Genomic DNA, 113682 nt, shown 5'->3' with positions numbered 1-113682 from the left:
ACAGCGGCCGAAATGGCCGTACAAGCGATTTCGTCGCGCGATCTGACCGTTCAGTCGGTCGAGGCGAAACCCGCAACCCGCAACCCCTCGCCGCCCTTCATGACCTCGACCCTGCAACAGGAAGCCAGCCGCAAATTCGGCTTTGGCGCGCGGCAGACGATGTCGACGGCCCAGCGCCTCTATGAAGCGGGCTATATCACCTATATGCGGACCGACGGGATCGACATGGCGCCGGAAGCGGTGGCGGCCGCGCGTGACGCAATTTCAGACCGGTATGGCAAGGACTTCATCCCGGCCAAACCGCGGATTTACAAGAACAAAGCCAAGAACGCGCAGGAAGCGCACGAGTGTATCCGCCCGACGGACATGACCGTATCCGGCAGCGATCTGGCCAAGCTGGAACCCGATCAGCGCAAGCTGTATGACCTGATCTGGAAGCGGACACTCGCCAGCCAGATGGAAAGCGCCAAGTTTGAACGCACCACGGTTGATGTGGGCTCATCTGACGGTCAGGTCGTCTTGCGCGCCACCGGGCAGGTTGTGGTCTTTGAAGGCTTCCTGAAGGTCTATGAAGAAGGCCGCGACGATCAGGAGGTGGACGAGGACGACAAGCGCCTGCCGCAGATCATGGAAGGCGAAAAAGCCGAGAAAAAGGGCGTCACACCCGAACAGCATTTCACCCAGCCCCCGCCGCGTTATACCGAGGCGACGTTGGTGAAACGCATGGAAGAACTGGGCATCGGGCGCCCCTCGACCTATGCGTCGGTGATCACCACGATCCAGGACCGCGAATATGTTCGCAAGGACAAGAACCGCCTGTTCCCCGAGGATAAGGGCCGGATCGTGACCATCTTCCTGATGAACTTCTTCCGCAAATATGTGGGCTATGAATTCACGGCGAATTTGGAAGAGGAACTTGACGAGATTTCAGCCGGTGACGCCGACTATAAGGACGTGCTGGCACGCTTCTGGCGGGATTTCTCGGCGGCGATTGCCGAAACATCCGAATTGCGGATATCGGAGGTGCTGGACAAGTTGGATGCGGCCTTGGCCCCCCAACTTTATCCGCCTCGCGAAGACGGGTCGGATCCACGGATCTGTCCGAAATGCGGCACCGGCAAACTGCATCTGAAAACCTCGCGGACCGGCGGGTTCGTGGGCTGCGGCAACTATCCCGAATGCACCTATACGCGGCCCATTGCGGGCGAAGGGGCCGAAGGGGATGAGCGTCTGCTGGGCGAAGACAATGGCGACGAGATTTGGCTGAAATCCGGCCGGTTCGGGCCTTACGTGCAGCGCGGTGAGCCGACACCCGAGAACAAGAAGCCGCCTCGTGCGTCGCTGCCCAAGGGCTGGTCCAAGGACGATATCACGCTGGAAAAGGCGCTGGTGCTTCTGTCCCTGCCGCGCGTTGTGGGCGAACACCCGGATGGTGGCGAAGTGAAATCCAATTTTGGACGCTTCGGCCCTTATATCATGCATCAGGCAGACGGCGAGGCGAAGCCGGTTTACGTCAACCTGAAAGACCCGGCGGACGTGTTCGAGATCGGCATGAACCGCGCGGTCGAGATGCTGGCCGAAAAACGCGCCAATCCCGGCGGGCGAGGGCGAGCGGCAGCCAAGCCATTGAAAGAGCTGGGGGAACACCCCGAAGACGGCGGGCCGGTGAATGTGATGGACGGGCGCTATGGTCCTTATGTGAAATGGGAAAAGGTCAACGCGACCTTGCCCAAAGACGTGGAAGCCGCCGATGTGACGATGGAGATGGCGGTGGCGTTGATCGCCGAGAAAGCCGCCAAGAAGAAGCCTGCGAAAAAGAAGGCGGCGGCCAAGAAGACACCCGCCACGAAGAAGAAGACAGCCAGCAAGAAAGCGTGAGCGGACGGGCTGCCGTGCCTGGCCCGGATATCTCCTATCCGGGCCATTAATGTGACAGGTTGACCAGTAACATTCCAACTCTCGAATTTGTGATTTGAACCTCGCCCCAGCGCGGGTTTCAGTGCGGCAAAACGCAATCGAACAGTGAGCCTTACCATGTCACGCCTTCTTTCGCGCCGCGCGGTCATCGCGGGCGCAACCGCTTCCTTCGTCCTGCCGCAGACCGGCCTTGCCACCCCCGTCATCGAAACCGCCAAACGCAATGCGTCCAGCTTTGCCAACCAGGACTGGCGGGACCATTTCGACACGCTGGACCGGGTGACGATCGTCTGCGACACGGTATCCCGCGCCCTGCATTACTGGAGCGCGGATGGCAGCGATTATCGCATCTATCCAACCTCGGTCCCGATGACGGACGAGTTGACCAAGACCGGCTACACGAAGATCGTGCGCAAGAAGGTCGGGCCGGACTGGACCCCCACCCCCAGTATGCTGGAACGCAACCCGGAGCTGAAATACACCCCGCCCGGCCCGGACAACCCCCTGGGCACCCATGCGATGTATCTGGACTGGCCCGCCTATCTGATCCACGGCACGCATGACACGCGCAAGATCGGACGCCGCAGCTCGGACGGCTGCATCGGCCTTTACAACAACGCGATCGCCGAGCTGTTCGCCATCACGCCGGTGGGTGCCCAGGTGCGGATCATCTGATCGGTTTGCACCGGTTCCGCCCCCCTGCGCGCGCAACGGATCGGGGCTTAGGTAGAAATACCTGAAGCCCCGCCCAGCCTTCGGGTTTCGTTGACTTTGCCCCCTCCTCACGCCAGAACAGTCGCAAAACTGACGAGAGGTAACTTTCATGAAAAAGGTATATGGCAGCGCCGCCGAGGCCCTGGACGGGCTGTTGTCGGACGGGATGCTGATTGCCGCCGGGGGGTTTGGCCTGTGCGGCATTCCCGAACTTCTGATTGACGCGCTGGTGGAAAGCGGCGTCAAGGACATCACCGTCGCGTCGAACAACTGCGGCGTGGACGGTTTCGGTCTGGGCAAACTGCTCGACACGAAACAGATCAAGAAAATGATGTCGTCCTATGTGGGCGAAAACGCCGAGTTCATGCGCCAATACCTGTCAGGCGAGCTGGAGCTTGAATTCAACCCCCAAGGCACCTTGGCCGAACGGATGCGCGCCGCGGGCCACGGCATTCCCGGCTTCTATACCAAGACCGGCGTCGGCACCGTGATCGCCGAAGGCAAGGATGTGAAAGTGTTCAACGGCGAAGAATACATTCTGGAGGAAGGCATTTTTGCCGACCTGTCCATCGTCAAGGCCTGGAAAGCCGATGAAACCGGCAACCTGATCTTCCGCAAGACCGCCCGCAACTTCAACCCGCCTGCCGCCATGTGCGGCAAGGTCTGCGTGGCCGAAGTCGAGGAGATTGTGCCGACCGGGTCGCTGGACCCCGACGCCATCCACCTGCCGGGTATCTATGTGCATCGCATCATTCAAGGCGAGCACGAAAAGCGTATCGAACAACGCACCATTCGGGAGGCATAAGCAATGGCTTGGAACCGCAATCAAATGGCCGCCCGCGCTGCGCAGGAGCTGCAGGACGGCTGGTATGTAAATCTTGGCATCGGCATTCCAACGCTGGTGTCGAACTATATCCCTGACGGGATCGAGGTCACGCTGCAATCGGAAAACGGGATGCTGGGCATGGGCCCCTTCCCGACCGAGGACGAGATCGACGCCGACCTGATCAACGCCGGCAAGCAAACCATCACCGAACTGCCCCAGACATCGTATTTCGACAGCTCGATGAGCTTCGGTATGATCCGGGGCGGCAAGATCGCAATGGCAATCCTTGGCGCGATGGAAGTGGCCGAAAACGGCGACCTTGCCAACTGGATGATCCCCGGCAAGCTGGTCAAGGGCATGGGTGGCGCGATGGATCTTGTGGCCGGAGTGGGCCGTGTTGTGGTCGTGATGGATCACACCAACAAGCACGGCGACTCGAAGGTGCTGCGCGAATGCACCCTGCCGCTGACCGGCAAAGGTGTCGTGGATCGCATCATAACAAACCTTGGCGTCATGGACGTGGTCGAAGGCGGATTGAAAATTGTCGAGACCGCCGATGGCGTGACCGAAGACGAACTGCGCGCCGCGACCGAGGCGACGATCGTCGACTGAACGCGCGCCAGTGTATGGCATGAAGGGCTCCCGCGTGGGGGCCCTTTTTTTGTGGCGGGATCGTTTGCGCCTTATTCCCCCTCGCTTTTGCTTGGTTGCTTTCATATTCTCGCCGTAATCCCCCGCCATAAGCCGGGAAATGACAATGAGCAGCACCAACCCAATACCGTCCACCGCTGGGAAACAGTCGGCAAGCACGCCCGCGCCCCGGCGGCTGCGCGACACGCTTGTGTTGCTGGGTCTGTTCTTGCTGGTGCTGGTTGGACTGATCGGACTGGCCGCCGCAACGGGGTGGGAAGAGACCCGCGCGCAACTGGCGCGGCTGTCGGTCGGGCAGTTTGCCGCCCTCTTGGCGCTCAGCCTTGTAAATTATGTCTTTCGTGGGCTGCGCTGGCACATCTTTGCCCGCAAGTTGGGGCTGCCCACGGGGCTGGTGCAAGACCTGCGCCATTTTCTGGGCGGGTTTGCCATGTCGGTCACACCGGGCCGTGTGGGCGAGCTTGTGCGGATGCGATGGCTCCGGCGCGAAACCGGCTGGGCATTTGAACGCACCGCGCCGCTGGTGCTGGTGGATCGCGCGTCGGATTTGTCGGCCATGGCGCTGATCCTCGGGCTTGCGCTGGCCTTCTCAGCCACCGGCATCGCGGGCGGCCTGCCTGTGACCCTTCTTGCCCTGATCGCCGCCTTCGCCGTGACCCGCCCCCGCCTTCTGGCCGGGCTTGCCACGATGGGGCACAGGATCACCGGGCGGTTTGCGCGGCTCTGGGCCAAGCTGCGCCGCGCCGCCGTCTCGCTCTCGGCCTTCACCTCGCCCACGCTGATGGCCGTTGCCGCGCTGATCGGCGTCGTCGGCTGGATTGCCGAAGGCTATGCCTTTCACCTGCTTCTGATGTGGATGGGGGCCGATATCGGCTTTACCAAGGCTGTCGCGATCTTCGTCTTTTCCACCCTTGCCGGTGGTCTGACCGGTGCCCCCGGCGGTGTCGGCGGGGCCGAGGCCGCGATGGTCGCCCTGCTGGCGATGGAAGGCGTGCCGCTTGAGGTCAGCATCCCCGCCACCGTCATCATCCGCGTCACCACGCTCTGGTTTGCCATCGGGATCGGCCTTCTGGTCTTTCCCGTCGCCGAACGAATTTCATTGAGACATACACATGGTTTGGAAAACGACTGACTATACCGGCTGGGGCCGGGTTCACCACGCCACCGCCGAACTGGCACGGCCCGAACGCGCCCGCAGCCTGAAAGCCGTGGTCGCAGAGCATTCCTGTCCGGCCATCGGCAACTGCCGGTCCTATGGCGATGCGGCACTGAACGACGGGGGCCGCGCGATCGACATGACGCGGATGAACCGCATCATCGATTTTGACGCGGATACCGGCGTTGTGACGGTCGAGGCTGGCATCACCATCGGCGATCTGGCCCACGTGTTTGCCCCGCGTGGTTGGCTGCCCGCCGTCATGCCCGGCACCGGCTTTGCCACCGTGGGCGGCTGCATCGCGCAGGACGTGCATGGCAAGAACCACCACAACGCGGGCAGCTTCGGCCAGCATGTGCTGTCCGTCACTCTGCTGAATGGCGACAAGCGCACCGTCGCCACCCCCACCCGCAACGCCGCGTTGTTTCTCGCCACGATGGGCGGCATCGGCCAGACGGGCGTGATCGCCGAGGCGAAACTGCAACTGAAGCCCTGCCCCGGTGACGTGATGATGGTCACCGAACGAAGGGCTGAGGATTGGGACGCGCATATCGCCCTGTTGGATGGCAGCCAGGCGACCTATTGCGTCGGCTGGATCGACACGACCGCCGAAGGCGACGCCCTTGGGCGCGGCATCATAGAAGAGGCGGAACTGGCCGCGGGGCTTTTGCCCAAAGCGAAGCCGTCGAAGAAAATCCCGATGGACGCGCCGGGCTTTGCCCTATCCGCCCCCATCGTGCGGGCCTTCAACAACGCCTATTACCGGCGCGTGCCCACATCTGGCCGTTCATCCGTCAAACGGATCGACGAGTTCTTCTTTCCACTCGACAAAATCCACGACTGGAACCGCCTCTATGGCAAACGCGGTTTTTACCAGTTCCAGAACGTCGTGCCGCTGGATCAGTCAGGCGCGCTGAAAGCGATGTTGGAGCTGATTGCAGGCGCGGGCTTGTCCTCGCCCTTGGCGGTCCTGAAACGCATGGGACCGGGGCGCGCGGGGCATATGAGCTTCCCGATGGAGGGCTATACGCTCGCCGTTGATTTTCCCGCCCGCGACACGGCCGTGGAACTGATCGCAATGCTTGAAGGTATGACCGTGGATGCAGGCGGGCGGCTCTATCTTGCCAAGGACGCGCTGGCCTCGGGCCCGGCCATCAAGGCGATGTATCCAGACCATGGCGACTGGGTGAAACAGGTCAACAAGGCCGACCCGGACCACGCGTTGGAAACCGACATGGTGCGCCGCCTGAACCTTCGCGAGGCTGGGTAAGAACATGACAAAGACCAAACAGAACCAGTGCTGGATCATCCTTGGCGCAACCTCCTCCATGGCGCGCGCCTTTGCGCAGGCGGTCGCGGATCAGGGGGCGAGCGTCATTCTGGCAGGCCGTGATATGGATGATCTGAAACGCTCGGCCGCTGACCTGTCCGCGCGCGGCGTGACGGCTGAGGCGATGAAGTTCGACGCCCGTGACATTGCCACCTTCCAACCCATCATTGACCGTGCCACGCGCGAGGATGGCGTGATCAATGCCGCCGTGTTCGTCGGCTCCATGCCCCCGCAGGACGAGATTGACGCCAACCCGTCCCTGATCGACGGCGTGGTCAAAGACAGCCATACCGGCCCGGCGGCGTTCCTGACCATGCTGGCTCCAATCATCGAGGATCGGGGCGCGGGCACGGTGGTCGGTGTCTGCTCGGTCGCGGGGGACCGGGGACGGATCGGCAATTATGTCTATGGCTCGGCCAAGGCGGGGTTTGCCACCTATCTGTCGGGCTTGCGCAACCGCCTGACCCGTGCGGGTGGCCATGTGGTAACGGTCAAGCCCGGCTTCGTGGACACGGCGATGACATGGGGGATCGAAGGCATGTTCCTTGTCGCCTCACCCCAGAAGGTCGCCGCCGATTGCCTGAACGCGGTCGAAAAGCAGCGCAACGTGATCTATACCCCGTTCTTCTGGCGATACATCATGCTGATCATCCGCAGCATTCCCGAATTCATCTTCAAGAAGATGTCGATCTGAACGGGTGCGCGTCAGCCCACCCCGAACCACTCCTGCCACAGCCCGGCGGCATAGAACATGATCGAAATGGTCATCAGCATCAGCCCGATGCCCCGTTTGTCCTTCATGGCGAAAACGATCGGGTCGTAATCCTGCTTGCCATACCAACCAAGACGTACCATGCGGATCATCCACCAGGCCAGCGGCAGACCTGCCACCCACATCAGCCACTGCGTCTTATAGAGCGACAGCGCCTGTTCGGTGAAGGAATAGAGGAAGAACGCGACCAAGGACGCCACGACGCCCAGCGACGCGACGTTCAAAAGGTCGGGCCGGTCCGGGCGACCGTAACCCCGCCCCGGCAGACGTTCATCCGATGTGGCAAGGGTTAGTTCTGTCAGGCGCTTCACGCAGCCCAACGCCAGGAAGACCGGGAAGATGAAGACCAGCAGATAACCCGACACGGGAATATCCGTGGCCGCCGCCCCTGCCACGACGCGCAAGGTATAGAGCGACGCCAGCACCGCGATATCCACCCAGCGCATCCGTTTCAGTTTCAGCGAATAGGCCAGCGACAGCGCCATATAAAAACTGACGACACCAAAAAAAGCCCATCCCAGATAGGCCGCGATGCCCAACGCAATAGCGGCAAGAACGAAGAAAGACACCATCCCCACCTGGATCGGCACCGCGCCCGAGGCGAACGGACGTTTGCATTTCTTCACATGCAGCCGGTCGGCCTCAAGATCCAGCAGGTCATTGACCAGATAGATCGAGGACGCCGCCGCCGAAAAGCTGATCACGCCAAGGATGGCAAGGATGAACGTGTTCAGGTCAAATGCGTGTCCGGCAATCATCGGCACGAAAAGAAGCACGTTCTTGACCCATTGATGCGGGCGGAAACTTTTCAGAACGTCTTTCATGCGCCAGCCGCCCGCGATCTGGGTGACGGGCTTGCCCTGCGCCTGCAATGCCTTGGCGGATCGGGGGTCGCCCACGACCAAAGCCGCGTCGGCATGGTCCCACACCGCGCGGTCCACCGGGGCGTTGCCCGCATAGTGGAACCCGCCCTCGCCGAAGGCAGCCACCAGCGCCTCGGCCTTGCGCGCGCCTTTCAGGTTGGTCTGCCCGTCCGAGGCAAAGACGCGATCCGACAGGTCGTGATCGGCGGCCAGTTGCGCCACAAGGCTTTGATCCGACCCCGAGGCAAGCACCACTTCGCGCCCTTCGGCCTGCGCGGCTCGGGCAACCTCCAGCACGTCAGGATCAACCGGCAGAAGGTCGGTGCGCAGGGCTGCAATGCGGGCCAGTTCCGCCTTCAGACCCGCCGGATCGCGAAAATGCATCAGGCTGGTTTGCAGCGTGTGAATCGGATCGCGGCCCAGCCCCGCCCAGAAACACTCAAACAGCAGATCCGTGCGCAGGAATGTTCCGTCCACGTCCAGCACGAACGGTTTCTTGGTCAACTCTTCGGCCATCACATCACGATCCATTCACCGCAAACACACATCCATCCGACAAAAGCTCGGGCGGGGTCAGGCACAGCCCGCGTGCCACCTTCCATGCAGCCAATACCTTGGGCACATAGGCGCGGGTTTCGGCATATGGGGGCACACCGCCATTGTCTTTCACCGCGTTCTCGCCCGCATTGTAGCCAGCAAGGGCGAGGATCGGATCACCGTCGAAATGGTTTATCAGCCAGTTCAGGTAAGCAACGCCACCCTTGATGTTCTGAGTGGGGTTGGTGCTGTCCTCGACACCAAACCGGGCGGCGGTGTCGGGGATCAACTGCATCAGCCCCTGTGCGCCTGCATGGCTTTCCACATCCACGCGCCCGCCGCTTTCGACCGAGATCAAGGCCAGCACCAAGGCAGGCGAGACCGGCGTGCCGATCGTGGCGTTCAGGATGTCGCTGCCATGTGCACGGGCGATGGTTTGCAGGTGTTGCAGGCGGGGCTGCGCCATGCCCTCTTGTGTTTCCAGCAGATCAAGAGCGGTGCGCACATTGCCGGGGCCGGCCTTGTCCAGCCGTGGCGACACGGTGGTCCAGAACCAGTCCCATTCCGTCGGCTGAGGTGTCGGGACGCCTGCCGCCACCTCTTCGATGTGATCGGGCGAAGGGGTCTTGGACGCTGGAGTCCTGGGCGCCAGGGCGGCCGCCTGGGCGGCGGGGTCGATCTGGATGGTCAGACGTTTTGCCCCGGCCTGGGGCACCGACACGCGCTTGAAGGTAAAGTCGGGAAAGGGCGCAGGCTGCGTGTCTGCCTGCGCCTGGACCCCCATCGCAAGGGTCAGGAATATGCTTATGTTAACGAAGCGCCGCATTTTGCGGTTCACTGCTCTGCCTCGAATTGTTTTCCTGTTTGTTGCAGATTTCGCCTGTCAGGGCCAGATTTACCTGATATTGTTCACAAGATTTGCGCCATTCCGCGCAGGAAAACCACAGATGCAAGAATTTTATAAATTTTATTTTCACGCATATTCAGACAGTTAACCGATCAAATCCTTAAAAAATTGTTAAACCAGAAAAGGTACGAAACCTGCCCAACTCTCGCCCCAATCAGGGGGCTAATTAGGGTCATGCCAAGCAGCGCAGAGGACAGCAAGGTTCAGGCGCCAAGGTGAAGTAGTAAAGTTGAACACGACAAACCAAGTAAGTAATGGAGCGATAAAATGAAACTTTTTGACCTGATCAAGACCTTCCAAGCCGACGAAGACGGTGCTGTCACCGTGGACTGGGTTGTGCTGACCGCCGCCATCGTGGGCCTCGGCATTGCAGTTCTGACCTCGGTTTCGGGCGGCACCAAGTCGCTGGCCGGCAAGATCTCGAGCTCGCTGAGCAACATGACGGTCCCGACCTACACCAACTAATATGCGCAATGCGCCTGCCGGATCATCTGGCAATGACAAGAATGAAAACCGCGTCCCCGACGCGGTTTTCGGTTTTCAGGCTGCACCACAGAAGCGTGTTGAACAATCGGGACTGGAAATTGTTGACGTTTCCTGTGAAGTTCACCCTAAATTCACGCTTTATACTTCAAATTGCCTCAATTCACATTGACATGTAGATGAGGGAGTTGGTGTGTGATGCCTCTGGCGTCCTGTTGTGGGAAAGGAACTTAAATGCGTTTGCTCTTTGGACTGGTCCTGATCGTTGGCGTCGGCCTGGCCGGGTTCGCAGTGTACATGGCCAAGGATTATATTGGCGGCTACCAGGCCCAGCTTGAAGCCGAACGCGCAGCACGCGCAGCCATTGTTCCCACGGTTGATGTGTTCGTCGTGAACCGCCCGCTGCGCTATGGCGAACAAATGACAGCCGACGACATCCGGTCGGTGAAGTGGCCGGAAAATGCCATTCCCGCAGGCACATTTTCCAAGATCGAAGACGTGTTCCCGGATGGGGAAAAGAAATTCCGCACCGTCCTGCGCGCCATGGAAAAGGACGAAGCCTTGCTTCAGGTCAAGGTGACGAAACCCGGCGCGGATGCTGGTGTGTCCTCGCGCCTGGCAACGGGGATGCGCGCCTATGCCATCAATGTCGATGTCAGCTCGGGCGTGTCCGGCTTTCTACGGCCTGAAGACCGGATCGACGTCTACTGGACCGGGCGCGGCTTTGACGAACTTGGCGATGGCCAGGCCGTCACCAAGCTGATCCTGGCGAATGTGCATATCATCGCGGTCGACCAGATCGCCGACACCGACCGCACCGGGCCGACGATCGCGCGCACCATCACCGTCGAAGTGACCCCCCGCCAGGTGGCCGCCCTGGCCCAGGCCCAGTCCAGCGGACGCCTGTCGCTGGCGCTTGTGGGCACGCAGGACGAAACCGTCACCTCGAAGGTCGAGGTGGGCCAGGGTGAAATCATGGGCGAAGTCGTTGGTGTGCAGGAAGAAGTCTGCACCATCCGCACCCGTCGCGGCGGCGAGATCATCGAGACCAAGATCACCTGCCCCGAGTGATCCCGATCAGATTTTGGCGCGATTTCAGGGCTTCCTGACACCGCAAAGGCCATGTCGCAGCAGTTGAACTGTTGCGACATGTCCACATGAAGCTACCCAAGCAACCTATTGATTCTTGCATTAATTCGATTTCTGCCGCAGTCTGCCACGCAATCGGGTCGCAAGATCCATAAAATCGGGCAACAGACCCGGAGCAGTCAAGTGGGCAACACCCACGCTATCCACACGTGGTCAGAGAGGCAGGATCACATGAAAGTTGATCATTTTATCAAGGCAGCCCTATTGGGTCTGACGCTCGGGGTCGGCGTACCGACAGCATCGTCGGCCGAAACGCTGCGCGTCATGAGCGGCGCCCCATCCGGCGCGCTCAAAGTTCCCATGAATCGGGCTGTGGTCGTCGAAAGCGACGCCCCCTTCGCCGAACTTTCCATCGCCAATCCCGGCATCGCGGATATTTCGACCCTGTCGGACCGCACCATTTATGTGCTGGGCAAGACACCGGGGCGCACCACTCTGACGCTTCTGGGGGCTGATGGCAAACTTATCACCAATGTCGATGTGCATGTCGCGCCGGATATCGCAGAATTCAAGGAACGCCTGCGTCAGATCCTGCCCGGCGAACAGATCGAGGTGCGCACCGCCAATGACGGGATCGTCCTGTCCGGCATGGTCAGCTCGATCCAGCGTCTGGATCGCGCACTTGACCTGGCCCAGCGTTACGCACCCGAGCGGGTGTCGAACCTGATGACGGTCGGTGGCACACAGCAAGTCATGCTTAAGGTGCGGTTCGCCGAAATGGGCCGCTCGGTCAGCAAATCCCTGTCCGGTTCGCTGGCATTCGGCAATCCCTTCACGGACAACACCATCGGTGAAACGGGCACGTTTCTGACCGGCGGCAACTCTATCAACGGACCGTATAATATCACGCCCGGGACGCAGGGCGCCACGAAGATCGGTTTCAATGTTGGTGGACTGCAGATGGCAGTCTTGCTGGAAGCCCTTGAAACCAAGGGTGTTGTACGCACTTTAGCTGAACCGAACCTGACGGCCTTGTCCGGGCAGGAAGCCTCGTTCCTGGCCGGTGGCGAATATCCCCTGCCCATATCCAATGGCGACAACGAGATTACTGTCACCTACAAGCCCTTTGGTGTCGAACTGACCTTCACGCCCACGGTGCTGGCGGATGATGTCATCAACCTGCAACTAAACGCGGCCGTGTCGGGGCTGGACGAATCCGTCAGCTATAACAATGGCGGCTTCAGCATCAATGCCTTCCGCCGCCGCGAAACCTCGACCACGGTCGAGATGCGGGATGGCGAAAGCTTCGCAATCGCCGGCCTGATCGAGGATGATTTCCAGGACAATATCGGCGCCGTGCCATGGCTGGGCGACATCCCGGTTCTGGGCGCGCTGTTCCGGTCAACCGAATACCAGCGGTCGCAATCGGAACTGGTGATCATCGTGACCGCGCATCTTGTCACTCCCACGCGCGGCGAGGCGCTGGCCGTACCGACCGATCGGATCCGCCCGCCATCCGAGCAGGATCTGTTCCTGTTCGGCAATACGACCGCCAAGAACCGGCCCAAATCCGGGGCGGCGGGCGAAGTGGCGCAACAGGACTTTTCCGGGTCCTATGGCTATGTGATGGAGGACTGAGATGCCGATGAAACGTATCAAACCAGTGCTCGCGGCCACCTCGGCCATTGCCATTCTGACGGCATGTTCAGGGGCGGATGTGGCGTCGAAATCCTGGTTCTTTGAGGCAGGATCGCAGATTGACGAGGGCGGGCTGGGGCAACCCACCGCCTATAACACCGGGGTCCAGAACGGTCAGATCAACCCGGCCGTCGCAATGGCAAACCGGTTCAATCAGGAATCGCAGGACACGGTGAATTTCGCCTTCAACAGCTACGCGCTGGACGACACGGCGCGCGCCATCCTCAGCCAGCAGGCCCACTGGATCGCCCAGTTCCCCGAACTGCGCTTCCGCGTCTATGGTCATACCGACCTGGTCGGCTCGCACGCGTATAACCAGCGGCTCGGGCTGCGCCGCGCCCATGCGGTCGTGAACTATCTGGTCGCCAGCGGCATCAGCCGGTCGCGGCTTGAGGCGGTGGTCAGCTATGGCGAGACCCGCCCGATCGTCGTGACGCGCGCGCCTGAGATGCGCAACCGCCGTACCGTGACCGAAGTCACCGGGTTCGTGGGCGGCCGCAAGCCCACCGTGCTGGATGGCAAATATGCCGAAGTCATCTATCGCGAATATATCCGCAGCGCCGTGCCGCCCCCCATCATCTCGGCGGGGACCGCGGGATCGATTGATGGCGGCGGTTGATCAGGACCAACAGAAAAAAGGCGCGACAAGGTCGCGCCTTTTTTTCATGTGACCCAACCCGGCATGCCACATTGTTGCCGCAATTCGGGCCAGAACACAGGGACGCCACAGGGCAGCTCTTGCCGTGAACCTCTTCATTTCATGAGATTTCCCTGCAGAATCGAGATGCGATTTCCCGTTAAGGGTGAAGATTTCTGCCGTTCTTCACTGGGAAACAGATCAGCCAATTCCCCGGTGATCGTCCCAAATGAACGAATAATTTAGCGGTTTCAGCCGCAATGTTGCCCAGATTGACTGGCATTTCTTGTCCATTGGGAGCAGTCCGCGTGCAATTTTCGACTCACGCACGCCTTTGCGGGCAAAGGACCGATGGCAGAATGCCTGGGAGCGGGCTCTAACAGGAGGGATTTTACGATGAGTAGCAGTGTTGCGCTACACGCCGACCCGGAACCGATCGTTGCTTGCACGATCGCGCGGGACGTGCAGAACTTCGATCTTCTGATCGAAGATATGGAAGCTGAACTCGGCGAGGCATGGGGCGACCTGTCGCTTGAAGACGCTTTGGCGTTTTTCGCCCAACCGGATGCCGATGCGCTGGAGTTTGTCGCGATCGCGATGGACGATCAGGACGAGGCCGATCTGTCAAAAGTGGCCAGTGTCATCCGTGCCGCTGGCGAAAAGGGCATCAAGGTCATCGTGATCGCGGAAGAAGTCAGCCCGATCGCGCTGCACCAGCTTCTGAAAATGGGCGCTGAAGAGTTCGTCCCCTACCCGCTTCCCGAAGGTGCGTTGCACGACGCCATCGAACGGTTGCGCGCCCCTGAACCGGAAGCTCCGGTCCGCATTGACCCCGCAAACCAGTCGCCTCAACTGAAGGCTGACGGCGGGCACGAGGCGGTCATCCTGGCCGTTCACGGGCTGGCCGGTGGCACCGGCGCGACCACGCTTGCGGTGAACCTGGCCTGGGAACTGAGCCAGATGGACCGCTCAAAAAAGGACAAGAAGGCGGGAAAAACCCCGCCACGTGTCTGCTTGCTGGATTTCGGACTTCAGTTCGGGTCGGTGGCCACCTATCTGGACCTGCCGCGCCGCGACGCGGTCTATGAGCTGCTGTCCGACACCGAGGTCATGGATCACGAGATTTTCGCGCAGGCCCTTGTCAGTTTCGACGACGAAATGCAGGTGCTGACCGCGCCGCCCGACATGCTGCCCCTGGACATCGTCAGTGCCGAAGACATCCAGCGGATCATCGAGATGGCCCGCAGCAATTTCGATTATGTCGTGATCGACATGCCCAACACCGTCGCGCAATGGACCGAAACGGTCCTGCATGCGGCGCATGTCTATTTTGCGACGCTCGAACTTGACCTGCGCTCGGCCCAGAACACGTTGCGCATGATCAAGGCCCTGAAATCCGAGGAACTGCCGGTGGAAAAACTGCGCTATGTGCTGAACCGGGCGCCGAAATTCACGGATATGTCGGGCAAGTCGCGCGCCAAGCGACTGGCCGAAAGCCTTGATATCTCGATCGAACTGCACCTTCCGGATGGGGGCAAGCCTGTCACGCAATCCTGCGATCACGGCATCCCCCTGGCCACCGGGGCAAACAAGAACCCGTTGCGCAAGGAAATCCAGAAACTGGCGCAGTCGGTTCACGACCTGAACCAGGCTGAAGCCACGGCCAACTGACCCAGGAGGCGCCATGTTTTCCCGCTATAAAAAGCCCACGAAACCGGCCACGGGGACACCCGATCTGAAAGCCGTAAACGGCGGGCGGGCAGACGCCGCGCCGAAAGCCAGCCCCGCCCCCAATGGGGCAGCCGCGGCACGGCCTCCGGTCTCGCGCCGGCAGGCCCCGGTTCAGGAAGCCCGCGCGCCGCAGGCGGACAAGGAACGCAAGCGCAAGGAACGGTTGTCCGAGATCAAGACCGAGCTTCACAAAGAGCTTCTGGACAACCTGAACCTTGGCGCATTGGAAACCGCCGCCGAGAAAGACCTGCGCGCGGAAATCACTGATATTACGTCAGAATTCCTGAGCACCCGCGATGTCGTCCTGACCCGCGATGAACGGCTGTTGCTGAATCAGGAACTGTATGACGAGGTAAAGGGGCTTGGCCCGCTTGAGCCGCTTTTGCAGGATGACACGGTCAACGATATTCTGGTCAACGGCCCCCAGCAGGTGTTCGTCGAACGCGCGGGCAAGCTGCAACTGACCGATGTGACCTTCAAGGATGAACGCCACCTTCTGCGCATCATCGACAAGATCGTATCTGCCGTGGGGCGCCGTGTGGACGAATCAAACCCGCATGTCGACGCCCGTCTGGCCGACGGCTCACGCTTCAACGCGATGGTGCCTCCGATTGCGGTTGACGGGTCGCTTGTGTCGATCCGGAAATTCAAGAAGGACAAGCTGGGCATTGACGAGTTGGTCAATTTCGGGGCCTTTTCCGAAGAAATGGCCGCCTATCTGCAAGCCGCCGTAGCCACACGACTGAACGTGATCGTATCGGGCGGGACAGGGTCCGGTAAGACGACAACGCTGAACGCTCTGTCATCGTTCATCGACAACTCGGAACGGATCCTGACGATCGAGGATACGGCTGAACTTCAACTGCAACAGACCCATGTAGGCCGGATGGAAAGCCGCCCCGCCAACGTCGAAGGCAAGGGCGCGGTCAGCCAGCGCGACTGTCTGAAAAACGCTCTTCGGATGCGCCCGGACCGCATCATCGTTGGCGAGACGCGCGGCGAAGAGGTCATCGACATGCTGCAAGCCATGAACACCGGTCACGATGGGTCAATGACGACGATCCACGCCAACTCGGCCCGTGATGCGGTGTCACGTCTGGAAAACATGATCGCCATGGCCGGGATCGAAATGCCGATCAAGGCTGTGCGCAGCCAGATCGCGTCGGCTGTGAACCTGATCGTGCAGGCCAGCCGTCTGCAGGACGGGTCGCGCCGCATGGTGTCGATCACCGAGATCACCGGGATGGAAGGCGACGTGATCTCGATGCAGGAAGTGTTCCGCTATGAACGTCTGGGGCTTGCACCCGATGGCAAGATCATCGGTCGCTTCAACGCCACCGGCGTGCGGTCGCACTATTCCGACCGGTTCCGCCAGTGGGGCTATGACCTGCCCGCATCCATCTATGAACCCTGGAGCGACTGAGAATGTCCATTTCCATCGAGCCAATCCTCTACGGCCTGATCTTCCTGGCAGTTCTTCTGCTGGTCGAAGGCATTTACCTGACCGTGTTCGGCAAGTCGATCAGCCTGAACAACCGCATCAATCGCCGGTTGGACATGCTGGAAAAAGGGGCCGCGCGCGAAGAGGTTCTGGAAAAGCTGCGCAAAGAGATGAGCCAGCACGTCAAGGCGCAGGGCATCCCCTTCTATTCGCTGCTGGCCACCAAGGCACAGAAAGCCGCGATTGCCTTCACGCCCACTCAGCTTGTGCTGATCATGGTCCTGCTGACAGTGTTCGCCTTTGTCGGGCTGGGGGTTGCCACCGCCGCGTCGCTGCCGGTGCGCGCCGGAATATCCGTCGTCATGGGGGTGGGTGGTGTATATATCTGGATCAACAACAAGGCCAAGAAACGCACCGCGATGATCGAAGAGCAACTGCCGGACGCGGTTGAACTGATGGTGCGCAGCCTGCGGGTGGGGCATCCCTTCTCGTCCGCCGTGCAGATCGTTGCCAAGGAAGTGCCCGATCCGCTGGGCACCGAGATGGGCCTGATCGCAGATGAAAGCGCCTATGGCCGCGATGTGGGCGAGGCTCTGGCCAGCATGGCCGAACGTCTGGACAACCAGGACATGCGCTTCCTGGCCGTAGCCGTGATCATCCAGCAAACATCCGGCGGCAACCTGGCCGAGATCCTGGACGGTCTGGCCAAAGTGATCCGGTCACGCTTCAAGCTGTTTCGCCGCGTCCGCGCCATCACCGCCGAGGCGAAATGGTCAGGTAACTTCCTGTCGGGCTTCCCGATCCTGGCGCTGGTCATGATCAACCTGATCCAGCCCAACTATTATGACAAGGTACGCGACACGCCCTATTTCATTCCCGCCTGCCTGATCGTGGCGGGATTCCTTGTGGCAAACATCTTTGTCATGCGGGCACTGGTGAACATCAAGGTCTGACTGAGGAATAGAAGATGGAACAGTTCAACACCCTTCTGACCGACCTGCTTGGCCCCGCCGGCCCCTTTCTGGCGGTGGGCGCACTGGGGATTGTGCTGATCGTGGTCACCGTGCCATTTCTGCTGCGCAAGACCGAAGACCCGATCGAGAAACTGCGCAAGGCCCGCGAAAGCGGCAGCAAGAGCGGGCAGAAGGTCGATCTGCGCGTCGCCACAGGGTCGAACAAGCTTGAGAAATATTCCGCCTTTCTGGAACCGCAGGACGCCGACGAATACTCGGCCGTTCAACTGAAACTGCTGCAAGCGGGCTATCCCGGCAAGAACGCAGTGCGGACCTTTCACTTTGCGCAGTTCGCGCTGGGGATCGGGTTGCTGGTGTTCGGGGTCTTTCTGACCATCCTCAAGACCGCAAACGGTCAGGAAATGACGACAACAGCGCGAATCCTGTGGATTCTGATCCCCGGCGTTTGCGGGTATATGCTACCGAAATACTGGGTCACGCGCCGGGTCGAGACCCGCAAGGAAGAGATCACCAACGGATTCCCCGACGCGCTGGACATGATGCTGACCTGCGTCGAAGCCGGCCAGTCGCTGGATCAGTCGATCTTGCGTGTGTCCAAGGAAATTCGCGCCTCATACCCGGCGCTGGCCGACGAGTTTTCGATTGTCTCGAACGAGATGAAGGCCGGTAAGGATCGGGTGCAGGTGCTGCGTGACCTGTCCGAACGGTCGGGCGTGCCGGATGTGGCCAGCTTTGTCACCGTGATGATCCAATCGGCAACCTTCGGCACCTCCATCGCCGATGCCCTTCGCGTCTATGCCGCCGAGATGCGTGATAAACGCGTCATGCGCGCCGAAGAAAAGGCAAACACCTTGCCCACCAAGATGACACTTGCCACTATGATGCTGACGGTGCCGCCGCTTCTGATCATTCTGATCGGCCCATCGATCTATGACATTTATCTGACCCTCAAATCGGTCCGTTTCTGACGCATATCCACGGGCCGCGCGAAGGAGCCACCGTTGACCACGCGCCGCCCGCCCTGCCCCCAGCCGCATCGGTACACCCGCCTGCTTTCCGTGACATGCGCAACACTGGCCAGTGTCGTCCTGGCAGGTTGCACATCGGGCACCAACCCGTTTGCTAAATCTCCCCCCAACCCCTATGCGCCCACCGCCCTGAAGCGCGGCGAAGAGGCTGTGGACGGGCTGACCGTCGGACACCGGTTGACCGCGGCTGGTGAACACGAGCTGGCCCTGAAAGCCTATTTGCGCGCAGCCAGCGAACAGGGCGTCACCGTTGACGTGCTGTCGGCCATCGGGTCAGCGAACCTGCAACTGGGCCGGTTGGGCCAGGCGGAACGCATCCTCAGAAAAGCCACCGAAATGGATGGCAGTTTCGTTCCAGCCTGGAACAATCTGGGGGTCGTCCTGATGGAAACCGGCCAGATCGCCGAAGCAGCCCGTGTCTTTCAGATCGCATTTGGCCTGGATCGTGGCCAATCTGCCCAAATTCGCGACAATTTGCGCTTGGCGCTCGCAAAATCCGAAAATCCGGATTATGATCAGACGCATAATGATGCATTCGCGCTGGTGCGGCGGGGGACGGGGGATTACCTGCTTCTGTCGCAAATCTAGGCGAAGACACGAGCAGTAAAAAGGACGCAAAAATGCGCCACACTATCTTTTTGACGCTCTGCCTTGGCAGCGCGGTCGCCCTGTCCGCTTGCAAAAAGCCGAAATCGGGCAGCGAAGATGTCGAACGTGCCATCGCAGATGTGAACGTCATCGACGAAAGCAATCTCAATGACATCATGTTGACGGTGGGCGACCCGAACGAGGCGGTCGCCTATTTCAAACGCACGGCAAAGAGCCAACCAAACCGCATTGACCTGAAGCGCGGGCTGGCGCAATCGCTGATCCGTGCCAAGCGCCCGGTCGAGGCCGTGCCAGTCTGGAAGGCCATTGCGGCCAGTCCCGAAGGCACATCGGAGGACCGTGTCAGCCTGGCGGACGCCCTGATCCGTGCCGGTGACTGGAAAGAGGCCGAGGCCGTTCTGGACAAGGTGCCCCCCACCCACGAGACCTATCGCCGCTACCGGCTTGAGGCGATGATCGCCGACAGCAACAAGGAATGGAAAAAGGCTGACAGTTTCTATGAAACCGCGGTTGGCCTGACCACCAATCCCGGTTCGGTCATGAACAACTGGGGCTATTCCAAGCTGACCCGCGCCGATTTCAAGGGGGCCGAGCAGCTGTTTTCGCAAGCCCTGAGCTACGACAGCAAGATGTTCACGGCCAAGAACAACCTGGTTCTGGCGCGCGGCGCGCAGCGCAAATATGACCTGCCGGTCATCCCGATGACCCAGGTCGAACGCGCCCAGCTTCTGCACACGCTGGCCCTGTCTGCAATCAAGCAGGGGGATGTGGCGACCGGTAAAGGTCTGTTGCAGGAAGCGATCGACACCCACCCGCAGCATTTCGAAGCAGCGACCCGCGCGCTGGAGGCGCTGGAAAACAACGTCTCCAACGGGTGAACCGGGCATGAGCACCGCCATGACAAGCTGGGCAGCCCTGCTGTTTCTGCCCTTCGCGGTGCCGATCGCCCTGTGGGCGGTCTGGTCCGACCTGTCGCGCATGAAAATCCCCAACAAGGCCGTTATGGCACTGACCATCGTGTACGCGGTGGTCGGTCTTTTCGCATTCGAGCTGGATGAGTATCTGTGGCGCTGGGTGCATCTGGTCGTGGTGCTGGTCATCGGCTTTGTGATGAACATGCTGCGCATGATGGGCGCGGGCGACGCCAAATTCGCCGCCGCGATGGCCCCCTTTGTGGCGCTGCCCGATGCGTTTCTGTTTCTGACGTTGCTGGCCGTGATGACGGTGGCCGGGTTCATCCTGCACCGTATTGCGCGCAGCACGGACGCGGTGCGGGCCGCCACGCCCAACTGGGAAAGCTGGCAGCGGCGCGATTACCCGATGGGGCTGAGTCTAGGTGCCACGCTGATCACCTATCTGCTGCTGGCCGCGCTGACCGGCGCCTGATGCGCCGGTCTGCCGCAATACGCAAACGCGGCGGCTATTCCGTGTCCTCATCCACTTCGACGGGCGGGACGACCCGTTTGGGCAACTTCCCCGGCAGACTGTAGAGCGTGTAGTAAGGCGTGCGCCGCGCCTCTTTGACCTCGTCGATCCAATCCTGCCCGGACACCTCGTCCAGGATCTTCTTGCGCGTATCGGCCGACAACGGGCAGGCTGGTACCAACAGATAGTCGGCGTTCTGGATCCCGCTCAGCTCGCCATAATACCAAGGGGCGCCGCCCTTCAACGGCTCCAGATCGGCATAAAGCCAATAGCTGGACAAAAGGTCCGCAGAAAACAGCGACACACCGCCGCCGGACCAATCCGCAATTTCCCGCGACACGGCGCGAAACCAGACCACCATTCCCAGCTCAAGCGAGCAATATTCAAGTTCACGGTCCTTGAAGGTGACATCCGTGTCCTCGCGCGCTTCGTCGTCGTAAAGATCGGCAAACAGGCTGTCCGGCCCATCATAAGCACGTCGCACATCCACCCGGGCGGCACGCGGCGCATAGGTTTGCAGATCCTCGTGCACACCGCTGTCAGGCATCAGGGGCGCGTATTTCTCGACATCCGTTGAAAAGTGACGGACAGGGCTTGCCGCAAGGTTCAGAAACCCGGGCGTCGCAAAGGCCAGCGCCGCTACGGCGGAAATCGTTATGGCCTTTTGCAAATCCCACCCGAATCCGTTGAACACCGGTCCCGAAGGGCGCAACGCCACCAGAATCAACCCCAGCAGCCAAAGCCAGTGCGGATCGTTGCCGTAATTCTGAAAGGTGACATAGAAAAACCCGGGCAGAAGCAGAAGCAGCACCAGACCCTCGGTCATCCGCCCGGCCTGACGCAGGAAGATCACCGCGCCAATCGCCACCAGCGATCCGCCAAGATAGGCCGGGGCGCTGACAATATAGCTCAGATTATGGCCGGGCTGCGGGCGCACGTCGGACCCGGCCACATTCAACAGATCTTTCAGATAGGCCAGCCAGAAGATCGGCGTCCCGACCAAAAGGGTGATCAGGACGGCGGCAACCGCCCCTGTCACAAGCGCCCAAAGCAATGCGCGGCCCTGCCTGCGGGCCAGTAGTGCGACGACGATGGGAACAAGAAACGCGACAAAATAGGTGATTTTGATCATCGCCATCACCGCCATGGCCAGACCGATCACCATCCCGTCGGCGCGCGCAGAGCCGCGGCCACGCGCAGGCAGCATCGCCGCCGTGATCGCCAGAAAGGCCGCGGCCCAGGCCCAGCGGTTGTAGTGCATAGAGACCGAAACCACATCGTCATCGGCCCCATAGACCAGCGCGACCGCATAGATCAGGATCGTCGCACCGAACAGATATGACCAGATGCCATCGAACCGCGTTTTGGCCACCCACCAGGCGGGCAGAAAAAACACAGACGCCACAAGCAGTTGGCCTGCATGAAACGCGTGCCCGACCCCAAAACCTGCCTTCAGGAACACGGTGATCGGGGCGAAAGCAAGAATGCCGATGGGGGTGACGAAATCAAGATGCGGCCAGTCGCCATCCGCCATACGCAACAGCATCTGGAGCAGGTGCAGCGCATCGCCTTCATGTTTCGAGATGAAAAGCCCGCCCTTGCCAAAGAACGTCACCGCATACAGGCCGATCAGGCCCGCCATGAAGGCTGCCAAAAACTTGCCTTTATTTGTGCTCATACCTGCCCTCATTCTTTTGTAGCTAAAATAGCGCCAATAGGGCGTATCGCAATGCTTTGTAATTTTCTGGTCAAATTATTGACCGGACAGATGAAATCGCAACATAAGATCGGGCATGACAATGAATGTACACAGCACGGACATGATGGCGCCCCCGGTGGCGATGACCCTGTCCGAAACCGGGCTGTCCTTGGTGATGATGCGGGACATCCTCCTGAAAACCATGTTCCGCACCAATCTGGAACTGATCTCTGATCTGGAGCGGACGCTCTGCCTGCCGGCCCGCGTGGTGCAGGAGCTGATCGACATGTGCCGCGATGGCGGGTTGGTCGAGGCGATGGGCACACTGCACGCAGGTTCCAAATCGTCGGAAATGGGCTATCGCCTTTCCGACACCGGCAAGGCTCGCGCGCTGGATGCGTTGTCGCAATCGGAATATTTCGGCGCCATGCCGGTGCCGATGCAGGTCTATGCCAAGCAGGTGAAACGCCAGTCGATCCGCAACATTCACATGTCGCGCGAACAGTTGACCGGAGCCATGGGCCACCTGATCCTGCCGCCCGACCTGCTGGACCAGTTGGGGCCAGCAGTTGGTTCGGGCCGGTCGATCCTGATGTATGGCCCGCCGGGCAACGGGAAATCCTCGATCTCGAACGGGATTCGCGATGCGTTGGGCGACAAGATCTTCGTGCCGCGCGCCATCGAATATTCCGGGCAGGTGATCACCGTCTATGACCCGATCGTGCACACGCTGGCCGAAGAAGAAGACGGCGACCCCAACGCCCTGCGCCGCGTGTCCAAGAAATACGACCGCCGCTATGTGCTGTGCGAACGGCCCACGGTGATCACCGGGGGTGAATTGACGCTGGACATGCTGGACCTGGTGTATAACCCGACCGCGCGGACCTATACGGCCTCGCTTCAATTGAAATCCACTGGTGGCGTCTTCATCGTGGACGACCTTGGCCGTCAGGCCGATCCGCCCCAGGCGCTGATCAACCGCTGGATCGTGCCGCTGGAAGAAAACAAGGACATCCTGGCCCTGCAATCGGGCGAGAAGTTCGAGGTGCCGTTTGACACGCTCGTCATCTTCTCGACCAACTTCCACCCGAACAAGATCTTCGACAAGGCGGCCCTGCGCCGGATCTTCTACAAGATCAAGATCGACGGCCCGGATCAGGAAGGGTTCCTGAAAATCTTTGCCATGGTGGCGAAGAAAAAGGGCATGCCGTTGAACCAGGAGGCATTGGTTCATCTTTTGAAAACCAAATACCCGACGATCGACAATATCTATGCCAACTATCAGCCGGTCTTCCTGATCGACCAGATGCTGTCGATTTGCTCGTTCGAGGGCATCCCGCCGCAAATGTCGCCGGAGCTGATCGACCGGGCCTGGGAAAACATGTTCGTGAAAGAAGAGGAGATCGTGCACTAACGCGATCTAGCCGAGCAGCAAAGGGCGATCCGACGTGCACCCGGGTCGCCCTTTTTTTTATGAGCGGTGTATTTGCGGCATGTTCACGGCGCACCACTTTGCCTATCCTGCCCGCATGACCGCCCTGCCCCCGCATTTCGACAATTGGTTCGCCCAACGCGGCTGGTCGCCGCATCCGCATCAATTGGAGATGCTGGCGCACGCCGATGCCTCGGCGCTGATGCTGATCGCGCCGACCGGGGGCGGCAAAACCATGGCGGGGTTTCTGCCGACACTGGTCGAATTGGGGGACGCACCGGCGCCGGGATTGCACACGCTCTATATCTCGCCGTTGAAGGCGCTGGCCGCCGATATGCGCCGCAACCTGACTGCGCCGATTGACGAGATGGGGCTGGCGATCCGGGTCGAAGATCGGTCCGGCGACACCACACAGACCCGCAAGAAAGCCCAGCGCGCCGACCCGCCGCATATATTGCTGACCACGCCCGAGAGTCTTGCGCTGTTATTAAGCTACCCGGATGCGCCGCGCATCTTCGCCGGGCTGAAACGCGTGGTGGTGGACGAGTTGCATGCGCTGGCGGAAAGCAAACGCGGCGATCAGTTGATGCTCTGCCTGTCGCGCCTGCAGGCGCTGTGCCCTGAACTGCGACGGGTCGGCCTGTCGGCGACGGTCGAAGACCCGCCGACGCTGGCCCGTTTCCTCGCCCCACACCCGACCCTATGCAAGATCATCGAAGCCGACCCCGGCCCCGACCCCGACATTGCGATGCTGACCACCGACACGCCCCCCCCCTGGTCGGGTGGGGGCGGACGCTATGCCATCCGCGAGGTGCTGGACGAGGTGGCAAAACACAAGACCACGCTGATTTTTCACAACACCCGCGCGCAGGCCGAGATTTTTTTTCACGAGCTCTGGATGGCCAATGACGCGGCCCTGCCCATCGGCATTCACCACGGGTCGCTTGCGCTTGAACAGCGCAAGAAGGTCGAGGCCGCGATGGTGGCCGGACGCCTGCGCGCCGTGGTCTGCACCGGATCACTGGACCTTGGGCTGGACTGGGGCGATGTCGATCTGGTCATTCAGGTGGGCGCGCCCAAGAACGTCAAACGGCTGGTGCAGCGGATCGGGCGGGCCAATCACCGCTATAACGCGCCATCAAAGGCCCTGATCCTGCCCGCCAACAGGTGGGAGGTCATCGAATGTCACGCCGCGATCGAGGCGGTTCTGGCTCATGACCTTGACGGCGATCCGCGCGGCCCCGGCCCGCGCGACGTGCTGTGCCAACACATTCTGATCACCGCCTGCGCGGCACCCTTTGACGCCGACGCCCTTTTTGCCGAGGTCACAACGGCTGGCCCTTATGCCGACCTGACCCGCGCCGAATTTGACGAATGCCTCGATTTCGTGGCAACCGGGGGGTATGCCCTGCGCGCCTATGACCGCTGGCAACGGCTGATGCTGCGCGCCGATGGGCTGTGGCAGTTGCGCGACCCCCGGTTGGCCCAGCAGGTGCGCATGAACGTGGGCACGATCATCGACACCGACACGCTGAAGGTGCGGATGAAGGGGCGCTCGCGGGCGTCAGTGGGCAAGCCCCTGGGCGAGGTCGAGGAAAGTTTCGCCGCCTCGCTGGTGCCCGGTGACACTTTCCTGATGGGCGGCCAGATCGTCCGATTTGAAAGCCTGCGCGAGATGGAAGTGCAGGTCAGCCGCGACCGGGGGCGCAAACCGAAACTCGCCGTATTTTCAGGCACCAAGTTTTCGACCTCGACCCAGCTGTCCACCCGCATTCTGGATATTCTGCACCGTTCCCCCCTGCCCGATCTGCCGCAGCACACGCTGGACTGGATCGCGTTGCAGCGCGACGTCAGCCAGTTGCCACGCGCGGGACGCATCCTGGTGGAAAGTTTCGATCACGAAGACCGCCCGCACACCTGCATCTATGGCTTCACGGGCAAGAACGCGCAGCAGACGCTGGGCCTGATGGTCACACGCCGGATGGAGGAGATGGGGCTTGGCCCACTTGGTTTCGTCGCCACCGATTATGCAACGCTGATCTGGTCGCTGTCGCATCTGGACACACCGGCACAGGTGCTGGACGCCGCGGGCTTGCGCGATGGGCTGGACGGGTGGCTCGCGGAAAACGCGCTGATGAAACGCAGCTTCAAGGGCGCGGCGACGATTGCGGGGTTGATCACCCGTAACCTGCCGGGCAAGCGATCTTCGGGGCGGCAGGCGACCTTTTCCGCCGACATCCTTTACGACACGCTGCGCAAATACGACCCCGATCACCTGCTGCTGTCCATCACCCGCGACGAGGCGATGCGCGGGTTGATCGGCTTTGGCCGGATTGACGAGATGCTGGCGCGCACCGGCGGGCGGATCGACCATGTTCGCCCGGACCATGTCACCCCCTTCGCCGCCCCCCTGTTCCTTGAGGTCGGCAAGGTGCCGGTGGACGGCGCCGGGCAAGAGGCATTGATGCGCGCCGAGGCAAATCGCCTTATGATGGAAGCCGGGCTGCAATAGCCCGCAGATCGGCGTAAAAACTTGCAAACGCGCGGAAAATCGACTTGGTAGATTGCATGAAGGGGTATGAGTTTATTTTCACGGGGGTGAAGCTGACCTTGCTGCCGTCGGGGGCGTTGTGGTGGCCCGACAAAGCTCTTCTGTGTGTCTCGGACCTGCATCTTGGCAAATCGGAGCGGATGGCGCGGGGTGGTGGCGCGATCCTGCCGCCCTATGAGACGCGCGACACGCTGCATAGGCTGGAACGCGATATCGAGACGACGGGCGCACGCACGGTCGTTTGTCTGGGCGACAGTTTCGATGATCTTGAAGCCTCGGAAAACCTGCCTGAAGATGAAGCCCTGTGGCTGACCCGTCTGATGGCGGGCCGCCGCTGGGTCTGGATCGAAGGCAACCATGACCCCGGTCCCATCGAGTTTGCCGGCACCCATCTAGCCGAGCTGTTGCAACCGCCTTTGCACTTTCGCCATATCGCGCGGGTTGGTGCCGCGGGCGAGATCACGGGCCATTTCCACCCCAAGGCGCAGCTTCATTTCAAGGGCCGCTCGGTCAGTCGCCGGTGCCTGTTGTTCGATGGCGACCGGGTGATCATGCCGTCCTATGGCACCTATACGGGCGGGTTGCGCACGGACAATTCCGTCCTGTCGCGCCTGATGCGTCCCGAGGCAATCGCGGTCTTGCTGGGCGACCCGCCGCAACCCATCCCGATGCCGCGCGAGCGTGTGTGACGTGGCGTTTTGATTGCGCAGCCCGCGTCTGTGTTAGCCTGTGGTGGCGAAAGGACGCCACATGAAAGACCTCTCTGCTGATACCATCGCCAAAATCGGTGCAAGTTTCGCAGCACAAAACCTGATGACCACGATCGGGGCCGAAATGACCGATCTTGCGCACGGCACGTGCCAGATCACCGCGCCGATCCCGGACAATATGCGCCAGCAACACGGGTTCGGCCATGCGGCACTGACCTTCGGGCTGGGCGACACCGCCGCCGGCTATGCTGCGTTGTCCGTGATGCCCGAGGGTCACGAGGTTCTGACCTCCGAGATCAAGATCAACCTTCTGGCGCCTGCTGCGGGCCGCCGGTTGGTGGCTGAAGGGCGCGTCTTGCGGGCAGGCCGTCGCCTGATCCCGGTCGAGGCGGATGTCTGGGCAGAACAGGACGGCGGGCGCACCCTGATCGCCAAGCTGCTGGGCACCATGGTGCCGGTTCCGATCCGACCTGCCGCAACGTGACGGTTGGCCTTCGCGGCGCAACCCCGCACACTCGCGCCAACCCATTGAAGGAGAGCCCCATGTCAGACCGCGTTCGCATCACCGAAGACAATCAGGTCGCCACCGTGACCCTGACCCGCGCCGACAAGCGCAACGCGCTGGATCTTGCGATGATCCGCGCCATCGTGGACGCAGGCGAGACGCTGGCCGCGCGCAAGGATATCCGCGCCGTGGTGTTGGCGGGCGATGGCCCCGCCTTTTCGGCCGGGCTGGACCTTGCGGCAATGCCCGAGATCGCGCAGTTCGCCATGCAGGGCGGTGTGTTCATGGAGCGCACTCACGGCAATGCGAACCTGTTTCAAGCCGCCGCGATGGTCTGGGCCGAGATGCCGCAGCCGGTGATCGCCGCCGTGCATGGCTATGCATTTGGCGGCGCGTTTCAGATCATGCTGGGGGCGGATATGCGGATTGCCGCGCCTGACACACGGTTTTCGATCATGGAAGGCCGCTGGGGCATCATTCCCGACATGGGCGGCATGGTTCTGATGCGTCGCTTGGCGCGTGGCGATGTGATCCGCAAACTGACCTACTCGGCCGAGCAATTCGAGGCACAGGAAGCCTTGGACTGGGGTTTTGTGACCGAGCTTTCGGACACGCCGCTGGCCCGCGCGCAGGCGCTTGCCGCCGAGATTGCGCAGAAATCCCCCGATGCGATCCGGGCCGCGAAAGCCCTGATCCGTGACACCGAACTGATGGGGGTGAGGGACACGCTGATTTCTGAGAGCCGCGCGCAAGAGGCGCTGATGGGCAAACCAAACCAGATGGAGGCCGTGGTGGCCGGGATGCAGAAACGCGCGCCGAAGTTCACCGACTAACGAAAACCCGCGCAGTCACTGCATCGCCAAAAGCGGCTTGCGGTTGCTGACATGACGACGCACCAGCGTTTTCATGTGCCTGCCCTTGGGCGGGCAGAACCGCGCCATCCGGGGCAGGTAATCCGCCGCCGACAGTTCGGGAAACAGCGCCATGATCTCGTCATAGGCGGCATCGCCCACGGCTTTCAAAGCCTCTTTGCCGGTGAACAGGCTCTCGGTGGGTGCGCCTTCGGACAACACGATCTCGTGGCTGTCAAACAGCATGTGCAGATAGGTTACCGGCGCCTCAACGGTGTCGACAAAGATGCCGGGACTGTCGATCAGTTTGCGGGCGGGGATCAACGCCTCCTCCGCGCCGAACATCCGTTTCGCGATGGGCGAACGCACCAGCACACGATGCTGCGGTGACACGCACAGATCGCGCAGGGGCAGGTTCGCCCCCAGCGCACCCGCCGTGATGCGGATCGGGGCAAGTTTCGGTTTTTCCGAAAGCTCGCGCAGGCAAAGCTCCCGCCGGCCGATCCAGCGGATCGTCTGCGGTCCGTTATCCAGGGTCAGAACCGCGTCGCCAACACCCAGGGTCTCGATCTTTCGGGGGCCGTCCGTCGTGTCGATCAACGTGCCCATCACGAAACAGGGCACAATCGAACTGACCGGGATCGACGGGCCGTTATTCGTGACCGCCACCACCGTCAGCGTCGTATCCAATGGCGGGATTTCCCCGTTCAGAAACGTGATGAAGAACCCCTGCTCGGCCGCGGTGCCTTGTATCTTGCCGTTACCGTTGGCGTCCCAATCCATCAGCCCGATTTCATAGCTGTTTGTGCCGTCAGTCACCTGAATGGTAAAATCCCAGGTGATGATGTTTCCATTATAGGTCTGACCTGCGTCATTAGGGTTCTCATCCTGAATGCTGTCGCCGGTCACAATCGAGCCATCGCTGCCCTCCTCAATCTTAATCTTGCTGTAAGACCCGATCTCGAAAGACGATCCAATCGTCGCCAGCTTGGCGGTGAAGCGCGACATCGTCGTATCGGTGCGAAAGGCACCGTATAGGGATATGGACATGCTCTACCTGCGGCGTTCTTGTGACGCCCTGATCCCGTGACGCGCTGGCCACGAGTGACTGCTCAATTCGCCCGCGACTTATGGCGACGCGTGACGTCTGAAAGGTTAACAGAATCTTAACAGACGCGATTCAGCTTTTTTTATCCGCGAAAGCAGAGTGCCAAACCTGCAACACTCGGACCGACACATGCAAAAGGGTGGGTCGTGGCCCGCCCTTTCCATCTGTCAGCGCCCATGTGCCTCAGGCGGTCAGACCCTCGGGTTCGACCAGCCTGTTGGCGCGGCAACAGGCGGTCAGCGTGTTGGCCAGTAGGCAGGCGATGGTCATCGGACCGACGCCACCCGGCACCGGCGTGATCGCGCCCGCAACCTTCGCCGCGCTTTCAAAATGCACGTCGCCCACAAGGCGCGTCTTGCCCTCGCCCTTTTCGGGGGCGTCGATGCGGTTGATGCCCACGTCGATCACGGTCGCCCCTGGTTTGATCCAGTCGCCCGGCACCATTTCCGCGCGCCCCACGGCGGCGACCACGATATCGGCGCGGCGCACGACGTCGGGCAGGTCTTTTGTGCGGCTGTGTGCGATCGTCACGGTGCAGCTATCGCCCAGCAAAAGCTGCGCCATCGGCTTGCCCACGATGTTCGACCGGCCAATGACCACCGCATCCAGCCCGGACAGCGACCCGTGATGGTCGCGCAGCATCATCAGACAGCCCAGCGGCGTGCAGGGCACCATGGATTTCTGCCCCGTTCCCAACAGCCCGACATTCGAGATATGGAATCCGTCCACATCCTTTGCGGGGTCGATTGAGTTGATCACCAAATCTTCATTCAGGTGGCCGGGCAACGGCAATTGCACAAGGATGCCATGCACTTGTGGATCATTGTTCAACTTGTCGATCAGGGCCAGCAGATCCTTTTCCGACGTATCGGCGTCCAGCTTGTGTTCAAAGCTGTTCATCCCGACCTCGACCGTCTGCTTGCCTTTCGAACGCACATAGACCTGGCTGGCAGGGTCCTCGCCCACAAGCACCACGGCCAGGCCGGGGGTGATGCCGTGTTCGTCCTTCAGGCGCGCCACATGGCCCGCGACCTTCTCGCGCACGGTTGCCGCGAAGGCTTTGCCGTCGATGATCTGTGCTGTCATGGCGCTCTCCTTACATATCCGTCCGGGCATAGGCATCCCGATAGTGATTCATCTGCATTTCCGTCGCCTTCACGGCATTTGCCATCAGCGTCGCGACCGTGACCGGACCAACGCCACCCGGCACCGGGGTGATCCAGCCCGCAACCTCGGCGCAGCTGTCAAACTCCACATCGCCGACAGTCTTTCCTTCAACCCGGTTGATGCCGATGTCAATGACCACGCAGCCGGGTTTCAGCATATCGCCGGTCACAAGACCGGGCTTCCCCACCGCGACGAACACCGCATCCGCCGCGCGGCTATGCATCGCGACCGAGCGGGTCATGTGGTGGCAGACCGTCACCGTGGCCCCCAACCCCATCAACAGGAAGGCGATGGGTTTGCCAACAATCTCGGAATGACCGATCACGGTCACGTTCAGCCCTTCGATATCCAAGGGCAGGGTCTTCAGGATCTCGACCGCCGCCACCGCCGTGCACGGCCCCAGCGCCAGATCGTTATAGACGATGTTCCCGATCGAGGCCGGGTGCATCCCCTCGACATCCTTCAGGGGATGGACGAGCTTTTGCAGCGTTTTCACGGGGATATGATCGGGCAATGGGCGTTGGATGATGATCCCGTTGACGCGCGGATCGGCGTTCAGGCCCTGAATGATGCCGGACAGTTGCTCAAGCGAAGTGTCATGAGGATAATCACGGGCCTCGAACGCGACCCCTGCGCTTTCCGCGCTTTTCTGCTGGTTGCGCACATAAAGCCGCGCGGCCGAAGTATCGCCCACCGACAGCGACACAAGGCGCGGTTGCCAGCCCTCATCGGCCAGATGTGCCGCGCGGGCGGCGACCTCTTCTCTCATCTTTGCGGCAATGGCCTTGCCGTCGATCAATGTGGCGCTCATGGCCCCCTCTCCTTCTTGGCGGGATGTTGGGTGAGGTCTTGCAAAAAAAAGGGCGGGATGCGGCCCCGCCCTTTGTGGTTTCCGGATCAGAACAGGCCTTCCACCTCGCCCTCGGCGTTCAGGCCGATGGTGAGCGCCGCGGGTTTGCGCGGCAGCCCGGGCATGGTCATGATCTCGCCGCAGACAACGACGATGAAGCCCGCGCCCGCCGACAGGCGCACCTCGCGCACCGGCACCGAATGGCCCGTGGGCGCACCGCGCAGGTTGGGATCGGTCGAGAAGCTGTATTGCGTTTTCGCCATGCAGACCGGCAGGTTGCCATACCCGGCGTCTTCCCAGTCGCGCAACTGCTGGCGGATTTTCTTGTCGGCCAGCACCTCGTCGGCGCGATAGATTCGTTTGGCGATGGTTTCGATCTTTTCAAACAGCGGCATCTCGTCAGGATAGATCGGTGCGAAGCTCGCCACATCGGCATCCGCCACCTCGGCCACGCGGCGGGCCAGCGCCTCGGACCCTTCCGACCCCAGTTCCCAGTGGCGCGACACGATGGCTTCCGAGCCATGGCTGTCGACGTAATCCTTGACCGCCTGCACCTCGGCATCCGTGTCGGTGACGAAATGGTTGATGGCAACCACGACCGGCACGCCGAAGGATTTCAGGTTCTCGATATGGCGCCCAAGGTTCGGGCAACCGGCCTTCACGGCGTCCACGTTTTCTTCGCCAAGATCAGCCTTGGCGACCCCGCCATTCATCTTCATCGCCCGTACGGTGGCCACCAGAACCACCACGCTGGGGGCGATACCGGCCTTGCGGCACTTGATGTTCATGAACTTCTCGGCACCCAGATCAGCCCCGAAGCCGGCTTCGGTCACGACATAGTCGGTCAGCTTCATCGCGGTGGTCGTCGCGATGACCGAGTTGCAGCCATGTGCGATATTGGCGAACGGGCCGCCATGCACGAAGGCCGGGTTGTTTTCCAGCGTCTGCACCAGGTTGGGCTGCATCGCGTCTTTCAACAGCACGGTCATGGCCCCGTCCGCGCCGATGTCGCGGCAATAGATCGCCTTACGTTCGCGGGTGTAGGCCACGATGATATCGCCAAGACGCTTTTGCAGGTCCGCCAGATTGTTCGACAGGCACAGGATCGCCATCACTTCGGACGCAACGGTGATGTCATACCCGGTCTGGCGTGCGAACCCGTTGGTCACACCGCCCAGAGACACCACGATATCACGCAGCGCGCGGTCGTTCATGTCGACCACCCGTCGCCACGCAATACGGCGTTCGTCAATCTCAAGCTCGTTGCCCCAATAGATGTGGTTGTCGATCATGGCCGCCAAAAGCGAATGCGCCGAGGTGATGGCGTGGAAATCGCCGGTGAAGTGAAGGTTCATGTCCTCCATCGGCACGACCTGCGCATAGCCCCCCCCGGCCGCGCCGCCCTTCATCCCGAAGTTCGGCCCAAGCGAAGCTTCGCGGATGCAGACCATGGCTTTCTTGCCGATGCGGTTCAGACCATCGCCCAGACCAACGGTGGTGGTCGTCTTGCCTTCACCCGCGGGTGTCGGGTTGATCGCGGTCACCAGGATCAGCTTGCCATCTTCACGGTCCTGCACCGAATTGATGAACTCCTGACTGACCTTGGCCTTGTCATGGCCGAAGGGAAGCAGGTGTTCGTTCGGAATGCCCAGCTTATCGCCGATTTCCTGGATCGGACGTTTCTTGGCTTCGCGGGCGATTTCGATGTCGGATTTATAGCTCATGGCAGATCCTTTAGATTCGTGCGCTCTTGTTCAGGTCAGATCGCAGCCCTGTTGATCCTGCGACCATTTTCTGTCTGAAACTTATCTGCCCGAATACCATGCCATAGGGTGGAATCCGACATGTTTGCCGTGAATATCGTCGCAAAGCGATCTGGCCCGGTCGATCGGTCCCGCTACACCTGACCGCGTATGGGTCACGGGGTCGGTGATGCCGCCGGTTCAGGTTGCCACGCGCGCTGCAACGGCACGTGAAGTCGCAATCTGTCACCAATATGCAAGCTGCCCTCGCGTTCGACCCAGGCGGTGACACCGCGACGATCCTGAGCGGCAGCCTTGAACGCGGTGCCCTTTCCCGGCAGGTGGCGTTCGATTTCCTGTCCCGGAAAGTGGCAGGGCCGGTTTTCCATATCAATGGTCAGCGCCGTGCCGTTTTCGGCCACCAGCCGAGACGACGGGGGAACATGGGTGAAATCGGGCAGCCCGGTCAGAACCATGGAGGCCCCCACCCATTCAGGGTTCAGATCATCCAGCCCCATCGCCTGGGCAATTCCAGCAAGTTCTTCGGCCGACAGGATGGACAACTGGCGCACGTTGCGAATGTCCGTGCCCACCGGATACTGGTTGCGCATACGGGCGCAGGACGGGCGGGTCAGGCCAGATCGCGCCTCGCCCGTGACCCCGGCATAGGTCAGGTCAACACGGGCACAGGCAACCGAGGCCAGCGTGTCGGCGCGACTGCGGGTCCTGCCCAGCCAGGTGATATGACCGTAATACTCTGTGGGAACAAGCGCGGGCATTGGGCCTCCTGTGATCCAGGGCGAGCGTGGCGCAAAGCCTGCGCAAACTCAACCCTTCTGCGATGTCGGGCGTGTCGGGTCGGCCGTGCCTGCCGGCCCCACTGTGACAAAAACATGATGGATCTCCGAGCGGCGAAAAAAAATATCCGGCACAGTTCGATTTTATCTTGAACCGAATCCGGTTTGGGTCCATCTGCCGCGACAAAGACGCCAACGCACGCGCCTCTGGCCGGAAGCATCAACGCCCACGTGTTTACGTAGCGACGGTAACGTCTCCCTTGGAACTGAGCGGTCTTCGACGTTTTATCGTTATGGCCGGGTCTTATGGAGATGACCATGATGCATTTCGTTGGCGCCGGTGCGCCTTCCCCCGTTGCTGTCCCTTCTCGACTGGACGCCTTTATTGCCAGCCGGCAGTTTGACAAGCCCACATTGGTCATGGACCTTGACCGGGTCGAACAGCAATACACCGCGCTGAAAACGGGGTTGGGGCACGCCCATATCCACTTTGCCGTGAAAGCCAATCCGGCCCGCCCGATCATTGCCCGTCTGGTCCAGCTGGGCAGCCATTTCGATGCCGCCTCGAAGGGCGAGATCTTGTTGTGCCTGGAGGAGGGCGCGCGCCCGCAGGATATTTCCTTCGGCAACACGATCAAACGCGCCTCGGACATTGCCTGGGCACATCAGCAAGGCATCACGCTTTTTGCCGCAGACGCCGAAGAAGAGCTGGAAAAGATCGCCCGGAACGCCCCCGGCGCATCGGTCTATATCCGTCTGATCGTCGAAAACTCGCAAGCTGACTGGCCGTTGTCGCGCAAGTTCGGCTGTGATCGCAATATGGCGATTGCGCTTCTGGGACGCGCGAAAGAGCTGGGGCTGAACCCGGTCGGCTTTTCGTTTCATGTCGGGTCGCAGACACGTCAGGCCAAGATGTGGGCCCCAACCCTGAACGTGATGGCCGAGATCTGGCGCTCGGCCCGCGCGGCGGGTCACGATCTGTCGGTCCTGAACATCGGGGGCGGCTTCCCCGCCTTCTATGGCGACGCGATCGACGCGCCCGAGATCTATGCTCGCCAGGTGATGGACCTTGTGACCGAACGCTTCGGCGACAAGGTGCAGGTCATGGCCGAGCCGGGGCGCGGCATGGTTGCCGAGGCCGGCGTGATCGTGGCCGAGGTCATGCTGGTCAGCCGCAAATCGGATCGGGACCTGCACCGCTGGGTCTATCTGGACATCGGCCGTTTCTCGGGTCTGGCTGAAACCGAGGGCGAAGCGATCCGCTATCAGTTCGAAACCGCGCGCGATGGTGACCCGATGGGGCCGTGCGTCATGGCCGGACCAAGCTGCGACAGCGCGGACGTGCTTTACGAAAAACGCCCGGTGAACCTGCCGATGACCCTGACCGCGGGCGACCGTGTACTGATCCGCAACACGGGGGCCTATACCACGACCTATTCCAGCGTCGGCTTCAACGGCTTCCCGCCGCTGGACGTGGTGGTGATCTGAGCCACAGATTGCGAACAATCGGTTGCTGACAGTCCAGAATGCGCCGCCGCCCTGATTTCCAAGTCGGGGCGGCAATTGTCAGACTGCCGCGCGTCCTGCAACAAACAGCCAGATCGCAACAAGACCCAGTATCGCGGCGAATGCCCCGTTCAACAGGCGCGCATGATCGCGGTGTCTGAAGCGGGCCAGAAGCCCATCACCCACGATCGTCCAGAACAGGAACGCAACAAGGTTGTTCAGCGTGAAAATGGTCGTGATCCACAGCACGGCAGCAAGATGGGGGATTGGAAATGCGGTCAGGAACTGGCTGAACATCAGCGCGATGATCACATAGGCTTTCGGGTTCAGCGCCAACAGCATGACACCATCCAGAACGCCGATGACCCCCTTGTCTCGATCCGCCCCCGACAATCCGGCGCGAAGGAACGTCCACGCCAGCCACGCCACATAGACAGCCCCTGCCCACCGCAACACCTCAAACAAGGTTGGTGCCTTGGCGATCAACGCCGAGAACCCCAGCCCAAGTCCAAAAGTCACCAGCCACGTCGCGACGTGATAGCCGAAATTCGCAGGCAAGGTGGCGCGCAGACCAAATCGCGCACCCATCGCAGCAAAAACCATATTTCCCGGTCCCGGGCTGTAGGCAAGCGGTGCCAGAAACAGAATCAAAGCCAGAGTTGTTGGGACCATGATCGCGCCCTCCTATCCAGAAGGTGCGCATTTGCCGTGAACATATCGACCCGTTTCCTGCGCAAACACGGCCCATTCCAAACACGGCCCATTCCCCGTGCAACAAAAAACCCCCGACGCGGCTGCATCGGGGGTTGTTCTGTTTTGATCCGGGATCAGGCGGTGGGTTCCGGCTCCAAATCGCCGTCGCCTGCCGGTTTCGACCGTGGCTTGGTTTTCGGGATCGCGGTGACGGACGGCGCGCTGCCTTCGTCCGGCGTGTCGTCATCCTCGCTTTTCGTGGGCGGCTCACCGCGCATGACGCGTTGGATTTCCTCGCCGGTCAGGGTTTCGTATTCCAACAGGCCCTGGGCCAGGTTTTCCCATTCTTCCTTTTTCTCGGTCAGGATCTTGAACGCGGTTTCATAACCTTCCTGGATGAAGCGTTTTACCTCTTCCTCGATCAGTTCCTTGGTATGCGCCGAGACCGAGAAGCCCGCCGTGTTGCCCGAATAGCCTTCGGCGGCTTCGGCATAGTCGATATTGCCGACCTTTTCGGACATGCCCCACCGCATCACCATGGCGCGCGCCAGACCGGACGCCTGCTGGATATCACCCGCCGGTCCGTTCGAGACGTTGTCTTCACCATACTTGATGATCTCGGCCGCTTTGCCCGCCATGGTCATGGCCAGCTTTTCCTCGCATTCCGACTTGTGCCAGTTCAGTCGGTCAATCTCGGGCAGCGACACAACCATGCCCAGCGCACCACCGCGCGGGATGATCGTGGCCTTATAGACCGGATCGCATTGCGGCAATGACATCCCGACCACGGCGTGGCCTGCCTCGTGATAGGCGGTCTTTTCCTTCTGATCGTCGGTCAGCACCATGGACCGGCGTTCGGCCCCCATCATCACCTTGTCTTTCGCGTTCTCGAAATCTTCCATGGTGACGAACCGGCGGCCCACACGGGCGGCCATAAGGGCGGCTTCGTTCACGAGGTTCGCCAAATCAGCACCCGAAAACCCCGGCGTGCCGCGCGCGATGATGCGCATATCGGCGTCCGGGCCAAGCGGCACCTTGCGGGCGTGAACGCCCAAAATCTTCTCGCGGCCTTTGATGTCTGGGTTTGGCACAGTGACCTGACGGTCAAACCGGCCCGGACGCAACAGCGCCGGGTCCAGCACGTCACGACGGTTGGTCGCGGCCAGGATGATCACACCCTCGTTCGCCTCGAACCCGTCCATTTCGACCAGAAGCTGGTTGAGCGTCTGTTCGCGTTCGTCATTGCCGCCGCCATAGCCTGCGCCACGCGACCGGCCCACGGCGTCGATCTCGTCGATGAAGACGATGCAGGGTGCGTTTTTCTTGGCCTGTTCGAACATGTCGCGCACGCGGCTTGCGCCCACACCCACAAACATTTCAACGAAATCAGAACCCGAGATGGTGAAGAACGGCACACCCGCTTCGCCTGCAATGGCACGCGCCAGCAGCGTCTTACCTGTACCCGGAGGGCCAACCAAAAGCGCCCCTTTGGGGATCTGCCCGCCCAAGCGGCTGAATTTCTGCGGGTTGCGCAGAAACTCCACGATCTCTTCCAGCTCTTCCTTGGCCTCGTCAATACCGGCCACGTCGTCGAAGGTCACACGGCCTTCACGTTCGGTCAGCATCTTGGCCTTTGACTTGCCAAAGCCCATGGCACCGCCGCCCCCGCGACCTTGCATCCGGTTCATCATAAAGAACCAGAAGCCGATCAGCAGGATCACCGGCAGAAGCAATGTTATCAGGCTCATGAAGCCCGATTGCTGTTGCGGCTCGGCCTTCAGTTCGACGCCCTTGTTCAGAAGCATGTTCGACACTTCGGCGTCACGCGGCACGATGGTCTGGTACATCTTGCCGTCAGCGGCCTGATAGATGACCTTTTCACCGTCGATGGTTGCGGTCTTGACCTCGTCCCCTTCGACAGAGGTCACAAATTCCGAATAGCTGACCTGTGATGCTGCCAGCCCTGCCTGCCCGTTCGAAAACAGGTTGAACAAAGCCAGGATCAACAGGAACAGAACGATCCAGAAAGCGAAATTTCTCGCGTTGCCCAAGGGTCTCTCCTTTGAATGCCATGGCGACAGGGCGCAGGACCGATGGTCCGCACGCTGCCACTCTAAAATAGGGATGAATGACGTATGTTCAATGCGATAAAACGGCTGATCGGAATTCTTCCACATTCGGCGCACGCGTCAGCAGGGAAATATCGCCAAATCCCGCCAGCGGCGCCGCCAGAAGCGTGCCCTGCGACCAGACCGCGGGCGTGGTCATCAGCGTGGTGCGGGTTAGCCCGGTGGCCCGCCAGGTTTCGCAATGAAGGATGCCGTCGCCCAGGGCCTTGACCTGCATGTCAGGCGCATCGCGCCCGGCAGGGGCCGTCAAGATCCAACGCCCATCCCACAGCGCACCGGGTGGGGCGGTCAGCCCTTCGACCGCGCGCTGCTCGCGCCCGATCACAAGCCGGTCAGAGACGCGTGAAACCAGGCAGCCCTGCAGGTTGCGGGTCTGGCCGTCCAGCACCTCGGCCTCCAACGTGCGCAACGCGTCATATCGCGGGCGATAGGGTGTGGACGAGACATAGGTGATGGCATGGGCCAGCAGACGGTGGCGGGTTTCATCCGGCAGGTCGGCAAACTCCGGCAAGCGAAACCGGACATCCCCGGCCTGCAGATCCGACAACCGGACTGTCGCGTCATGAGCCAGCCATGACAGCGCGTCACGGGCCAGTGTCATGCGCCGTGCGGTGCCGGTCAGGCGGTCCCGATCCAACCCGATCTGCGCCAGATCCGGCATGGCGTCGCGCACCCGGACACGGTCGAATGCCCGGTCCTCGTTTGACGGATCCTCGACCCAGTCTTGCCCGCGCGTCTTCAGAACGTCGCGTAAGGACGCCCGATCCACGCGCAACACAGGCCGCAGCCAGCGCATCCCCCGGTCGTGCCAATCCTTCCGCATCGCGGCAAGCCCATCGACGCCCGACCCCCGTGCCAATCGCATCACGAAGGTCTCGGCCTGGTCATCGGCGGTGTGACCCAGCAATACCGCATCAAGTCCGACCCCCCGCGCCCAATCGGCCAAAAGGTCATAGCGCGCGCGGCGGGCAGCATCCTGCACATTGCCTGCAGGGCGTTGCGCCCAGCTTAAAACCGTGTGCGGCACGGTCAGCGATGCGCAGCTTTCCCGCACGAACCGCGCCTCGTCCGCCGCCCCGGCACGCAAACCGTGATCGACGGTTGCGGCGTGAAGCTCCGCCCCCTGCGCCGCACACCAATCCCGCGCCAGCAGCAGCAGCGCCATACTGTCCCCACCGCCCGACACCGCCACACCCAAACGCAAAACGGGCCCGCCAACGCGGACCCGGTTCAGGGCATCGGCAAGGGCCATTGCTGGCGTCATTGGCACCCCAGGCTGGCACGCGCGGCATTGGCGTCTTCGACCGCCGGGGTGCCGGGGAAGCGTTTGCCCACCTCGGCCAGTGTCGCGCAGGCTTCGGATATCTGACCCAACCCGCCCAGCGCATTGCCCAGCCGGAACAGCGCATCCGGGGCGCGGTCGCTGTTCGGCGCGCCGGAAAAGGCGTTCAAATAGGCCCGCGCGGCGGATTTGATATCACCCAGCCCGGTCAGCGCCTCGCCCCGCTGAAAATGTGCCTCGGCGGTCAGGGGCCCACCGGGATAGGTTTCGATAAAGGTGGCATAAAGCGCAGCGGCTTCCTCGAACTCGCCGGCTTCAAGTGCGGCGCCTGCGGCGTCGAAATCCTGCTTTTCACCCACCGCCAACTCGGTTGCCAACGGTTGCGCCGGGGCTGGTGCAGGGGCCGGAGCGGTGGGCACCTCGCCGCCGCCAAGGGTCGAGGTTTCGCCCAGCTTCGTCACATCGCCGCCTTCCAGTTCAACCAGCCGAAACTCAAGATCGCCGATCCGGTTGGTGCCGTCCTTGACGATCGAATCGATGCGGAACTGAAGCTGTTCGGTCTGTCCGGTCAGGCGCGACAGCTCGCTTTCGATGGTCGCCACACGTTCGGTCAGGCTGCCAGTGCCGGTGGCAATACTGCCCGCCCCGGTGGTCGACAGCTCGGTTTTCAGCTTCTGGATCTCGACATAGAGCATCGACAACTCTTGCCGGATATCGGCAAGCGATTGCGCCCGGTCCTGTGCGACGGTCGGGGTGACCAACGCCACGGACAGCGAAATGGCAACGGCAGTCAGCCGGGGAAAACGCAGCATCTGACTCTCCTTACCCGGTCAAGGTTCAGCTTGTGGCGGCGCCGGCGGCCAGAACGGTCACGGCGCGACGGTTCTTGGCATAGCACAACTCGTCCGAGCAGATTTCAAGCGGACGTTCCTTGCCGTAGCTGACCGTTTGCAGCCGGTTCGGGGCAACGCCACGTTCGATCAGGAAGTTCTGCACCGCAGACGCCCGGCGCGCACCCAGCGCAAGGTTGTATTCCCGCGTGCCCTGTTCATCCGCATGGCCTTCGATCACGGCGGTATAGGCGGTGTTTTCCATCAGCCAGGCCGCCTGCTTGGTCAGAAGGTCGATGCCTTCGGGGCTCAGCGAAGACTGGTCAATCGCAAACAGCACCCGGTCCCCGATGGTCTGCTGGAAATAGGCGGGCGAACGCGGGTCGGACGGGCTGCCCGCGACGAAATCACCCGACGCGCCTGCCGCCCCGTATTGGTCGCCAAGACGATTTTTCGAACAAGCCGAAAGCGCCAGTGCGCCCACAACCAGCGTAGCAATTGCAATTCGTTTCATGGTCGTTCCTGTGTCCATTCTGTTGCCCGCCCTTCCTGTCGCGGCGGGCATATTGTTGCTCGTTGCCGCAATCCTAGCAGCAAAAAAGCGGTTTGGAAACGGATCGGCGTTTGCCCGTTGGCGCGCGCCGATCCCTGCGCAGATTTGCGCTTACTTCAACAACGGCGACCAGGCCGGGTCCGAGGCCGCCCCTTCCGTCACCACCCGGCGCAGGTTGCGGCCCGAAATGTCAACGGAGTACAGCGACGGCGCCCCGGTTGCTCCCTGGCTTTCGCGGGTGAACATGATCACCCGCCCGTTCGGCGCCCAGGTGGGGCCTTCGTCCAGGAAAGACGCGGTCAGCAAGCGTTCTTCCGACCCGTCGGTGCGCATGACGCCGATATGGAAGCGGCCCGCGTTTTGCTTGGTAAAGGCAATCAGGTCACCGCGCGGCGACCAGACAGGTGTGCCATAGCGGCCCTGCCCGAAGCTGATCCGCGTTGCCTCGCCCCCGCCCGCGGGCATGACATAAAGCTGCGGCGTGCCGGACCGGTCGCTTTCAAACACGATCTGGCTGCCATCGGGCGAATAGCTGGGCGCGGTCTCGATCGACGGCGTGGTGGTCAGGCGGCGCGGGTTGCCGCCGTTGATGTCCATCGCATAGATATCCGTGTTGCCACCCGCCGACAGCGAATAGACGATGGTGCGGCCATCCGGCGAGAAACGCGGCGCGAAGGTCATCGTGCCTGGCTGTTGCGACAGGGCCTGACGACCGACCGTGGCCACATCCAGCACATAGACCTGCGGGAACCCGGTTTCATAGCTGGTATAAAGCACCTTGTCGCCGGTGGGCGAGAAGCGCGGCGCCAGCACCAGCGCCGAACTGTCGGTCAGATACTGGACATTCGCCCCGTCGTAATCCATCACCGCCAGCCGCTTGCGCTTGGCGTTCTTGGGGCCGGTTTCGGCCACGAAGACCACGCGGCTGTCGAAATAACCGCTTTCGCCGGTGATACGGCTATAGACGATATCGGCCACTTTATGCGCCACCCGGCGCCACGAGCCGATGGCGCCCGAGAACTGAAGACCCTCGCCCAACGGCTGGCCGGAGAACACGTCATAGACACGGAATTTCACATTCAGACTGTCGCCCGAGGCCGACACGGCCCCGGTAATCAGGGCCTGCGCATTGATGGCCTTCCAATCCGCATAGGCAATCGGGCTGGCAAAGCTGGTGATGCCGGACACGAACGCGTCTGCCGGAATTTCCCGAAACAGCCCGGTCCCGGACAAATCCGCCGCCACCACCCGCGCGATGGAGCGGGCATATTCTGCCGCCGCGCCGTTCTCGGCCTGAAAATCCGGCACCGCGAACGGCAAGGGTTCGATCACCCCATCGGTGATCTCGATCCGCAACGGACCTTGCGCCACCGCCGGGCGGGGTTGCACCACCAAAGCGGCCGTGGCCAACAGCAGCAGGGCCATCATCGTCCCCGTCGCTCGTTCGAGGATCAGTTTCTTGAGTTTCGCGCTCATCCGACCAATTCCCTCTTCATTTGTTTCACCCGGTTCTTACACGTTTCCTTGCGGCCACCGGCAGGGGAGAAATTTGAAAAACTCTCCTCTCCGATCACCGCCATAGCGCAGGAGGCATGAACCTCTTGAACACCTGTCTGCGCTACGAAATCAGATATGTTGCCGTCTGTCAGCCCGCTTCCGGGCATGATGGCGATGCGTCCGGCGGCATGGCGGATCATCGCTTGGATTCTCTCTGCCCCCTCGACCGCGGTCGCCGCCCCGCCCGAGGTCAGCACACGCTCAAACCCCATCGCGATGGCCTGATCCAGCGCCGCCAGCGGGTCCGGCACCACGTCGATCACCCGGTGCAGCGTTGCCCCCAACCCTTCGGCTGCGGCCAAAAGCAGGCCAAGCACAGCGGTGTCCAAGGTGCCATCGCGCTTTTGCGCGCCAATCACGACACCGGCCAAATCAGCTTCTTTCACCGCCGCGATGTCATCCAACATCACCTGCACGTCCGCATCCGAATAGACAAACAAGCCAGAGCGGGGGCGGATCATCGCATAGCATGGTATGTCCAGCCGCGATACGGCCACCATCAACCCGGCGCTTGGTGTCAGCCCGCCTTCCGAGAGCGCCGCACACAGCTCGATCCGGTCCGCGCCTCCCGCTTGGGCGGCGATGGCCCCGTCGATCGTGTCGACACATATTTCGAGCGTCCGAGGCGTCATTTGATCCTCATATTCTCGGGGTTGAAAGTCATTTCGATTTCGCGCCACTGGCCGTATTTCTCGGCGGGCAGGTCAAAACCACTTGCTCCACAGCGGATGATGGCACGTCGCGCTGCCTGGAACGCGGTATTCGCGGCCCCTTCGGACGGACCATCCCATGACGCCAGGCGGATGCCTTCGGGTTTGCCGTCACGGCTCATCGAAACCATGACGACCACGGTGGTCGACATCGCATCGGTCGAGCTTGATCCAAGGTTCCAGCAGCGGCTGACCGCCACGCGCAACCCGTCCTTTTCGCCACGCGTCAGCGGCGGACCTTCCGGCACGTTCTGTGCGGGCGTGTCGGTTTCGCCCCCCGCCACCTGTTCCGCCACGGCGGCGGCCACGGCTGCGGCATTGTTGGCGGGCGCGGGGGCCTCGGTTGGGGTTTCGACCGGCGTTTCCGGCTCGGCGGTTTCCACGGGCGCGGGCCGGCTTGGGCGGTTCTTCGGCCGAGCCGAGGTCGCGGGGGCCAAGGATGGATCCTCCACCGGCTCTTCGGCCTCGGTCACAATCTCGGTCGCGGCTTCGGGCGGCGCGGTTGGCGTTACCTCTTCCGGCAGGGGTTCCGGTGTCGGTTCGGGCGAAGGTTCGGGGGCTTCGACCACCTCTGGCGCCTCCTCGACCGGCGTTTCCGGCTCGGGCGCTGGGGTCGGTGCGACACGCGGCGCGGGCGCAGGCGGCGCGGTTTCGGGTTCCACGACGGGTTCCGGCTCTGGTGTCGGTTCCGGTTCCGGGGCTGGCTCTGGCGCCGGCTCCGGCTCGGGTGCGGGTTCAGGCTCGGGTGCGGGTTCAGGCTCGGGCGCAGGCTCCGGTTCGGGCACAGGCGCAGGTGCGGGCGCAGGCGCGGGTTCTGGCTCGGGTGTCGGACGTGGCGCAGGCGGCGTGTCGCCTTCGACGGCAGCTTCACCTTTCGGCGCACTCAGCGCGGCAAATTCGTCTTCCGAGATGATCGACACATCGGACACCTGCACAAGCTGCTCGTCGCTGGACCAATTGAAGGCCCCGCCGAACAGCACCCACAGGATCAGGATCCCGTGGACAGATGCCGAGATGTAAAGACCTCTGCGCATGACCCTGCCCTAATTGTCCGTGCCGGTCAGACTTGGCCCGCCACCTTCGGTCACAAACCCGATCGAGGTGAAGCCAGCCGCATTCAGCGCGCCCATCACTTTGGCGATCGCGTCCCATGCCACCTGCCCGTCAGCGCGTAAAAACACCTTGTTGTCGCTGCGTTCAGCCGCCACGGCGCGCAGTTTCGGGATCAGATCATCGCCTGCAATCTCGGTCGTTTGCAGGAAGATCTGGCCCTCTTCGGTAATGGTGATCGCCAGCGGTTCTTCTTCTGGCGCATCCAGTGATTTGGCGGCGGTCTTGGACAGTTCCACCGGCACGCCGACAACCATCAGGGGGGCCGCAACCATGAAGATGATCAGCAGCACCAGCATCACGTCCACGAAGGGGGTGATGTTGATCTCGGCCATCACGCGGCGATGTTTGCCGCGACGCCGCCCGCGACGGGCGCGGCGATCCGCCCCCCCGCTTTGTTGCACACCCGCGCCCATATCAGCTGTCCAACTGACGGCTGAGGATGGTGGCGAACTCGTCGGCGAAGGCTTCATAGCTCGCGAGGATATTGTCGCTGTCCACGCTCAGCTTGTTGTAGAACACAGCGGCTGGAATCGCGGCCAGAAGGCCCAGACCGGTCGCCAGAAGTGCCTCGGCAATACCGGGGGCAACGACGGCGAGGTTGGTGTTCTGCTGCTGCGCAATCTCGACAAAGGCGTGCATGATGCCCCAGACGGTGCCGAACAGACCCACGAAGGGCGCAGTCGACGCGACGGTTGCCAGAAAGCTCAGCCCCTTGTTCAGTTCTTCGCCTTCCTTGGCGATCGCCACATCCATTGACCGGTCGATGCGGGACTGCGCGTTGGCGATCAGCCCGCCATCAGGGCGGTGCGAGCGGCGCCATTCCAGCATGCCCGAGGCAAAGACCTTTTCCGCCGACCCGCCGGGATTGGGGCCGATCTGGTCGAACAACTCGTCCAGCGGCTCGCCCGACCAGAACTTGCGGTCGAAGTCGTCGGCATCCGCACGGGCGCGCCGATAGGCCATGTGTTTCGTGATGATGATCGCCCACGACCAGATCGACGCCGCAATCAACAGCAGCATCACCAATTTGACCGTGAAAGTTGCGCGAAGAAATAGGGCGAGAAAGGAGAAGTCGATCTCCGCCGCCGCCTGAAGCGTTTCCGTTTCCATATGTCTGCCTCTGTACCGCCACCTCTTTGGGCAGCTTTTCTGCATGTTTCATAGCGGATTGCCACGGGGAATGCCATCAAAACCGCGTCATCGGCAGTAAAGTCGTGGGGTCAGTGGACCAAACGGCGGATATTTGCCGGAAGCCGGGCGGGTTGGCCGGTGTCAGACACGCAGACAACGGTGACGATGGCTTCAAACAAACGCTCTTGCCCGCGTTTCACCACCTGTTCCATCACCAGCCGCGCGCCAGTGACCTGCTGAACAGATGTTTCAACCTGCAACTCTTCGTCAAAATGCGCCGAGGACAGGTAGTCGGCTTCGATGCGCCGAACGGCGAACACCAATCCGTCCTCACGCATCGCGTTCTGGTCGATCCCGATCTCGCGCACCCAGTCTGACCGCGCCCGTTCGATATAGCGCAGGTAGTTGGCGTAATAGACGATCCCGGCCATGTCGGTGTCTTCATAGTAAACGCGGATGGGAAAACGGTGCATCGGGGCCTCGTGGTGCTGCTTTGCCCGACCCTAGCCGCGCAGGGGATAGTCTGCCAACCGCTCATATCGCGCGCCATCCGGGCGCAGGTCCGAGCGATAGAGCGACAGCGTGTCCAGCGTGACGGTCGGGTAGCGGATGGCGCCATGGGTTTCCAGCGCGCGGCCCAATGCAGACAGATCGTCAGCCGTGGGCGTGCGCGGCAGGCGTGCCAGCGTCACATGCCCACGAAACCGCCGATAAGGCAGCTTGATACCCGCGCGGCGCACCGCTTGCGCAACCTGTTTGTGCAGCGCGTCCACGCCTTCGGCACGGATCGCCAGAACAGAAGGCACAGCCCCACCCATCGTCGTCAGACCGGCCAGATCAACCGGAATGGATGGGGCACGCAGCACCTCCAGTTCAGTGTTCAGGTCATCAAGCGCCTCGACGGGCTGTTCCTCAAGAAACGCAAGTGTCAGGTGGATGTTTTCCTCGCGCACCGGGCGCCCGACCCTGAGCCGGGCGGCAAAGCCAGCAAGCTGCGCGGACAGATCATCCGGCAGGGGAAGGGCCAGAAAACAGCGCATTTAGTTCGGCCTCGTGTCCGAAGTCGCGTGCACCTGCATTCGCGCCAAAATCCTGAGCGCATGGGACGCGTCATCTGCCGCCACCGGCAAGACCGGATCATAGGCCGCTTTGATCAGCCCTGCGATTTCCGGGCGCAGGATGGTCTGCCCCTCGGGCAGAAGCGCCAGCGGGCTTTGGGTGGAGAAGGCCGTATCGCTCCACAACAGGATCGCCTGAACGGCCTGCGTCAGGGCAATCGTTTCCGCCGGTTGATCCACCATCGCGCCCTGCATGCACACAAAGGTGAAACAGGCCTGGATGGCGTTCTGATCATCAAACCGAAAGGCACGGTAGTTCGTCGCACCGCCTGCTTTCAGGCGGGCGACCAACGGGTCCAGATCGGGGATCATTTCGCCCAGCTTCGGCACGTCGAGAAGCTCGTCCCAATCGCGGAAGAAAAAGACCATCAGATTGGCGCCCAGCTCCGGGTCAGTCTCGGCCATCTTGTGTCCGGCCAAGGTGACCACCGCCTCAATCGCGCCTTTCGCGACTTCAAGCGTGGCGTCGTCCACCCCGAACACAACCGGCACGATGGGGCGGCCCCAGCGGGCGAAGGTGAAATCACCACCCGCGCGGGTGAAATGGGCGGTCACGTCTTCCGGGGTCATGAGGGGGGCGGTCATCTGGCGTCTCCTGATCTGTGGGGGATGTCCCGCAAATAGGCGCGCGTTTCAAGGGTCAACCGTCGAAAAGTTGCCCCTGTGCCGAGCCATCCGTTGAGGAGGTCGGCGCGGTCAGGCCCAGATGCCGCCACGCAATCTGCCCCAGCATCCGCCCGCGCGGGGTGCGTTGGATCAAGCCTTGTTGCAATAAGAACGGCTCGATCACCTCTTCCAGCGCATCACGGCTTTCCGACAGGGCGGCTGACAGGGTTTCAATGCCCACCGGCCCGCCGCCATAGTGTTCCGCCATCAAACCCAGATAGCGCCGGTCGGCCCCGTCCAGCCCCAGATGATCAACGCCCAGCCGGGTCAGCGCATTGTCGGCCAGATCGCGGGTGATGCGCCCATCGCCTTCGACCACCGCGAAATCGACCACGCGCCGCAACAGGCGCCCGGCAATCCGCGGCGTGCCACGGGCACGTTTCGCGATCTCGCGCGCGCCATCTTCGTCGGCGGGGGCGCCCAGCTTGACGGCGTTGCGGGTGACAATCTCGTGCAGTTCATCCACGGAATAGAATTGCAGCCGCACCGGAATACCGAAGCGGTCGCGCAGGGGCGTGGTCAGAAGACCCAACCGCGTCGTCGCACCCACCAGCGTAAAGGGTTGTAATTCGATCCGCACGGTGCGCGCGGCGGGGCCCTCGCCGATCACCAGATCCAGTTCGAAATCCTCCAGCGCGGGATAGAGCACTTCCTCGACCACCGGATTGAGCCTGTGAATTTCGTCAATGAACAGCACGTCATTGGCTTCCAGATTGGTCAGGATCGCCGCCAGATCGCCCGCCTTGGCCAGCACGGGGCCCGAGGTCATGCGGAAATTCACGCCCAGCTCACGCGCCATGATCTGTGCCAGCGTGGTCTTGCCCAAACCGGGCGGGCCGTGGAACAGCACATGGTCCATCGCCTCGCCCCGTTTGCGGGCGCTTTCGATGAAGATGCGCAGGTTGGCCCTCGCCTCGGCCTGACCGATGAAATCGCCCAGCGTTTGCGGACGCAAGGCGCGGTCGGCCTCGGTTGCGTCCTCCGGGCGGTGCGCGGGGCGCAGGGTCGGGTCGGGTGAATTGAGGGGGTCAGAGGCGGTCATGGGTTCTTTCTAGCCCCCTACCCTTTCGGCGCAAGAAGTTTCAGCGCGGCACGGATCAGGCCGGTGGTGTCCAGCGCGGGGTCTTCGCCAAGCGCCTGCGCGACGGCAGACGCGGCTTCACCGGGCGCATAACCCAGATTGGTCAGCGCCGACAGCGCTTCGGATTGCGCGGCGGCATGTCCCGTTGGCGCCGGTGCGGCAACAGGGGCGGCGGGAGCTGCCGGGTCTATCACGTCATCCGGCGTCGCGTCAGCCGACGCGGCCCCGACCTGACCCGACAGCGCCATCACCGACGCCGCCTTGTCCTTGAGTTCGTTCACCACCCGCTGCGCCGTTTTAGGCCCCAACCCCTTTGCAGCCTTCACCGCGTTCCAGTCCCCCAGCGCAATCGCGCGGCTGACCCCGTCCGGCCCCAGTGTGCTGAGGATCGACATCGAGGCTTTTGCGCCGATGCCCTGAACGCTCGTCAACAAGCGATGCCATTCTTTCTCGACCAAAGTGGTGAAGCCAAAGAGTTGCAGATTATCCTCGCGCACCAGAAGCTCGGTATAAAGCGCGACCGCCTCGCCGGGGCCGGGCAGGCTGGCCATGGTGCGGTCCGAGACATAGACCAAATAGCCCACCCCGCGCACGTCGATCAGCACGTGATCCTCGGCGCGATAGTCGATCCGTCCCGCGATTTTTCCGATCATGCGCTGGCCTTTCTGAGCGCCGCATCCAGCCGCCCCGCATTCTGGGCATGGAACGCATGGCAGATTGCGATGGCCAGCGCATCGGCGGCATCCGCGCCCGTGATCTTCACGCCGGGCAGTTGCATCTTGACCATATGTTCCACCTGCACCTTGTCGGCATGTCCCACCCCCACCACGGCCTTCTTGACTGCGTTGGGCGCGTATTCCCCGATGGGCAACCCGGCTTTCGCAGGCACAAGAAGGGCGATCCCGCGCGCCTGCCCCAGTTTCAGCGTGGCGACAGCATCCTTGTTCACAAAGGTCTGTTCGACGGCGGCCGTATCGGGCGCAAATTCTGTCAACACATCCGACAACTGGTCGTAAAGTGACAAGAGCCGTGCGGCCAATTCGCCGGTGCGTGAATGGCAGATCCCGTTGGCCACATGCGACATCCGCGTGCCATCCGTGTCGATCACACCCCAACCAAGGTTGCGAAGTCCCGGATCAATCCCGATTACGCGCATGTTGTGTCCTGCCCTGCCCGTCGCCCGCACGCCTGTGCGGTGCTTTTGTTGCCAACCGGACTAGCACGAAACAAGAACATGCACCAGAATCTTTTGCGCAGCCTAACGTTTCTTGTCCACCGGACGAGGAGCGAAAAACTGCGGCTTTCATACCACAGCGCGGGCCACCGGACAGAATGTCGCGGGTCGGGCAACGACCAATCCGGCCTGTTTTCGACCCCGCATATCCCGATTGCGACCCGTTGCAGAAAACGCATAGGAGTCATGCAATTTGCGGGCTTGCTGACCCGGAAAATCGGGCCTAGATGCCCGCCGAAGCAATCAGGCGAACCGCCGTAATCCAACCTGTGAAGGAGCAAAAAATGGCTGCTTTCGAAACGACATATATCCCTGTGAACGGTGCGTCCTTCGGCGGCCGTTTGACCGCTGTGTTCCACAAGCTGGTGGCCACCGTCACCACCTGGAACGATGCGCGCATGACCCGCAACGCACTGTCCAAGCTGAGCGACCGCGAGCTGGACGATATCGGGCTGTGCCGCGCGGACATCTATTCGCTGTAAGCCACCACTCAAACGAAAAGCCCGCGCCTATCGGCTGCGGGCTTTCTGCCCCGCCCGGCCCTGGCCGCGCGGGGTTTTCTTTTATGGGGTGCCTAGTCCAGCGTCAGCGCGACGAAACGCGGATTGTCATCACGGCGCACCAAAAGCAGCACCGATTTGCGCCCCCCGTCCTTGGCGGCCTCCAGCCGGCCTTCCAGCGCATCGATCGAAGTCACGGCTTCCTGCCCGGCTTCGGCCACCACGTCGCCCGCCCGAATGCCCTTTTCAAAGGCTTCGCTGTCTTCGTCGATGTCCAGCACCACAAGACCTTCGGCTGCCGGGGGCAGATTGAGGTCCATGCGGCGGGTGTCGTCCAGTTCACCCAAAGTCATGCCCAGCACCTTGCCTTCTGCGGGCGCTTCAGGCGTGGGCGCGTCGGGGGTTTCCCCAGAGGCAGTGCTGGCGTCTTCGCGACGACCCAACGTGATCTTCAGGGTCTCGGTCTGACCATCGCGCAGGATCACCACGCGCACAGCTTTGCCCACGGGTGCATTGCCGACGATGCGCACAAGCTCGCGCGTGTCCGTCACCTCGGTCCCGTCAAAGGACAGGATGATGTCGTTGGGCAGAATGCCGGCTTCTTTCGCCGGTCCTTCCGGCACATCGGTGATCAGCGCGCCGTTGGTGCTGTCCAGGCCCATCGCCTCGGCAATGTCATCGGTGATGTCCTGGATGCGCACACCCAGCCAGCCGCGACGGGTTTCGCCAAATTCCTTCAACTGGTCCACCACGCGTTTCACAACCGCAGACGACATCGCGAACCCGATCCCGATCGAGCCGCCATTGGGGCTGAGGATCGCCGTATTCACGCCGACCACTTCGCCATCCATGTTGAACAGCGGCCCGCCCGAGTTGCCCCGGTTGATCGCCGCATCGGTCTGGATATAGTCGTCATAAGCGCCCGACAATTCGCGGTTGCGCTGCGACACGATCCCGGCCGACACGGAAAAACCCTGCCCCAGCGGATTGCCGACCGCCATCACCCAATCGCCGACACGCATGATGTCGCTGTCACCGAAGCTGACGAAGGGCAGCGGCTTGTCGCTTTCGACTTTCAGAACCGCAATGTCCGTGTTGGGGTCAGTCCCGATCACGGTGGCAGGCAGTTCGCCCCTGTCACCAAAGAACTCGATCATGATCTCGTCCGCGCCTTCGATGACATGGTTGTTGGTCACGATGAACCCGTCTTCGGAAATCACGAACCCCGACCCCAGCGCCTGGCTGCGGCGCTGGCGGGGCGCGTTGTCATTCGGCCCGCCCGGGTGGTTGCGATCCAGGAAATCGCGGAAGAAATCCTCAAACGGGCTACCTTCGGGGATCATCGGCTGATTGCCGGTCCGTTGGGCGATGATGGTTGATGTGGTGATGTTCACCACCGCCGGGCTGACCTGTTCGGCCAGATCGGCAAAGCTGTCGGGGGCGCCGCGCGCCTCGGCCCGCAAACCGGATGCCAGGATCACGGCCAGCGCCATGATCAGCCCGACTAAAGCGCGCATGCCCCACATCTGGTTCCGGGTGGGGGAAATTGCCTGCACTTTCACACCTCTCTCCTTTCAAGAAACTGTTTCGGACCTTCGCCCGTCAAAGAATAGTGTCTAGATAGGAACCCTAAAGCGCAACGCAAAGTTCCTGAACAGTATTCACTGCCATGTGAACGCCTGTAATGCGGCGTGACGCGCGGGAACGCGCGCACCGGCCGTGCAGCCGGACCTAGCCATAGAGCGCGCGGGCCTGGGCAAAGGATATAAGCTGTTGGCGCTGCGTGTCCCACAGGTGCAGCCGCGCGCAGGACAGGCTTTCGGGGATGGTCATGCGGTTGGCCTGGGCCAGTTCTGCGTGGTCGCGCAGAACTTCGGTCAGGCGATAGAAGGGGATGCGGCTATAGAGGTGATGCACGTGGTGAATGCCGATATTGGCGCTGAACCATTGCAGGATCGGCGGCATGATGTAATGCGAACTTCCCTCAAGCGCCGCATCATGCAAATGCCAGTCTGCCTCAACGCTCCAATGCGTGTCTTCAAACTGATGCTGCACATAGAACAGCCACATCCCCGCTGTGGCCGCCAGAATTGTGGTCGGCAGGAAAATAAGCAGAAGCGCCGCGAAACCGCCGAAATACCAGATCGCGCCCAGCGCCGCGACGATGGCAAGATTGGTGCCCATCGCGCTGATCCAGTATCGGGCACTGTTCATCAGGCCAAACGGCAGGCGGTTTTGCAGAAGGAACAGATAGCCCGGCCCAAACCCGAACAGGATCAGCGGATTGCGATAGAGACGGTATCTGAGGCGCTCGAACCGCGACAGCGCGTTGTATTCGTCCACCGTCAGGGTCACGATATCGCCGATCCCCCGCTTGCCCAAATTGCCCGCCGAACTGTGATGGATCGAATGGGTGCGCCGCCACACCGCATAGGGCGTCAGGGTCAGAACGCCGATTACCCGCCCGACCCAGTCGCTCAGCGCGCGCTGCCGGAAAAACGACCCGTGGCCGCAATCGTGCTGGATGGTGAACAGGCGCAGCAGAAACAGCGCGTTCACGGTAGAGATGGCAAGGGTCAGCCACGGGCTGATTGACATCGACATCCAGGCCAGCCCCCACAATAGAAGGAAGGGACCGATGCTGACGGCAAGCTCGAAACTGCTGCGCCAGGTGCTTGGTTCGCGATAAGCGGACAGGGTCTTGACCCAGTCTTTCGCGGTTTTCGTGTCGTCGATGGCGTGCGGAAAGTCCGGGATATGTTTCATGGGCCTGCTTTTTAAAGAATTGGGGCAGCGATATACCACCTGCCCGACATAGCAAGCGAATTGTGCAAATCACCGTAAGTGACACGTAAAACGGGAAACTTGGCCCTGTGCGCGGTCACGTCCGCGACAGCCATACCAGCACGACGCCCAGCGCCAGCGCAAGCAGCCCGATCAACCGGCGCTGATCACGCGACATGGCGGCCATCATCGCGACCAGATCGTCCAGACGCGAAGGGGCCAGTGCGAACACCAGCCCCTCGATCACGAGCACAAGCCCGATCCCGAACACGATGGTCGAGATCACCGACCCGTGTCCGATTTCAGATAGTCGAAAAACTCGCTGTCCGGTGTCAATACCATCGACGAGTTGCCCCCGACCAACGAGTTTTCATACGCCTCAAGCGACCGCAGAAAGGCATAGAACTCTGTGTCGCGGCCCAGCGCCTCGGCAAGAATACCGTTGCGGCGGGCATCGGCTTCACCGCGGATGATCTGAGCCTGCTTGCGCGCCTCGGACACGGTTTCGACCACGGTCCGGTCTGCGGTTGCCCGCAAACGCTGCGCAGCTTCGTTGCCGCGTGCGATCTGGTCTGCTGCCAGACGCTGGCGTTCCGCTCGCATCCGCTCAAAGGTCGCTTCAAGGTTTTGCTTGGGAAGATCGGCGCGTTTGATACGCACGTCGATGATTTCAACGCCAAGAGACATCGCCTGCGTGCGCGCCTGATCACGGATCTGGTTCATCAGCAGAACCCGGTCAGCGGACAGGACCGCATCTGAATTCACTTTACCCAGAACCTCACGCAGTTCTGCGTTCAAGATCCGCTCAAGGCGCGGCTGTGCCCCGGCAATCGCACTTGCGCCGACTGCGCGGCGGAACTGCTTGGCATCATGAATGCGCCAACGCGCGAAGGCGTCCACCTCAAGCCGTCGGCTGTCCGCCGGAGTGACTTCAAGCTTGCTGGTTTCCAGGGGCAGAATCCGACCGTCATACTTAACGATCTCGTGCAGCACCGGGATCTTGAAATACAGACCCGGATCGGTGATCTCGGCCTGGACCTCACCAAACCAAAGCCGCAGCGCGGTTTCGCGTTCATCGACAATATAGACAGCCTGCAAGGCGCCAAACAGCAGAGCCACAACGGCGATAAGGATGATTTGAGTGCGTTTCATCAGTTCGCCCCCCCGTCCGTTGTTTGCGCCGGTTTGCGTGTCAACTCGTTCAGCGGCAGATATGGCACCACGCCCCCTTCACCCCCAACGCCGTCGTCAATGATCACCTTGTCCACGCTGCGCATAACTTTCTCGATCGTCTCAAGATACAGGCGTTTGCGCGTGATATCCGGAGCCTTCGCGAATTCATCGTAAACAGCGACGAACCGGGCGGCTTCGCCTTCGGCCTCGTTCACCACGCGGGCGCGATAACCTTCGGCTTCTTCCAGAAGCTGCGCGGCTTCACCACGGGCCGCGGCAACCACGCGGTTGGCATAGGCATCCGCTTGTTTCTGCAAGGTGTCGCGGGTCTGTTCGGCAGCCTGCACTTCGCGGAAACTGTCAATCACGTCCTCGGGCGGGTCAGCCTTGTCAAAGTTCACACGCACGATGTTCACGCCCGATTGATACCCATCCAGGGTCAACTGGATCAGTTCCTCAAGATCCTGCTGGATGATACCACGATCCGAGGTCAGGATCGGCGCCAAACGAGACCGCGCGACGATCTCGCGCATCGCCGATTCCGATACCGCCCGAATGGTGTTTTCCGGATCGGCAAGGTTAAAGACGAACTTCTCAAGGTCAGAGATGTTCCAGACCACCTGATAATCGATATCAACGATGTTTTCGTCCCCGGTCAGCATCAGCCCTTCATTGGGCCCATCACCGATGTTGATGATGTTCTCACGCGTCACCGGATAGATTTCCTTGGTGACGATCGGCCAGGGGGCGAAGTTCAGACCTTCCTGCCCAACGCCGTAGCGTTCCCCGAACAGAAGCTCGACCGATTGCTCGGATGTGTCGACGCGATAAAAGCTGGCAAACACCCAGACCGCAACGGCAACCAGCGCGACCAGCAGCATTGATCCGCGCCCGAAGCTGGGGCCACCGGCGTCGCCGCCTGCCCCGCCGCCACGGCGTCTGTCGCCGCGACCGCCCATCAGGACGCGCAACTGCTCTTGTCCCTTTTTCATCAACTCGTCAATTTCGGGCATTTGCGGCTGATCCTTGCCGCCACGGTTGCCGCCACCGTTCGAGGGGGGACGCCCGCCAGAGCCGCCACGGTTTCCACCGCCGCCCCAGGGGCCGCCATTATCGCTGGCCATCTGGTCCTGTTCCTTCCACGTAAATGGTTTCGTCGTCATACCTGACCCTTTAAGGGCCGGATTTCAAGGCAAAGGGCGCGCGATCTGTCCCCTTTTGAGTTGAATTTCCTGTGCTTTCACCTTTCGCCCCCCAATCGGGGCTTAGTCGCTGCGGGTTGGCGACTTCATCAGCACGATTTCTTCGGACATCGTGGGGTGAACGGCGACGGTGCGGTCGAAATCCGCCTTGGTCGCCCCCATCTTGATCGCGACCGCAGCCAACTGGATCATTTCGCCCGCCCCTTCGCCCACGATGTGACAGCCCAGCACCTTCTGCGTTTTCTGGCTGACCACCAACTTGAACAGCACCCGTTCATGCGCGTCGATGAAACTTTTCTGCATCGGACGAAAGACGGCGCTGTAGACATCGATTTTCTCGCGCGCGCGGGCGTCTTCCTCGGACAGGCCCACGGTGCCGTATTCGGGCTGCGTGAACACGGCCGAGGCGACGTTTTCATGATCGGGTTTGGTCGGGTTGCCCTTGAACACGGTTTCGACGAAAGCCATGCCTTCACGGATCGCCACAGGGGTCAGCGCGATGCGATCAGTCACATCGCCCACCGCATAGATCGACGGCACCGCGGATTGGCTGTAGTCGTCCACCACGACCGCACCATTTTGCGACAGCTCGACACCCAGATCTTCCAGCCCCAGCCCGTCGGTGTTGGGCACGCGCCCGGTGGCAAACAGAACCTGATCGAACATTGCTTCGCGCCCGTCCGTGCCCTTGACCCAGATCGCCCCGTCCCGGCGTTCCATGCGCTCGATTTCAAGCCCGACATGCAGGTCAACACCGTTTTCGCGGATCTGCTCGGCCAGCAGGCCGCGCACCTCGTCGTCGAAGCCGCGCAGGATTTGTGCGCCGCGATACCACAGCGTCGCCTGGCTTCCCAACCCGTTGAAGATGCAGGCAAACTCCATCGCGATATAGCCACCACCGATGATCAGGATACGCGCGGGAAACTCGTCCAGATCGAAAATCTCGTTCGACGTGATGCCCAGATCGGCCCCCGGCAGATCCGGCACGAAGGGACGCCCACCAGTGGCAATCAGGATGTGTTTTGCGGTAAATGTCTCGCCCGTCGACAGTTCGACCGTATGCGCATCGGTCAGCTTGGCACGGGCGTGAAAGATATCGGCCCCCGAATTGCCAAGGTTCTTGGTGTAAATCCCCTCCAGCCGCTCAAGCTCGGCATGAAGGGCCGGGCGGAAGGTGCCGGCCCAGTCGAACTCACCGCGTGCATTGCCCTGCCAGCCATAGGCACGGGCTGCATCAGAGGCCGGACCGTATTGCGAGGCGAACACCATCAGCTTTTTCGGCACACAGCCCCGGATCACACAGGTGCCGCCCATGCGGAACTCTTCCGCCAACGCGACCTTGGCACCGCCTTCGGCCGCGACACGCCCTGCACGCACACCGCCCGAACCGCCGCCGATCACGAAGAGGTCATAGTCAAATCCGCTCATATCCATCCGCCTTTCCTGCCCCCGCCATACCGTCGGGGTGCAAATCACATTGCGGCAGAAGCTATGAGCAACGCCGCCGGGTTTCCAGAGCCGGAAATGTCACATGGTTCACGTTTGCGCGTGTCTAAGCCGTGTAGAGGTGTCAGATATCTGCAAAAATGTTTGCACTGTCGGCAAACTCGATCCGCTCTTCCTCGTGGGTGCCTTCGTTGATGTCGATCACCTCGACCCGGCCATCGCCATGGCCGATGACAACCGCGTCGCAAATGTCGATGAACAACCCGTTCTCGACCACCCCCGGGACCTGGTTCAAAACCATCGAGAGCTTGCGCGGATCCTGAATGCGCTTCAAATGCAAGTCGATGATGTGGTTGCCTTCATCCGTGACGAAGGGCACACCGCCCTTTTCACGCAGGACTGCCTTGCTGTCCAGAACGTCCATCGCGGCCAGCAGTTCCTCGACCAGCCCCTTGGTGGCTTGCAGGCCGAAAGGGATGACCTCGATCGGCAAGGGGAAGGCGCCCAGCACGTCAACGCCCTTGGTCGGGTCCGCGATCACCACCATCCGGTCGGACGCGGTGGCGACGATCTTTTCCTGCAAATGCGCCCCGCCGCCACCTTTGATCAGGCACAGGTCGGGGTCGTATTCGTCGGTGCCGTCAATGGTCAGGTCCAGCCACTTGGCCTCGTCCAGCGTGGTGACGGTGATCCCCACCTGCCGCGCCAGTTCCGCCGTGCGGGTGCTGGTCGGCACGCCGGTGATCTTCAGCCCCTCGCTGCGCACCCGTTCGCCCAAACAACGCACCATCCAGGCGGCGGTGGACCCGGTGCCAAGCCCCACGCGCATCCCGTCTTCGACATACTGAACCGCCCGCTTGGCTGCGACGAATTTGGCGGTGTCGATGGGTGAGAGTTCTCCGGACATGGCAGCGATTCCCCTTGTGGCGCATGTTTCGAGTTGTCAGCGTTATAAAACGCATGGTCCAGACTGGCGAGAGGGGAACACAGCACATCGCCAATTTTTGCCGCCTGGAGACCGCCGGCGCCACCGGGTGGACATTCCCCCCCTCATCGCCCAATGCTGGCGCAACGATTTCCGGCAAGGGCTGCACACATCGGATGAGCAGATATGTCTATATGGCGCTGGGGTGGTGCGCGGTGGCGCTGGGGCTGATCGGAGTGATCCTGCCCGTCTTGCCCACCACGCCTTTCCTGCTGGTGGCGGCCTTTGCCTTCGGCAAGGGCAGTCCAAAGGCGCGCGCCTGGCTGATTGACCACGCCCATTTTGGCCCGGCGATCAAGGATTGGGAGGAGCGCGGCGCGATCTCGCGCCGGGCAAAAACACTGGCGGTCTTCATGATGGCGCTGGTCTTTGTCGTGTCGCTGATCCTTGCTGCGCCGCCTTTGGTCCTGCTGGCACAGGCGGTTCTGATGGGCGCGGGGGCGGCTTTCGTGCTGACCCGGCCGGACTGACGCAAAAAGCGTCGTTTTTGCGCGGACATGCGCGCATGAATTGATCACTCTGATCCAACTTGCAAACGCACGAGGTCGCCATGTTCCTGTCTGTCTTCGATATGTTCAAAATCGGGGTTGGCCCCAGTTCGTCCCATACGATGGGTCCGATGGTCGCGGGCGGACGGTTTCTGGATCATCTGCGCGCGCAGCCCTTCAAGGTGCATGGGTTGCGCGCTTCTCTGCACGGGTCGCTCGCGTTTACCGGTGTGGGACATGCCACCGACCGGGCCACCATTCTGGGATTGGCCGGATTTCTGCCCGACACTTACGACCACGCGCGCGCCGAAGCCACCCTGGCCGAGATCGCGCGCACCGGGACCGTGCATCCCGAAGGGTTGGACCCGCTGGAATTCGCACCCAAGACAGACCTTTTGTTCGACTATGAAACCCCCCTGCCCGGCCATGCCAACGGGATGCAACTGATGGCCACCGACGCCCAAGGCGACGTGGTGGTGCGCGAGACCTATTACTCCATCGGCGGAGGCTTCGTCGTGACCGAAGCAGAACAGGCGCGCGAAGCCGTGATGGACGCGCGCGATGCAAAACGGCACCCCTATCCGTTCGATACCGCCGCCCAGATGCTTGAGATGGCGCGCGAGTCGGGCAAAACAATCGCCGAGATGAAGCGCGCCAACGAGTTGGAGCATATGGGACCGACCGAACTGGCCGAAGGGCTGGACCGGATCTGGGAGGTAATGAATGCCTGTATCGAGCGGGGGCTGTCCACCGATGGCACCTTGCCCGGCGGTCTTCTGGTGCGCCGCCGCGCGAAGGCGATCCATGACAGCCTGATGGCCGAACAGGGGATGAACCTGTCCGCCCCGCACATCATCAACGATTGGATGAGCGTCTATGCCATGGCGGTGAACGAGGAAAACGCCGCGGGCGGTCAGGTCGTGACCAGCCCGACCAATGGCGCGGCGGGCGTTCTGCCAGCGGTGGTGCGATACTGGCTGAACCATGTGCCCGGCGCGGTGCCGTCACGGGTGCACGAGTTTCTGCTGACCGCTTCGGCCATCGGCGGGATCGTGAAGCACAACGCCTCGATCTCGGGCGCTGAAGCGGGGTGCCAGGCCGAGGTCGGATCGGCCAGCGCGATGGCTGCTGCCGGGCTATGCGCCGTGATGGGGGGCAGCCCCATGCAGATCGAGAACGCGGCCGAGATCGCGTTGGAACACCACCTTGGCCTGACCTGCGACCCGGTGCGGGGACTGGTGCAAGTGCCCTGCATCGAACGCAATGGGCTGGGTGCGATCAAGGCGGTGTCCGCGGCCTCGCTGGCGCTGCGCGGCGACGGCACCCATCTCGTGCCGCTGGACGCCTGCATCAAGACGATGTTCGAGACCGGGCAGGATATGTCGGAAAAGTACAAAGAGACCTCGCTGGGCGGTTTGGCCGTGAATGTCCCGAACTGCTAGGCTTCAGCCGCGTCACCGCCGGCGGTCAACGCCGCAATGGCATCCGTCAGATGGGCGCGCGGCAGGATCACCAGAAGCCCCGGACCATCCGCCGCAACCGTGACCCTGGGCGCGTTGGTTTCGTTTGACGTGCCGATCATGCCCCAGGGCGACATCTGAAGACCCTCGACCGGCCAGACCAACCCGGCGCCCTGCACCGTCACCTGCGCCATGGGAAACAGGGAAAACCGCGTGCCAACCGGCAGGGACATTTCCAGCGGGCGGGACAGGTGAAAACAGATATCCACCTCGCCCACCAGAATCACACGCTTTTCCGGCAGCCGCACAAGGGTGTTGTAGCAGGCCAGTTCATGATCCAGCCGCTTGCCCATGAACCCCACGCCCAGGACCAGCGGCGCGTCGATCAGGTCCAGCGTCTTGTGAAAGTCGGTGCGATTCTGGTCCGGGGTCTCGATGAACCGGTCTGCGCCAATGGTCTTGCGCGCCTGGTCGGACACACTGTCCATATCACCCGCCACCGCCACGGGGACATACCCCAGTTCCAGCGCCTGATCCGCCCCGCCATCGGCGGCCACCAGGTCGGGCGCTAGCTGCAAACACTGCGCAAGCGTCTGTGGTGTGACCGCCCCACCACCCAACACGGTCACATTGTGAGAAAATTGGCGAAAATATCTCATTATGGACACAATTGTCTCCCAATCTGGGCTTAGGAACGGTTTTATCCGGTTAAAAATGCTGTGTTTTGCACAGTTTTGTTTAAGCTCCCGGAACGATGTAGGCTGTGTATACCTGCGCAGTTTCGGAGGAGAAAGTGAGTTATCAATGGTGAGCAACAGCAAAATCCTCACTGTATCCTATGGCACCTTTTCGTGCACGCTTGAGGGATTCGACGAACCATTCGGCACCATGAAGTCGATCGCGGAGTATTTTCGCGACCTTGCGGCGGATGACCGCTATTTCGGGGCGGAACCCCCGACCCCCGATGCCGAAGTTCTGCACCGCATTGCCGAACGCGAGATTCAGAAACGCGTTCGGGCCCGTGTGGAAGACGACGGCGTAGTGTTGCGTCAGGAAGGCACAGCCCTGCCCGCAGTGACGAAAACCGGCGCCACGCTGGTGGCCGGTCAGGCGCTGCTGAACGAGGGCGGTGAAGGTCAGGCCGAAGACGAAGATCAGGCCGATGCCACGACGGGCGAGCACGCCGCAACGGATGCGCCCGAGGCAGTGAAAGATGAAGCTGCGCCAGACACGAGCGACGCCGCGCCGGCAGAAGACACGCCCGCCGAAGCCGACCCCGTGAAGGCTGAGCAAGAAGACAAGCAGGAAGAAGAGCCGGGTGCCGAGGATCAGCCCGTCGCCACCGATCCCCACGCGCATGACAATTTCGAACATATGGCAGAAGAAGCCGCCACCCACGACCCGGCACAGCTGGATGCAGCCGCGGATGACACGGTTGACGGCGACAGTGCCGAGGCCAAGCTGGAACGGATCCGCGCGGTGGCCAACGACACCGATCAGGACGGCTATGCCGATGATCCGGATGCCGAACCGTTCTATGGTGCCGACGCATCGGACGATGCCAAGGACGCCACGCCTGCCGCGTCTGACGATGATGCCGAAGCGAACGGCCCGCTGGTTTTGTCTGACGAGGCAAAGGCACCTACGGACACGGATGAAGACGTGGATGCCATCCTGTCACAGTTGAACGCCCAGGGCGATGCCGCGGACAACGACGGTGCCCAACAGGCCAGGGACTATGACGACGAAGGCGATGCCGATCTGGACATCGAAGATGGTGTGACCAACCTTCTGGAACACAGTTTCGACGACGAACCCGAACCGCTGCGTCCCGTGAACCGCGTTGTGCGCGTGAAGCGGATGCGCCGCGAAGACGGGGTCGAAGAACTGGCCGTCACGCCCAAGGATGTGGAAGACGCGACCATTCTGGATGACGACGAAGCGGATCGGGATAGCGCCAATTCCTCGGACGAGGGTCAGGACGATCCGTCGGCCCTGAAGCTTCTGAACATGATCGACCACGAGGTAAAGACCGAAGCGCGCCGGGAACGCCGCGAACAGGTCTTCGACAACGGCGCCGCCGATCAAAGCGACGAGACGCTGAACCGCATCCTGGCCGAGACCAACGACAAGATGGACAGCCAGGAAGCGTCGCGCCGCCGCAACTCGATCGAGCATCTGAAAGCCGCGGTCCAAGCCAAGCGCGCCGATGAGGACGCAGGCGAACTTGACGATGGCGATCACGAAGAAGATCCGTACCGCGAAGATCTGGCCCGCGCCGTGCGCCCGAAACGCCCGGAACCGACCGAAGCGAAAGGCAGCAGTCTGCGGATGGCCCCGCTGGTTCTGGTGTCCGAACAGCGGGTCGATGCCCCGGTGGAAGACGAAGATGATGATACGGCCGATGCCAAGGGCAACAAGGCGGTACGGATCGTGCGCCCGCGCCGCGTCAGCCGCAAACCCGGCAGCAAGGCCGAAACCGTTGCCGGTCAGGGCTCCGCCGACATTGCCGGCAAGACCATTGGCGCGGTATCCGCCGACCCGTCGCAGGACGGGTTTGCCGCCTATGTCAACGGGGCGGATGCGTCGGACATGACCGGATTGATGGAAGCCGCCGCGACCTATGCCACGAAAGTTCAGGGCCTGCCGCAATTCAGCCGCCCGCATGTGATGCGGTTGGTGGTCGGGCTGAATGTGAGTGGCGGCATCTCGCGCGAGGAAGCCTTGCGCGCCTTTGGCCGCCTGCTGCGCGAAGGCCGGATCAACAAGATCGCACCGGGCCGCTTTGCCCTGGCGGAAGGCGAAGACACCGACGAAAGCGGACGCCAGACAGCCTAACCTGCTAAAATTTATCTAAAAAAGCACGGCCCTTTTCGGGTCGTGCTTTTGTTTGGATGGTCAGGCTGACGGATCTCAGCGTTTCGGGCCGCGCGATTTCGGGTCGGGGTCCACCGGATCACGCGGATAGCTGTCCGGGTCGGCATCCGGGTCGGGCTTGCCCACGCCCAGGAACACCTTGCGCAGCGGGATCATCCAAAGAAACCCCAGAACCACATACACCAAAAGCTCCACAAGGATCGGCGGGCGATCAAACAGGCTGACCACTTTCACGGCCACAAGGATATAAAGCGGAAGCCCGACCACCAAGACCAGCAGCGACAGCCGCTTGCGTGCTTTGTAACTGAGTGCCATGGCCTGCCCCCCGATCAATCCGCGAACGGGTCGGTGACAAGGATCGTGTCATCGCGTTCGGGGCTGGTGGACAGAAGGGCCACGGGGCATTCGATCAACTCTTCCACGCGTTTCACGTATTTGATCGCGTTGGCAGGCAGATCGTTCCAGCTGCGCGCACCTTCAGTGGTTTCCGACCAGCCGGGCATTTCTTCGTAGATCGGGGTGCAGCGGGCCTGTTCGTTCTCGGCGGTGGGCAGGTAATCCAACTGCTTGCCGTCCAGCTCGTAACCGACGCAGATCTTGAGGGTTTCAAACCCGTCCAGCACGTCGAGCTTGGTCAGCGAAATGCCCGACACGCCCGAGGTCGCGCAGGTCTGGCGCACAAGGGCTGCATCGAACCAGCCACAGCGGCGCTTGCGCCCGGTCGTGGTGCCAAACTCGTGTCCACGCTCGCCCAGACGCTGACCATCTGCATCGTCCAACTCGGTCGGGAACGGACCTTCGCCCACGCGGGTCGTATAGGCCTTCACGATCCCCAGCACATAGTCGATCGAGCCAGGGCCGATCCCCACGCCCGTCGCCGCCTGACCGGCAATCACGTTCGAGGATGTGACGAAGGGATAGGTGCCGAAATCAATGTCCAGAAGCGCGCCTTGCGCCCCTTCAAACAGAATGCGTTTACCGGCCTTGCGCTTTTCGTTCAGGACCTTCCAGACGGGGGCGGCGAAGCGCAGGATTTTCGGGGCGACCTCTTTCAGTTGCGCAATCAGGGCGTCGCGGTCGATCGGGTCGATCCCCAACCCCTTGCGCAGCGGGTCATGGTGTTGAAGCGCGCGATCCACCCGGGTTTCAAGCGTGACCGGATCGGCCAGATCGGCCACGCGGATGGCGCGACGCCCCACCTTGTCTTCGTAACACGGGCCAATGCCGCGCCCGGTGGTGCCGATCTTGGTGCCTTTCGACGCGGCCTCTTCCCGCGCGCGGTCAAGTTCGCCGTGGAAGGGCAGGATCAAGGGCGTGTTTTCGGCAATCATCAGCGTGTCGGGCGAAATCTCGACCCCTTGCCCGGTGATCGTCTCGATCTCTTTCAGCAGGTGCCACGGGTCCAGCACGACGCCGTTGCCGATCACCGACAGTTTGCCGCCGCGCACCACGCCCGAGGGCAGCGCGTGCAGCTTATAGACCTTGCCGTCCACGACCAGTGTATGGCCCGCATTGTGCCCCCCTTGAAAACGCGCGATCACATCGGCACGTTCGCTGAGCCAGTCAACGATCTTGCCCTTTCCCTCATCGCCCCACTGGGCACCTACGACGACTACATTGGCCATGATCTTTTTCCTGTCTCAAAGAAAACCCGCTAGGGTCATAGCGGCACTTACGCGCGTGTGAAACCCGTAATTCGCATGAGATCGGGGAAACGCGGACAGAAATGCAGATTGGGGCCCCGCGCTGCTTGCACCCCTTCTGCTTTTCCCCTACATAGCCCCGCAGATCGAACGAACCCCAGCCACGGAAGCGTCCCTTATGGAAAACGTCATCCTCGTCATTCACCTGATCCTGGCCCTTGGGCTGATCGGGATCGTGCTGTTGCAGCGGTCCGAAGGTGGCGGGCTTGGCATTGGTGGTGGCGGCGGTGGTGGCGTGATGTCGTCGCGCGGGGCGGCCACGGCCCTTGGCAAGCTGACCTGGATCTTCGCCATCGCGTTTCTGTGCACCTCGATCACCCTGACGGTGATTGCCGCGAAAAACTCGGCCGACAGTTCGGTGGTTGATACGCTGGGGATCGAAGCGCCTGTGGCAGATGACGCAGCCGCCCCCGACGCGCCGGTGACGCCGGATGTTTCGGACCTTCTGCCGCCCACCAGCGCAGATGACAGCTTGACCCCGCCGCGCGCGGACTGACACCCACAACACCTTGAGGACGGGCGGATTTCCCGCCCCATCATCTTGCGATCCGGTTGCGCGGGGGACCGGAATCGGTTATGTCTTTAATCCCGTGGACAGCGGATTCGCCGGGGCCTTTTTCATGGCCGTGTGCAGGGTTCGAAAGCCAATATTCAAAGGCGCGATGGCGCCGGTTTCACGGGGGCAGCCTGACGCATGGCACGTTACATTTTCATCACCGGCGGTGTGGTTTCTTCTTTGGGCAAGGGGCTGACGGCAGCGGCTTTGGGTGCGCTGTTGCAGGCGCGCGGCTATTCGGTGCGGATGCGCAAACTTGACCCATACCTGAACGTCGACCCCGGCACGATGAGCCCGTTTGAGCATGGCGAAGTGTTCGTCACCGACGATGGCGCCGAAACGGATCTGGATCTCGGCCACTATGAACGCTTCACCGGGGTGGCAGCACGCGCGACCGATTCCGTTTCCTCGGGGCGCATCTATACCAATGTGCTCGAAAAAGAACGTCGCGGCGATTACCTAGGCAAAACCATTCAGGTGATCCCGCATGTCACCAACGAAATCAAGGACTTCATCGAAATCGGCGACGACGAGGTTGATTTCATGCTGTGTGAAATCGGCGGCACGGTCGGTGACATTGAGGCCCTGCCCTTCTTTGAAGCCATCCGCCAGTTCAGCCAGGAACGCCCGCGCGGTCAGTGTATCTTCATGCATCTCACACTGCTGCCGTTTCTTGCCGCCTCGGGCGAGTTGAAGACCAAGCCGACCCAGCACTCGGTCAAGGAATTACGCTCGATCGGTATCGCGCCCGATGTGCTGGTCTGTCGCGCCGAACATGAGATCCCCGAAAAGGAACGCGGCAAGATCGCGCTGTTCTGTAATGTGCGCCCCGATGCGGTCATTCCGGCCTATGACCTGAAATCGATCTATGAAGCGCCGATGGCGTTCCATAATGTCGGGCTGGATCAGGCGGTGCTGGATGCGTTCCAGATCGCCCCCGCCCCCAAGCCTGACCTGCGCCGCTGGGAAGATGTCGAAGACCGCATTCACAACGCCGAAGGCGAGGTGCGCGTGGCCGTGGTCGGCAAGTATATCCAGCTTGAGGATGCCTATAAGTCGATCAAAGAGGCGTTGATGCATGGCGGCATGGCCAACCGGGTGCGCGTCAAATTGGAATGGGTGGATGCCGAACTGTTCGACAACGAAGACCCCGCGCCCTATCTGGCCGGGTTCCACGCGATCCTTGTGCCCGGCGGGTTCGGCGAACGCGGCACCGAGGGCAAGATCAAGGCGGCGCAGTTTGCCCGTGAACGCAAGATCCCCTATCTGGGCATCTGCCTGGGCATGCAGATGGCCGTCGTGGAAGCCGCGCGCAACGTGGCGGGAATCAAGGACGCCGGGTCCGAGGAATTTGACCACGAGGCCGGAGAAACCCGGTTTACCCCCGTGGTGTATCACCTGAAGGAATGGGTGCAGGGCAACTATCGGGTCAAGCGCAAGGTCTCGGACGACAAGGGCGGTACGATGCGGTTGGGCGCCTATACCGCGACACTGGCCGAAGGGTCCAAGGTCGCCGAGATCTATGGCACCACCACCATCGAAGAACGCCACCGCCACCGCTATGAGGTAGACACCAAGTATCGTGATCAGTTGGAAGATTGCGGTCTGCATTTTTCCGGCATGTCGCCGGATGGTCGCCTGCCCGAAATCGTCGAATGGAAGGACCATCCGTGGTTCATCGGCGTGCAGTTTCACCCGGAACTGAAATCCAAGCCCTTCGACCCGGCCCCCTTGTTTGCCGACTTCGTGCGCGCCGCGAAAGAGATCGAGCGGCTGGTGTGACCAAGGTCTGGGCCATATTTCTGGCCTTGAGCGCAACTCCACTATGGGGTGGTGAAGTTACATCAGTCGATTACACGGAACTGGCCGGGCATTTGCCCGGCCTTGTCGATTTTGAGGGATTCGCAACCCTGCCGGAACCGGGACAACCATTGCCCGGTCTGGTGCGCTTTCACGGCGTGACACTTGGGTCCATGCTTGCCGGACAGACGCGACAAGCCGCCGAGGGTTTCGAGATGCTGACCGGCCATCCGTCGCAACCACTTGCCGCGCAGACGGGCAACAAAGCCGCACCCATCGCGGTGGCATTTCATGCCGGGTTTGGATCTAACGCGGCTTTTCCGATTGGACCCGATGGGTTTGAACGCCTTTCGGGTCGCGGGGAAGGTGCGCTTGCCTTCGTGTTTGAACAGGCAACGCCAGCTTTCGCCATTCGACTGCATGCAGATTATCCCGACCCGCTGGGCACCCGTCCGAAGCCGGGGCGTGTGACATTTTCCTTTTTCGACCAAGCCGGTGACGTGATCGGGCAACACACACTCCTTCCCGACCATGGCGTGAACGAAGTTGGCGTGCTGATCACGCCTGCCGCGCAGGCCATCACCGTGACCCATCGCGACCCGGGCGGCATCGCGGTTGACGACATCCGGTTTTCCATACCCGGTCTGGTCAACTGAGGTGAGCAGTGTGTTTGGTCCTGACAGGGTTGTGACCCGAAGCAGGATTGGCAGGCTGGTATTTCCACAGAATTTCCATAAGTTGGTGGCATGATCCGATCCCTTCTCAGCAAACTCAGCCAACCGACCCCCAGCCCGCTGGGTGATGACGATGCGCGCCTGGCGATTGCCGCGCTGCTGGTGCGGCTGGCACGGTCAGACCACGCCTATGGCGCGACCGAGGTGGACGAAATCACCCGCATCCTGTCCCGTCGCTATGGATTGACGGAAGATGGTGCCGTCGCCCTGCGGCTGGACGCAGAGAAAATCGAGGCCGAAGCCCCCGACACCGTGCGCTTTACCAATGCCGTAAAGGACGGTGTGCCGCTGGACGACCGGATCGCGGTGATCGAAGCGGCTTGGTCCGTCGTGCTGGCCGATGGAGTGCGCACGGCGGAAGAGGATGCGTTGATGCGGATGATCCCGCGCTTTCTTGGCATCACCGACCGCGAAAGCAACGAGGCACGCCTGCGCGCCGCCCGTGCCATGGACGGCACAGCAGACGGCGACCGCATCTGACCTCAGCACGGGCCGTCAACCACAGCGCGTATGACCGGGCGCCACCTGTGCAATCTGCCCCGCCAGACCGTCTATCCGCCCGGATTTACGCGACTTCCCCGCCTTTTCGCCGTTGCATTTCGGATAAATATGCGCCCTACTCCGATGTCACACCACTTGTTCCACAATCAGGTTTCTTGCGTGCCATTCGACACAACGTCCCCAGACCCCGCCACAGCCACGCCTGTGATCGAAATCCGTGACCTTCACAAAAGTTACGGCGCGCTTGAGGTTCTGAAAGGCGTCGATCTGGTGGCCGAACGCGGGCATGTCGTGTCGCTGATCGGGTCCTCGGGGTCAGGGAAATCCACGCTGTTGCGATGTGCGAACCTGCTGGAGGACAGCCAGCAAGGCGACATTCTGTTTGAAGGCGAGCCGATTGCCTGGCGCGGCCATGCGCTGCACCGCCATCCAGCGGACCGTGCCCAGGTCACGCGCATCCGCACCAACCTGTCGATGGTGTTCCAGCAGTTCAACCTGTGGTCCCACATGACCATCCTGCAAAACGTGATGGAAGCGCCCGTCACCGTGCTGGGCCGCGATAAAGCGGAAGTTGAAGAAAAGGCCCGCGCCTATCTGGCTAAGGTCGGGATTGGCGACAAATGCGATGTCTGGCCTGCGCAACTGTCGGGCGGCCAGCAGCAACGCGCCGCCATCGCACGCGCGTTATGCATGGAACCCAAGGCGCTGTTGTTCGACGAACCGACCTCGGCGCTGGACCCTGAACTGGAACAAGAGGTCGTGAAGGTCATCAAGGATCTGGCCGCCGAAGGGCGCACCATGGTGATCGTCACCCATGATATGCGGCTGGCCGCGGATGTGTCGGACCATGTCATTTTTCTGCATCAGGGTCTGATCGAGGAAGAAGGCCCGCCGGATGCGCTCTTTGGATCGCCCAGGAGCGAGCGGCTCAAACAGTTTCTGTCAGCCACCCAACCCGGCTGATTTGAAAAACCAAGAAACCAACACCTAAAGGGAGTTAACTGATGAAAAAGCTGATCCTTTCGACCGCGGCTCTCGCGGTTTCGGCAGGCTTCGCCTTTGCCGACAATCACGGAAAAACCGTGCGGCTTGGCACCGAAGGCGCCTATGCCCCGTGGAACTTCGTGAACGATGCCGGCGAGATTGACGGCTTCGAACGCGAACTGGGCGACGAGCTGTGCAAGCGCGCCGAATTGACCTGTGAATGGGTCAAGAACGAATGGGACACGATCATCCCGAACCTTGTGTCCGGCAACTATGACGCGATCATCGCCGGCATGTCGATCACCGACGAACGCGACGAGGTCATCGACTTCACCCAGCCCTACACCCCGCCAGATCCCTCCGCCTATCTTGCCATGTCGCCGGATGTGGATCTTGAAAACGGCGTGATCGCGGCTCAGGCCACCACCATTCAGGCCGCGTTCGTGGCCGAACAAGGCTGGACCGTGGTCGAGTTTCCGACCCCCGAAGAAACCGTCGCCGCCGTGAAAAGCGGCGAAGCGGACGCGGTTCTGGCCGACAAGAGCTTCCTGGACACCATGGTCGGCTCGGACGGGCTGGTGATGCTGGAGCGGATGGAAGCCATCGGTGGCGGTGTCGGCATGGGCTTCCGCGAAAGTGACGCGGAACTGCGTGACATGTTCGACGCGGCGATCCAGTCGATGAAGGATGATGGAACGCTGAACGAGATGATTGCCAAGTGGGAAGTTTCCTCGCAGTGGTAATCTGAACCTTTGGCCCGCGCGCATCTGCCGTGCGGGCCAATTCTGTGCCTGTTTGATGCACCCAATCCAGCGCATCCTGGCACCCCCAATCGGTAATCGCGATGTTTTCCTATTGCACTGATCCGTCCACGCTTGAGGGCCTGACCTGGCTGAGCTGCTACCTGACCACAGGCAAGCACATGGGCTTCTACCTGTCCTTCGTGACGGTGATCGTGCTTTTGCTGATCACCGCGCCCGTGGCGCTGTTGTTCGGCTTTGCCGGCGCATCCGCTGCGCGATCGCGGTTCCTGCCGCTGAGCCTTCTGGGCAAAACCTATACGGCAATTGTGCGCGGTGTACCCGACATCGCCTTTTTCATGTTTTTCGTCATCGCGCTGGATCAGGCGTTTGAATATCTGCGCCACAAGGTCAAGTGCCCGGACTGGTCGGAACCGGTCCGGCAGGGCAATGACTTCGTGGTGTGCGCGCAGGCCAAACTGCCCCTGTCCACAAGTCCGCAATGGGTGCATGAGACCTATGGGTTTGCGCTGGCGGTTCTGACCTTTTCGATCGTGTTCGGTGCGTTTGCGGCCAACGTGCTTTACGGCGCCATGCGGGCGGTGCCCCGCGCCCAGCTTGAAACCGCCGAGGCTTATGGCATGACCACGCGCCAGACCTTCTGGCGTATCCTTGTGCCGCAAATGTGGATCTATGCGCTGCCCGGCCTGTCGAACCTGTGGATGATCCTTGTGAAGGCCACGCCACTTCTGTTCCTGCTGGGGGTCGAAGACATCGTCTATTGGGCGCGCGAGTTGGGCGGCACCAAGACGGCGCGCTTTTCGGATTATCCGCATGGCAACTGGCACGCGATCTATTTCTTTGGGCTGCTGGTGTTTTACCTGATGCTGACATCGGTCAGCGAACGCATCTTCAAGCGCATCACCCGCCGATTGTCCCACGGACAGGCTACCGCCGCCGGTGAAGCGCTACGAAAGGCTGCCCAATGAGTTGCCTTCAGACCATCCAGGATTACGCCCTGCGCTCCATCGGAATTGGCGAACGGCTGTTGCCGCGCTCTGATTTCACCCTGTGCGAACAGGTGACGCTGATCGGGTCGGGCATGATCTGGAACATCTATTTCGGCCTGATTGCCATTGCGCTTGGGTTCTTTGCGGCCACCGGGATGGCACTGGCGAAGAACAGCCAGAACAAATGGCTGCGCAAACCGGCCGAGTTCTTCATCTATGTCTTTCGCGGTTCGCCCCTGTTTATTCAGATGTTCTTTGCTTATGCGGTCTTTGTGGTGCTGAAACAGAATATGCCGTTCTTTGCCCCCTTCACCTCGGCGTGGCTGGGGGCGACGCTGGTTTTGTTCCTGAACACGACCGCTTACACCGCCGAGATCTTCTATGGCGCGCTGCAATCCATCCCCAAGGGCGATCTTGAGGCGGCAGATGCCTATGGCATCACGGGACGCCCGCGGTTCACCCGGATCGTCTGGCCGTCGATGCTGCGTCTTGCCTGGCCCGCCTATACGAACGAGGCGATCTTTCTGTTTCACGCCACCGCCTTGGTTTTTTTCTCGGGCTTTCCCGTCTGGGGCCAACGCGGCGACGCGCTGTATTACGCCAGCTATTTTGCCGACAAGACGTTCAACCCCTTCGTGCCCTACCCCATTCTGGCCGGGTTCTTCATCCTGTTGACCCTAGTGGTGATCACGATTTTCGGCCAGATCGGAAAGCACCTGAACCGGCATTTGCCGCAAGCGGCCATCCGGCGCCCGAACTTCCTGCGCACCATCATGCGGTGACGGGGCGCCGGGCCTTCGATTTCCCCCCTTGCCCCGACTTGGCGGCTCGTTTAGTGTCCATCTCGTAATTTGATCAAATTCGGTGATTCATGCGGATCGGCATCCTTCAAACCGGCCACTCTCCTGACGAGGTGCGCGATGATCTGGGCGACTATGGCCAGATGTTCACGCGGCTTCTGGACGGGCATGGCTATGACTTCACGATCTACAGCGTGGTGGACAACGAGTTTCCTGATGGTCCAGAGGCGGCGGATGGCTGGCTGATCACCGGCTCCAAGCACGGCGCTTACGAAGACCACGATTGGATCGAACCGCTGGAAGATCTGATCCGCGCGATCCGCGATGCGGACCGGCCCCTGGTCGGTGTATGCTTCGGCCATCAGATCATCGCGCAAGCCCTTGGCGGCAAGGTCGAGAAATTCGACGGTGGCTGGGCGGTGGGGCGTCAGGTCTATGACATGAACGGTGAAAAGATCGCCCTGAACGCATGGCATCAGGATCAGGTGACCGAGCTGCCCGAAGGGGCGCGGGTGTTTGCCTCGAACGATTTCTGCGAGAATGCCGGGCTGATGATCGGTGACAGGATCATGACGATCCAGCCTCATCCGGAGTTTACCACCAAGATGATCGACGCTTTGATCAAATATCGCGGGCGCGGCAATATATCCGAGGACATTCTGTCCGACGCCCAGGACGGGCTGACACAGGCCACAGACGCTGAAGCCTTCGCCAATCAGATGGCTGCAATCCTGAACAAAGGGAACAAGTGATGGACAGTTCAAACCCGGGTCCCAACGCGTGGATGCAAAACCTGCCCGAGGCGGCACAGGCTTATCTTGACGGCAAACGGCTGGACGAGGTCGAATGCATCATTTCCGATCTGCCCGGCATCGCGCGCGGCAAGGCCGTGCCAGCGGGTAAATTCGCCCGACAGGATTATTTCCACCTGCCCGACAGCGTGTTTTACCAGACCATCACCGGGGACTGGGGCGAAGCGGCGGGCGATGAAGGGTTCATCGAACGTGACATGACGCTGGTGCCGGACATGTCCACCGCTACCGCAGCCCCTTGGACGGGCGACTGGACGCTACAGGTGATTCATGATGCGTTTGACCGCAAGCAAAACCCGATCCCCTTCAGCCCGCGCAACGTGCTGCGGCGCGTGGTCGATTTGTATCACGCCCAAGGGTGGGAACCGATTGTCGCGCCTGAAATGGAATTCTATCTGGTCGCGCGCAACATAGACCCGGCTGAGAAGATCAAACCGATGATGGGCCGCTCGGGCCGCCCGGCGGCGGCGCGTCAGGCCTATTCAATGACGGCTGTCGATGAGTTTGGCCCCGTCATTGACGACATTTATGATTTCGCCGAAGCGCAGGGGTTCGAGATTGACGGCATCACCCAGGAAGGCGGTGCAGGTCAGTTGGAAATCAACCTGATCCACGGCGAACCGATTAAGCTGGCGGACGAGGTGTTTTACTTCAAACGTCTGATCCGCGAAGCCGCCCTGCGCCATGATTGTTTCGCCACCTTCATGGCAAAACCGATTGCCGAGGAACCGGGATCGGCGATGCACATTCACCATTCGGTGCTGGACCGCAAGACCGGTGAAAACATCTTTGCCGGCCCACAAGGCGGCGACACGGACGCGTTCTTCCATTTCATCGCCGGAATGCAGAACCACCTGCCCAGCGCGGTCGCGGTGCTGGCGCCTTACGTGAACAGCTATCGCCGTTATGTGAAAGACAACGCCGCCCCCATCAATCTGGAATGGGGTCGTGACAACCGCACGACGGGCATCCGCGTGCCGCTGTCGTCACCCAAGGCGCGGCGGGTGGAAAACCGCATCGCAGGCATGGATTGCAACCCTTACCTTGGGATCGCGGCCAGCTTGGCTGCGGGTTACCTCGGCCTAATGGAAGAAAAGCGCCCGACCCCCCAGTATCGCGGTGACGCTTATGAGGGCGAAGAGGATATTCCCCGCGATCTGGGCTACGCGCTGGAACTGTTTGACGAAGCCAAAAGCCTGCACGACGTGCTGGGGCCGGAATTCGCGCGCGTCTATTCCATTGTGAAACACACGGAATACAACGAGTTCCTGCAAGTCATCAGCCCGTGGGAGCGTGAGCACCTGCTGCTGAACGTTTAGGACAACGCCCACAGGCCTCTCGTCGATCTGTGGTCGGCAGAAGGATGTGCATGCCGTCGGTCTGACAACATTCCTCTGGTTTTTTGGGGGCGGGTCATTTACGGATTCTCCGAAGAAGAGTTTCGGCATATCGAAACACGCCGATTCTCGCCCCTATGAGCAGGAGCCGGTTTTGACCCTTGCCCCCAACGTCTATGACGCCGAACCCATCCCCGAAACTGCCCGCGCCGAGATTGACCGGCTGTTGCAATCGGGCGACCTGTTTCGCTACACCGCGCCCGAAGATGCCCCGGTCAGCCTGCTGGAAGCCGAATTTGCCGAGTTGATAGGCGCGAAATACGCGTTGGCCGTGGCCAGTTGCTCAGCGGCGCTGTTTCTGTCGCTGAAGGCGCTGGATCTGCCGCGCGACGCCAAGGTGCTGATCCCCGCCTTCACCTTCGCCGCCGTGCCCAGCTCGGTCGTACATGCGGACTGCCAGCCGGTGCTGGTCGAGGTCAAAGACAACTACCGCATCGACATGGATGATTTCGCCGCCAAGCTGACAAGCGACGTGAAGGCCGTGATCATCAGCCACATGCGCGGACACACGTCTGACATGGATGCGATCATGGCGCTGTGCGATGCAGCCGGCGTTCCGGTGATCGAAGACGCCGCCCATTCGCTGGGCACCCTGTGGCACGGGCACAAGATCGGGACGATCGGCAAGATCGGCTGTTTCTCGTTTCAGTCCTACAAGATGCTGAACGCGGGTGAAGGCGGGATTCTGATCACCGACGATGCCGATGTGATTGCCCGCGCCGTGATCATGTCGGGCGCCTATGAGCACAACTGGAAAAAGCACAAAGGCCCGCGCGGCGACAACACATCGACGCTGCAAGATGCGTTTGCGCGCTGGCAGAACCAATTGCCGCTTTACAACACGCGGCTGTCGAACCTGTCGGCGGCGGTGATCCGGCCGCAACTGGGCGAATTACAGCGGCGGGTCACGGACGGGTTGAGGAACCATGATTATGTGGCTGAAAAGCTGAACAAAAGCCCTTGGATCGACGTGCCTGCCCCGCTGGCACCTGAAACCCGCGCACCCGATTCGATCCAGTTCAACCTTGTCGGCATGAGCGACGACGACACCCGCGCCTTTCAGGACGCCGCAAAGCAACGGGGCGTCTCGGTGCAGGTCTTCGGGATGAGCACCGACAACGCGCGTGCTTTCTGGAACTGGCAGTTCATCGGCGATCAGGGGCCGCTGCCGCAGACCCGCGACATGCTGATGCGCGCCTGTGACACGCGCCTGCCCGTTCGCCTGCAAAAGCCGGATCTGGACTTCATCGCCGATGCACTGGTTGCGGCGGTGGCGGATGTCAAAGCGCCGTCGGCAGGGACCAACGCTGCCTGAACCACGCGCGCGAACGCTACATCACAACCAGCTTGTCGCAAAGCCACGGATAGGACGTCGCGGCGGGATCCACGACCATCTCGGTCAGGATCCTGCGCGCCCGATCTGCCATGTCCTGGGGCAGCTTGCCCAACACCCCCTCGCGGGCGGTCAGGTTGATGCGGCGGCTGATCGGGGCGAAGGGCAGCTTCATCAGCGCGGTCCGGGCGCGGAACCGCTGCGCATGGAAATAGCCCAGTGGCGTAATGATCGTCCAACCCGCGCCTGCCGCCACCATCGCCATGATCGCGTGGTAACTGTCCAGTTCGAACCGGTTGTTCAGGTGGATGTTCTGACGTGCCAGATGATCCGAAATCACCCGCCCCATGTGATGGCGTGCGGTGTATTGAACCAACGGCAGATCCCGCAGGGTTTGGGCGGGGTCGTCTGCGCCGCTGACGCCCTTTGGCACGGCAGCGACGAACGGCTCTTCCATCAATGCATGCACCTCCATCCAATCCGCCGACGCCCCGGTGTCGGCGGCGATGATCACGTCCAGCGCGCGGGCGTCCAACTGGTCATGCAGCCGGTGTGACGCGCCCGTTTCCAATAGAAACCGCGTGGAGGGCATGTCGCCAGCAAGCTCGGACAGAAGGCGCGGCGTCACATCGGCGTCGAAATCTTCGATCATCCCCAGACGCAGGCGGGACAGTTGCGACATCGCCCCCAGCGCCAGTTCGGCGCGCGCCTGTTCGGCTTCGTTCAGGATGGCTTGCGCGCGCTTCAAAAACAGCGCCCCGGCGGGGGTCAGATCCATCGGACGGGCCGACCGGTCCAGCAAGGTTGCACCAAGTGCCGCTTCGAGATTGGTCAGTTGCTGACTGACCGAGGACGGGCTCGCCCCCAGCCTGCGCGCCGCGACCGAGATCGAGCGTTCATCGGCGGCGGCGACGAAGACCTCGACCCCCCACAGGGTGATGCGCCCGGTTGTTTCGACCATTCCCCACTCCTTTGTCGGGAAAGCTAGGGACTTTGGGCGCGGCGGGCAACAGGCTTGACCTCAGCGGGTCCATAACCGGTCACCTGCCTGGGCGCGCGCGGTCTTGAGGCGAAAGCCACCCGCCGCGTCCGGCCATAGCGCCACCGCCCCCGTATCAGACAGCGTCGCGCGGTCCAGAACGGTGCAGCCGGGGGGCCGGGGCGTGGTCCGCTTGCCCGACAACACCACCAGATCCGCCGCCGCACAGGCATCGGCCAATCGATCCCCTGCCCCGCGCCCAGTCAGATGGATCAGCGTGGCACCCGAAACCTCGGCCCGCATCCGGCCCTTGGCGCCGGTGAAGCCCGCACGCGCGAACGCGGTTTCCTGATCTGCCGGGTCGCCGTCATTTTCCAGCCATGACAGCGCGGCAAAACCTTCGCCGCGCGGTTTGGACAGGGCGCGGCCCTCGGTCGTCATCACACCGACCAGCCCGCCCGTGGCGCTGATCAGAACCGGGGGGCGCGTGACCTGCATCCACATCAGCCCCGCCAGAACAAACGGCCCCAGTGCCAGCCAACGGGCGTGCGCCCTGAGAAGCGTTGCGAAGATGCCGCCAATCGCCACCAGCGGCAGCACCATATCAGGTGGGGCGGGCACCTGACCGGTTGCGCCGTCCAGCGACGACACCACGCGCGCCACCCCGATGATCCAGTCAATCGCTGGCCCCATCAGCTTCAAGGGCAGCCAGCCCAGCCCGATCGGGGACAACACCGCTGCCAGCACCGCCAGCGGCATGATCAGAGCCCCCATGACCGGCACGGACAGCAGGTTCGCTGCCAGGCCATAATGGCTGATCTGGTTGAAATGCGCAGCCCCGATGGGTGCGGTCGCCAGCCCCGCCACGAAGGATGAGATGACGACCGCCAGAACCGGCCGTGCCCATTTCGGCGCGCGCCATGCGCCGTCATTGCGCGTCCTGTCGCGCAACCAGCCGAACACCGCAACCAGCGCCGTGGTCGCGGCAAAGGACATCTGGAACCCCGGCTCGACCAACGCCTCGGGATGCAGGGTCAAGACAATCACCGCCGCCATGGCGACCGCGCGCAAAGATAGCGCGCGGCGATCGAACAGGATGGCGACGAACATGGTCGCAACCATGATAAAGGCGCGTTCTGTTGCGATATTGCCGCCTGACAGCGCCAGATAGAATGCGCCCGAGAGAATGGCTGCGCAAGCCGCCAGTTTTTTGATGGGATAGCGAAGGGCGACACTTTGCCAAAGGCTTAGCCCCATGCGCATGGCCTGAAAGATGAAGCCTGTCAGAAGCCCCATATGCAGCCCAGAAATCGCAAGAAGGTGGGCAAGGTTTGAGGCCCTGAGCGCGTCGATCGTGTCGCGGCTCATCGCAGATCGGTCGCCGGTGGTGATGGCGGCGGCAAAGGCGCCGGTTTCGCCCGGCAGAACCCGTTGCACCCAGGCTCCGATGGCCTGTCGCATCCGCCCGACCGCAAGGGCGAACCCCGGTTCGGGCGGGGCCAGCAACAGGGCAGGCACGCGGGTGTATCCCACCGCGCCGATGCCGCGAAACCACGCCATGCGTTGGAAATCGAAGCCCCCCGGTTCGACCGCACCGTTTGGGCCGGAAAGATGCGCGGTCAGCGCGATACGCTGACCGATGGCGGGCGCAAGAAAGCGTTGATCGCCATGCAGCGACACGCGCACAGTGGTGGCGCGGTTGCGCGGACCCACATCATCCAGCCGCACCTGATCCAGTGTCAGGCGCACCGCGTCGGATTGCGAGCGGTCGATCTTGACGATCCGCCCCTCGACCGGGCCGTAATACCGAAACCCAAGCACGGGCTGGCCCACCAGATGCGCCCGCGCCCCGGCCAGACAGACCCCGGTTGCGACCAGTGCCACACCGATTGCCACCGGTCCGATTCCCCAGGGCCAGAGCCTTGCAATCGTCAGGCAAGCAAGGATCGCGAGTACCAAACCCGCATAGACGGTCATCGTCGGTTCGCGGCTCACGCCGAAATACAGGCCAATGCCCGTTCCCAGAAACAACGGTGCCCAGTGCAGCAGACGACCGCGTTCTTCTTCGATACGGGTCAGGAAGGTTTGGACCAGCACCCTTGTTCACAGCCTCCCTTTTGCGTAAAGCCTGTCGGGACACGCACGGGCCTGCGGTTTGACCGCATAATCAGCCCGTTCGGGGTGTCAATGCGCGCCGCGCGTGTTGAGACCTGAGTAACGCCCGTATGGTTTCCAAAAGGTTAACGTCCCATGAGCACCGATCAGATCGTCACCCGCTTCGCCCCCTCGCCCACCGGTTATCTGCATATCGGGGGCGCGCGCACCGCGCTGTTCAACTGGCTGTATGCCCGTGGTCGTGGCGGGAAATTCCTGCTGAGGATCGAGGATACCGATCGCGCCCGGTCAACGCCTGAGGCAACCGAGGCGATCCTGAAAGGTCTGGACTGGCTGGGGCTGGACCATGACGGTGACGTGATCAGCCAGTTCGACCGTGCCGACCGTCACGCCGAAGTGGCGCATCAGATGCTGGCAAACGGTCATGCCTATAAATGTTTCGCAACGCAGGACGAGATCCAGACCTTTCGCGACACGGCCCGCGCCGAAGGCAAATCGACGCTGTATCAAAGCCCGTGGCGCGATGCCGACCCGGCGACCCACCCGGATGCGCCTTACGTCGTGCGCCTGAAGGCCCCACGCGAGGGCGTGACCGTGATCCGCGATCAGGTGCAGGGCGACGTGACGATCCGCAATGACCAGCTGGACGATATGATCTGCCTGCGATCTGACGGCACGCCCACCTATATGCTGGCCGTGGTCGTTGACGATCACGACATGGGCGTGACCCACGCGATCCGGGGTGACGACCACCTGAACAACGCCGCGCGTCAGCAGCTTGTTTACGAGGCGATGGGCTGGGACGTGCCGGTCTGGGCGCATATCCCGCTGATCCACGGCCCTGATGGCAAGAAACTGTCGAAACGCCACGGCGCGCTGGGGGTCGAGGAATATCAGGCCATGGGCTATCCCGCCCGCGCGATGCGCAACTATCTGGCGCGTCTTGGGTGGAGCCACGGGAATGATGAGTTCTTCACCGACGAACAGGCGCTGGCGTGGTTCGACCTGAAGGGAATTGGCAAAAGCCCCGCGCGGTTCGACTTCAAGAAGCTCGACAACCTATCGGGGCAACACCTGGCAGTGATGGACGATGACGAGGTGCTGGCCGAGTTGGACGCCTTTCTGGCCGCAACCGGGCAAAACCCTTTGCAGTCGCAGCAACGTCAACTTTTATCCGATGCCATGCCCGTTCTGAAGACAGGGGCGAAGACATTCCCGCAACTTCTTGAAAAGGCAGCATTTGCAACCACCAGCCGCCCCATCGAACCGGACGAAAAATCCGCGAAATCCCTTGATGAAGTATCCCGTGGTATACTGAAAGAATTGACGCCGCAGCTGCAAAATGCTAGCTGGGATCGCGACACGCTGGAAGGGATCCTGAACGGGTTGGCCGAAGCGCACGGGACAAAATTTGGCAAACTGGCTGCGCCTCTAAGGGCAGCTCTTGCCGGCCGCGCCGTAACCCCCAGCGTTTTCGACATGATGCTTGTGCTTGGACGTGACGAAACCGTTGCCCGCCTGAAGGACGCAAGCGCATAGAATAGACAAACCGCGACCGATCCGTCCGGGATCGGCGCGACAGGATACGAACACGAAGGGATATACAAAATGGCCAAACCAACCGGAACAGCGAAGCTCACTTTTGGTGACAAAGAGCTTGAGCTACCGATCTATTCGCCCACGGCAGGGCCTGACGTGATCGACATCCGCAAGCTTTATGCAAAAGGCGACGTGTTCACCTACGATCCTGGCTTCACCTCGACCGCCAGCTGCGATTCGACCATCACCTTCATCGACGGCGACAAGGGCGAGCTGCTGTATCGCGGCTATCCCATCGACCAGTTGGCCGAGAAATCGCATTACCTCGAAGTGTGTTATCTGCTTCTCTATGGTGAGCTGCCAACTGCAACTGAACTGACCGATTTTGAAAGCCGCGTCACCAATCACACGATGGTGCACGAGCAGATGAACAAATTCTTCTCGGGTTTCCGCCGCGACGCGCACCCGATGGCCATCATCACCGGCGTGGTTGGGGCGATGTCTGCATTCTATCACGACTCGACCGATGTGAATGACCCCTGGCAGCGCGAAGTGGCGGCGATCCGCATGATCGCCAAGCTGCCGACCATCTGCGCCATGGCCTACAAATACTCGATCGGTCAGCCTTTCGTGTATCCGAAGAACGATCTGGACTATGCCTCGAACTTCCTGCGCATGTGCTTTGCCGTGCCGTGCGAGGAATACGAGGTCAGCCCGATCCTGTCGAAAGCGATGGACCGTATCTTTACACTGCATGCCGATCACGAACAGAACGCCTCGACCTCGACGGTGCGTCTGGCAGGATCATCGGGTGCCAATCCGTTCGCCTGTATCGCAGCCGGTATCGCCTGCCTGTGGGGCCCGGCCCATGGCGGCGCCAATCAGGCCTGCCTTGAAATGCTGCGTGAAATCGGCACTGTTGACAAGATTCCTGAATATATTGACCGCGCCAAGGACAAGGACGATCCGTTCCGCCTGATGGGGTTCGGGCACCGCGTCTACAAGAACTTCGACCCGCGCGCCAAGGTCATGAAGGAAAGCGCCGACGAAGTGCTGGGCCTGCTGGGCATCGAAAACAACGAAACCCTGAAGGTCGCCAAGGAGCTGGAGCGCATCGCGCTGGAAGATCCCTATTTCGTCGAGAAGAAGCTGTATCCGAATGTCGATTTCTATTCGGGCATCATTCTTGAAGCCATGGGCTTCCCCACCTCGATGTTCACCCCGATCTTCGCCTTGTCTCGCACTGTCGGCTGGATTTCGCAGTGGAAGGAAATGCTGGGCGATCCGGGTCAGAAAATCGGCCGTCCGCGCCAGTTGTATCTGGGGGAAACCATGCGCGATTATGTTGACGTCGCAAAACGCTAAGACCAGATAACCAGAGAAAAGCCGCCGAAACCAGGCGGCTTTTTTTGTTTTGCTGGCTCAGGCAGAGCGACGGGCTAGTCTGTTTCCCGAAGGGGGGTTGGCATGTCTCAGTATATCTCGGGAAAATGTCTGTGCGGCGCGTGTCAGTTCGACTATACCGGCGAAATCCGGTTCACCTTTCAATGCTACTGCCGTGATTGCCAGCACGTCACAGGGGCAGGTCACGCCCCGCAGTTGATTGTGGATCGCAACAGGCTGATGACCAAGGGGCCGACCAAAACCTATCGTCAGAGGGCTGATTCCGGCTCGATGCTGGAATTCATATTCTGCCGGGACTGCGGATCACCCCTGCTCAAGGCCACAACACGAATGCCCGACAGCATTGCCATATACGCAGGCGCACTGGATGATCCGTCCTTGTATCAACGCGGCGAAGATGTGTTCGAGAGCGGGCGGCAATCCTGGGACCACGGCTGATCCCCCCACCGTCAAGGGATGCATCTGTGAAACTTCAGGCCTTTTTTTCAAGCCGCGGCAGTGTCTGCGCACTGGTTGCTCGGGGCAGCAACTAAGCGTGTATTACCGATTGCGATGTCAAACACTTACGCGCCGATACCCGAGACAGTGCGTCGTTGGTGATGGGACGTGGAGGGCGGAATTACCGCAGCCGTGAAGAGCGTTTACCGACCTTCGTATTTCGGGCTGCGTTTCTCAAGGAACGCCAGCACGCCTTCCTTGAAATCACGCGAGTTTCCGCATTCTCCCTGCAACTTCGCCTCCAGCGCCAGTTGCTCGTCCAGCGTGTTGCTCATCGAGGCGCGCAGGGCTTTCTTGATGTTGCGATAGGACAGGGTCGGCCCTTTCGCCAGTTGCTCGGCCCGTTTGCGCCAGGTGTCGGCAAAATCGTCATCCGCGACGCATTCCCAGATCAGCCCCAAATCAGCTGCGTCGCGCGCGGACATCTTTTCCGCAAAGAGCGCCGCCCCCATCGCTTTGGCAAACCCCATCTGACGCGGCATCCAATAGGTGCCGCCAGCATCGGGGATCAGGCCGATGCGGGAAAAGGCTTGCATGAAAAACGCGCTTTGCGCAGCAATGACCACATCCGCCGCCAACGCGATGTTCGCCCCGGCCCCAGCCGCTGCGCCGTTGACCGCCGAGATGGTGGGAATGGGGCAGGTATAGATTGCCTGAAGCAGCGGTTCATATTCATCGCGCAAGGTGCGTTCCAGATCGACATGGGCGGCATTGGCCCGGTCGCCCAGATCCTGGCCCGAACAAAACGCCCGCCCGGCGCCGGTGATGACCAGCGCCCGCGCGGTTTGACCCGCCTCTTTCACCGCGTGGGTTATTTCGGCCCGCATCTGCGTGTTCAGGGCGTTCATCACGTCGGCGCGGTTCAGGGTCAGCACTGCCAGATCGTCGGTAACGTCCAGCGTGATCGTTTCATAGTTCATTCGGTCCTCCCGCAAATTTCGGGTAGCTTACCCGACCATACGGTCAGGTAAAGATGGACGCCCCGTCACGCCAGTGAAAAACAGTGTGTTGAAACCGGGTCAAGCGCCGGAACAGATTTGCCTAGCTGTCTTTCAAAAGTTCTTTCAATCGCGCCTCTTCGTCCGAAGACAGGGCCACAGCCCCTTCCCGGGCCTGCGACCGGCGGCGCAGATACAGCGCACCTGATATCAGCGCGATCAGAAACAGCGCAGGGCCAGCCGCCCACAGGATCACGTTCGCACCGCTTGTGTTGGGTTTCATCAGAACATATTCACCATAGCGTTCGACGATGAAATCCACGACCTCTTCATTGCTATCCCCATCCACCAGACGTTCGCGCACCAAAAGGCGCAGGTCACGCGCAATCGCAGCGTTGCTTTCGTCGATATTCTCGCCCCGGCACACCACACATCTGAGGTTCGCCGAAATGTCGCGCGCGCGCTGTTCAAGCTCCGGATCGCTGAGCACTTCATCAGGATTGACCGCCATCGCCGGGCTGGCGACCAACGCCAGCGACAGAAGCGCGGTTAGAATTGTCTTTCTCATTCTGCGGGTACCCCCTGCATGCGCGACTTCCCTGCCCCAGCAGCCACGCGGAAGCGACGGTCCGTCAGGCTGAGCAACCCGCCCAGCGACATGATGATGGTGCCGGCCCAGATCCAGTTCGCGAAGGGTTTGATGAAGGTCCGCACGGCCCAGGCGCCACCTTGCTGCGGATCCCCGATCACGACATAGATGTCGCGCCAGAAGCCGTTGGCAATCGCGGCCTCGGTGGTCGGCATGGCCTGCACCGGATAGACACGCTTTTCGGGGTAAAGCGTCGTGGTCGCACCGCCGTCACTCACCACGCGAATCTCGGCCATTGTGGACATATAGTTCGGCCCCTGCTCTTGTGTCACATCCATCAGCGTAACCTCGTAATTAGCGACGGTGAAGGTTTGACCGACCTCGGCCACGCGAATGTCCTCAATGCTCCAGGCCATCAGGCCCGAGATGCCCATGACGGTGATGCCGAAGCCCGCATGGGCGGCCAACTTGCCCCAGTCGGATCGCGGCAAACGCGTCAGCCGCGACAACCGGTTCGACACCGAACCACGCCCGGTGCGGCTGGCGATATCCACCACGGCCCCGGCCACCAGCCAGGTGCCCAGGAACATACCAATCGGGCCAAGGGCGGTCTTGCCCGTTTGCATTGCCCAGACCAGTGCGCCAACCGCCACCGCAAGGGAAAAGGCGGGTGCAAGCTGCTTGATCACGCGGCCCAACTTGGCGCGTTTCCATGGCAGCATCGCGCCCACCGGCAGGATCAGCGCCAGCACCACCATGAAGGGGGTGAAGGCCGCCTCGAAAAACGGGGCGCCGACGGAAATCTTGCGCCCGAAAATCTCGCCGATCAGCGGCCAGATCGTGCCGACAAACACCACGAAGGAGGACACCGCCAGCAGGATGTTGTTGGCCACCAACGCGCTTTCGCGGCTGACAAATCCGAACACGCCGCGCGCTTCCATCGAGCTGGCGCGGGCGGCAAACAGGGTCAGCGCGCCCCCTGTAAAGACCGCCAGGATCATCAGGATGAAGACGCCGCGTTCGGGGTCGGTGGCAAAGGCATGGACCGACGTGATGACCCCAGAGCGCACGATGAACGTGCCGATCAGCGAGAAGCCGAACGCCAGGATCGCCAGAAGGATCGTCCAGCTTTTCAGGCTTTCACGCTTTTCCACCACGATCGCCGAATGCAAAAGCGCGGCGGCAAAAAGCCATGGCATGAAGGACGCGTTTTCCACCGGATCCCAGAACCAGAACCCGCCCCAGCCCAGCTCGTAATACGCCCACCAACTGCCCAGCGCGATCCCGATGGTCAGGAAGATCCAGGCCGCCAGCGTCCAGGGCCGCACCCAGCGGCCCCAGGCTGCATCAATCCGGCCTTCGATCAGGGCGGCAACTGCGAAGGAAAATGCCATCGAAAGCCCCACATAGCCCAGATACAGGAAGGGCGGGTGAAAGGCCAAACCGGGGTCTTGCAGAAGCGGGTTCAGGTCGCGCCCATCAAACGGCGGCTGCGCGATGCGGATGAACGGGTTCGAGGTGAACAGGACAAAGCCCAGAAACGCCACCGCGATCGAGCTTTGCACCGCCAGCACGCGGGCTTTCAGCCGTTGCGGCAGGTTGCCTCCGAACCATGCAGCCATCGCGCCAAACAGCGACACGATCAGCACCCACAGCAGCATCGAGCCCTCGTGGTTGCCCCACACGCCCGACACTTTGTACAGCATCGGCTTGGCCGAATGCGAGTTCAGCGTGACCAGTTGCACCGAGAAGTCCGAAGTGACGAACGCATAGGTCAGCGCCAGGAAGGACGCCAGCACCAGCAGAAACTGGATCGTTGCTGCCGGCACAGCCAGATCCATCCAACCCCGCCAGCCCTTATGTGCCCCAACCAGCGGCACGATCATCTGCACGACCGCCACGCCCAGCGCCAGGATCAGCGCAAAATGTCCAAGTTCCGTTATCATGTTCGCGACCATTCCGTAATTATGGTGGCGATCATAAACGGAGTCGCGGGTGGGGCCTAGCCCTCTGCGGCGTCAGGTCACGCCATTGTGGTCACGATACAGCCAGAAAAATCATCGTCGAGGCGATCACCGCCGCCAGCACCGGCCATAGGAAGGTGGTGCCATGGCAGCCGAACGAGCGATGGATGACGCTGAAATGCAGAAGCGCGCCGGACAGATACAGGGCCAGCGGCACGAAATGCGCGCCGTTCTGCGACATGATCGCCGGTTCGCCAGTCAGGGCAAAGATCCACCACCATCCCAGCACCAGACTGGCGCCGGACCAGCTATAGGCCATGCCCAGCGCCAATGGCGTTGCGCGCTGCACGTAAAGCCACAGGAATGTCAGCGAAATCATCAGCCCCATTAGGGTGATCGCGCCATATCCGATCTGATACATCGCATCATAGCCTGCCAGCAGATAGCCAAGCTGCAACACCACAGCCAATCCCATCATCAAACCGAATGCCTGTTTCATTTCTGCAAGACCTCTCGCACAACGGCGTCCAGTTCGGCCGCTGCGTGTTCGTTTTGTTCAATTGACCGTTGAAACCGTGACCCCACCAGGATGGACCACAACCGGCATCTGAGTTGCCAGAGTACCCCCCTCATCCGCCCCGCCCCCCGGCGGCTGGCAGGCGCTCGCGAATGATCGTGGTAATCTCGATCAGGATCGAGGAGTTCTTGTCCAGAACCGCGCGTGTCGCCTGATCTTTCTGCAAGTCGCGGTAAAGAAGGTAAAACACCAGCAGCACCCATGGTCCGTGCTCAGCGACCAGGTTCAACAGCATGTCATTGGCCACGCGACACCTCGTGCCAGTCGGCCAGTGCAGCGTTGTCCGTGGTGTCAACGCCCGCCATGTCGCGATGCCGGTGGATCGTGCCGTCTGCCTCGGGCAACGCAGGCTTGAAAACCGGCCGCGTCGGATGCGCGCCCAGATCACGCATGAGCGTTGCGGCAATCGCGCGCTGAAACTCCTGTCCTTTGACCTGATAGCGCGCTCCGAAATAGAAGCTGACCACCACCCCCATCAACCACCACAACGGCTCGGGCACGACCGAAATGCCCTGCATTCGCGCGGCAAACCAGTCGGGGTTGATCATCGCGGCGACAAAGAGGGCCAGTGTCGACAGCGCCAGGGCGGGCCGCGGCACCCGATTTATACCATCCATGAAACGATTGAAGCGCCCGCCATGTGTCGCCAGGAACTCGGCCCGAAACGCCTCGATCGCGGCTTGTTGCAGATCATTGTCGCGGATCGCCGCAGCTTCGGTGTTTTCACGAAACACTTCTGCCGTGTCGCGCAGGATGTTTCCCCCGCGCCCGAACAAAAGCGTAAAGACATTCCCAATCAGCCCCATGCGGCGGTCCTTTCACGGTGTTCCTTGTCAGAGAGGTGATATCTGGCCGACAGAAATTCCTCGGCGCGGGTGATCCACCCGCCCTTTCCGCCATTCCGGCGGCGGGCATATTTTCGCGAGGCCGGTCGGCGGTCCGCCAGCCGGTAGTAGTAGTTGCGCCGTTCGATTCCATAAGCATCGACCAGATGGTCGGGGGCACGGCGGATCGCGTCGCGGGCAATGCCCAACGTCTGCGGGCCAAGCACCCCGTCCACCGACAGCTCGTATCCCATCTTGCGAAACAGCTCTTGCAGCAGGCGCACCGCATTGCTGCCGGCATTCACATACATATCGAAAACCGAGGCTTGCAACGGCGTCGGAAGGTTGTCCAGTCTGGGCTTGCGAAAATAATGTCTCAGAAAAATGTCGCGGGCCTGCTCGCGGGTCAGCCGCCTGACATCGCCCGCCGTGATGCGCCCGTCCTGGTCCAGATCCAGACCTAGCCTGCGCATGGTGTGAATGGTCACGCCATATTTGGTCGCGCCGCCCGGATCGTCCGGGTCGTTCACATACCCGCCTTCGCGAGCAACAATTTCGGTTGCTATCTGTTCAACGCTTTTCATCCAGACCTGACCCCGCATAAGGAATACGGGGCACAGGCTGGTTAAGAAGCGTTAAGAAACCTCAAATCAAGAGGTCGGCTCGACATACACGCCGCTTTCCTTGAGGCTGTCCAGAACCTCTTTCGGCATGTAGTCCTCGTCGTGTTTGGCAAGAATTTCCGTGGCTTGGAACGTGCCGTCCACATAAGTTCCGGTTCCGATCATGCCCTGGTTTTCGCCAAACAGGTCCGGCAACACCCCGCTATAGGCAACGGGCACGACCGCTGCACCATCGGTCACGGAAAAGGTGATCGTTTCCCCCTGACCGCGCGTCAGGGTGCCATCGGCAACCAAACCGCCCATGCGAAACACCTCGTTCTCGCTGGGTGGTTCGGCCAGCACCTCGGTCGGGGACCGGTAATAGTTGATCCCGTCCTTCAGTGCATATCCGATCAACCCGGTCGAAATCGCAAGCGCGACGAAGGCCAGAACGATGATCTGGATCCGTCGTGTTTTCTTCAGACTTTTCAAACCAGCCATAAGTGGCTCCTTTTCAAATCCTTACGGAAAGACCGGCGGCAGCAGCAGCCCGGTCGTTTCATCCTCGCCCAGCATCAGGTTGGCGTTCTGCATCGCCTGACCGGACGATCCCTTGCACAGGTTGTCCAGCGCAGACACGACCAGAGCACGCCCCGGCACCCGGTCGCCGACCACGCCAAGATGGCATTGGTTCGACCCCGTCACATGCCCCATACCCGGCAGTTGGCCTTTCGGTAGCACGGTCACGAACGGCTCGTCTTGATATTGCTCAAACAGGGCTGCATGAATTTTATCCGCATCCCCCTCCACATAGCAATCGGCCAGAATGCCACGGTTCACCGGCACCAGATGCGGAGTGAACATGATCTGCACGGGGCGCCCCGCCAGCTTCAAGAATTCCTGGTCGAACTCGCCCAGATGCCGGTGTTTTCCACCTTGTGCATAGCCCTGCACATCGGTCGCGCGTTCGGCAAACAGCATGTTTTCCTTCAACGACCGCCCGGCCCCCGAGATACCGTTTTTCAGGTCGCATATGATCCGGTCAAGGTCGATCAACCCGGCCGAGATCAGAGGGCGCAGCGCATATTGCACCGTCGCCGCGTTGCAGCCCGTACCCGCCACCAGCCGTGCCGTGCGGATATCGTCGCGATAGAACTCGGTCAGGCCATAGACGGCGGTCTTCTGCAATTCGGTCGCCACATGGGGGGCACCATACCACTTCTCATATTCTGCCGGGTCGCGCAGCCGGAAATCGGCGCCCAGATCGACGACCTTCACACTGTCAGGCAAATCGCGCACCAGAGCCTGGCTCAACCCATGTGGCAGGGCGGCGAAGGCCAGATCGACATTGGCAAAGTCGATCTTATCCATCGTCACCAGCTTGGGCAGGTCGAGGTGGCGCAGATGCGGATAGACTTCCGCCATATCCATGCCAGCCTTGCGATCGGCAGACAGGGCGACGATCTCCATCGTCGGATGGGTGGCGATCAGCCGGACAAGCTCAGCGCCGGTATAACCGGACGCGCCAAGAATAGCGATTTTGTGGGTCATTCAGACCTCCTGCGGGTTCGTCGAAAGATGTAGTGTTTTTGTCAGGCCGCTTCAATCAGGCCGCGTCAAACGTGATCTTTCGTCGCAGAAACTGGGTCGCGCTGTTGGACACACGCTGCGGGTCACCCGTGGTCAGGAATTTTGATCCCGTGCCCGCCCCGCGCATGTCAGGGTGGCGGTCCAGATAATGGGCCAGGCTGTCGGCAACCAGATTGGCCTGACTGTAAACCCGCACATCCTCGCCCAGCGCGCTTTGAAACACCTCGGCCATCAGGGGATAATGGGTGCAGCCCAGAATGGCCGCTTCGGGCTTGGGCATTTTACGCTTCAAGGCATCCACGTGGCTGCGCACCAGCGCCTCGGCCAAAATCATGTCGCCTTCTTCGATCGCATCGACCACACCGCCACAGGCTTGCGCCTCGACGTCCACACCGATGGCACGAAAGGCCAGTTCCCGCTGGAACGCCCGGCTCGACACGGTGGCCGGCGTGGCGAAGAGTGCCACATGCTTTACCGCCACTTCACGCGGGGGCGAGTTGTCGCCCCAATCCCGTTCGGTCAGCGCCTCGATCAGCGGCACGAACACGCCCAGCACACGCTTGTCGCCCGGCACCCAGCTTTCCTGCATCCGGCGAAGGGCGGCGGCCGAGGCCGTGTTACACGCCAGGATGACCAAATCGCATCCCTGATCCCACAGGGCTTGAACGGCCGTCGTGGTCAACTGGTAAATGTCATCGGCATCGCGCACGCCATAGGGCGCATGGGCGCTGTCCGCGTAATAGACGAAATCCACATCCGGCAGGCGTTTTGCCACGGCGTCCAGCACCGTCAACCCACCAAGTCCTGAATCGAATACCCCAACTGCCATGTTCTATGGTCCTGTCCGTGTTGTCTGGTGCAAGCCATAGGTCCGTTTGTGGCGGAAATCCATCACCGATTGGCCGCTGCGACGATTATCCGCTGAATTGCGGCGTCGCAGCGGCAGATCCGGCTCACTCCGCCGCGTGGGCCATCGGTGCCGCGCCGCCACCAAACTGCGCCAGCAGCTCGGCGCGACGGGCGGCGGCTTTCTCGACATTGGCCTCTTTCACCGGGCCAAAACCGCGGATCGACAGGGGCAAGGCAGCCAGCTCCTGCGCAATGGCCAGATTGTCGTCGGTCAGACCTGCCAGGACGGTTTTAATATCCGCCTCATACTGGGCGATCAACGCGCGTTCGGTGCGCCGCTCGGCGGCCCGTCCGAACGGATCAAACGGCGTACCACGCAGAAACTTCATCCGGGCCAGCCAGGGTGCCGCGGTTTCAAACCACGCGCCAAATCCACGCTTCTTCGGTCGCCCGTTCGGGTCTTCACCACTCAGGATCGGCGGCGCGAGGTGATAGGTCAGCTTCAGATCGCCATCAAACTCGGCCTCGGCCTTGGCGCGAGTCTCGCACAGCATCCGCGCCACTTCGTATTCGTCCTTGTATGCCAACAGCTTGTGATAGCTTTTTGCCACCGGCTCTTTCAGCGCCTCGGGCATCTGATCGACGAAGGCGCGATAGCGTTTGGCGAGCCGCTTGTTCTGATAGGTGATCAGGTGATCGGCACGGTAGTCAATCTGTTCGGCGAGCGATTTGGGTTTCTCGACCACCTCGCCCACGACCATCTTGCCCGCTTCATCGGGGTAAAGGACCGCCCAGCGCCCCAATTCGAATGCGCGCTTGTTGCGCTCGATGGCCTGGCCGTTCAACTCGATCGCATACATCAGCGCGTCATGGGTCAACGGCACGATGCCCGCCTGCCAGCTTGCCCCCAGAACCATCATGTTCGAGAAGATGTTATCCCCCATCAGCACCCGCGCCAGTTCGGTCGCGTCGAACATCGACACACGGTCGCGCAGACGCGCCGCCAGCGACAGTTGCAAACGGTCACCGGGGATGGCGAAATCGGTGTTGCGGGTGAACTCGCCCGTCACTGTTTCATGGTTATCCACCACCGCGCCGGTGCGCCCGGTCTTGGTCAGGCCCAACGTGGTATGGGACGCCGAGACCACCAGATCACACCCGATCAACGCATCGCATTCCCCAGTAGCCACACGAATGGCCGAGATGTCTTCCGGTGCGTTGGCAAGGCGCAAATGAACTGTGACAGCCCCGCCCTTCTGGGCAAGACCCGCCATCTCCATCATGCCGACGCCCTTGCCGTCGATATGGGCCGCCTGCGCCATGATGGCGCCGATGGTCACGACGCCGGTGCCTCCGACGCCGGTGATCACGGTGTTGAAGGTGCCGTCGATCACGGGCAATGCGGGTGCGGGCATATCCGGCAGGTCAACCTCGGCCGTGGCGGCCTTCTTCAGCTTGGCCCCTTCAACGGTCACAAAGCTGGGGCAGAAACCGTTTACACAGCTGTAATCCTTGTTGCAGCTTGACTGGTCGATGGCGCGCTTGCGGCCCAGTTCGGTTTCGACCGGCACAATGGACACGCAGTTGGATTGCACACCGCAATCGCCACAGCCTTCACAGATATCGGTGTTGATGAACACGCGCTTGTCTGGGTCGGGATACTGCCCCCGCTTGCGGCGCCGACGCTTCTCGGCGGCGCAGGTCTGGACGTAAAGAATGACCGATACACCCTCGATTTCGCGGCATTTCTTTTCGACTTCCAGCAACTCGTCACGGGTATGGTGCGACAAGCCTTTTGTGAAAGCCGAAAGGTCCATGTCCTCTTTGTCGTCATAGACAAGAAAGATGTGCTTCACGCCCATCGCCTGCACTTCGCGGGCGATGCGCGGGGCATCCAGATCGCCTTCGTTGGCCTGCCCGCCGGTCATGGCGACGGCGTCATTGTAAAGGATCTTGTAGGTGATGTTGGCATCGGAGGCCAATGCCGCCCGGATCGCCAGATTGCCCGAGTGGTTATAGGTTCCGTCACCGAGGTTCTGGAACACATGCTTGGTTTTTGAAAACGGCGCTTCGCCGATCCAGTTCGCGCCCTCGCCTCCCATCTGGGTGAAGCCGACCGTGTCGCGGTCCATCCACTGCACCATGTAATGGCAGCCAATCCCGGCATAGGCGCGCGAACCGTCCGGCAGCTTGGTCGAGGTGTTATGCGGACAGCCCGAGCAGAAGAACGGCAGGCGCGCGGCAAGGTTCGGCGCGTTGTCGGCGCCTTTCGCCTCGGCCAGCATGGCAAGCCCCGCCTTGACGGATTCGGTGCCACGCCCCTCTTCGATCAGAATGTCGCCGATCTTCTCGGCAATCATGATCGGATCCAGCGCGTACCGGGTGGGGAACAGCTCCAGCCGACGACCGTTTTCCCAAGTGTCCCCCTTGTGCCAGCCATAGACACGCCGACCGTCACGATCATCAAAGATCGCTTCCTTGATCTGCACCTCCATCAGCTTGCGCTTTTCTTCCACGACCACGATCAGGTCCAGCCCCTCGGCCCATTCATGGAAGCTGTCCATGTCCAGAGGGAAGGTTTGCCCGACCTTGTAGGTGGTCAGGCCCAGCCGCTCGGCCTCGGCCTCGTCGATGCCCAGAAGGCCCATCGCGTGCACAAGGTCCAGCCAGTTTTTGCCTGCTGCCACGAACCCGATTTTCGCGCCCGGCTTGCCCCATTTGCGCTGGTCGATCCGGTTGGCGCGGGCATAAGCCTCGGCGGCGAACCGTTTATAGTCGATCATGCGCGCCTCTTGCGGCACGGGCTGGTCGCCAAGGCGGATGTTCAGCCCACCGTCCGGCATGTCGAACTCGGGGGTGACAAGCTGCATCCGGTTCGGATCGCCATCGACGACCGACGTCGCCTCGACCGTGTCTTTCATCACCTTCAGACCGGCCCAGACTCCGGCAAACCGGCTGAGGCCATAGCCATAAATGCCGTAGTCCAGAATTTCCTGCACACCCGCCGGGCTGAGCACTGGGATATAGGCATCGACCATCGCCCAGTCTGACTGGTGCAACACGGTCGAGCTTTCGCCCGTGTGGTCATCGCCCATCGCCATCAGCACACCGCCATGCGCGCTGGTGCCCGCCATGTTGGCATGGCGCATCACGTCGCCGGTGCGGTCCACGCCCGGCCCCTTGCCATACCACAGGCCAAACACGCCGTCATATGCGCCCTCGCCGCGCAGTTCGGCCTGCTGACTGCCCCACAGCGCGGTGGCCGCCAGATCTTCGTTCAGGCCGGGATGAAACTTGATGTCATTGGGCTCAAGGATCTTTTTCGACCGTCCCATCCACAGGTCGACCGCCCCCAGAGGCGAGCCGCGATAGCCGGTGACATAACCAGCCGTGTTCAGCCCCGCAGCACGGTCGCGTTCCTTTTGCATCAGCATCAGGCGCACAAGGGCTTGCGTGCCGTTCAAAAGAACGTGCTTCTTGCTCAGGTCAAATCGGTCGTTCAGAGTGATGTCTGGCTTGCCCATGACGCACCTCCCAATACGTTACGGTGATAACTGGATTGGGGAAATTATAGGTCAAAGTTTATGACCTATCAATTCATTTCGCATCACAATCCGTGCTGGAAATCATTACATTTCTGATGATAACACTGTGCAAGGTTTATCCGCTAACAGATATCGGTTCTTTCGCCATGGATTGGGACAAGCTCAGAATATTTCACGCCGTGGCGGATGCTGGCTCTCTGACTCATGCAGGCGATGCGTTGCACCTGTCGCAATCGGCGGTGTCCCGCCAGATCCGCGCGCTTGAGGAAAGCCTGAACGCCACCCTTTTTCACCGCCATGCCCGCGGACTGATTCTGACCGAGCAGGGCGAGTTGCTGTTTGACGCCTCGCGCTCGATCAACCAGCGGATCGAAGCCGCCGTGGCGCGCATCCGTGACAGCAAGGAAGAGGTGTTCGGAGAACTGCGCGTGACGACCACCACCGCCTTCGGGTCACTGTGGCTGGCACCGCGCCTGCCGAAACTTTACGAGAAATATCCGGACCTGAAAATCGACCTGATGCTGGAAGAGCATGTGCTTGACCTGCCGATGCGCGAAGCCGATGTCGCGATCAGGATGAAAGAACCCAGCCAGGCCGACCTGATCCGCAAACGCCTGATGGACGTGCATATGCGGCTTTATGCGACCCCGGCCTATCTGGCGGAAAACGGAACCCCGGAAAAGCTGGACGACCTGTCCGAACACCGGTTGATTTGCCAAAACACCTCGTCCGCGCAGGTTCGCGCGGGGGCTGATCTGGCGCGCGAGTTGCTGACCTATGACGTGAAATCACTGCTGACGGTCAACAACTATTTCGGGGTGCTTCAGGCCGTTCTGCACAATCTGGGGATCGGAATGCTGCCGGATTACGTCACCCAGGACATCCCCGAGATTCAGCGCGTGCTTCCAGATGTCGAAAGCACAGATATCCCTGTCTATCTTGCCTATCCCGAAGAACTGCGCGCCTCGAAACGGATCGAGGCCTTCCGCGACTTTGTCGTTGAAGAACTGATCGAACACCGCAAGAGCCGGCAGGACTGATCGCACTCCACATATGCAAAACCTTTCGTGAACCCATGCATCATGGTGCTTTTCCGCAACACTTGGATTTCCGGCCTGCGCAGCATTGTATACCACCGTCGACATAAGGCGGCGCCTAACCTGCTCTAAAGTCAGGGAATATCGCCCCTCGACTCTACTTATTCGGGATTGCGTCCCGATTTTCCCGCCAAGCCATGCAGTATCCGCATAGCTGCAATGCAGCAAATTTCCTTGATCCGCCCGTTCGGGAACCCTAATTCTTGTTCAAAGCCGATGGTTGAGCATCGCTCTAGTCGGCTTTTACCTCCCTGTTGGACTTGGCCGGGCTTTGCCCGGCCTTTTTTTTGCAAACGCCCCTTCTGGCTTTACGCACGCCCGCGCCTTTGCTCTTTCCCATCACGCACGCATCGCCTAAAAGGCGCCAACCATAGCCTTAGGGGGAAACGGGCATGACCGAGCCGAAGATCACCGCGGACCTGATTGCAGCGCACGGGCTGAAGCCCGATGAATATGACCTTCTTCTCGAAATCATCGGACGCGAGCCGACATTCACCGAATTGGGCATCTTTTCCGCGATGTGGAACGAGCATTGCTCGTACAAATCTTCCAAGAAATGGTTGCGCACCCTGCCCACCGACGGCCCGCAGGTCATTTGCGGCCCCGGCGAAAACGCGGGCATCGTGGATATTGGAGACGGTCAGGCTGTGGTCTTCAAGATGGAAAGCCACAACCACCCCTCTTACATCGAACCCTATCAGGGCGCGGCCACCGGCGTGGGCGGCATCCTGCGCGATGTGTTCACCATGGGCGCACGTCCGATTGCCGCGATGAACTCGCTGTCATTCGGTGAGGTCGATCACCCCAAAACCAAACAACTCGTGAACGGTGTGGTCGAAGGCATCGGCGGCTATGGCAACTGTTTCGGTGTCCCCAATGTGGGCGGCGAAGTGCGCTTTCACCCGGCCTATAATGGCAACTGCCTTGTAAACGCCTTTGCGGCGGGTTTGGCGGATACCGACAAGATTTTCTACTCCGCCGCGTCCGGCGTCGGGATGCCCGTTGTTTATCTTGGGGCCAAGACGGGCCGCGATGGCGTTGGTGGGGCCACGATGGCCTCGGCCGAGTTTGACGACACCATCGAAGACAAGCGCCCAACGGTGCAGGTCGGCGATCCCTTCACCGAAAAACGCCTGATGGAGGCCACGCTTGAGTTGATGCAAACCGGCGCCGTGATCTCGATCCAGGATATGGGCGCGGCGGGCCTGACCTGTTCGGCGGTCGAGATGGGCGACAAGGGCGGGCTTGGCATCAAGCTGAACCTTGAAGACGTGCCGCAACGCGAAGAGAACATGACCGCGTATGAGATGATGCTGTCCGAAAGCCAGGAACGGATGCTCATGGTGCTGAAGCCTGAAAAAGAGGCCGAGGCCCGCGCCGTGTTCGAAAAGTGGGATCTTGACTTCGCAATCGTCGGTGAAACCCTGCCCGAGGATCGCTTTCTGATCATGCACAATGGCGAAATAAAGGCTGATCTGCCGCTGTCGCCCCTGTCAGGCCGCGCGCCGGAATATGACCGTCCCTGGGTCGAAACCCCTGCCCCGGACGCCCTGTCCGATGTGCCCGAGATTGATCCGATCGACGGGTTGCGCGCCCTGATCGGGTCGCCCAACTACGCGGCGAAGCAATGGGTCTATGAACAATATGACCACATGGTCATGGCCGACACGGTGCGTGCACCCGGCCTGGGCGCGGGGATCGTGCGCGTGCACGGCACCGACAAAGCCATCGCCTTCACGTCCGACGTGACACCGCGCTATGTGAAGGCCAATCCGTTTGAGGGCGGCAAGCAGGCGGTGGCCGAAGCCTATCGCAACCTGACCGCAGTCGGGGCCAAGCCGCTGGCCACCACCGACAACCTGAATTTCGGGAACCCCGAAAAGCCCGAGATCATGGGCCAGTTCGTGGAGGCCATCAAAGGCATTGGCGAAGCCGTTGCCGCGCTGGATATGCCCATCGTGTCGGGCAATGTGTCGCTCTACAATGAAACCGACGGGCAAGGCATCCTTCCGACCCCAACGATTGGTGCCGTCGGACTGCTGCAAAACCTTGATGACATGATCGACGGTGTGGCCCGCGACGGCCATGTGGCCATGGTGATCGGTGAAACCACCGGACATCTGGGTCAATCCGCCCTGTTGGCCGAAGTGTTCAACCGCGAAGACGGTGACGCGCCGCATGTCGACCTTGCGGCTGAGAAAACGCACGGCGATTTCATCCGTTCCAACCGCGACTTGATCAAAGCCTGTGCGGACCTGTCCGATGGCGGCCTTGCGCTGGCGGCATTCGAAATGGCGGAAGCCGGCGGCGTCGGCGTGACACTGGACATCAACGACACCCCCACCCTGTTTGGCGAGGATCAGGCGCGCTATCTGGTCGCCTGCAATTTCGACCAGGCCGAGGCCCTGATGATCGAGGCCGGCAAGCTGGGCATTCCCATTGCGTCCGTTGGGCGCTTTCACGGCGATACGGTCAAGATGGGCGGCTCGGAAGCCCCGCTGGACGAACTGGCAGAGATCTTCCGGACCGGGTTCGATCAGGCGCATCGTTGATCCATGAGCAGCGCCCCTGACCCACGGGACATGTCGGCATTGGTGGCAGATTGTGCCGCCTGCGCCGGACTGTGTTGCGTGGCGCCGGGCTTTGACGCAGGCGACGATTTCGCCTTTGACAAACGCGCCTTGGCCCCCTGCCGCCACCTTGGCCCCGACAACCTGTGCCGCATTCATGAAACACTGGAAGACCAGGGCTTTCCGGGCTGCGCGCGCTTCGACTGCAAGGGGGCTGGCCCGTACGTCATGCGGCACATGTTTCCGCGCAAACGCTGGCGCAAAGACCGCGAGACGCTTGAGGCCATTGCCGAGGCCTATCGCAGAATGCGCGCCATCTGCGATATGATCGAACTGTTTCGCGTGGCCGAGAAGCTGCCGCTGTCACCCGCACAGGAAACTGCACGGCAGGGCATGTTGGACCGCCTGCTGCCTGAACCGGCGTGGACCGCCGACACACTGGCCCAAGCCGAGGCGACAGGTATCCTGTCCGATGCCCGCGCTGTTTTGTCCAGCTTTCGTGATGCCGCAACACGCGGCTAGCTCTTGCGGCCCCCGGTGCCCGACCATAGATTGCAATGAAACAGAAACGAGGTTCTGACCATGGCCATGGAAGCATCCGAAATCGAAGCCCTCATCCGCGAGGCTTTCCCGGACGCGAAGATCACCATCACCGACCTGGCTGGTGATGGAAACCACTATGCCGCCGAAGTGGTGGATGAAAGCTTTCGCGGACAGAACCGCGTGCAGCAGCAACGCGCCGTCTATGCTGCGCTGAAAGGCAAGATGGATGGCAGCCAGGGCGAACTTCATGCGCTGGCGCTGACCACCAAAGCCCCGGAATGACCAGATGGGCACGACGCTGCCTGACGACAACAGACATCAAGGAACTGACATGACCGACGCAAAAACCCGCATCGACGAAACCGTCAAAGCCAATGACGTTGTGCTTTACATGAAAGGCACGAAAGATATGCCGCAATGCGGGTTCTCGTCCCGCGTGGCCGGTGTTCTGAACTTCATGGGCGTCGATTTCGCCGATGTAAACGTGCTGGCGGATGAAGAAATCCGCCAGGGGATCAAGGATTATTCCGACTGGCCCACCATCCCGCAGCTTTACGTCAAAGGCGAATTTGTGGGTGGCTGCGACATCATCACCGAGATGACCCTGTCGGGCGAGTTGGACACGCTGTTTGACGAAAACGGCGTGGCCTATGACAAAGAGGCTGCCGACAAGATCCGCGAAGCCAACGGCTAAATCGCGGCCATTTCGGGTCGCCGATGGCACAAACCTTCTGACACGCGCGAGCCCGGAGCGCCGCGCGTGTCAGACATATTCGTGCATCTATTATTTGTGGAGCGTCTCAGCGCGCAACACAGTCAGACAGTAGCATGTCGTCCGTGCTGTTGGGGACATCTTCCCACGCCAGAAACGCTTCACCTCCCTTCGTCCACCAGACATAGCCAGCCCCATCAGGGGCTTGGGTGTATTTGGCGCCAGAGCCGGAGGGGCTGATCACCATGCCGATCTGCTGCCCCTCGACAGCGATTACAGCGAATGATGCGCCGTCCGTGTTGATATAGGTGGCCGTAACACGCGCCCCGCGTTCGCAGTCGTACTGCATGGTTTCGATCCCGTCGGCAGAGCAAGCGGGCGCGACGCTTAGGGTCACCAAAAGGGTCGCCAGTGTTTTGACACACGAACGCATGGTCAACCGGCCTGCGATCGTCAAGACGCCCGTTCTTCGATTTCGGCAGCCACGGCTTCCGCGCGCGCCGCGATTTCGGCCAGCGTGTCCGTCACAGCATCGGGGATCACCGGAACCTCGACCTTCTGTGGGGCGGCGTTTTGCAGCGCGTAAAGCTGCGCTTCCAGATCAGCGACCTTCTTCTCTGCCAGTTTGACCTTGTCTTCCATGCCCGCCGTCTTGTCGGCCAGCATCAGACCGGCCATCAGCAACATCCGGCTTTCGGTCAGATTGCTCATCTGGCTGACCAATACGGACGCCTCATTGTCCAGCATCTTGGCGGCAGTCAGCAGGAAATGCTCTTCGCCCTCCTGGCAGGCCACATCAAAATTGCGACTTCCAATGGTGATATTGACATCAGGCATCTGCACCCTCCCGCCCCGTTTCGGCCGATCCCGAGGGTTTCAGCCCTTTTTCGAAGATCAGTTGCCCCAGTTCACCCAACACTGCATCCAGTTCCGCTCGGTCTGCGGATTGCGCGACGCGCAGCCCTTCCAGTTCGGTGGCCATGGCCGTGTTGACCAAGCCGGCATCAGCCAGCCCGCCACCCACAGCATCGCGCAGCGCATTGCTGTTGGCGCGCAGGTCAGCGTTCACCTGACGCAGCTTTGCCAGCACTTCCTCACTCGCAGACAGTTGCGCGGTCAGCCGCTCAACTTCGTTGCGCAGCGCAGCGACCTCTTCGGTGCGGCTTTGTTGCAGGGCTTTCACGCGTTCGGCCAACTGACGGTTCGCCGTGCGCTCTTCTTCCAGTTCCGTCGTCAGGCGCGCGATGTCGTCTGCGGCCCCCGTTGCCTGCGCAGGCAGCGCGGACAGGCCATTGCTGATCCGTTCAAGCGCGGTGGTAATTCGGGTTTCCAGTTCGGAAATATCACTCATATTCTGCCCTGAGCCAGTTTTGTTTGCCTGATCTTGTCACATGGCTGCCGACCTGACAACGCAAGACCTGCGCGCGAATCGGCCATGCGACCTGCTGTGCCGATCTTAACCGACCCCCGGTTAAATTTCGCCCCCGTTCAATTCCAAACACTTGGCCCGCGACGTTCAGCTTGGCTTGACCCTTGGCGAATGGCTGCTATCAGGGGGCCAACCTCAACTTTGCCAAAGGATGTTGACCGTTGGACATCGCCACGCTTCGCAAAACTCACCCCGATCACTGGAAAAAAGCAACCGCGATCCGTTCGCTGACGCTGGATGCGGTCGCCGCCGCCAATTCGGGTCACTCGGGCATGCCGATGGGCATGGCCGATGTGGCGACGGTGCTGTTTGAAAAGCATCTGAAATTTGATGCCTCCGCCCCGCGTTGGGCGGATCGGGACCGGTTCATCCTGTCGGCCGGCCATGGCTCCATGCTGATCTATTCGCTCTTGCACCTGACAGGCTATGAAGATGTAACACTGGATCAGATCAAGAATTTCCGCCAGTGGGGCGCGATCACGGCGGGCCACCCGGAATTCGGTCATGTCTCGGGCGTGGAAACCACCACCGGCCCGCTGGGCCAGGGCATCGCAAACGCCGTCGGCTTCGCGATGGCAGAAGAAATCCAGCGTGCGCGGTTTGGCAAGAAGATCGTCGATCACCATACCTATGTGATCGCAGGTGACGGTTGCCTGATGGAAGGCATCAGTCAGGAAGCCATTGGTCTGGCCGGGCGTCATCAACTGGGCAAGCTGATCCTGTTCTGGGACAACAACGACATCACCATCGACGGCAAGGTGTCTCTGTCGGACTGCACCAATCAGGTGCAACGCTTCAAGGCGTCGGGCTGGCACGTGCAGGAAATCGACGGCCATGACCCCGAACAGATCGACGCCGCGATTGCCAAGGCCAAGACCACGAAAAAGCCCTCGATGATTGCCTGCAAGACGCATATCGCGTTGGGGCATGCCGCGCAGGACACCTCGAAAGGTCACGGTGCGCTGACCGACGCAGAACAGTTGAAAGCCGCGAAAGAGGTTTATGGCGCGCCCATCGGCGCCTTCCAGGTTGAAGACGACGTGAAAGCCGCGTGGGAAGCCATCGGGTCCAAAGGGGCCACGGCGCGCGCCGAATGGGACGCCCGTTTTGCCTCGATCAGCGAGCGTAAACAGGCCGAGTTCAACCGCGCCTATGCACTGGACGTGCCCAAGAAGCTGGGCGGCGTCGTGCGCGCCTTGAAACGTCAGGTGGCCGAAGGCAAACCCACGGTCGCCACCCGCAAATCGTCGGAAATGGCGCTTGAGGTGATCAACCCGGTGATGCCGGAAACCGTGGGCGGGTCGGCTGACCTGACCGGGTCAAACAACACCAAGACCGGCGATCTGGGCGTCTTTGACGTGGACAACCGCAAGGGCCGCTACATCTATTGGGGCATTCGCGAGCACGGCATGGCTGCGGCGATGAACGGCATGACCCTGCATGGCGGCATGCGCCCCTATGGCGGCACGTTCTTCTGCTTCACCGACTATGCCCGCCCGGCAATGCGCTTGGCATCTTTGATGAAAATCCCGACGGTGTTCGTGATGACCCACGATTCGATCGGCGTTGGTGAAGACGGCCCGACCCACCAACCGGTCGAACATCTAGCGATCTGCCGCGCGACCCCCAACAGCTATACCTTCCGCCCCGCCGACACGGTGGAAACGGCGGAAGCGTGGGAGTTGGCGCTGACCTCGAAAGAGGTGCCATCAACCCTGGTCTTGACCCGTCAGAACCTGCCGACCGTGCGCACCGAGTACAAGCAACGCAACCTGACCGCTCAGGGTGCTTATGTTCTGGCGGATGCCGAAGCAGGAAAGCGTCAGGTGATCCTGATCGCCACCGGTTCCGAAGTATCGCTGGCGATGGACGCCCGCGCCGCGCTGGAAGCCCAAGGCATCGGCACCCGCGTCGTTTCCATGCCCTGTATGGAGCTGTTTGCCGAGCAGGACGAAGCCTATCGTCGCAAGGTGCTGCCCGCAGGCCCTGTGCGCGTCGGGGTCGAGGCCGCTGTGCGCGATGGCGGCTGGGACCGCTGGCTGTTGGGCGAGCGTGGCCGCGAGGCGAAAGCCGCCTTTGTTGGCATGGACAGCTTTGGCGCGTCGGCTCCGGCAGGCGTGTTGTTTGAAAAATTCGGCATCACCGCTGAAAACGTGGTTACGAAGGCCAAGGAACTGCTGGGTTAACACCTGATTTTTCAACGCAAAGCGCCCCGCAAGAGATTGCGGGGCGTTTTTTTGTGCAACACTTGTTGTCAGCTCAGCAACTGCGCAATCTCGTCATACCCGCGCGCGACCGCATGTTCCAAAGGCGTCACGCCATCACGGTCGGGGATCGAGGTATCCGCCCCGGCCCTTACAAGAATACGCACCGTCTCGATATGGTCTGGTCCGCCATCGCCCAGCACCACGGCTTCCATCACCGCAGTCCAGCCCAGGTTGTTCACATGGTCAAGCGGGGCGCCCGCTTGAACCAGACGGGCCACAACCTCGTGATGTCCCAGGTGGGCGGCGGCGATCAACGCAGTGCCATCATAGACACTGGTGATCAGATCCGGTCGATTTCCCAACTCGATTGCCAAGGATACAAGATCCGGGTCATCAGCCACGGCCGCGATGGTGACGACGTCGTAGACGCCATGTTCAAGCGCGTTCATGTCAGCCCCCCCTTTTGCCAAGGCCTCCAGAACCGCGTCATGCGAGGCAAAGGCCGCGACATGGGCGGCGGTGCGGCCCCGTCGGTCGCGGGCGTCGGGGTTGGCGCCAGCGGCAATCAACGCCGCCACATCCTTGGCGCGCCCTTCATGGGCAGCCAGATGCAGCCCGGTATACAAGGCAATGTCGGATGCCGACGGGGCGGTTTGGGCATGGACCATGGTCGAGAACGCCAAGGTGAACACAGTGGTCAGAGCGCGAAGCATAGGTATATCTCCCTTTCGGTACGGCCCGCCACCCCGGTCGGCGGCAGACCGCAGTTTGCATTACTCCGCGCCGATCGCGTCCAGGCCCGCGCGGGCGCAGGTCTCGTCAATCGCACCTGACGGGGCACCCCCGACACCGATCCCACCAACCAGCGCGCCACCGATCTTGATCGGCAGGCCTCCGGCTTGAATGACCAGACGGCTGTCCATGTCGCGCAGACCCTCGTTTTCAGGCGCAGAGCCGATGAAACCGGCAAGCCCCGCCGTGTCACGCCCCATGCTGGCCGAGGTGAACGCCTTGCCGGTGCTTGACCCGACCGTGTGCGGACCGGCATTGTCAGCGCGCAAAAGGGCCTTGGTCACACCGCTGCGCGCCACGATGGCGACGCTGACATTGTGGCCTTCGCCCGCGCAGGCGTCCAGCGCGGTCTGTGCGGCTTTGGTTGCCAGATCAAGCGGCAGGTAAGGCGCGGTGGGCAGGTCTTGTGCGTTCGCCGCGACGGGCATGGCGATTACGATAGCGAGTGCAAGTTTGCGGATCATCGGTCAGTTTCCTTTTGTTTGCGTGATGATCCATGTCTAATTTGCCCTGCCATATCGGAATATTCGTAACGCCCGCATCCCTGTCCGTAGTTTTACGGATCCCCCTGTGCCTCCAGCCAGAAACGGGTCAGCTCTGCCGTCGATGTGGTGCCGGCCTTGGCCGCGATGGCGGCGCGATGGCTTTCGACCGTGCGCGGTGACAGCCCAAGGGCGTGCGCGATCTGCTTGGTGGTCACGCCCTTCGCGATCATCTCAAGCACCTCGCTTTCGCGCGGCGACAGGGCGCTGACAAGCGCCTGCGCCTCGGCACGTTCGGCGGCGCGCTGCTGACAGGCTTCAAGCTCTGCCTGCCCCTTCTGGATGGCGTCGATCAGATCCTGTTCGTCCACCGGTTTTCGCAGGTAATCTATCGCTCCGTTGCGGAAGGCGCGGCGGCAGGCTTCGATATCGCCGTGGCCGCTGATGATGACGGTGGGCCAAGATATTCCCTGCGCGGACAGTTTTTCCTGCAGCTTCAAACCTGAAATCGCGGGCATTCGAATATCAAGGATCAGGCATCCGGGCGGCAGGTTTGCGGCCTGTGTCAAAAACGCCTCGGGCGAGGCAAAGCTCTTGACCGTCACGCCTACGGTTTCCAGCAACAGCGTCAGCGCGCTGCGCACCGCTTCGTCGTCGTCCACAAGATAAACCGCATTGCTCATGCCCCAGTTTATGAAACAGCAATCGGCAGAGACAACCGAAACGTGGTGTGCGAGGTCCCGAAAAGCAGCTCTATGTCCCCGCCCATTTCCTCGACAAGGCGCTGACACAGGGCCAGACCAAGCCCGGTGCCGTCTTTCTTTCCTGTTACAAAAGGTTCAAAGACCCGCTCGCGTATGTCGGCGGGCACGCCGGGACCATCATCAGATACCTCAAGCACGGCCCTGTCCCCCACCCGGTGGGCACGGAGCAGGACGCGCGCCCGGTCTGCGGCATCAAGCGCATTGCGCACAAGGTTGAAGATCACCTGTTCCAGCTCGACCGGATCGGCTTTCACATGCAACGGCGCATTGGGCAGGTCCAGGGTGACAACCGTCCCCTTGGCCTGCGCTTCCCTGCCCAGCAGGCGCTTCACACGTATCGCGGCATCATTCAGGGAACAGGCTTGCGCCAGATCACGGTTGGGGCGGCTCCATCGTTGCAGCCGTTCAAGGATGTCCGCGCCACGTTGCGCCTGTGTGACCGTATCATCAAGCACCCGTGCCAAACCTTCGACATCCCCACGCCGCACCAAATGGCGTCCGGCCTGTGCCTGGCTCAGGATCGCGGTCAGGGGTTGGGCAAGCTCATGCGCCATACCGCTGGCCATTTCCCCCATCGCGTTGACGCGCGACGCGTGTGCCAGCCGGGTTTCCAGGGCGCTCAGATCGGCGCGTTGTTCAGCCTCTTTCCGGCGGGCACGCTGTTTCAAGCCCAGCGCAACCAGCCAAAACAAAAGCGTCGCCAAGGCTGTTGCCACAAGGACCGTGCCAATGGGCAACAGATCCGCTGTGCGGATGCGCAACGCCGTTTCCAGAATCAAGGGCTGCGACGCGCTTCCGATCGTCTTTGAAAAGGTCGCATCCCCCGTCGCCAGCCCCCCGGTCAGCACATCCCCCTGCGGGCTCAGCAGTCGATGCGACACCGATGGACGTTGCCAGAACGGATCGTCACTGGCCACCAGCGCCGCGGCATTGATGTTCAGGGCAAGCGCATATCGCGCCGCCTGCGAGTTCGGGCTGCGCTTCACCAGCAGATACCGATCCGCATCGACGATCGATGGTGCGATCTGCAAAGCGCCCGTGGACTGAAGGGCAATGCCTCGAACCCGTGTCGCATCCTGAGCGCCAAGCGCCAACGGCGTCTGGATATCAGGTCGGGTCGGGTCCAGTGACAGGGCATTGACCGACACAATACGCGGATAGAATCGCGTGATCGTCGCCGCCACCTCGATCAGCAGATCCTGACGTGCCTCTTCGCTGGCCACGAGGATGGCGGACAAGGCGGTCAGATGCGCATCATGTTGATCTGCGCGCTGCGACGCGAGCCGGTGCAGTCCCTCGCTTTTGACGGTCAGTTCCCGCACCAGGCGTTGACGTTCCATAAAAGCCAGCGTGGCAAGCACCATGGCGATGGCGCAGGCCCACAAGGCCAAGTATCGCATGGCAGATCGGAATGTCGACGTCGTGAACCGCATCCGCTTTCATCTCAGGAAGGTCGGACGCCGCCAATCCGTACAACTACGGTCCGCGAAGATGAGGTGTACCATCGGCAGGTATCTTACGCCTTTCCCTTGAACACGGATTGCCAGACCGGGCTGATCACGCGGGTGGCGACGGGAATGATCAGGATGCCAAGCGCCAGCCCCACGATGCCGTCCAGCGTCGCCGTCACCGCCCATTCGACAAACCCGGGCATGCTGGGCACTGCCTGGGCTGCGGCCACTGCGATGTCGTGGATGATTTCATAGGGCTGATGCACACCCAGCTCGTGCAACCCGTGAATGATGATCGACCCGCCGACCCAGATCATTGCTGCCGTGCCGATGATGGTCAGCAGTTTCAAGAACCCCGGCATAGCATTGACAATGCCGCGCCCGAACGCACGGGTCGCCGACAACCGGCCGCTTTGGGCCAGATACAGGCCCACGTCATCCATCTTCACGATCAGCGCCACGGACCCGTAGACGACCACCGTGATGCCGATGGCCACGACGGCCAGGGTCGCGGCCTCCATCCAGATGTTGCTTTCGGGGATGGCGGCCAGGGCAATGGTCATGATCTCGGCAGACAGGATGAAGTCCGTCTTGATCGCACCCGCCACTTTCTCTTTTTCCAGATGGGCCGGATCGCCGATGTCATGTTCGGCATGATCCCAGGTGTGTTCATGTGGAAACAGCACATGCCAGACCTTCTCTGCCCCTTCGAAACACAGATAGGCCCCGCCCAGCATCAGAAGCGGCGGGATCAGCCAGGGCGCGAAAGAGGACAGCAAAAGCCCGATCGGCAACAGGATGATCAGCTTGTTCTTGATCGATCCCCAGGCAATGCGCCCGATGATCGGCAACTCGCGCTTGGCTTCGAACCCTTGCACGTATTTGGGCGTGACCGCAGCGTCGTCGATCACCGCACCAGCCGCTTTTGCCCCCGCCTTGGCCGCTTGCCCGGCCACATCGTCCACCGATGCCGCCGCGATTTTCGCGATGCCCGCCACGTCATCCAACAGCGCAATCAAACCACTCATCAACCTGCCCCTATGCTTGTGCTGAAACGGAGACTAATCACTTTCGCGCGCGGGGTGAAGCACTTGCCGATCGCGGCAAGGACACGTAAATCCCTCAGGTCGTTTGCGCTAACGACTCGTTCACCCGTCATGTTTTCGCTAACAAACTGGTGTCAAACGCGTTTTGCGGGTTGGGCCACGGCGTCAGGGTCGCTATATCAGCGGAAAGTTTTCGGGCCATCGGGCCAAAACCTGAGGGGAAGACGTATGACCGTCACAGTGGGTATCAACGGATTTGGCCGCATCGGCCGCTGCACCTTGGCGCAAATCGCCGCATCGGGGCGCAATGACATCAACGTGGTGAAGGTCAATGCGACCGGCCCGCTTGAGACCGCCGCGCACCTGTTGAAATACGACAGCATCCACGGACGCTTCCCCAACCAGATCACCCTGGGCGATGGCACCATGGATGTGGGGCGAGGCCCGATGCAGATGATGTCGACCTATGACCTGGGCGAACTGGACTGGACCGGCTGTGATGTGGTTCTGGAATGCACCGGCAATTTCAATGACGGTGAAAAGGCAAAGCGCCACATCGAACGGGGTGCGCGCAAGGTTCTGATCTCGGCCCCCGCCAAGAACGTGCAGAAGACCATCGTGCTGGGCGTGAACGACAAAGAGCTTGAAGCCCATCACAACATGGTCTCGAACGGGTCCTGCACCACCAACGGGCTGGCCCCGCTGGCCAAGGTGCTGCACGAGGCGCTGGGGATCGAGCGTGGTATCATGACCACCATCCATTCCTATACCGGCGACCAGCCGACGCTGGACCGCCGCCACAAGGACCTGTATCGCGCCCGCGCAGCCGCCATGGCGATCATCCCGACTTCGACCGGTGCGGCCAAGGCCCTTGGCGAAGTCATGCCGGAACTTGCCGGCAAGCTGGACGGCACCGCGATGCGTGTGCCGACCCCGAACGTCTCGGCCATCGACCTGACTTTTGAGGCCGGGCGCGACACTTCGGTGGACGAAGTGAACGAGATCGTGCGCAAAGCCGCCGAGGGCACCATGTCCCGCGTGCTGGGCTATGACGCAGAGCCCAAGGTCTCGATCGACTTCAACCATACCGAACAAAGCTCGATCTTCGCACCGGACCAGACCAAGGTTGTGGGCGGCCGCACCGTGCGCGTGATGGGCTGGTATGACAACGAATGGGGGTTTTCGACCCGCATGGCCGATGTCGCGGTGAAAATGGGCTCGTTCTAGGCCGACGCGCCATCCGAAATTTCAACCCCGCCCCCTTTTGTGGCGGGGTTTTCTTTTGCCCTTGCCCCTGCCCGTCCGCCATTGCAACAATGCGCCAAACAGGCAGGAGCAGGCTTTGACAAACCAGATCGCGCTGAGCCTTGGCATATTGATCGTCGGGTTGATCGGGGCGGACCTGCTGCTTGCCGACGGGGCCAGCCTGTTGTTTCTGTCCAGGAAATTCCTTGAATTCACCGAATGGATTGCCTTCTGGCGCTGATCACTGCAGCGGCGCGTCAGGATCTTCTCTTGACCTTTTGAGCGAAATGTTGATGTTAGCGCTCACACATCTCGGTTGACCGCACCGGGTTTCGACCTGTGTCACCTCATGCAAGGATGAAGAACATGACAGTCAAAGTGGCCATCAACGGATTTGGACGGATCGGGCGGCTGGTGCTGCGCGCCCTGCATGAAACAGGACGCACGGATATCGAGGTGGTGGCGATCAACGACCTCGGACCGGTCGAGATGAACGCCCATCTTCTGCAATTCGACAGTGTGCATGGACGATTCCCGAACGAGGTGAGTTACACCGATGACACGATCGATGCGGGCCGTGGCCCGATCCGCGTCACCGCGATCCGCAATCCCGCCGACCTGCCTTGGGGCGATATCGACATCGTGCTGGAATGCACCGGTATCTTCAAAGGCGACAAGGCCAAGGTGCATCTTGAAAACGGCGCCCGCCGGGTGCTGGTGTCGGCGCCGTCCTCGGGCGCGGACAAGACCATCGTTTATGGTGTAAACCATGACACGCTGGACGCAGCTGATGTGCATGTCTCGTGTGCGTCGTGCACGACCAACTGTCTGGCGCCGGTTGCCAAGGTTCTGCAAGACGCCATTGGCATCAACAAGGGCTTCATGACAACCATCCACAGCTATACCGGCGACCAGCCGACGCTGGACACGCTGCACAAGGATTTCTATCGCGCCCGCGCCGCCGCGCTCAGCATGATCCCTACGACCACCGGGGCTGCCCGCGCCGTTGGCCTTGTTCTGCCTGATCTGGCAGGAAGACTGGATGGCGTGGCGATCCGGGTGCCTACCCCGAACGTGTCCTGTGTGGACCTGACATTCGAGGCTGCGCGCGACACCACGGTGGACGAAATCAACGCCGCCATCATCGCCGCCGCGACCGGCCCGATGAAGGGCATCCTGGGCGTCGTCGACCGCCCTCTGGTTTCATGCGATTTCAACCACGACCCGCATTCGTCAAGTTTCGCGCTGGATCAGACCAAGGTGCTGGATGGCAACATGGTGCGTGTGCTCAGTTGGTATGACAACGAATGGGGCTTCAGCTGCCGGATGTTGGATACAGCCGCGGTAATGGCAAAACACCTCTGAGTCACGTGCATCCACGACGAAGCCAGGGTGCCGCCCCTGGCCCGTCGGTTTGACGCGCCGCATCCCCGTTTCGCGACATCGCCAGAAATATTATCACACGCCGCGCCAATCGCTCTTGCAGAGTGGATCAGCCGCTCCCTATCTAAGCGCCGAGGTTACATTTCTCGGGCAAGGATCGCTGGGTTGGACTATCTCTTTGTCGCCGCAGGTTTGCTGGCGCTGTTTTTTGGTGGTGAAGCCCTGGTGCGCGGCAGTGTCGGCTTGGCCAACCGATTGGGCATCCCGCCGCTGCTGATCGGTCTGACCGTCGTCGGGTTCGGCACGTCAACCCCGGAACTCTTGGTGTCGATGGACGCTGCGTTGCGTGGGGAGCCGGACATTGCAATCGGCAACGTGATCGGTTCGAACATCGCCAACATCCTGCTGATCCTCGGGCTGACCTGCCTGATCTGGCCGATACAGGTATCCGGCTCCACGCTGCGCCGGGACGTCACTGTCATGATGATCGCGACGCTGCTGCTGTTGCCCATCTTCGCCCTCGCCGAGGTCAGCCGTGTGTCGGGCGCACTTCTCGTGACGGGCCTGATCGGGTACCTGACATGGGCTTATCTCGCTGCTGGCAAGACCCCCGCCCATCCTGATATGCAGATCGCCGGCCCCACGGCGTTTGCGTCGGCGCTCTGGTTGCTGGGCGGGTTGGCTGTTTTGCTCCTGGGCGCGCGTTTTCTGGTAGATGGTGCGGCCTCGATTGCGCGTGGCTTCGGCGTGTCCGAAGCGTTCATCGGCCTCACCATCGTCGCCATCGGCACCTCTCTGCCCGAACTGACCACCTCGGTCATCGCCGCGATGCGGCGCCAATCCGACATCGCGATCGGCAATGTGATCGGCTCGAACATCTTCAACCTGTTGGGTATTTTGGGGGTGACGGCAATGATCACACCCATTCCACTGGCCAGCCGGTTTGCACGTTTCGACCTGCCCATCCTGATAGCGGTGACGGCATTCATTGCTGCGGCGCTGCTTCTGCGGCCCCGGCTTGGACGCTGGCTGGGCGTGGTGATGTTGACAGGATATGCCGCCTATGTCGTCACGGCACTGGGATGACCACCTGCATCCGGCGCAGGTTCAACCTCAGTCCCGACCAATTTTCAGATACAACTGGTCTTTCACGCTGGGCGAGACAAATTTCGACACATCCCCGCCAAGTTTGGCGATTTCCTTCACCAGTTTCGATGCAATCGCCTGATACTTGGCCTCGGCCATCAGAAACACGGTCTCGACGCTGGCATCCATCGCGCGGTTCATGCCAACCATCTGATATTCATACTCGAAATCCGTCACAGCCCGCAGGCCGCGAATGATGATCTGCGCCCCGACATCATGGGCGCAATCAATCAGCAGGTTCTCGAACGGATGCGCGATGATCTCGGTGCCGGTCTCGGCGGCCAGCTTGGCGCATTCGGCTTCGACCATCGCGACACGCTCTTCCAAGGAAAAAACCGGCCCCTTGCCCGTGTTGACCGCCACGCCGATCACCAGACGGTCCACCAGCGCACAGGCCCGCCGAATAATGTCCGTATGCCCCAACGTGATCGGGTCAAAGGTTCCGGGGTACAGTCCGACACGCATGATCTGGCCTTTCTTAAATGCCGGCACGCAACAATATTGCGACCGGCATTGCAAGTCTTTTCCGCAGCGCGGCGCTTGACCGTGCCGGTGCTATCCCACCCGGGTCAGTACCCCATGATCATGTTTTTCAACGCATCCGCCTGCTGCGACAGCTCGTCCAGCCGCGCCTTGACCACATCGCCGATGGATACAAGGCCGATCATCTCGTCCCCCTCCATCACCGGCATGTGGCGGAACCGGCGTTCGGTCATGATTTGCAGCACCTGAATGGCCCGATCGCCGGGCGCACAGGTGACCAGCTTCGACGTCATCAGATCATCCACCACCTGATCCAGACACCCTGACCCCACCTTCCCCAACGCCGACACAATGTCACGTTCGGACAGGATCCCGACCGGGCGCACACCATCCTGCGAAACAATCACCGCACCAATTTTTTTCTCGGACAACAGGTTTGCCGCGTCAGCAACCTTGCTGCCCGGCTTGACCGTCGCAACACCCGCCAGCGTTTTGTTTTTCAGGATCTGGTGAATGAGCATTGTGCCCTCCATTCTGGTGTAATTCTTGTATTTTTCTGTCCTCAGCGTCACCCCAAGCGCAACAATATGTCAAGGGCTGTTTGCAATCGCAGCAAAGGAAAAATCGCCTCACACCATCGCTTCCAGCCGGGCCACCTCGTCCCGGATCCCCCGCGTCAAGGCTTCGGCAACGCGGGCAAAACGTTCGACCCGCACGTCGCCTTCATGTCGGATCAGATAGAAGGATCGTGTGATCGACAATTCTTCGACCAGAACCCGCACCAGATTGGGCGCAAAGGGCAGAATGAAATCATGGGTGATCCCCACACCACCCCCCTGCCGAACCATGCCAAGCTGAACCGACACGAGGTTCGAGGCCAATGCCACCTTCTCGATCCCCATCCCGGTCAGAAAGTCCAGTTCCGGATAGAAGATCATGTCCTGGATATACCCCACCACGGGATGGGCGTGCAGATCCTCCAGATTTTGCAACGGCGGAGCCGCATCCAGATAATCCCGCGCCGCCGCCAGGTGCAGATGGTAATCCGTAATCTTCTGCAACGTGAGCCGCCCCGCCTGCGGAGGCGAGACGGTGATCGCCATATCCGCTTCGCGCTTGGACAGGTTGATCACCCGCGGCAAGGCCACGATCTGCAACTCCAGCTCGGGATGCTGTTTCCGGATCGTGGTGCAGACCTGCGGCAGGATATAGCTTGCACACCCGTCCGTCGCCCCAATGCGCACCTGCCCCGACAATTGGCCCGACGGTCCCGCCAACTCGTCCACCCCCGACAACACCGCCTGTTCAGCCTGTTCCGCATGCGACAAAAGCCGTGATCCGGCCTCGGTCAGCGCATAACCCTGCGGAGATTTGGTGAACAGCGGCTGCCCCAGATCCCCCTCCAGCTTCGCCACCCGCCGCCCCACGGTGGCGGCATCCCGTCGCAGCACCTTGCCAGCGCGCGACAGGCTTTCAGCCCGCGCGACGGCCAGAAACACCCTCAAATCATCCCAGTCCATCTCTCACCTTTCGACATTTGCGACATCGGGTTTCTTCTGGCTCCAAATATCCCCGCCGGAGGCTTCCGTCCTCTCGGCGCTGCCAAGGCTTGCATTTTTGCAAAACCTTTTTGGTAAACTGCCTCTTTTCCCGGCATAAATGCAAGGCTATCTTGCCCCCGAACAGATGGGAGACAGACCATGAAGACACTGGGACACTGGATCAACGGCCAATTGGTCGACGGAACATCAGGCCGCACCGCCGACGTCTACAACCCCGCAACCGGCGAGGTTCAGGCGAAAGTGGCCCTGGCCACGAAAGACGAATTGGACGCCGCCGTCGCAAGGGCCGTCGAGGCGCAAAAGGAATGGGGTGCGACCAACCCGCAGAAACGTGGCCGCGTGATGATGGCCCTCGTTGGCCTTCTGAACCGCGACATGGACAAGCTGGCCGAGGCGCTCTCGCGCGAGCACGGCAAGACTATCCCGGATGCCAAGGGTGACGTTCAGCGCGGGCTTGAGGTGATCGAATACTGCATCGGCGCCGCCCAGATGCTGAAGGGCGAGTTCACGGACAGCGCCGGCCCCGGCATCGACATGTATTCCATGCGCCAGCCGCTGGGTGTTGTCGCCTCGATCACGCCCTTCAACTTCCCCGCCATGATCCCGCTCTGGGGCATGGGCCCGGCCTTGGCCTCGGGCAACGCGATGATCCTGAAACCGTCCGAGCGTGACCCCTCGGTCCCCCTGATGCTGGCCGAGCTGTGCAAGGAAGCCGGTCTGCCCGACGGCGTGTTGCAGGTGGTGAACGGTGACAAGGACGCGGTGGATGCGATCCTTGACAACGAGACCATCCAAGCGGTGGCTTTCGTTGGATCGACCCCGATTGCGCATTACATCTACTCGCGTGCCACGGCAAACGGCAAACGGGCGCAGTGCTTTGGTGGCGCCAAGAACCACATGATCGTGATGCCTGACGCGGATATGGAACAGGCCGCCGATGCCCTGATCGGCGCGGGCTTTGGCGCCGCGGGCGAACGCTGCATGGCGATCTCGGTCGCCGTGCCGGTGGGGGATGAAACCGCCGACAAGCTGCGCGACGCGCTGGTGCCACGGATCGAGAAGCTGAAAGTCGCGCCCTATACTGCGGGCGATGATGTGGATTACGGCCCGGTCGTCACTGCGGCGGCCAAGGAAAACATCCTGCGCCTGATCAACTCAGGTATCGAACAGGGCGCGGACCTTGTCGTGGACAACCGCGATTTCAGCCTGCAAGGCTATGAAGACGGCTTTTTCGTCGGTCCGCACCTGTTTGACCGGGTGACCACCGACATGGACATCTACAAGACCGAGATTTTCGGCCCTGTCCTGTCCATGGTCCGTGCCGAAAACTATGAAGAAGCCATCGGCCACGCCATGAACCACGAATATGGCAACGGCACCGCGATTTTCACCCGTGATGGCGATACCGCGCGCGACTTTGCCAACCGGATCAACATCGGCATGGTGGGGATCAACGTTCCGATCCCGGTTCCGCTGGCCTATCACACCTTCGGCGGCTGGAAGAAGTCGGGCTTTGGCGATCTGAACCAGCATGGCCCGGACGCGTTCAAATTCTACACCCGCACCAAAACCGTGACCACGCGCTGGCCATCAGGCATCAAGGAAGGTGGCGAGTTCAACTTCAAAGCGATGGACTAAGCGCCAGTTGGCACCCTGAACAACACAGCCC

At 61.3% G+C, this 113682-nt stretch carries 111 protein-coding genes (1 of these 111 running past the window's edge); 53 read left to right on the top strand and 58 right to left on the bottom strand.

What is annotated here, in order from left to right; translation table 11 throughout:
* The 7 genes from topA to MUY21_RS12040 all read left to right on the top strand — a co-directional run.
* Positions 1–1878, top strand: partial view of a type I DNA topoisomerase gene (topA, locus tag MUY21_RS12070; protein WP_248410606.1) — the 3' portion only. It extends 684 nt beyond the left edge of the window; only the last 1878 of its 2562 coding nucleotides appear in the window; its start codon lies off the left edge, out of view; its stop codon occupies positions 1876–1878.
* Between the two features lie 156 nt (positions 1879–2034).
* Positions 2035–2592, top strand: a complete 558-nt coding sequence (locus tag MUY21_RS12065) for a L,D-transpeptidase (protein ID WP_191285532.1) — start codon at positions 2035–2037, stop codon at positions 2590–2592.
* 148 nt (positions 2593–2740) lie between these two features.
* Positions 2741–3436: a CoA transferase subunit A gene (locus MUY21_RS12060; protein WP_191285531.1), complete on the top strand. Its 696-nt coding sequence runs from the start codon at positions 2741–2743 to the stop codon at positions 3434–3436.
* Positions 3437–3439: 3 nt separating this feature from the next.
* Entirely contained in the window at positions 3440–4069 is a 630-nt protein-coding gene (locus MUY21_RS12055) for a 3-oxoacid CoA-transferase subunit B (protein WP_248410605.1), read from the top strand.
* Positions 4070–4214: 145 nt separating this feature from the next.
* Positions 4215–5240, top strand: coding sequence for a lysylphosphatidylglycerol synthase transmembrane domain-containing protein (locus tag MUY21_RS12050; RefSeq protein WP_248410604.1), 1026 nt, complete (start codon positions 4215–4217; stop codon positions 5238–5240).
* Positions 5221–6534 carry an FAD-binding oxidoreductase gene (locus MUY21_RS12045; protein WP_248410603.1) on the top strand — a complete coding sequence of 438 codons (1314 nt, stop codon included), beginning with the start codon at positions 5221–5223 and terminating at the stop codon, positions 6532–6534. The genes MUY21_RS12050 and MUY21_RS12045 overlap by 20 nt, the downstream gene beginning before the upstream one ends.
* 4 nt (positions 6535–6538) lie before the next feature.
* On the top strand, positions 6539–7288 hold the full coding sequence (locus MUY21_RS12040) for an SDR family NAD(P)-dependent oxidoreductase (RefSeq protein WP_248410602.1): 750 nt from the start codon (positions 6539–6541) through the stop codon (positions 7286–7288).
* Positions 7289–7299: 11 nt separating this feature from the next.
* Here the strand turns inward: MUY21_RS12040 and MUY21_RS12035 are convergent, their stop codons facing one another.
* Together MUY21_RS12035 and MUY21_RS12030 are read right to left on the bottom strand one after the other, a co-directional pair.
* The gene (locus MUY21_RS12035; RefSeq protein ID WP_248410601.1) at positions 7300–8760 is read right to left on the bottom strand and encodes a UbiA family prenyltransferase; all 1461 of its coding nucleotides are present in this window, start codon (positions 8758–8760) and stop codon (positions 7300–7302) included.
* On the bottom strand, positions 8750–9550 hold the full coding sequence (locus tag MUY21_RS12030) for a lytic transglycosylase domain-containing protein (protein WP_229836617.1): 801 nt from the start codon (positions 9548–9550) through the stop codon (positions 8750–8752). Before MUY21_RS12030 ends, MUY21_RS12035 begins: the two co-directional genes overlap by 11 nt.
* A gap of 390 nt (positions 9551–9940) precedes the next feature.
* Between MUY21_RS12030 and MUY21_RS12025 the strand changes: the two genes are divergently transcribed.
* The 11 genes from MUY21_RS12025 (at position 9941) to MUY21_RS11975 (ending at position 20749) form a co-directional block, all read left to right on the top strand.
* Complete coding sequence (locus MUY21_RS12025; protein WP_248410600.1) at positions 9941–10138, top strand: hypothetical protein; 198 nt, start codon at positions 9941–9943, stop codon at positions 10136–10138.
* A gap of 252 nt (positions 10139–10390) precedes the next feature.
* Positions 10391–11227, top strand: a complete 837-nt coding sequence (gene cpaB, locus MUY21_RS12020) for a Flp pilus assembly protein CpaB (RefSeq protein ID WP_248410599.1) — start codon at positions 10391–10393, stop codon at positions 11225–11227.
* A 249-nt stretch (positions 11228–11476) separates the two neighbouring features.
* On the top strand, positions 11477–12883 hold the full coding sequence (locus MUY21_RS12015; protein ID WP_248410598.1) for a type II and III secretion system protein family protein: 1407 nt from the start codon (positions 11477–11479) through the stop codon (positions 12881–12883).
* Between the two features lie 7 nt (positions 12884–12890).
* Positions 12891–13562: an OmpA family protein gene (locus MUY21_RS12010; RefSeq protein ID WP_248410597.1), complete on the top strand. Its 672-nt coding sequence runs from the start codon at positions 12891–12893 to the stop codon at positions 13560–13562.
* A gap of 414 nt (positions 13563–13976) precedes the next feature.
* Positions 13977–15251 (top strand): AAA family ATPase, encoded by a 1275-nt coding sequence (locus MUY21_RS12005; RefSeq protein WP_248410596.1) that lies wholly within the window; start codon positions 13977–13979, stop codon positions 15249–15251.
* A 13-nt stretch (positions 15252–15264) separates the two neighbouring features.
* Positions 15265–16734, top strand: coding sequence for a CpaF family protein (locus MUY21_RS12000; RefSeq protein ID WP_248410595.1), 1470 nt, complete (start codon positions 15265–15267; stop codon positions 16732–16734).
* Positions 16735–16736: 2 nt separating this feature from the next.
* Positions 16737–17705, top strand: coding sequence for a type II secretion system F family protein (locus MUY21_RS11995; protein WP_191285520.1), 969 nt, complete (start codon positions 16737–16739; stop codon positions 17703–17705).
* Positions 17706–17719: 14 nt separating this feature from the next.
* Positions 17720–18694, top strand: a complete 975-nt coding sequence (locus MUY21_RS11990) for a type II secretion system F family protein (protein ID WP_248410594.1) — start codon at positions 17720–17722, stop codon at positions 18692–18694.
* 33 nt (positions 18695–18727) lie between these two features.
* Positions 18728–19342 (top strand): tetratricopeptide repeat protein, encoded by a 615-nt coding sequence (locus MUY21_RS11985; RefSeq protein WP_248410593.1) that lies wholly within the window; start codon positions 18728–18730, stop codon positions 19340–19342.
* Positions 19343–19374: 32 nt separating this feature from the next.
* Entirely contained in the window at positions 19375–20241 is an 867-nt protein-coding gene (locus MUY21_RS11980) for a tetratricopeptide repeat protein (protein ID WP_248410592.1), read from the top strand.
* Between the two features lie 7 nt (positions 20242–20248).
* A complete protein-coding gene (locus MUY21_RS11975) occupies positions 20249–20749 on the top strand; it encodes a prepilin peptidase (protein ID WP_248410591.1) in 501 nt (166 codons plus the stop codon).
* 34 nt (positions 20750–20783) lie between these two features.
* Here MUY21_RS11975 and MUY21_RS11970 read toward each other — a convergent pair whose 3' ends face one another.
* Positions 20784–22466, bottom strand: coding sequence for a hypothetical protein (locus MUY21_RS11970; RefSeq protein ID WP_248410590.1), 1683 nt, complete (start codon positions 22464–22466; stop codon positions 20784–20786).
* Positions 22467–22587: 121 nt separating this feature from the next.
* On the opposite strand from MUY21_RS11970, the gene MUY21_RS11965 reads away from it, so the two are divergent.
* From MUY21_RS11965 to MUY21_RS11945, 5 genes are all read left to right on the top strand, one after another.
* Entirely contained in the window at positions 22588–23901 is a 1314-nt protein-coding gene (locus tag MUY21_RS11965; RefSeq protein WP_248410743.1) for an ATPase, read from the top strand.
* A gap of 115 nt (positions 23902–24016) precedes the next feature.
* Complete coding sequence (locus MUY21_RS11960; protein WP_248410742.1) at positions 24017–26431, top strand: ligase-associated DNA damage response DEXH box helicase; 2415 nt, start codon at positions 24017–24019, stop codon at positions 26429–26431.
* A 56-nt stretch (positions 26432–26487) separates the two neighbouring features.
* The gene (gene pdeM / locus MUY21_RS11955; protein WP_248410589.1) at positions 26488–27159 is read left to right on the top strand and encodes a ligase-associated DNA damage response endonuclease PdeM; all 672 of its coding nucleotides are present in this window, start codon (positions 26488–26490) and stop codon (positions 27157–27159) included.
* A 61-nt stretch (positions 27160–27220) separates the two neighbouring features.
* Positions 27221–27664: a PaaI family thioesterase gene (locus tag MUY21_RS11950; protein ID WP_248410588.1), complete on the top strand. Its 444-nt coding sequence runs from the start codon at positions 27221–27223 to the stop codon at positions 27662–27664.
* 59 nt (positions 27665–27723) lie between these two features.
* The gene (locus tag MUY21_RS11945) at positions 27724–28518 is read left to right on the top strand and encodes a crotonase/enoyl-CoA hydratase family protein (protein WP_248410587.1); all 795 of its coding nucleotides are present in this window, start codon (positions 27724–27726) and stop codon (positions 28516–28518) included.
* Between the two features lie 15 nt (positions 28519–28533).
* On the opposite strand, the gene MUY21_RS11940 is transcribed toward MUY21_RS11945, so the two are convergent.
* The 5 genes from MUY21_RS11940 to MUY21_RS11920 all read right to left on the bottom strand — a co-directional run bounded on the left by MUY21_RS11940 (position 28534) and on the right by MUY21_RS11920 (position 34182).
* Positions 28534–29586: a Hint domain-containing protein gene (locus MUY21_RS11940; RefSeq protein ID WP_248410586.1), complete on the bottom strand. Its 1053-nt coding sequence runs from the start codon at positions 29584–29586 to the stop codon at positions 28534–28536.
* Between the two features lie 241 nt (positions 29587–29827).
* Positions 29828–30730 carry a bifunctional methylenetetrahydrofolate dehydrogenase/methenyltetrahydrofolate cyclohydrolase FolD gene (folD, locus tag MUY21_RS11935; protein ID WP_248410585.1) on the bottom strand — a complete coding sequence of 301 codons (903 nt, stop codon included), beginning with the start codon at positions 30728–30730 and terminating at the stop codon, positions 29828–29830.
* 10 nt (positions 30731–30740) lie between these two features.
* A complete protein-coding gene (locus MUY21_RS11930; protein WP_282569040.1) occupies positions 30741–31622 on the bottom strand; it encodes a bifunctional 5,10-methylenetetrahydrofolate dehydrogenase/5,10-methenyltetrahydrofolate cyclohydrolase in 882 nt (293 codons plus the stop codon).
* Positions 31623–31708: 86 nt separating this feature from the next.
* Entirely contained in the window at positions 31709–33385 is a 1677-nt protein-coding gene (locus MUY21_RS11925) for a formate--tetrahydrofolate ligase (RefSeq protein ID WP_248410584.1), read from the bottom strand.
* Positions 33386–33579: 194 nt separating this feature from the next.
* Positions 33580–34182, bottom strand: a complete 603-nt coding sequence (locus tag MUY21_RS11920; protein ID WP_248410583.1) for a sulfurase — start codon at positions 34180–34182, stop codon at positions 33580–33582.
* A gap of 330 nt (positions 34183–34512) precedes the next feature.
* Between MUY21_RS11920 and MUY21_RS11915 the strand changes: the two genes are divergently transcribed.
* Entirely contained in the window at positions 34513–35688 is a 1176-nt protein-coding gene (locus MUY21_RS11915; RefSeq protein ID WP_248410740.1) for a type III PLP-dependent enzyme, read from the top strand.
* 78 nt (positions 35689–35766) lie between these two features.
* Here MUY21_RS11915 and MUY21_RS11910 read toward each other — a convergent pair whose 3' ends face one another.
* The 16 genes from MUY21_RS11910 to ruvC all read right to left on the bottom strand — a co-directional run bounded on the left by MUY21_RS11910 (position 35767) and on the right by ruvC (position 49725).
* On the bottom strand, positions 35767–36378 hold the full coding sequence (locus tag MUY21_RS11910; RefSeq protein WP_248410582.1) for a LysE family translocator: 612 nt from the start codon (positions 36376–36378) through the stop codon (positions 35767–35769).
* 155 nt (positions 36379–36533) lie between these two features.
* Entirely contained in the window at positions 36534–38450 is a 1917-nt protein-coding gene (gene ftsH / locus MUY21_RS11905) for an ATP-dependent zinc metalloprotease FtsH (RefSeq protein ID WP_248410581.1), read from the bottom strand.
* A gap of 88 nt (positions 38451–38538) precedes the next feature.
* Entirely contained in the window at positions 38539–39792 is a 1254-nt protein-coding gene (gene tilS / locus MUY21_RS11900) for a tRNA lysidine(34) synthetase TilS (RefSeq protein ID WP_248410580.1), read from the bottom strand.
* A complete protein-coding gene (gene ybgF, locus MUY21_RS11895) occupies positions 39789–40622 on the bottom strand; it encodes a tol-pal system protein YbgF (RefSeq protein WP_248410579.1) in 834 nt (277 codons plus the stop codon). Before ybgF ends, tilS begins: the two co-directional genes overlap by 4 nt.
* A gap of 25 nt (positions 40623–40647) precedes the next feature.
* On the bottom strand, positions 40648–41154 hold the full coding sequence (pal, locus tag MUY21_RS11890; protein ID WP_191285503.1) for a peptidoglycan-associated lipoprotein Pal: 507 nt from the start codon (positions 41152–41154) through the stop codon (positions 40648–40650).
* 150 nt (positions 41155–41304) lie between these two features.
* The gene (gene tolB / locus MUY21_RS11885; RefSeq protein ID WP_248410739.1) at positions 41305–42621 is read right to left on the bottom strand and encodes a Tol-Pal system beta propeller repeat protein TolB; all 1317 of its coding nucleotides are present in this window, start codon (positions 42619–42621) and stop codon (positions 41305–41307) included.
* Positions 42622–42665: 44 nt separating this feature from the next.
* The gene (locus tag MUY21_RS11880; protein ID WP_248410578.1) at positions 42666–43382 is read right to left on the bottom strand and encodes a copper homeostasis protein CutC; all 717 of its coding nucleotides are present in this window, start codon (positions 43380–43382) and stop codon (positions 42666–42668) included.
* Entirely contained in the window at positions 43379–44494 is a 1116-nt protein-coding gene (locus MUY21_RS11875) for a hypothetical protein (protein ID WP_248410577.1), read from the bottom strand. The genes MUY21_RS11880 and MUY21_RS11875 overlap by 4 nt, the downstream gene beginning before the upstream one ends.
* Before the next feature lie 9 nt (positions 44495–44503).
* Positions 44504–44986: an ExbD/TolR family protein gene (locus MUY21_RS11870; protein ID WP_248410576.1), complete on the bottom strand. Its 483-nt coding sequence runs from the start codon at positions 44984–44986 to the stop codon at positions 44504–44506.
* Position 44987: 1 nt separating this feature from the next.
* Complete coding sequence (gene tolQ, locus MUY21_RS11865; protein WP_248410575.1) at positions 44988–45683, bottom strand: protein TolQ; 696 nt, start codon at positions 45681–45683, stop codon at positions 44988–44990.
* A gap of 110 nt (positions 45684–45793) precedes the next feature.
* On the bottom strand, positions 45794–46177 hold the full coding sequence (gene ybgC / locus MUY21_RS11860) for a tol-pal system-associated acyl-CoA thioesterase (RefSeq protein ID WP_248410574.1): 384 nt from the start codon (positions 46175–46177) through the stop codon (positions 45794–45796).
* A 30-nt stretch (positions 46178–46207) separates the two neighbouring features.
* Positions 46208–46744 (bottom strand): RNA 2',3'-cyclic phosphodiesterase, encoded by a 537-nt coding sequence (gene thpR / locus MUY21_RS11855; protein ID WP_248410573.1) that lies wholly within the window; start codon positions 46742–46744, stop codon positions 46208–46210.
* Positions 46745–47407: a hypothetical protein gene (locus tag MUY21_RS11850; RefSeq protein ID WP_248410572.1), complete on the bottom strand. Its 663-nt coding sequence runs from the start codon at positions 47405–47407 to the stop codon at positions 46745–46747.
* A 55-nt stretch (positions 47408–47462) separates the two neighbouring features.
* Positions 47463–48530, bottom strand: coding sequence for a Holliday junction branch migration DNA helicase RuvB (gene ruvB, locus MUY21_RS11845; protein WP_248410571.1), 1068 nt, complete (start codon positions 48528–48530; stop codon positions 47463–47465).
* 17 nt (positions 48531–48547) lie between these two features.
* Positions 48548–49222, bottom strand: a complete 675-nt coding sequence (gene ruvA, locus MUY21_RS11840; RefSeq protein ID WP_248410570.1) for a Holliday junction branch migration protein RuvA — start codon at positions 49220–49222, stop codon at positions 48548–48550.
* Positions 49219–49725, bottom strand: a complete 507-nt coding sequence (ruvC, locus tag MUY21_RS11835; RefSeq protein WP_191285493.1) for a crossover junction endodeoxyribonuclease RuvC — start codon at positions 49723–49725, stop codon at positions 49219–49221. The genes ruvA and ruvC overlap by 4 nt, the downstream gene beginning before the upstream one ends.
* Before the next feature lie 362 nt (positions 49726–50087).
* Between ruvC and MUY21_RS11830 the strand changes: the two genes are divergently transcribed.
* Complete coding sequence (locus tag MUY21_RS11830; protein ID WP_248410569.1) at positions 50088–50285, top strand: DUF1127 domain-containing protein; 198 nt, start codon at positions 50088–50090, stop codon at positions 50283–50285.
* Positions 50286–50377: 92 nt separating this feature from the next.
* Here MUY21_RS11830 and MUY21_RS11825 read toward each other — a convergent pair whose 3' ends face one another.
* The 7 genes from MUY21_RS11825 to rpiA all read right to left on the bottom strand — a co-directional run bounded on the left by MUY21_RS11825 (position 50378) and on the right by rpiA (position 57815).
* The gene (locus tag MUY21_RS11825; protein ID WP_248410738.1) at positions 50378–51820 is read right to left on the bottom strand and encodes a Do family serine endopeptidase; all 1443 of its coding nucleotides are present in this window, start codon (positions 51818–51820) and stop codon (positions 50378–50380) included.
* Positions 51821–52034: 214 nt separating this feature from the next.
* Complete coding sequence (locus MUY21_RS11820; RefSeq protein WP_248410568.1) at positions 52035–53069, bottom strand: fatty acid desaturase; 1035 nt, start codon at positions 53067–53069, stop codon at positions 52035–52037.
* A 115-nt stretch (positions 53070–53184) separates the two neighbouring features.
* Complete coding sequence (locus tag MUY21_RS11815; protein ID WP_248410737.1) at positions 53185–53370, bottom strand: DUF2065 domain-containing protein; 186 nt, start codon at positions 53368–53370, stop codon at positions 53185–53187.
* Positions 53370–54239: a protease modulator HflC gene (locus tag MUY21_RS11810; protein ID WP_248410567.1), complete on the bottom strand. Its 870-nt coding sequence runs from the start codon at positions 54237–54239 to the stop codon at positions 53370–53372. Before MUY21_RS11810 ends, MUY21_RS11815 begins: the two co-directional genes overlap by 1 nt.
* Complete coding sequence (hflK, locus tag MUY21_RS11805; protein WP_248410736.1) at positions 54239–55384, bottom strand: FtsH protease activity modulator HflK; 1146 nt, start codon at positions 55382–55384, stop codon at positions 54239–54241. Before hflK ends, MUY21_RS11810 begins: the two co-directional genes overlap by 1 nt.
* Before the next feature lie 141 nt (positions 55385–55525).
* A complete protein-coding gene (gene gor, locus MUY21_RS11800) occupies positions 55526–56896 on the bottom strand; it encodes a glutathione-disulfide reductase (protein ID WP_248410566.1) in 1371 nt (456 codons plus the stop codon).
* 136 nt (positions 56897–57032) lie between these two features.
* A complete protein-coding gene (gene rpiA, locus MUY21_RS11795; protein ID WP_248410565.1) occupies positions 57033–57815 on the bottom strand; it encodes a ribose-5-phosphate isomerase RpiA in 783 nt (260 codons plus the stop codon).
* Between the two features lie 194 nt (positions 57816–58009).
* Between rpiA and MUY21_RS11790 the strand changes: the two genes are divergently transcribed.
* Positions 58010–58363, top strand: coding sequence for a YbaN family protein (locus MUY21_RS11790; RefSeq protein ID WP_248410564.1), 354 nt, complete (start codon positions 58010–58012; stop codon positions 58361–58363).
* An 80-nt stretch (positions 58364–58443) separates the two neighbouring features.
* Positions 58444–59823, top strand: a complete 1380-nt coding sequence (locus tag MUY21_RS11785) for an L-serine ammonia-lyase (RefSeq protein ID WP_248410563.1) — start codon at positions 58444–58446, stop codon at positions 59821–59823.
* On the opposite strand, the gene MUY21_RS11780 is transcribed toward MUY21_RS11785, so the two are convergent.
* Positions 59820–60500, bottom strand: a complete 681-nt coding sequence (locus tag MUY21_RS11780) for a thiamine diphosphokinase (protein ID WP_248410562.1) — start codon at positions 60498–60500, stop codon at positions 59820–59822. The genes MUY21_RS11785 and MUY21_RS11780 overlap by 4 nt on opposite strands.
* 145 nt (positions 60501–60645) lie before the next feature.
* On the opposite strand from MUY21_RS11780, the gene MUY21_RS11775 reads away from it, so the two are divergent.
* Positions 60646–62679: a hypothetical protein gene (locus MUY21_RS11775; protein WP_248410561.1), complete on the top strand. Its 2034-nt coding sequence runs from the start codon at positions 60646–60648 to the stop codon at positions 62677–62679.
* 75 nt (positions 62680–62754) lie between these two features.
* Here the strand turns inward: MUY21_RS11775 and MUY21_RS11770 are convergent, their stop codons facing one another.
* On the bottom strand, positions 62755–63033 hold the full coding sequence (locus tag MUY21_RS11770) for a DUF2842 domain-containing protein (RefSeq protein ID WP_248410560.1): 279 nt from the start codon (positions 63031–63033) through the stop codon (positions 62755–62757).
* 14 nt (positions 63034–63047) lie between these two features.
* The gene (locus MUY21_RS11765; protein ID WP_191285482.1) at positions 63048–64343 is read right to left on the bottom strand and encodes an adenylosuccinate synthase; all 1296 of its coding nucleotides are present in this window, start codon (positions 64341–64343) and stop codon (positions 63048–63050) included.
* Positions 64344–64539: 196 nt separating this feature from the next.
* Here MUY21_RS11765 and secG point away from each other — a divergent pair, with 196 nt between their 5' ends.
* The 11 genes from secG (at position 64540) to MUY21_RS11710 (ending at position 75070) form a co-directional block, all read left to right on the top strand.
* Entirely contained in the window at positions 64540–64917 is a 378-nt protein-coding gene (gene secG / locus MUY21_RS11760; protein WP_191285481.1) for a preprotein translocase subunit SecG, read from the top strand.
* A 198-nt stretch (positions 64918–65115) separates the two neighbouring features.
* Entirely contained in the window at positions 65116–66759 is a 1644-nt protein-coding gene (locus MUY21_RS11755) for a CTP synthase (protein WP_191285480.1), read from the top strand.
* Positions 66756–67433: a hypothetical protein gene (locus MUY21_RS11750; RefSeq protein WP_248410559.1), complete on the top strand. Its 678-nt coding sequence runs from the start codon at positions 66756–66758 to the stop codon at positions 67431–67433. Before MUY21_RS11755 ends, MUY21_RS11750 begins: the two co-directional genes overlap by 4 nt.
* Before the next feature lie 90 nt (positions 67434–67523).
* A complete protein-coding gene (locus MUY21_RS11745) occupies positions 67524–67991 on the top strand; it encodes a TerB family tellurite resistance protein (protein ID WP_248410558.1) in 468 nt (155 codons plus the stop codon).
* Positions 67992–68171: 180 nt separating this feature from the next.
* The gene (locus tag MUY21_RS11740; RefSeq protein ID WP_348984596.1) at positions 68172–68975 is read left to right on the top strand and encodes an amino acid ABC transporter ATP-binding protein; all 804 of its coding nucleotides are present in this window, start codon (positions 68172–68174) and stop codon (positions 68973–68975) included.
* Between the two features lie 41 nt (positions 68976–69016).
* The gene (locus MUY21_RS11735; RefSeq protein ID WP_248410557.1) at positions 69017–69739 is read left to right on the top strand and encodes a transporter substrate-binding domain-containing protein; all 723 of its coding nucleotides are present in this window, start codon (positions 69017–69019) and stop codon (positions 69737–69739) included.
* Between the two features lie 101 nt (positions 69740–69840).
* Positions 69841–70725, top strand: coding sequence for an ABC transporter permease subunit (locus MUY21_RS11730; protein WP_248410556.1), 885 nt, complete (start codon positions 69841–69843; stop codon positions 70723–70725).
* Complete coding sequence (locus tag MUY21_RS11725; protein ID WP_248410555.1) at positions 70722–71528, top strand: ABC transporter permease subunit; 807 nt, start codon at positions 70722–70724, stop codon at positions 71526–71528. The genes MUY21_RS11730 and MUY21_RS11725 overlap by 4 nt, the downstream gene beginning before the upstream one ends.
* 89 nt (positions 71529–71617) lie before the next feature.
* Positions 71618–72298 carry a type 1 glutamine amidotransferase gene (locus MUY21_RS11720; RefSeq protein ID WP_248410554.1) on the top strand — a complete coding sequence of 227 codons (681 nt, stop codon included), beginning with the start codon at positions 71618–71620 and terminating at the stop codon, positions 72296–72298.
* Positions 72298–73677, top strand: coding sequence for a glutamine synthetase family protein (locus MUY21_RS11715; protein WP_248410553.1), 1380 nt, complete (start codon positions 72298–72300; stop codon positions 73675–73677). Before MUY21_RS11720 ends, MUY21_RS11715 begins: the two co-directional genes overlap by 1 nt.
* Positions 73678–73849: 172 nt before the next feature.
* Complete coding sequence (locus MUY21_RS11710) at positions 73850–75070, top strand: aminotransferase class I/II-fold pyridoxal phosphate-dependent enzyme (protein WP_248410552.1); 1221 nt, start codon at positions 73850–73852, stop codon at positions 75068–75070.
* Between the two features lie 16 nt (positions 75071–75086).
* On the opposite strand, the gene MUY21_RS11705 is transcribed toward MUY21_RS11710, so the two are convergent.
* Both MUY21_RS11705 and MUY21_RS11700 read right to left on the bottom strand, forming a co-directional pair.
* A complete protein-coding gene (locus MUY21_RS11705) occupies positions 75087–76049 on the bottom strand; it encodes a LysR family transcriptional regulator (protein WP_248410551.1) in 963 nt (320 codons plus the stop codon).
* A 60-nt stretch (positions 76050–76109) separates the two neighbouring features.
* Positions 76110–78164, bottom strand: coding sequence for a ComEC/Rec2 family competence protein (locus MUY21_RS11700; RefSeq protein WP_248410550.1), 2055 nt, complete (start codon positions 78162–78164; stop codon positions 76110–76112).
* Between the two features lie 153 nt (positions 78165–78317).
* Between MUY21_RS11700 and gltX the strand changes: the two genes are divergently transcribed.
* The 3 genes from gltX to MUY21_RS11685 all read left to right on the top strand — a co-directional run bounded on the left by gltX (position 78318) and on the right by MUY21_RS11685 (position 81563).
* Entirely contained in the window at positions 78318–79721 is a 1404-nt protein-coding gene (gene gltX, locus MUY21_RS11695) for a glutamate--tRNA ligase (RefSeq protein ID WP_248410549.1), read from the top strand.
* Positions 79722–79790: 69 nt separating this feature from the next.
* Positions 79791–81086 (top strand): citrate synthase, encoded by a 1296-nt coding sequence (gltA, locus tag MUY21_RS11690; RefSeq protein ID WP_248410548.1) that lies wholly within the window; start codon positions 79791–79793, stop codon positions 81084–81086.
* A gap of 102 nt (positions 81087–81188) precedes the next feature.
* Complete coding sequence (locus tag MUY21_RS11685) at positions 81189–81563, top strand: GFA family protein (RefSeq protein WP_248410547.1); 375 nt, start codon at positions 81189–81191, stop codon at positions 81561–81563.
* A 203-nt stretch (positions 81564–81766) separates the two neighbouring features.
* Here MUY21_RS11685 and MUY21_RS11680 read toward each other — a convergent pair whose 3' ends face one another.
* From MUY21_RS11680 to MUY21_RS11630, 11 genes are all read right to left on the bottom strand, one after another.
* Positions 81767–82543, bottom strand: coding sequence for an enoyl-CoA hydratase-related protein (locus MUY21_RS11680; protein ID WP_248410546.1), 777 nt, complete (start codon positions 82541–82543; stop codon positions 81767–81769).
* 121 nt (positions 82544–82664) lie between these two features.
* Positions 82665–83129, bottom strand: coding sequence for a cytochrome c-type biogenesis protein (locus MUY21_RS11675; protein WP_248410545.1), 465 nt, complete (start codon positions 83127–83129; stop codon positions 82665–82667).
* Positions 83126–85096 carry a heme lyase CcmF/NrfE family subunit gene (locus tag MUY21_RS11670; RefSeq protein WP_248410544.1) on the bottom strand — a complete coding sequence of 657 codons (1971 nt, stop codon included), beginning with the start codon at positions 85094–85096 and terminating at the stop codon, positions 83126–83128. Before MUY21_RS11670 ends, MUY21_RS11675 begins: the two co-directional genes overlap by 4 nt.
* Before the next feature lie 91 nt (positions 85097–85187).
* Entirely contained in the window at positions 85188–85613 is a 426-nt protein-coding gene (locus tag MUY21_RS11665; RefSeq protein ID WP_191285462.1) for a hypothetical protein, read from the bottom strand.
* Between the two features lie 130 nt (positions 85614–85743).
* Entirely contained in the window at positions 85744–85938 is a 195-nt protein-coding gene (locus MUY21_RS11660; RefSeq protein ID WP_191285461.1) for a hypothetical protein, read from the bottom strand.
* Positions 85928–86497, bottom strand: a complete 570-nt coding sequence (locus MUY21_RS11655; RefSeq protein ID WP_248410543.1) for a holin family protein — start codon at positions 86495–86497, stop codon at positions 85928–85930. The genes MUY21_RS11660 and MUY21_RS11655 overlap by 11 nt, the downstream gene beginning before the upstream one ends.
* Positions 86488–87099 (bottom strand): holin-associated N-acetylmuramidase, encoded by a 612-nt coding sequence (locus MUY21_RS11650; protein WP_248410542.1) that lies wholly within the window; start codon positions 87097–87099, stop codon positions 86488–86490. Before MUY21_RS11650 ends, MUY21_RS11655 begins: the two co-directional genes overlap by 10 nt.
* Positions 87100–87165: 66 nt before the next feature.
* Positions 87166–87609 carry a cytochrome c maturation protein CcmE gene (gene ccmE, locus MUY21_RS11645; RefSeq protein ID WP_191285908.1) on the bottom strand — a complete coding sequence of 148 codons (444 nt, stop codon included), beginning with the start codon at positions 87607–87609 and terminating at the stop codon, positions 87166–87168.
* A gap of 30 nt (positions 87610–87639) precedes the next feature.
* Positions 87640–88668, bottom strand: coding sequence for an N-acetyl-gamma-glutamyl-phosphate reductase (gene argC, locus MUY21_RS11640; RefSeq protein WP_248410541.1), 1029 nt, complete (start codon positions 88666–88668; stop codon positions 87640–87642).
* 55 nt (positions 88669–88723) lie between these two features.
* Positions 88724–89536 carry a glutamate racemase gene (murI, locus tag MUY21_RS11635; protein ID WP_248410540.1) on the bottom strand — a complete coding sequence of 271 codons (813 nt, stop codon included), beginning with the start codon at positions 89534–89536 and terminating at the stop codon, positions 88724–88726.
* Positions 89537–89660: 124 nt separating this feature from the next.
* A complete protein-coding gene (locus tag MUY21_RS11630; protein WP_248410539.1) occupies positions 89661–93080 on the bottom strand; it encodes an indolepyruvate ferredoxin oxidoreductase family protein in 3420 nt (1139 codons plus the stop codon).
* A 167-nt stretch (positions 93081–93247) separates the two neighbouring features.
* Between MUY21_RS11630 and MUY21_RS11625 the strand changes: the two genes are divergently transcribed.
* From MUY21_RS11625 to grxD, 5 genes are all read left to right on the top strand, one after another.
* Positions 93248–94141 (top strand): LysR family transcriptional regulator, encoded by an 894-nt coding sequence (locus tag MUY21_RS11625; protein WP_248410538.1) that lies wholly within the window; start codon positions 93248–93250, stop codon positions 94139–94141.
* Positions 94142–94590: 449 nt separating this feature from the next.
* Positions 94591–96750, top strand: coding sequence for a phosphoribosylformylglycinamidine synthase subunit PurL (purL, locus tag MUY21_RS11620; RefSeq protein ID WP_248410537.1), 2160 nt, complete (start codon positions 94591–94593; stop codon positions 96748–96750).
* 3 nt (positions 96751–96753) lie between these two features.
* Positions 96754–97290 carry a hypothetical protein gene (locus MUY21_RS11615; RefSeq protein ID WP_248410536.1) on the top strand — a complete coding sequence of 179 codons (537 nt, stop codon included), beginning with the start codon at positions 96754–96756 and terminating at the stop codon, positions 97288–97290.
* Positions 97291–97350: 60 nt separating this feature from the next.
* Complete coding sequence (locus tag MUY21_RS11610; RefSeq protein ID WP_191285452.1) at positions 97351–97593, top strand: BolA family transcriptional regulator; 243 nt, start codon at positions 97351–97353, stop codon at positions 97591–97593.
* A 49-nt stretch (positions 97594–97642) separates the two neighbouring features.
* A complete protein-coding gene (gene grxD, locus MUY21_RS11605; protein WP_191285451.1) occupies positions 97643–98005 on the top strand; it encodes a Grx4 family monothiol glutaredoxin in 363 nt (120 codons plus the stop codon).
* Between the two features lie 106 nt (positions 98006–98111).
* Here grxD and MUY21_RS11600 read toward each other — a convergent pair whose 3' ends face one another.
* From MUY21_RS11600 to MUY21_RS11590, 3 genes are all read right to left on the bottom strand, one after another.
* A complete protein-coding gene (locus MUY21_RS11600; RefSeq protein WP_248410535.1) occupies positions 98112–98372 on the bottom strand; it encodes an MliC family protein in 261 nt (86 codons plus the stop codon).
* Positions 98373–98476: 104 nt separating this feature from the next.
* Positions 98477–98860, bottom strand: coding sequence for a cell division protein ZapA (locus tag MUY21_RS11595; protein WP_191285449.1), 384 nt, complete (start codon positions 98858–98860; stop codon positions 98477–98479).
* Complete coding sequence (locus MUY21_RS11590) at positions 98853–99374, bottom strand: hypothetical protein (protein ID WP_248410534.1); 522 nt, start codon at positions 99372–99374, stop codon at positions 98853–98855. Before MUY21_RS11590 ends, MUY21_RS11595 begins: the two co-directional genes overlap by 8 nt.
* A gap of 239 nt (positions 99375–99613) precedes the next feature.
* Here MUY21_RS11590 and tkt point away from each other — a divergent pair, with 239 nt between their 5' ends.
* On the top strand, positions 99614–101638 hold the full coding sequence (gene tkt, locus MUY21_RS11585) for a transketolase (protein WP_248410533.1): 2025 nt from the start codon (positions 99614–99616) through the stop codon (positions 101636–101638).
* 68 nt (positions 101639–101706) lie between these two features.
* On the opposite strand, the gene MUY21_RS11580 is transcribed toward tkt, so the two are convergent.
* The 5 genes from MUY21_RS11580 to MUY21_RS11560 form a co-directional block, all read right to left on the bottom strand.
* Positions 101707–102372: an ankyrin repeat domain-containing protein gene (locus MUY21_RS11580; protein WP_248410532.1), complete on the bottom strand. Its 666-nt coding sequence runs from the start codon at positions 102370–102372 to the stop codon at positions 101707–101709.
* A gap of 60 nt (positions 102373–102432) precedes the next feature.
* Positions 102433–102915, bottom strand: a complete 483-nt coding sequence (locus tag MUY21_RS11575) for a heme-binding protein (RefSeq protein WP_248410531.1) — start codon at positions 102913–102915, stop codon at positions 102433–102435.
* A 92-nt stretch (positions 102916–103007) separates the two neighbouring features.
* Positions 103008–103616 carry a response regulator gene (locus MUY21_RS11570; RefSeq protein ID WP_248410530.1) on the bottom strand — a complete coding sequence of 203 codons (609 nt, stop codon included), beginning with the start codon at positions 103614–103616 and terminating at the stop codon, positions 103008–103010.
* Between the two features lie 8 nt (positions 103617–103624).
* Positions 103625–105130, bottom strand: coding sequence for an ATP-binding protein (locus MUY21_RS11565; RefSeq protein WP_248410529.1), 1506 nt, complete (start codon positions 105128–105130; stop codon positions 103625–103627).
* An 83-nt stretch (positions 105131–105213) separates the two neighbouring features.
* Entirely contained in the window at positions 105214–106176 is a 963-nt protein-coding gene (locus MUY21_RS11560) for a DUF808 domain-containing protein (RefSeq protein ID WP_248410528.1), read from the bottom strand.
* Positions 106177–106422: 246 nt separating this feature from the next.
* Here MUY21_RS11560 and gap (MUY21_RS11555) point away from each other — a divergent pair, with 246 nt between their 5' ends.
* From gap (MUY21_RS11555) to MUY21_RS11540, 4 genes are all read left to right on the top strand, one after another.
* Entirely contained in the window at positions 106423–107421 is a 999-nt protein-coding gene (gene gap, locus MUY21_RS11555; protein WP_248410527.1) for a type I glyceraldehyde-3-phosphate dehydrogenase, read from the top strand.
* A gap of 115 nt (positions 107422–107536) precedes the next feature.
* Positions 107537–107680 carry a hypothetical protein gene (locus MUY21_RS11550; protein WP_191285439.1) on the top strand — a complete coding sequence of 48 codons (144 nt, stop codon included), beginning with the start codon at positions 107537–107539 and terminating at the stop codon, positions 107678–107680.
* Between the two features lie 125 nt (positions 107681–107805).
* On the top strand, positions 107806–108804 hold the full coding sequence (gene gap, locus MUY21_RS11545; protein WP_248410526.1) for a type I glyceraldehyde-3-phosphate dehydrogenase: 999 nt from the start codon (positions 107806–107808) through the stop codon (positions 108802–108804).
* A gap of 183 nt (positions 108805–108987) precedes the next feature.
* Positions 108988–109908 carry a calcium/sodium antiporter gene (locus tag MUY21_RS11540; RefSeq protein ID WP_248410525.1) on the top strand — a complete coding sequence of 307 codons (921 nt, stop codon included), beginning with the start codon at positions 108988–108990 and terminating at the stop codon, positions 109906–109908.
* 27 nt (positions 109909–109935) lie between these two features.
* Here MUY21_RS11540 and coaD read toward each other — a convergent pair whose 3' ends face one another.
* From coaD to MUY21_RS11525, 3 genes are all read right to left on the bottom strand, one after another.
* Positions 109936–110433, bottom strand: a complete 498-nt coding sequence (gene coaD, locus MUY21_RS11535; RefSeq protein ID WP_248410524.1) for a pantetheine-phosphate adenylyltransferase — start codon at positions 110431–110433, stop codon at positions 109936–109938.
* A 104-nt stretch (positions 110434–110537) separates the two neighbouring features.
* Positions 110538–110972 (bottom strand): CBS domain-containing protein, encoded by a 435-nt coding sequence (locus tag MUY21_RS11530; RefSeq protein WP_191285435.1) that lies wholly within the window; start codon positions 110970–110972, stop codon positions 110538–110540.
* 108 nt (positions 110973–111080) lie between these two features.
* On the bottom strand, positions 111081–111971 hold the full coding sequence (locus tag MUY21_RS11525) for a LysR family transcriptional regulator (RefSeq protein WP_248410523.1): 891 nt from the start codon (positions 111969–111971) through the stop codon (positions 111081–111083).
* Between the two features lie 180 nt (positions 111972–112151).
* Here MUY21_RS11525 and MUY21_RS11520 point away from each other — a divergent pair, with 180 nt between their 5' ends.
* Positions 112152–113651: a CoA-acylating methylmalonate-semialdehyde dehydrogenase gene (locus tag MUY21_RS11520; RefSeq protein WP_248410522.1), complete on the top strand. Its 1500-nt coding sequence runs from the start codon at positions 112152–112154 to the stop codon at positions 113649–113651.
* Positions 113652–113682: the final 31 nt, after the last annotated feature.

Source organism: Aliiroseovarius sp. S2029 (assembly GCF_023195575.1).
Classification (GTDB): Bacteria; Pseudomonadota; Alphaproteobacteria; order Rhodobacterales; family Rhodobacteraceae; genus Aliiroseovarius; species Aliiroseovarius zhejiangensis.
The sequence above is the reverse complement of the archived record's forward strand: the minus strand, read 5'-3'. Positions and strand labels throughout refer to the sequence as shown.

Excerpts from the sequence above, each read along its gene's own strand:
- MUY21_RS12065 (WP_191285532.1), top strand. The coding sequence starts at position 2,035 with ATGTCACGCCTTCTTTCGCGCCGCGCGGTCATCGCGGGCGCAACCGCT.
- MUY21_RS12060 (WP_191285531.1), top strand. The coding sequence starts at position 2,741 with ATGAAAAAGGTATATGGCAGCGCCGCCGAGGCCCTGGACGGGCTGTTG.
- MUY21_RS12055 (WP_248410605.1), top strand. The coding sequence starts at position 3,440 with ATGGCTTGGAACCGCAATCAAATGGCCGCCCGCGCTGCGCAGGAGCTG.
- MUY21_RS12050 (WP_248410604.1), top strand. The coding sequence starts at position 4,215 with ATGAGCAGCACCAACCCAATACCGTCCACCGCTGGGAAACAGTCGGCA.
- MUY21_RS12045 (WP_248410603.1), top strand. The coding sequence starts at position 5,221 with ATGGTTTGGAAAACGACTGACTATACCGGCTGGGGCCGGGTTCACCAC.
- MUY21_RS12040 (WP_248410602.1), top strand. The coding sequence starts at position 6,539 with ATGACAAAGACCAAACAGAACCAGTGCTGGATCATCCTTGGCGCAACC.
- MUY21_RS12035 (WP_248410601.1), bottom strand. The coding sequence starts at position 8,760 with ATGGATCGTGATGTGATGGCCGAAGAGTTGACCAAGAAACCGTTCGTG.
- MUY21_RS12030 (WP_229836617.1), bottom strand. The coding sequence starts at position 9,550 with ATGGGGGTCCAGGCGCAGGCAGACACGCAGCCTGCGCCCTTTCCCGAC.
- MUY21_RS12025 (WP_248410600.1), top strand. The coding sequence starts at position 9,941 with ATGAAACTTTTTGACCTGATCAAGACCTTCCAAGCCGACGAAGACGGT.
- cpaB (WP_248410599.1), top strand. The coding sequence starts at position 10,391 with ATGCGTTTGCTCTTTGGACTGGTCCTGATCGTTGGCGTCGGCCTGGCC.
- MUY21_RS12015 (WP_248410598.1), top strand. The coding sequence starts at position 11,477 with ATGAAAGTTGATCATTTTATCAAGGCAGCCCTATTGGGTCTGACGCTC.
- MUY21_RS12010 (WP_248410597.1), top strand. The coding sequence starts at position 12,891 with ATGAAACGTATCAAACCAGTGCTCGCGGCCACCTCGGCCATTGCCATT.
- MUY21_RS12005 (WP_248410596.1), top strand. The coding sequence starts at position 13,977 with ATGAGTAGCAGTGTTGCGCTACACGCCGACCCGGAACCGATCGTTGCT.
- MUY21_RS12000 (WP_248410595.1), top strand. The coding sequence starts at position 15,265 with ATGTTTTCCCGCTATAAAAAGCCCACGAAACCGGCCACGGGGACACCC.
- MUY21_RS11995 (WP_191285520.1), top strand. The coding sequence starts at position 16,737 with ATGTCCATTTCCATCGAGCCAATCCTCTACGGCCTGATCTTCCTGGCA.
- MUY21_RS11990 (WP_248410594.1), top strand. The coding sequence starts at position 17,720 with ATGGAACAGTTCAACACCCTTCTGACCGACCTGCTTGGCCCCGCCGGC.
- MUY21_RS11980 (WP_248410592.1), top strand. The coding sequence starts at position 19,375 with ATGCGCCACACTATCTTTTTGACGCTCTGCCTTGGCAGCGCGGTCGCC.
- MUY21_RS11975 (WP_248410591.1), top strand. The coding sequence starts at position 20,249 with ATGAGCACCGCCATGACAAGCTGGGCAGCCCTGCTGTTTCTGCCCTTC.
- MUY21_RS11970 (WP_248410590.1), bottom strand. The coding sequence starts at position 22,466 with ATGAGCACAAATAAAGGCAAGTTTTTGGCAGCCTTCATGGCGGGCCTG.
- MUY21_RS11965 (WP_248410743.1), top strand. The coding sequence starts at position 22,588 with ATGAATGTACACAGCACGGACATGATGGCGCCCCCGGTGGCGATGACC.
- MUY21_RS11960 (WP_248410742.1), top strand. The coding sequence starts at position 24,017 with ATGACCGCCCTGCCCCCGCATTTCGACAATTGGTTCGCCCAACGCGGC.
- pdeM (WP_248410589.1), top strand. The coding sequence starts at position 26,488 with ATGAAGGGGTATGAGTTTATTTTCACGGGGGTGAAGCTGACCTTGCTG.
- MUY21_RS11950 (WP_248410588.1), top strand. The coding sequence starts at position 27,221 with ATGAAAGACCTCTCTGCTGATACCATCGCCAAAATCGGTGCAAGTTTC.
- MUY21_RS11945 (WP_248410587.1), top strand. The coding sequence starts at position 27,724 with ATGTCAGACCGCGTTCGCATCACCGAAGACAATCAGGTCGCCACCGTG.
- MUY21_RS11940 (WP_248410586.1), bottom strand. The coding sequence starts at position 29,586 with ATGTCCATATCCCTATACGGTGCCTTTCGCACCGATACGACGATGTCG.
- folD (WP_248410585.1), bottom strand. The coding sequence starts at position 30,730 with ATGACAGCACAGATCATCGACGGCAAAGCCTTCGCGGCAACCGTGCGC.
- MUY21_RS11930 (WP_282569040.1), bottom strand. The coding sequence starts at position 31,622 with ATGAGCGCCACATTGATCGACGGCAAGGCCATTGCCGCAAAGATGAGA.
- MUY21_RS11925 (WP_248410584.1), bottom strand. The coding sequence starts at position 33,385 with ATGAGCTATAAATCCGACATCGAAATCGCCCGCGAAGCCAAGAAACGT.
- MUY21_RS11920 (WP_248410583.1), bottom strand. The coding sequence starts at position 34,182 with ATGCCCGCGCTTGTTCCCACAGAGTATTACGGTCATATCACCTGGCTG.
- MUY21_RS11915 (WP_248410740.1), top strand. The coding sequence starts at position 34,513 with ATGACCATGATGCATTTCGTTGGCGCCGGTGCGCCTTCCCCCGTTGCT.
- MUY21_RS11910 (WP_248410582.1), bottom strand. The coding sequence starts at position 36,378 with ATGGTCCCAACAACTCTGGCTTTGATTCTGTTTCTGGCACCGCTTGCC.
- tilS (WP_248410580.1), bottom strand. The coding sequence starts at position 39,792 with ATGACGCCAGCAATGGCCCTTGCCGATGCCCTGAACCGGGTCCGCGTT.
- ybgF (WP_248410579.1), bottom strand. The coding sequence starts at position 40,622 with ATGCTGCGTTTTCCCCGGCTGACTGCCGTTGCCATTTCGCTGTCCGTG.
- pal (WP_191285503.1), bottom strand. The coding sequence starts at position 41,154 with ATGAAACGAATTGCAATTGCTACGCTGGTTGTGGGCGCACTGGCGCTT.
- tolB (WP_248410739.1), bottom strand. The coding sequence starts at position 42,621 with ATGATGGCCCTGCTGCTGTTGGCCACGGCCGCTTTGGTGGTGCAACCC.
- MUY21_RS11880 (WP_248410578.1), bottom strand. The coding sequence starts at position 43,382 with ATGACGCCTCGGACGCTCGAAATATGTGTCGACACGATCGACGGGGCC.
- MUY21_RS11875 (WP_248410577.1), bottom strand. The coding sequence starts at position 44,494 with ATGCGCAGAGGTCTTTACATCTCGGCATCTGTCCACGGGATCCTGATC.
- MUY21_RS11870 (WP_248410576.1), bottom strand. The coding sequence starts at position 44,986 with ATGGGCGCGGGTGTGCAACAAAGCGGGGGGGCGGATCGCCGCGCCCGT.
- tolQ (WP_248410575.1), bottom strand. The coding sequence starts at position 45,683 with ATGGAAACGGAAACGCTTCAGGCGGCGGCGGAGATCGACTTCTCCTTT.
- ybgC (WP_248410574.1), bottom strand. The coding sequence starts at position 46,177 with ATGCACCGTTTTCCCATCCGCGTTTACTATGAAGACACCGACATGGCC.
- thpR (WP_248410573.1), bottom strand. The coding sequence starts at position 46,744 with ATGCGCTGTTTTCTGGCCCTTCCCCTGCCGGATGATCTGTCCGCGCAG.
- MUY21_RS11850 (WP_248410572.1), bottom strand. The coding sequence starts at position 47,407 with ATGACCGCCCCCCTCATGACCCCGGAAGACGTGACCGCCCATTTCACC.
- ruvB (WP_248410571.1), bottom strand. The coding sequence starts at position 48,530 with ATGACCGCCTCTGACCCCCTCAATTCACCCGACCCGACCCTGCGCCCC.
- ruvA (WP_248410570.1), bottom strand. The coding sequence starts at position 49,222 with ATGATCGGAAAAATCGCGGGACGGATCGACTATCGCGCCGAGGATCAC.
- ruvC (WP_191285493.1), bottom strand. The coding sequence starts at position 49,725 with ATGCGCGTAATCGGGATTGATCCGGGACTTCGCAACCTTGGTTGGGGT.
- MUY21_RS11830 (WP_248410569.1), top strand. The coding sequence starts at position 50,088 with ATGGCTGCTTTCGAAACGACATATATCCCTGTGAACGGTGCGTCCTTC.
- MUY21_RS11825 (WP_248410738.1), bottom strand. The coding sequence starts at position 51,820 with ATGCGCGCTTTAGTCGGGCTGATCATGGCGCTGGCCGTGATCCTGGCA.
- MUY21_RS11820 (WP_248410568.1), bottom strand. The coding sequence starts at position 53,069 with ATGAAACATATCCCGGACTTTCCGCACGCCATCGACGACACGAAAACC.
- MUY21_RS11810 (WP_248410567.1), bottom strand. The coding sequence starts at position 54,239 with ATGAAACGCACTCAAATCATCCTTATCGCCGTTGTGGCTCTGCTGTTT.
- hflK (WP_248410736.1), bottom strand. The coding sequence starts at position 55,384 with ATGGCCAGCGATAATGGCGGCCCCTGGGGCGGCGGTGGAAACCGTGGC.
- gor (WP_248410566.1), bottom strand. The coding sequence starts at position 56,896 with ATGGATATGAGCGGATTTGACTATGACCTCTTCGTGATCGGCGGCGGT.
- rpiA (WP_248410565.1), bottom strand. The coding sequence starts at position 57,815 with ATGTCCGGAGAACTCTCACCCATCGACACCGCCAAATTCGTCGCAGCC.
- MUY21_RS11790 (WP_248410564.1), top strand. The coding sequence starts at position 58,010 with ATGAGCAGATATGTCTATATGGCGCTGGGGTGGTGCGCGGTGGCGCTG.
- MUY21_RS11785 (WP_248410563.1), top strand. The coding sequence starts at position 58,444 with ATGTTCCTGTCTGTCTTCGATATGTTCAAAATCGGGGTTGGCCCCAGT.
- MUY21_RS11780 (WP_248410562.1), bottom strand. The coding sequence starts at position 60,500 with ATGAGATATTTTCGCCAATTTTCTCACAATGTGACCGTGTTGGGTGGT.
- MUY21_RS11775 (WP_248410561.1), top strand. The coding sequence starts at position 60,646 with ATGGTGAGCAACAGCAAAATCCTCACTGTATCCTATGGCACCTTTTCG.
- MUY21_RS11770 (WP_248410560.1), bottom strand. The coding sequence starts at position 63,033 with ATGGCACTCAGTTACAAAGCACGCAAGCGGCTGTCGCTGCTGGTCTTG.
- MUY21_RS11765 (WP_191285482.1), bottom strand. The coding sequence starts at position 64,343 with ATGGCCAATGTAGTCGTCGTAGGTGCCCAGTGGGGCGATGAGGGAAAG.
- secG (WP_191285481.1), top strand. The coding sequence starts at position 64,540 with ATGGAAAACGTCATCCTCGTCATTCACCTGATCCTGGCCCTTGGGCTG.
- MUY21_RS11755 (WP_191285480.1), top strand. The coding sequence starts at position 65,116 with ATGGCACGTTACATTTTCATCACCGGCGGTGTGGTTTCTTCTTTGGGC.
- MUY21_RS11745 (WP_248410558.1), top strand. The coding sequence starts at position 67,524 with ATGATCCGATCCCTTCTCAGCAAACTCAGCCAACCGACCCCCAGCCCG.
- MUY21_RS11735 (WP_248410557.1), top strand. The coding sequence starts at position 69,017 with ATGAAAAAGCTGATCCTTTCGACCGCGGCTCTCGCGGTTTCGGCAGGC.
- MUY21_RS11730 (WP_248410556.1), top strand. The coding sequence starts at position 69,841 with ATGTTTTCCTATTGCACTGATCCGTCCACGCTTGAGGGCCTGACCTGG.
- MUY21_RS11725 (WP_248410555.1), top strand. The coding sequence starts at position 70,722 with ATGAGTTGCCTTCAGACCATCCAGGATTACGCCCTGCGCTCCATCGGA.
- MUY21_RS11720 (WP_248410554.1), top strand. The coding sequence starts at position 71,618 with ATGCGGATCGGCATCCTTCAAACCGGCCACTCTCCTGACGAGGTGCGC.
- MUY21_RS11715 (WP_248410553.1), top strand. The coding sequence starts at position 72,298 with ATGGACAGTTCAAACCCGGGTCCCAACGCGTGGATGCAAAACCTGCCC.
- MUY21_RS11705 (WP_248410551.1), bottom strand. The coding sequence starts at position 76,049 with ATGGTCGAAACAACCGGGCGCATCACCCTGTGGGGGGTCGAGGTCTTC.
- gltX (WP_248410549.1), top strand. The coding sequence starts at position 78,318 with ATGAGCACCGATCAGATCGTCACCCGCTTCGCCCCCTCGCCCACCGGT.
- gltA (WP_248410548.1), top strand. The coding sequence starts at position 79,791 with ATGGCCAAACCAACCGGAACAGCGAAGCTCACTTTTGGTGACAAAGAG.
- MUY21_RS11685 (WP_248410547.1), top strand. The coding sequence starts at position 81,189 with ATGTCTCAGTATATCTCGGGAAAATGTCTGTGCGGCGCGTGTCAGTTC.
- MUY21_RS11680 (WP_248410546.1), bottom strand. The coding sequence starts at position 82,543 with ATGAACTATGAAACGATCACGCTGGACGTTACCGACGATCTGGCAGTG.
- MUY21_RS11675 (WP_248410545.1), bottom strand. The coding sequence starts at position 83,129 with ATGAGAAAGACAATTCTAACCGCGCTTCTGTCGCTGGCGTTGGTCGCC.
- MUY21_RS11670 (WP_248410544.1), bottom strand. The coding sequence starts at position 85,096 with ATGATAACGGAACTTGGACATTTTGCGCTGATCCTGGCGCTGGGCGTG.
- MUY21_RS11665 (WP_191285462.1), bottom strand. The coding sequence starts at position 85,613 with ATGAAACAGGCATTCGGTTTGATGATGGGATTGGCTGTGGTGTTGCAG.
- MUY21_RS11655 (WP_248410543.1), bottom strand. The coding sequence starts at position 86,497 with ATGGGGCTGATTGGGAATGTCTTTACGCTTTTGTTCGGGCGCGGGGGA.
- MUY21_RS11650 (WP_248410542.1), bottom strand. The coding sequence starts at position 87,099 with ATGAAAAGCGTTGAACAGATAGCAACCGAAATTGTTGCTCGCGAAGGC.
- argC (WP_248410541.1), bottom strand. The coding sequence starts at position 88,668 with ATGACCCACAAAATCGCTATTCTTGGCGCGTCCGGTTATACCGGCGCT.
- murI (WP_248410540.1), bottom strand. The coding sequence starts at position 89,536 with ATGGCAGTTGGGGTATTCGATTCAGGACTTGGTGGGTTGACGGTGCTG.
- MUY21_RS11630 (WP_248410539.1), bottom strand. The coding sequence starts at position 93,080 with ATGGGCAAGCCAGACATCACTCTGAACGACCGATTTGACCTGAGCAAG.
- MUY21_RS11625 (WP_248410538.1), top strand. The coding sequence starts at position 93,248 with ATGGATTGGGACAAGCTCAGAATATTTCACGCCGTGGCGGATGCTGGC.
- purL (WP_248410537.1), top strand. The coding sequence starts at position 94,591 with ATGACCGAGCCGAAGATCACCGCGGACCTGATTGCAGCGCACGGGCTG.
- MUY21_RS11615 (WP_248410536.1), top strand. The coding sequence starts at position 96,754 with ATGAGCAGCGCCCCTGACCCACGGGACATGTCGGCATTGGTGGCAGAT.
- MUY21_RS11610 (WP_191285452.1), top strand. The coding sequence starts at position 97,351 with ATGGCCATGGAAGCATCCGAAATCGAAGCCCTCATCCGCGAGGCTTTC.
- grxD (WP_191285451.1), top strand. The coding sequence starts at position 97,643 with ATGACCGACGCAAAAACCCGCATCGACGAAACCGTCAAAGCCAATGAC.
- MUY21_RS11600 (WP_248410535.1), bottom strand. The coding sequence starts at position 98,372 with ATGCAGTACGACTGCGAACGCGGGGCGCGTGTTACGGCCACCTATATC.
- MUY21_RS11595 (WP_191285449.1), bottom strand. The coding sequence starts at position 98,860 with ATGCCTGATGTCAATATCACCATTGGAAGTCGCAATTTTGATGTGGCC.
- MUY21_RS11590 (WP_248410534.1), bottom strand. The coding sequence starts at position 99,374 with ATGAGTGATATTTCCGAACTGGAAACCCGAATTACCACCGCGCTTGAA.
- MUY21_RS11580 (WP_248410532.1), bottom strand. The coding sequence starts at position 102,372 with ATGCTTCGCGCTCTGACCACTGTGTTCACCTTGGCGTTCTCGACCATG.
- MUY21_RS11575 (WP_248410531.1), bottom strand. The coding sequence starts at position 102,915 with ATGATCCGCAAACTTGCACTCGCTATCGTAATCGCCATGCCCGTCGCG.
- MUY21_RS11570 (WP_248410530.1), bottom strand. The coding sequence starts at position 103,616 with ATGAGCAATGCGGTTTATCTTGTGGACGACGACGAAGCGGTGCGCAGC.
- MUY21_RS11565 (WP_248410529.1), bottom strand. The coding sequence starts at position 105,130 with ATGCGGTTCACGACGTCGACATTCCGATCTGCCATGCGATACTTGGCC.
- MUY21_RS11560 (WP_248410528.1), bottom strand. The coding sequence starts at position 106,176 with ATGAGTGGTTTGATTGCGCTGTTGGATGACGTGGCGGGCATCGCGAAA.
- gap (WP_248410527.1), top strand. The coding sequence starts at position 106,423 with ATGACCGTCACAGTGGGTATCAACGGATTTGGCCGCATCGGCCGCTGC.
- gap (WP_248410526.1), top strand. The coding sequence starts at position 107,806 with ATGACAGTCAAAGTGGCCATCAACGGATTTGGACGGATCGGGCGGCTG.
- coaD (WP_248410524.1), bottom strand. The coding sequence starts at position 110,433 with ATGCGTGTCGGACTGTACCCCGGAACCTTTGACCCGATCACGTTGGGG.
- MUY21_RS11530 (WP_191285435.1), bottom strand. The coding sequence starts at position 110,972 with ATGCTCATTCACCAGATCCTGAAAAACAAAACGCTGGCGGGTGTTGCG.
- MUY21_RS11525 (WP_248410523.1), bottom strand. The coding sequence starts at position 111,971 with ATGGACTGGGATGATTTGAGGGTGTTTCTGGCCGTCGCGCGGGCTGAA.
- MUY21_RS11520 (WP_248410522.1), top strand. The coding sequence starts at position 112,152 with ATGAAGACACTGGGACACTGGATCAACGGCCAATTGGTCGACGGAACA.